The sequence below is a fragment of the Klebsiella sp. CSG-1 genome (assembly GCF_056521145.1).
The window spans coordinates 1-113,348 of sequence record NZ_JBWNLD010000009.1; the positions used below are offsets into that span (position 1 = coordinate 1).

General features: G+C 56.6%; 109 protein-coding genes and 3 tRNA genes (1 of these 112 running past the window's edge). 66 read left to right on the top strand and 46 right to left on the bottom strand.

Translation table 11 applies throughout. The annotated features are described in order from the left end of the window. Positions 1-114 precede the first annotated feature (114 nt). From rsxD to gstA, 6 genes are all read left to right on the top strand, one after another. Positions 115-1,167: an electron transport complex subunit RsxD gene (gene rsxD / locus AC007G_RS20160; protein WP_032699678.1), complete on the top strand. Its 1,053-nt coding sequence runs from the start codon at positions 115-117 to the stop codon at positions 1,165-1,167. A gap of 9 nt (positions 1,168-1,176) precedes the next feature. Beyond that, positions 1,177-1,797, top strand: a complete 621-nt coding sequence (gene rsxG / locus AC007G_RS20165; protein ID WP_046852357.1) for an electron transport complex subunit RsxG — start codon at positions 1,177-1,179, stop codon at positions 1,795-1,797. A 3-nt stretch (positions 1,798-1,800) separates the two neighbouring features. Next, positions 1,801-2,505, top strand: a complete 705-nt coding sequence (locus AC007G_RS20170; RefSeq protein WP_085397445.1) for an electron transport complex subunit E — start codon at positions 1,801-1,803, stop codon at positions 2,503-2,505. Next, positions 2,502-3,137 (top strand): endonuclease III, encoded by a 636-nt coding sequence (nth, locus tag AC007G_RS20175; protein ID WP_032696038.1) that lies wholly within the window; start codon positions 2,502-2,504, stop codon positions 3,135-3,137. The genes AC007G_RS20170 and nth overlap by 4 nt, the downstream gene beginning before the upstream one ends. 599 nt (positions 3,138-3,736) lie before the next feature. Next, the gene (gene dtpA / locus AC007G_RS20180) at positions 3,737-5,242 is read left to right on the top strand and encodes a dipeptide/tripeptide permease DtpA (protein ID WP_032687410.1); all 1,506 of its coding nucleotides are present in this window, start codon (positions 3,737-3,739) and stop codon (positions 5,240-5,242) included. Positions 5,243-5,347: 105 nt separating this feature from the next. Then, a complete protein-coding gene (gene gstA, locus AC007G_RS20185) occupies positions 5,348-5,950 on the top strand; it encodes a glutathione transferase GstA (RefSeq protein WP_032687409.1) in 603 nt (200 codons plus the stop codon). A 46-nt stretch (positions 5,951-5,996) separates the two neighbouring features. Here gstA and pdxY read toward each other — a convergent pair whose 3' ends face one another. The 5 genes from pdxY to anmK all read right to left on the bottom strand — a co-directional run bounded on the left by pdxY (position 5,997) and on the right by anmK (position 10,690). Next, positions 5,997-6,857 carry a pyridoxal kinase PdxY gene (gene pdxY, locus AC007G_RS20190; RefSeq protein WP_047665012.1) on the bottom strand — a complete coding sequence of 287 codons (861 nt, stop codon included), beginning with the start codon at positions 6,855-6,857 and terminating at the stop codon, positions 5,997-5,999. A gap of 61 nt (positions 6,858-6,918) precedes the next feature. Continuing rightward, positions 6,919-8,193: a tyrosine--tRNA ligase gene (gene tyrS, locus AC007G_RS20195; RefSeq protein ID WP_032687404.1), complete on the bottom strand. Its 1,275-nt coding sequence runs from the start codon at positions 8,191-8,193 to the stop codon at positions 6,919-6,921. Positions 8,194-8,435: 242 nt separating this feature from the next. Further along, positions 8,436-9,092 carry a pyridoxamine 5'-phosphate oxidase gene (gene pdxH / locus AC007G_RS20200; protein ID WP_015584201.1) on the bottom strand — a complete coding sequence of 219 codons (657 nt, stop codon included), beginning with the start codon at positions 9,090-9,092 and terminating at the stop codon, positions 8,436-8,438. Positions 9,093-9,149: 57 nt separating this feature from the next. Then, positions 9,150-9,473: a C-type lysozyme inhibitor gene (gene mliC, locus AC007G_RS20205; protein WP_032687402.1), complete on the bottom strand. Its 324-nt coding sequence runs from the start codon at positions 9,471-9,473 to the stop codon at positions 9,150-9,152. 92 nt (positions 9,474-9,565) lie between these two features. Next, positions 9,566-10,690: an anhydro-N-acetylmuramic acid kinase gene (gene anmK, locus AC007G_RS20210; protein ID WP_032687401.1), complete on the bottom strand. Its 1,125-nt coding sequence runs from the start codon at positions 10,688-10,690 to the stop codon at positions 9,566-9,568. 267 nt (positions 10,691-10,957) lie between these two features. Between anmK and slyB the strand changes: the two genes are divergently transcribed. Further along, positions 10,958-11,425 carry an outer membrane lipoprotein SlyB gene (gene slyB, locus AC007G_RS20215; RefSeq protein WP_032687400.1) on the top strand — a complete coding sequence of 156 codons (468 nt, stop codon included), beginning with the start codon at positions 10,958-10,960 and terminating at the stop codon, positions 11,423-11,425. 1,121 nt (positions 11,426-12,546) lie between these two features. Here the strand turns inward: slyB and slyA are convergent. After that, positions 12,547-12,987, bottom strand: coding sequence for a transcriptional regulator SlyA (slyA, locus tag AC007G_RS20220; RefSeq protein ID WP_032687399.1), 441 nt, complete (start codon positions 12,985-12,987; stop codon positions 12,547-12,549). A 172-nt stretch (positions 12,988-13,159) separates the two neighbouring features. Between slyA and AC007G_RS20225 the strand changes: the two genes are divergently transcribed. From AC007G_RS20225 to AC007G_RS20235, 3 genes are read left to right on the top strand one after another with little or no spacing between them, the layout of a single operon-like run. Beyond that, positions 13,160-13,396 (top strand): DUF1656 domain-containing protein, encoded by a 237-nt coding sequence (locus tag AC007G_RS20225; protein WP_032687398.1) that lies wholly within the window; start codon positions 13,160-13,162, stop codon positions 13,394-13,396. A gap of 10 nt (positions 13,397-13,406) precedes the next feature. Then, the gene (locus AC007G_RS20230) at positions 13,407-14,303 is read left to right on the top strand and encodes an efflux RND transporter periplasmic adaptor subunit (protein ID WP_032687397.1); all 897 of its coding nucleotides are present in this window, start codon (positions 13,407-13,409) and stop codon (positions 14,301-14,303) included. Continuing rightward, the gene (locus AC007G_RS20235; protein WP_132467971.1) at positions 14,303-16,333 is read left to right on the top strand and encodes an FUSC family protein; all 2,031 of its coding nucleotides are present in this window, start codon (positions 14,303-14,305) and stop codon (positions 16,331-16,333) included. The genes AC007G_RS20230 and AC007G_RS20235 overlap by 1 nt, the downstream gene beginning before the upstream one ends. Before the next feature lie 134 nt (positions 16,334-16,467). On the opposite strand, the gene AC007G_RS20240 is transcribed toward AC007G_RS20235, so the two are convergent. After that, the gene (locus tag AC007G_RS20240; RefSeq protein WP_032696035.1) at positions 16,468-17,364 is read right to left on the bottom strand and encodes an aldo/keto reductase; all 897 of its coding nucleotides are present in this window, start codon (positions 17,362-17,364) and stop codon (positions 16,468-16,470) included. A 48-nt stretch (positions 17,365-17,412) separates the two neighbouring features. Further along, positions 17,413-17,652, bottom strand: coding sequence for a DUF1289 domain-containing protein (locus tag AC007G_RS20245; RefSeq protein WP_032687394.1), 240 nt, complete (start codon positions 17,650-17,652; stop codon positions 17,413-17,415). 138 nt (positions 17,653-17,790) lie between these two features. Between AC007G_RS20245 and AC007G_RS20250 the strand changes: the two genes are divergently transcribed. The 4 genes from AC007G_RS20250 (at position 17,791) to rnt (ending at position 20,947) form a co-directional block, all read left to right on the top strand. Then, a complete protein-coding gene (locus AC007G_RS20250) occupies positions 17,791-18,390 on the top strand; it encodes a TetR/AcrR family transcriptional regulator (RefSeq protein ID WP_032696034.1) in 600 nt (199 codons plus the stop codon). Between the two features lie 53 nt (positions 18,391-18,443). Further along, complete coding sequence (gene nemA, locus AC007G_RS20255; RefSeq protein WP_133959461.1) at positions 18,444-19,541, top strand: alkene reductase; 1,098 nt, start codon at positions 18,444-18,446, stop codon at positions 19,539-19,541. 244 nt (positions 19,542-19,785) lie between these two features. Further along, positions 19,786-20,193 (top strand): lactoylglutathione lyase, encoded by a 408-nt coding sequence (gene gloA, locus AC007G_RS20260; RefSeq protein WP_004862713.1) that lies wholly within the window; start codon positions 19,786-19,788, stop codon positions 20,191-20,193. 106 nt (positions 20,194-20,299) lie between these two features. After that, a complete protein-coding gene (rnt, locus tag AC007G_RS20265; protein ID WP_032687390.1) occupies positions 20,300-20,947 on the top strand; it encodes a ribonuclease T in 648 nt (215 codons plus the stop codon). Between the two features lie 52 nt (positions 20,948-20,999). Here the strand turns inward: rnt and grxD are convergent, their stop codons facing one another. Further along, the gene (gene grxD / locus AC007G_RS20270; RefSeq protein ID WP_004862717.1) at positions 21,000-21,347 is read right to left on the bottom strand and encodes a monothiol glutaredoxin 4; all 348 of its coding nucleotides are present in this window, start codon (positions 21,345-21,347) and stop codon (positions 21,000-21,002) included. 337 nt (positions 21,348-21,684) lie between these two features. Between grxD and AC007G_RS20275 the strand changes: the two genes are divergently transcribed. Then, on the top strand, positions 21,685-22,563 hold the full coding sequence (locus AC007G_RS20275; protein ID WP_136894864.1) for a C40 family peptidase: 879 nt from the start codon (positions 21,685-21,687) through the stop codon (positions 22,561-22,563). Between the two features lie 39 nt (positions 22,564-22,602). Here AC007G_RS20275 and AC007G_RS20280 read toward each other — a convergent pair whose 3' ends face one another. Then, positions 22,603-23,094 carry a GNAT family N-acetyltransferase gene (locus tag AC007G_RS20280; RefSeq protein WP_032687387.1) on the bottom strand — a complete coding sequence of 164 codons (492 nt, stop codon included), beginning with the start codon at positions 23,092-23,094 and terminating at the stop codon, positions 22,603-22,605. A gap of 298 nt (positions 23,095-23,392) precedes the next feature. On the opposite strand from AC007G_RS20280, the gene sodB reads away from it, so the two are divergent. Then, positions 23,393-23,974, top strand: coding sequence for a superoxide dismutase [Fe] (gene sodB / locus AC007G_RS20285; protein ID WP_032687386.1), 582 nt, complete (start codon positions 23,393-23,395; stop codon positions 23,972-23,974). A gap of 45 nt (positions 23,975-24,019) precedes the next feature. Here sodB and AC007G_RS20290 read toward each other — a convergent pair whose 3' ends face one another. Both AC007G_RS20290 and cydH read right to left on the bottom strand, forming a co-directional pair. Further along, positions 24,020-25,180, bottom strand: a complete 1,161-nt coding sequence (locus AC007G_RS20290; protein ID WP_032687384.1) for an MFS transporter — start codon at positions 25,178-25,180, stop codon at positions 24,020-24,022. Between the two features lie 163 nt (positions 25,181-25,343). Further along, the gene (gene cydH, locus AC007G_RS20295) at positions 25,344-25,433 is read right to left on the bottom strand and encodes a cytochrome bd-I oxidase subunit CydH (protein ID WP_004862736.1); all 90 of its coding nucleotides are present in this window, start codon (positions 25,431-25,433) and stop codon (positions 25,344-25,346) included. Between the two features lie 295 nt (positions 25,434-25,728). Here cydH and purR point away from each other — a divergent pair, with 295 nt between their 5' ends. Then, positions 25,729-26,754 carry an HTH-type transcriptional repressor PurR gene (gene purR, locus AC007G_RS20300; protein ID WP_004862740.1) on the top strand — a complete coding sequence of 342 codons (1,026 nt, stop codon included), beginning with the start codon at positions 25,729-25,731 and terminating at the stop codon, positions 26,752-26,754. A gap of 18 nt (positions 26,755-26,772) precedes the next feature. Here purR and punR read toward each other — a convergent pair whose 3' ends face one another. Further along, positions 26,773-27,684: a DNA-binding transcriptional activator PunR gene (gene punR, locus AC007G_RS20305; protein WP_479466655.1), complete on the bottom strand. Its 912-nt coding sequence runs from the start codon at positions 27,682-27,684 to the stop codon at positions 26,773-26,775. Positions 27,685-27,793: 109 nt separating this feature from the next. On the opposite strand from punR, the gene punC reads away from it, so the two are divergent. Beyond that, complete coding sequence (gene punC, locus AC007G_RS20310) at positions 27,794-28,978, top strand: purine nucleoside transporter PunC (protein WP_032687380.1); 1,185 nt, start codon at positions 27,794-27,796, stop codon at positions 28,976-28,978. A gap of 295 nt (positions 28,979-29,273) precedes the next feature. Then, a complete protein-coding gene (gene cfa / locus AC007G_RS20315; RefSeq protein WP_032687379.1) occupies positions 29,274-30,422 on the top strand; it encodes a cyclopropane fatty acyl phospholipid synthase in 1,149 nt (382 codons plus the stop codon). 65 nt (positions 30,423-30,487) lie between these two features. On the opposite strand, the gene AC007G_RS20320 is transcribed toward cfa, so the two are convergent. Beyond that, entirely contained in the window at positions 30,488-31,123 is a 636-nt protein-coding gene (locus AC007G_RS20320) for a riboflavin synthase subunit alpha (RefSeq protein ID WP_142630775.1), read from the bottom strand. Positions 31,124-31,352: 229 nt separating this feature from the next. On the opposite strand from AC007G_RS20320, the gene mdtK reads away from it, so the two are divergent. Further along, positions 31,353-32,726 (top strand): MdtK family multidrug efflux MATE transporter, encoded by a 1,374-nt coding sequence (gene mdtK, locus AC007G_RS20325; protein WP_032687376.1) that lies wholly within the window; start codon positions 31,353-31,355, stop codon positions 32,724-32,726. Between the two features lie 50 nt (positions 32,727-32,776). Here mdtK and AC007G_RS20330 read toward each other — a convergent pair whose 3' ends face one another. Next, the gene (locus AC007G_RS20330) at positions 32,777-33,670 is read right to left on the bottom strand and encodes a LysR family transcriptional regulator (RefSeq protein ID WP_032687375.1); all 894 of its coding nucleotides are present in this window, start codon (positions 33,668-33,670) and stop codon (positions 32,777-32,779) included. Positions 33,671-33,777: 107 nt separating this feature from the next. Here AC007G_RS20330 and AC007G_RS20335 point away from each other — a divergent pair, with 107 nt between their 5' ends. The 6 genes from AC007G_RS20335 to AC007G_RS20360 all read left to right on the top strand — a co-directional run bounded on the left by AC007G_RS20335 (position 33,778) and on the right by AC007G_RS20360 (position 35,752). Next, a complete protein-coding gene (locus AC007G_RS20335) occupies positions 33,778-34,407 on the top strand; it encodes an NADPH-dependent F420 reductase (protein WP_032687374.1) in 630 nt (209 codons plus the stop codon). A 185-nt stretch (positions 34,408-34,592) separates the two neighbouring features. Next, a complete protein-coding gene (gene asr, locus AC007G_RS20340) occupies positions 34,593-35,069 on the top strand; it encodes an acid resistance repetitive basic protein Asr (protein WP_072067799.1) in 477 nt (158 codons plus the stop codon). A 70-nt stretch (positions 35,070-35,139) separates the two neighbouring features. Next, the gene (gene ydgU / locus AC007G_RS20345; protein ID WP_099130681.1) at positions 35,140-35,223 is read left to right on the top strand and encodes a small membrane protein YdgU; all 84 of its coding nucleotides are present in this window, start codon (positions 35,140-35,142) and stop codon (positions 35,221-35,223) included. Positions 35,224-35,513: 290 nt separating this feature from the next. Further along, positions 35,514-35,590: transfer RNA gene (locus AC007G_RS20350), tRNA-Val, on the top strand. Positions 35,591-35,594: 4 nt separating this feature from the next. Further along, positions 35,595-35,671 (top strand) — tRNA-Val (locus AC007G_RS20355). A gap of 4 nt (positions 35,672-35,675) precedes the next feature. Continuing rightward, a tRNA-Val gene (locus AC007G_RS20360) sits at positions 35,676-35,752 on the top strand. A 237-nt stretch (positions 35,753-35,989) separates the two neighbouring features. Here the strand turns inward: AC007G_RS20360 and zigA are convergent. Continuing rightward, positions 35,990-37,213, bottom strand: coding sequence for a zinc metallochaperone GTPase ZigA (gene zigA, locus AC007G_RS20365; protein ID WP_032699672.1), 1,224 nt, complete (start codon positions 37,211-37,213; stop codon positions 35,990-35,992). Between the two features lie 195 nt (positions 37,214-37,408). After that, a complete protein-coding gene (locus AC007G_RS20370) occupies positions 37,409-38,191 on the bottom strand; it encodes a DUF3750 domain-containing protein (RefSeq protein WP_032687303.1) in 783 nt (260 codons plus the stop codon). Positions 38,192-38,605: 414 nt separating this feature from the next. Here AC007G_RS20370 and AC007G_RS20375 point away from each other — a divergent pair, with 414 nt between their 5' ends. Then, complete coding sequence (locus AC007G_RS20375; RefSeq protein WP_085397442.1) at positions 38,606-39,169, top strand: DJ-1/PfpI family protein; 564 nt, start codon at positions 38,606-38,608, stop codon at positions 39,167-39,169. A gap of 81 nt (positions 39,170-39,250) precedes the next feature. Here the strand turns inward: AC007G_RS20375 and AC007G_RS20380 are convergent, their stop codons facing one another. After that, positions 39,251-40,030 (bottom strand): SDR family oxidoreductase, encoded by a 780-nt coding sequence (locus tag AC007G_RS20380; protein ID WP_142630776.1) that lies wholly within the window; start codon positions 40,028-40,030, stop codon positions 39,251-39,253. Beyond that, entirely contained in the window at positions 40,023-40,340 is a 318-nt protein-coding gene (locus tag AC007G_RS20385) for a nuclear transport factor 2 family protein (RefSeq protein ID WP_142630777.1), read from the bottom strand. The genes AC007G_RS20380 and AC007G_RS20385 overlap by 8 nt, the downstream gene beginning before the upstream one ends. A gap of 102 nt (positions 40,341-40,442) precedes the next feature. Here AC007G_RS20385 and AC007G_RS20390 point away from each other — a divergent pair, with 102 nt between their 5' ends. Further along, positions 40,443-41,348, top strand: coding sequence for a LysR family transcriptional regulator (locus AC007G_RS20390; RefSeq protein WP_032699644.1), 906 nt, complete (start codon positions 40,443-40,445; stop codon positions 41,346-41,348). A 29-nt stretch (positions 41,349-41,377) separates the two neighbouring features. On the opposite strand, the gene AC007G_RS20395 is transcribed toward AC007G_RS20390, so the two are convergent. Next, entirely contained in the window at positions 41,378-42,283 is a 906-nt protein-coding gene (locus AC007G_RS20395) for a LysR substrate-binding domain-containing protein (RefSeq protein ID WP_047665019.1), read from the bottom strand. A gap of 245 nt (positions 42,284-42,528) precedes the next feature. Between AC007G_RS20395 and AC007G_RS20400 the strand changes: the two genes are divergently transcribed. Both AC007G_RS20400 and AC007G_RS20405 read left to right on the top strand, forming a co-directional pair. Continuing rightward, on the top strand, positions 42,529-43,134 hold the full coding sequence (locus AC007G_RS20400; protein ID WP_142630792.1) for a glutathione S-transferase: 606 nt from the start codon (positions 42,529-42,531) through the stop codon (positions 43,132-43,134). A gap of 235 nt (positions 43,135-43,369) precedes the next feature. Further along, positions 43,370-44,980 carry an FAD-NAD(P)-binding protein gene (locus AC007G_RS20405; protein ID WP_046852347.1) on the top strand — a complete coding sequence of 537 codons (1,611 nt, stop codon included), beginning with the start codon at positions 43,370-43,372 and terminating at the stop codon, positions 44,978-44,980. Positions 44,981-44,989: 9 nt separating this feature from the next. On the opposite strand, the gene AC007G_RS20410 is transcribed toward AC007G_RS20405, so the two are convergent. Beyond that, entirely contained in the window at positions 44,990-45,127 is a 138-nt protein-coding gene (locus AC007G_RS20410; RefSeq protein ID WP_165457277.1) for a hypothetical protein, read from the bottom strand. Between the two features lie 245 nt (positions 45,128-45,372). Here AC007G_RS20410 and AC007G_RS20415 point away from each other — a divergent pair, with 245 nt between their 5' ends. Further along, the gene (locus tag AC007G_RS20415; RefSeq protein ID WP_255380408.1) at positions 45,373-45,507 is read left to right on the top strand and encodes a hypothetical protein; all 135 of its coding nucleotides are present in this window, start codon (positions 45,373-45,375) and stop codon (positions 45,505-45,507) included. Positions 45,508-45,572: 65 nt separating this feature from the next. Continuing rightward, positions 45,573-46,457 (top strand): SDR family oxidoreductase, encoded by an 885-nt coding sequence (locus AC007G_RS20420; protein ID WP_032696018.1) that lies wholly within the window; start codon positions 45,573-45,575, stop codon positions 46,455-46,457. 71 nt (positions 46,458-46,528) lie between these two features. On the opposite strand, the gene AC007G_RS20425 is transcribed toward AC007G_RS20420, so the two are convergent. The 4 genes from AC007G_RS20425 to AC007G_RS20440 form a co-directional block, all read right to left on the bottom strand. Further along, entirely contained in the window at positions 46,529-47,323 is a 795-nt protein-coding gene (locus AC007G_RS20425) for an MBL fold metallo-hydrolase (protein WP_142630778.1), read from the bottom strand. Between the two features lie 163 nt (positions 47,324-47,486). Beyond that, positions 47,487-48,122 carry a carbonic anhydrase gene (locus tag AC007G_RS20430; protein ID WP_004862810.1) on the bottom strand — a complete coding sequence of 212 codons (636 nt, stop codon included), beginning with the start codon at positions 48,120-48,122 and terminating at the stop codon, positions 47,487-47,489. Between the two features lie 212 nt (positions 48,123-48,334). Next, entirely contained in the window at positions 48,335-49,984 is a 1,650-nt protein-coding gene (locus tag AC007G_RS20435; protein ID WP_032699634.1) for an OFA family MFS transporter, read from the bottom strand. A gap of 276 nt (positions 49,985-50,260) precedes the next feature. Beyond that, positions 50,261-52,039, bottom strand: coding sequence for a sigma-54 interaction domain-containing protein (locus AC007G_RS20440; protein WP_032696016.1), 1,779 nt, complete (start codon positions 52,037-52,039; stop codon positions 50,261-50,263). A gap of 467 nt (positions 52,040-52,506) precedes the next feature. Between AC007G_RS20440 and ygeW the strand changes: the two genes are divergently transcribed. The 5 genes from ygeW (at position 52,507) to arcC (ending at position 58,631) form a co-directional block, all read left to right on the top strand. Continuing rightward, a complete protein-coding gene (ygeW, locus tag AC007G_RS20445; RefSeq protein WP_142630779.1) occupies positions 52,507-53,694 on the top strand; it encodes a knotted carbamoyltransferase YgeW in 1,188 nt (395 codons plus the stop codon). Positions 53,695-53,754: 60 nt separating this feature from the next. Beyond that, positions 53,755-54,954, top strand: a complete 1,200-nt coding sequence (gene dpaL, locus AC007G_RS20450) for a diaminopropionate ammonia-lyase (protein WP_032687284.1) — start codon at positions 53,755-53,757, stop codon at positions 54,952-54,954. 62 nt (positions 54,955-55,016) lie between these two features. Further along, the gene (locus AC007G_RS20455) at positions 55,017-56,228 is read left to right on the top strand and encodes a YgeY family selenium metabolism-linked hydrolase (RefSeq protein WP_142630780.1); all 1,212 of its coding nucleotides are present in this window, start codon (positions 55,017-55,019) and stop codon (positions 56,226-56,228) included. Between the two features lie 51 nt (positions 56,229-56,279). After that, a complete protein-coding gene (gene hydA / locus AC007G_RS20460) occupies positions 56,280-57,686 on the top strand; it encodes a dihydropyrimidinase (protein WP_142630781.1) in 1,407 nt (468 codons plus the stop codon). Between the two features lie 12 nt (positions 57,687-57,698). After that, complete coding sequence (gene arcC / locus AC007G_RS20465; RefSeq protein WP_335290269.1) at positions 57,699-58,631, top strand: carbamate kinase; 933 nt, start codon at positions 57,699-57,701, stop codon at positions 58,629-58,631. An 86-nt stretch (positions 58,632-58,717) separates the two neighbouring features. Here arcC and yqeB read toward each other — a convergent pair whose 3' ends face one another. Both yqeB and yqeC read right to left on the bottom strand, forming a co-directional pair. After that, positions 58,718-60,343 carry a selenium-dependent molybdenum cofactor biosynthesis protein YqeB gene (gene yqeB, locus AC007G_RS20470; protein ID WP_047665024.1) on the bottom strand — a complete coding sequence of 542 codons (1,626 nt, stop codon included), beginning with the start codon at positions 60,341-60,343 and terminating at the stop codon, positions 58,718-58,720. Positions 60,344-60,384: 41 nt separating this feature from the next. After that, positions 60,385-61,143, bottom strand: coding sequence for a selenium cofactor biosynthesis protein YqeC (gene yqeC / locus AC007G_RS20475; protein WP_032696011.1), 759 nt, complete (start codon positions 61,141-61,143; stop codon positions 60,385-60,387). Positions 61,144-61,177: 34 nt separating this feature from the next. Here yqeC and AC007G_RS20480 point away from each other — a divergent pair, with 34 nt between their 5' ends. The 3 genes from AC007G_RS20480 (at position 61,178) to ssnA (ending at position 66,490) form a co-directional block, all read left to right on the top strand. Continuing rightward, a complete protein-coding gene (locus AC007G_RS20480) occupies positions 61,178-61,756 on the top strand; it encodes an NTP transferase domain-containing protein (protein WP_032687275.1) in 579 nt (192 codons plus the stop codon). A gap of 298 nt (positions 61,757-62,054) precedes the next feature. Beyond that, entirely contained in the window at positions 62,055-65,159 is a 3,105-nt protein-coding gene (ygfK, locus tag AC007G_RS20485) for a putative selenate reductase subunit YgfK (RefSeq protein ID WP_335290270.1), read from the top strand. After that, a complete protein-coding gene (gene ssnA, locus AC007G_RS20490) occupies positions 65,156-66,490 on the top strand; it encodes a putative aminohydrolase SsnA (protein ID WP_335290271.1) in 1,335 nt (444 codons plus the stop codon). The genes ygfK and ssnA overlap by 4 nt, the downstream gene beginning before the upstream one ends. 57 nt (positions 66,491-66,547) lie before the next feature. On the opposite strand, the gene AC007G_RS20495 is transcribed toward ssnA, so the two are convergent. Both AC007G_RS20495 and ygfT read right to left on the bottom strand, forming a co-directional pair. Beyond that, on the bottom strand, positions 66,548-67,024 hold the full coding sequence (locus AC007G_RS20495; protein WP_032696009.1) for a 4Fe-4S dicluster domain-containing protein: 477 nt from the start codon (positions 67,022-67,024) through the stop codon (positions 66,548-66,550). Then, positions 67,021-68,961, bottom strand: coding sequence for a formate-dependent uric acid utilization protein YgfT (gene ygfT / locus AC007G_RS20500; protein ID WP_032699623.1), 1,941 nt, complete (start codon positions 68,959-68,961; stop codon positions 67,021-67,023). Before ygfT ends, AC007G_RS20495 begins: the two co-directional genes overlap by 4 nt. 427 nt (positions 68,962-69,388) lie before the next feature. Between ygfT and AC007G_RS20505 the strand changes: the two genes are divergently transcribed. After that, entirely contained in the window at positions 69,389-70,834 is a 1,446-nt protein-coding gene (locus tag AC007G_RS20505) for a nucleobase:cation symporter-2 family protein (protein ID WP_046852343.1), read from the top strand. Positions 70,835-71,081: 247 nt separating this feature from the next. Beyond that, positions 71,082-73,229 (top strand): formate dehydrogenase subunit alpha, encoded by a 2,148-nt coding sequence (fdhF, locus tag AC007G_RS20510; protein ID WP_479466656.1) that lies wholly within the window; start codon positions 71,082-71,084, stop codon positions 73,227-73,229. Between the two features lie 150 nt (positions 73,230-73,379). Here the strand turns inward: fdhF and AC007G_RS20515 are convergent, their stop codons facing one another. The 3 genes from AC007G_RS20515 to AC007G_RS20525 all read right to left on the bottom strand — a co-directional run bounded on the left by AC007G_RS20515 (position 73,380) and on the right by AC007G_RS20525 (position 78,219). Further along, the gene (locus tag AC007G_RS20515; RefSeq protein ID WP_032687266.1) at positions 73,380-73,838 is read right to left on the bottom strand and encodes a (2Fe-2S)-binding protein; all 459 of its coding nucleotides are present in this window, start codon (positions 73,836-73,838) and stop codon (positions 73,380-73,382) included. A 45-nt stretch (positions 73,839-73,883) separates the two neighbouring features. Then, positions 73,884-77,099 (bottom strand): molybdopterin cofactor-binding domain-containing protein, encoded by a 3,216-nt coding sequence (locus AC007G_RS20520; protein WP_479466657.1) that lies wholly within the window; start codon positions 77,097-77,099, stop codon positions 73,884-73,886. A 349-nt stretch (positions 77,100-77,448) separates the two neighbouring features. Beyond that, entirely contained in the window at positions 77,449-78,219 is a 771-nt protein-coding gene (locus AC007G_RS20525) for a DeoR/GlpR family DNA-binding transcription regulator (RefSeq protein WP_032699613.1), read from the bottom strand. Positions 78,220-78,310: 91 nt separating this feature from the next. Between AC007G_RS20525 and AC007G_RS20530 the strand changes: the two genes are divergently transcribed. Together AC007G_RS20530 and AC007G_RS20535 are read left to right on the top strand one after the other, a co-directional pair. Next, positions 78,311-78,694, top strand: coding sequence for a VOC family protein (locus tag AC007G_RS20530; RefSeq protein ID WP_032687263.1), 384 nt, complete (start codon positions 78,311-78,313; stop codon positions 78,692-78,694). A 35-nt stretch (positions 78,695-78,729) separates the two neighbouring features. Then, positions 78,730-79,371, top strand: coding sequence for a CatA-like O-acetyltransferase, family 1 (locus AC007G_RS20535; RefSeq protein ID WP_032687262.1), 642 nt, complete (start codon positions 78,730-78,732; stop codon positions 79,369-79,371). Here AC007G_RS20535 and arsC read toward each other — a convergent pair. Genes arsC through AC007G_RS20550 form a run of 3 tightly spaced genes read right to left on the bottom strand, consistent with a single transcriptional unit; the run spans position 79,351 to position 81,444 of the window. Beyond that, entirely contained in the window at positions 79,351-79,776 is a 426-nt protein-coding gene (gene arsC, locus AC007G_RS20540; protein WP_032687261.1) for a glutaredoxin-dependent arsenate reductase, read from the bottom strand. The genes AC007G_RS20535 and arsC overlap by 21 nt on opposite strands. Before the next feature lie 9 nt (positions 79,777-79,785). Then, positions 79,786-81,078: an arsenic transporter gene (locus tag AC007G_RS20545; protein WP_032699610.1), complete on the bottom strand. Its 1,293-nt coding sequence runs from the start codon at positions 81,076-81,078 to the stop codon at positions 79,786-79,788. A gap of 45 nt (positions 81,079-81,123) precedes the next feature. Continuing rightward, positions 81,124-81,444, bottom strand: coding sequence for a metalloregulator ArsR/SmtB family transcription factor (locus AC007G_RS20550; RefSeq protein ID WP_180889028.1), 321 nt, complete (start codon positions 81,442-81,444; stop codon positions 81,124-81,126). An 88-nt stretch (positions 81,445-81,532) separates the two neighbouring features. Between AC007G_RS20550 and arsH the strand changes: the two genes are divergently transcribed. Then, complete coding sequence (gene arsH, locus AC007G_RS20555) at positions 81,533-82,231, top strand: arsenical resistance protein ArsH (protein ID WP_032687258.1); 699 nt, start codon at positions 81,533-81,535, stop codon at positions 82,229-82,231. Positions 82,232-82,270: 39 nt separating this feature from the next. Here the strand turns inward: arsH and AC007G_RS20560 are convergent, their stop codons facing one another. After that, complete coding sequence (locus tag AC007G_RS20560) at positions 82,271-82,774, bottom strand: DUF1543 domain-containing protein (protein WP_180889027.1); 504 nt, start codon at positions 82,772-82,774, stop codon at positions 82,271-82,273. A gap of 288 nt (positions 82,775-83,062) precedes the next feature. On the opposite strand from AC007G_RS20560, the gene AC007G_RS20565 reads away from it, so the two are divergent. From AC007G_RS20565 to AC007G_RS20605, 9 genes are all read left to right on the top strand, one after another. Continuing rightward, positions 83,063-84,286 (top strand): SfnB family sulfur acquisition oxidoreductase, encoded by a 1,224-nt coding sequence (locus tag AC007G_RS20565; protein WP_032699609.1) that lies wholly within the window; start codon positions 83,063-83,065, stop codon positions 84,284-84,286. A gap of 31 nt (positions 84,287-84,317) precedes the next feature. Next, on the top strand, positions 84,318-84,962 hold the full coding sequence (locus AC007G_RS20570; RefSeq protein WP_370297556.1) for a methionine ABC transporter permease: 645 nt from the start codon (positions 84,318-84,320) through the stop codon (positions 84,960-84,962). 43 nt (positions 84,963-85,005) lie between these two features. Beyond that, positions 85,006-85,782, top strand: a complete 777-nt coding sequence (locus AC007G_RS20575) for a MetQ/NlpA family ABC transporter substrate-binding protein (protein ID WP_180889116.1) — start codon at positions 85,006-85,008, stop codon at positions 85,780-85,782. 64 nt (positions 85,783-85,846) lie between these two features. Next, positions 85,847-86,890 (top strand): methionine ABC transporter ATP-binding protein, encoded by a 1,044-nt coding sequence (locus AC007G_RS20580; RefSeq protein ID WP_049267790.1) that lies wholly within the window; start codon positions 85,847-85,849, stop codon positions 86,888-86,890. A gap of 148 nt (positions 86,891-87,038) precedes the next feature. Continuing rightward, positions 87,039-88,742, top strand: a complete 1,704-nt coding sequence (locus tag AC007G_RS20585) for an ABC transporter substrate-binding protein (protein WP_479466658.1) — start codon at positions 87,039-87,041, stop codon at positions 88,740-88,742. 44 nt (positions 88,743-88,786) lie between these two features. Then, complete coding sequence (locus AC007G_RS20590) at positions 88,787-89,746, top strand: ABC transporter permease (protein ID WP_032699606.1); 960 nt, start codon at positions 88,787-88,789, stop codon at positions 89,744-89,746. 3 nt (positions 89,747-89,749) lie between these two features. Beyond that, a complete protein-coding gene (gene opp4C, locus AC007G_RS20595) occupies positions 89,750-90,697 on the top strand; it encodes an oligopeptide ABC transporter permease (protein ID WP_032687249.1) in 948 nt (315 codons plus the stop codon). Next, a complete protein-coding gene (locus AC007G_RS20600) occupies positions 90,694-91,674 on the top strand; it encodes an ABC transporter ATP-binding protein (RefSeq protein WP_032697313.1) in 981 nt (326 codons plus the stop codon). Before opp4C ends, AC007G_RS20600 begins: the two co-directional genes overlap by 4 nt. Continuing rightward, a complete protein-coding gene (locus AC007G_RS20605) occupies positions 91,671-92,657 on the top strand; it encodes an ABC transporter ATP-binding protein (protein ID WP_032687247.1) in 987 nt (328 codons plus the stop codon). The genes AC007G_RS20600 and AC007G_RS20605 overlap by 4 nt, the downstream gene beginning before the upstream one ends. Before the next feature lie 118 nt (positions 92,658-92,775). Here the strand turns inward: AC007G_RS20605 and AC007G_RS20610 are convergent, their stop codons facing one another. Then, positions 92,776-95,181 carry a membrane-bound PQQ-dependent dehydrogenase, glucose/quinate/shikimate family gene (locus tag AC007G_RS20610; protein ID WP_032687246.1) on the bottom strand — a complete coding sequence of 802 codons (2,406 nt, stop codon included), beginning with the start codon at positions 95,179-95,181 and terminating at the stop codon, positions 92,776-92,778. A gap of 319 nt (positions 95,182-95,500) precedes the next feature. Beyond that, entirely contained in the window at positions 95,501-96,409 is a 909-nt protein-coding gene (locus AC007G_RS20615; RefSeq protein WP_032687244.1) for a DUF535 family protein, read from the bottom strand. 310 nt (positions 96,410-96,719) lie between these two features. Here AC007G_RS20615 and AC007G_RS20620 point away from each other — a divergent pair, with 310 nt between their 5' ends. Continuing rightward, a complete protein-coding gene (locus AC007G_RS20620; RefSeq protein WP_004862935.1) occupies positions 96,720-96,860 on the top strand; it encodes a hypothetical protein in 141 nt (46 codons plus the stop codon). A gap of 42 nt (positions 96,861-96,902) precedes the next feature. On the opposite strand, the gene AC007G_RS20625 is transcribed toward AC007G_RS20620, so the two are convergent. After that, complete coding sequence (locus tag AC007G_RS20625; RefSeq protein ID WP_004862938.1) at positions 96,903-97,793, bottom strand: LysR family transcriptional regulator; 891 nt, start codon at positions 97,791-97,793, stop codon at positions 96,903-96,905. Between the two features lie 142 nt (positions 97,794-97,935). Between AC007G_RS20625 and AC007G_RS20630 the strand changes: the two genes are divergently transcribed. From AC007G_RS20630 to AC007G_RS20660, 7 genes are all read left to right on the top strand, one after another. Beyond that, on the top strand, positions 97,936-98,643 hold the full coding sequence (locus AC007G_RS20630) for a CoA transferase subunit A (RefSeq protein WP_032687242.1): 708 nt from the start codon (positions 97,936-97,938) through the stop codon (positions 98,641-98,643). A 2-nt stretch (positions 98,644-98,645) separates the two neighbouring features. Next, positions 98,646-99,302 (top strand): CoA transferase subunit B, encoded by a 657-nt coding sequence (locus tag AC007G_RS20635; protein WP_032699603.1) that lies wholly within the window; start codon positions 98,646-98,648, stop codon positions 99,300-99,302. Positions 99,303-99,311: 9 nt separating this feature from the next. Continuing rightward, the gene (locus AC007G_RS20640) at positions 99,312-100,493 is read left to right on the top strand and encodes an acetyl-CoA C-acetyltransferase (protein ID WP_257334854.1); all 1,182 of its coding nucleotides are present in this window, start codon (positions 99,312-99,314) and stop codon (positions 100,491-100,493) included. Between the two features lie 11 nt (positions 100,494-100,504). Then, positions 100,505-101,428: a 3-hydroxyacyl-CoA dehydrogenase family protein gene (locus tag AC007G_RS20645; protein WP_032687237.1), complete on the top strand. Its 924-nt coding sequence runs from the start codon at positions 100,505-100,507 to the stop codon at positions 101,426-101,428. A gap of 43 nt (positions 101,429-101,471) precedes the next feature. Continuing rightward, positions 101,472-102,866: a GntP family permease gene (locus tag AC007G_RS20650; protein WP_196770340.1), complete on the top strand. Its 1,395-nt coding sequence runs from the start codon at positions 101,472-101,474 to the stop codon at positions 102,864-102,866. A gap of 38 nt (positions 102,867-102,904) precedes the next feature. After that, positions 102,905-103,675, top strand: coding sequence for a 3-hydroxybutyrate dehydrogenase (locus AC007G_RS20655; protein ID WP_046852324.1), 771 nt, complete (start codon positions 102,905-102,907; stop codon positions 103,673-103,675). Positions 103,676-103,840: 165 nt separating this feature from the next. Beyond that, positions 103,841-104,011 carry a YnfU family zinc-binding protein gene (locus AC007G_RS20660; protein ID WP_213084092.1) on the top strand — a complete coding sequence of 57 codons (171 nt, stop codon included), beginning with the start codon at positions 103,841-103,843 and terminating at the stop codon, positions 104,009-104,011. 222 nt (positions 104,012-104,233) lie between these two features. On the opposite strand, the gene cspE is transcribed toward AC007G_RS20660, so the two are convergent. Further along, positions 104,234-104,449 (bottom strand): transcription antiterminator/RNA stability regulator CspE, encoded by a 216-nt coding sequence (cspE, locus tag AC007G_RS20665; protein WP_004862963.1) that lies wholly within the window; start codon positions 104,447-104,449, stop codon positions 104,234-104,236. A gap of 299 nt (positions 104,450-104,748) precedes the next feature. On the opposite strand from cspE, the gene cspF reads away from it, so the two are divergent. Further along, the gene (cspF, locus tag AC007G_RS20670) at positions 104,749-104,961 is read left to right on the top strand and encodes a cold shock-like protein CspF (protein ID WP_032687233.1); all 213 of its coding nucleotides are present in this window, start codon (positions 104,749-104,751) and stop codon (positions 104,959-104,961) included. A gap of 46 nt (positions 104,962-105,007) precedes the next feature. Here the strand turns inward: cspF and AC007G_RS20675 are convergent, their stop codons facing one another. Next, positions 105,008-105,880 carry a LysR family transcriptional regulator gene (locus tag AC007G_RS20675; RefSeq protein WP_032687232.1) on the bottom strand — a complete coding sequence of 291 codons (873 nt, stop codon included), beginning with the start codon at positions 105,878-105,880 and terminating at the stop codon, positions 105,008-105,010. Positions 105,881-105,986: 106 nt separating this feature from the next. Here AC007G_RS20675 and budA point away from each other — a divergent pair, with 106 nt between their 5' ends. From budA to AC007G_RS20690, 3 genes are read left to right on the top strand one after another with little or no spacing between them, the layout of a single operon-like run. Further along, a complete protein-coding gene (gene budA / locus AC007G_RS20680; protein ID WP_032697317.1) occupies positions 105,987-106,766 on the top strand; it encodes an acetolactate decarboxylase in 780 nt (259 codons plus the stop codon). A 10-nt stretch (positions 106,767-106,776) separates the two neighbouring features. Then, positions 106,777-108,456: an acetolactate synthase AlsS gene (gene alsS, locus AC007G_RS20685; protein ID WP_032687229.1), complete on the top strand. Its 1,680-nt coding sequence runs from the start codon at positions 106,777-106,779 to the stop codon at positions 108,454-108,456. 23 nt (positions 108,457-108,479) lie between these two features. Further along, entirely contained in the window at positions 108,480-109,250 is a 771-nt protein-coding gene (locus AC007G_RS20690) for a (S)-acetoin forming diacetyl reductase (protein WP_032687228.1), read from the top strand. Positions 109,251-109,377: 127 nt separating this feature from the next. Here AC007G_RS20690 and ccmI read toward each other — a convergent pair whose 3' ends face one another. The 5 genes in view from ccmI to ccmE are tightly spaced (at most 8 nt apart) and all read right to left on the bottom strand, a layout consistent with a single transcriptional unit that may run on beyond the window. Beyond that, the gene (gene ccmI, locus AC007G_RS20695; protein ID WP_142630674.1) at positions 109,378-110,223 is read right to left on the bottom strand and encodes a c-type cytochrome biogenesis protein CcmI; all 846 of its coding nucleotides are present in this window, start codon (positions 110,221-110,223) and stop codon (positions 109,378-109,380) included. Then, positions 110,223-110,666, bottom strand: coding sequence for a cytochrome c-type biogenesis protein (locus AC007G_RS20700; protein WP_162180091.1), 444 nt, complete (start codon positions 110,664-110,666; stop codon positions 110,223-110,225). The genes ccmI and AC007G_RS20700 overlap by 1 nt, the downstream gene beginning before the upstream one ends. An 8-nt stretch (positions 110,667-110,674) precedes the next feature. Further along, positions 110,675-111,232, bottom strand: a complete 558-nt coding sequence (locus AC007G_RS20705; RefSeq protein ID WP_032697321.1) for a DsbE family thiol:disulfide interchange protein — start codon at positions 111,230-111,232, stop codon at positions 110,675-110,677. Beyond that, positions 111,229-113,181, bottom strand: coding sequence for a heme lyase CcmF/NrfE family subunit (locus tag AC007G_RS20710; protein WP_142630673.1), 1,953 nt, complete (start codon positions 113,179-113,181; stop codon positions 111,229-111,231). Before AC007G_RS20710 ends, AC007G_RS20705 begins: the two co-directional genes overlap by 4 nt. After that, on the bottom strand, positions 113,178-113,348 hold the 3' end of the coding sequence (gene ccmE / locus AC007G_RS20715; RefSeq protein WP_032697323.1) for a cytochrome c maturation protein CcmE. The gene runs 288 nt beyond the window's last position; only the last 171 of its 459 coding nucleotides appear in the window; its start codon lies off the right edge, out of view; it ends in the stop codon at positions 113,178-113,180. Before ccmE ends, AC007G_RS20710 begins: the two co-directional genes overlap by 4 nt.

The following is a 113,348-nucleotide window of genomic DNA, read 5'->3' on the forward strand; positions in this document are numbered from 1 at the left end:
CAACAGATGACCCAGTCAGCCGCCAACGACGACCCGCGTAAAGCCGCGGTCGCCGAAGCAATCGCCCGCGTTCAGGCCAGGAAAGCATCCCGGCAGGCAGTTAACGAGGAATAAATGGTTTTCAGAATCGCAAGCTCTCCTTATACCCACAACCAGCGTCAGACCTCACGGATTATGCTGCTGGTTCTGCTCGCAGCCGTACCCGGCATCGCGGTTCAGACCTGGTTCTTTGGCTGGGGAACCGTGGTGCAGCTCGTTCTCGCCTCCCTCACGGCCTGGGCGACAGAGGCCGCCATCCTCAGGTTGCGGAAACAGAATATTGCCGCCACGCTTGCCGATAACTCCGCGCTGCTGACCGGTTTGCTGCTGGCCATCAGTATTCCGCCGCTGGCGCCCTGGTGGCTGGTCGTTTTAGGTACCGCCTTTGCCGTTATTATTGCCAAGCAGCTGTACGGAGGGCTGGGTCACAACCCGTTTAACCCGGCAATGATTGGCTATGTCGTGCTGCTGATCTCATTCCCGGTGCAGATGACCTCCTGGCTGCCGCCGCATGAGATTGCGGCCACCGTGCCAGGCTTCACCGACGCCCTGCAGGTTATTTTTAGCGGCCATACCGCCAGCGGTAACGATATGAACGCCCTGCGATTGGGGATCGATGGCATCAGCCAGGCCACGCCGCTGGATACGTTTAAAACGTCGCTGCATGCCGGTCACGCGGTGAAGGAGATCCTGCAGTACCCGATCTACGGCGGCACGCTGGCTGGTCTTGGCTGGCAGTGGGTCAATATCGCCTATCTGCTCGGCGGTCTGTTTTTACTCTGGCAGAAGACTATTCGCTGGCATATTCCGCTGAGCTTCCTGCTTAGCCTGACCCTCTGCGCCACCCTGGGCTGGATGTTTTCACCGCAGAGCTTCGCTGCCCCGCAGATTCATCTGCTTTCTGGCGCGACCATGCTCGGCGCATTCTTTATTTTAACGGATCCGGTTACCGCTTCCACCACCAACCGCGGCCGCCTGATATTCGGCGCCCTCGCCGGTGTGCTGGTGTGGCTCATCCGCAGCTTTGGCGGTTATCCTGACGGTGTGGCTTTTGCCGTGCTGCTGGCGAACATTACCGTTCCGTTAATCGACTACTACACGCGCCCGCGCGTCTATGGCCACCGCTGAGGACCAATGATGTTAAAAAGCATGCGCAAACACGGCATTACGCTGGCGCTCTTTGCCGCCGGCTCTACCGGGTTAACCGCGGCCATCAATGAGCTGACGAAATCGACGATTGCTGAGCAGGCGGCGACGCAGCAAAAAGCGCTGTTCAATCAGGTTTTGCCTGCGGACCGCTATAATAACGATTTGCTACAGAGCTGCTATCTGGTCGCTGCGCCACCGCTCGGTAAAGGTCAGCATAAGATCTGGATTGCCAAAAATAACGACGCCCCTGTCGGGGTGGTGATGGAAGCGACCGCCCCCGATGGTTACTCCGGTGCGATTCAGCTGCTGGTTGCCGCCGATTTCAAAGGCACCGTACTTGGAACCCGCGTGACGGAGCATCATGAGACGCCCGGCCTTGGCGACAAAATTGAACTTCGCCTGTCTGACTGGATAACCCACTTTGCGGGTAAAGTCATTCATGGCCCCGGCGACAGTCACTTTGCCGTGAAAAAAGACGGCGGTGATATCGATCAGTTCACCGGCGCCACTATTACCCCACGCGCGGTGGTCAACGCCGTTAAGCGTGCCGGCCTGTACGCGCAAACGCTGCCCGCACAGATTCCCGAACTCACGTCCTGTGGAGAGTAAGCCATGAGCGAAGTCAAAGACGTTATTGTTCAGGGGTTGTGGAAAAACAACTCCGCGCTGGTACAACTGTTAGGCATGTGCCCCCTCCTCGCCGTGACCTCTACCGCCACCAATGCGTTAGGGCTGGGACTGGCGACAACCCTGGTGCTGACGCTGACCAACCTGACCATCTCCAGCCTGCGTCGCTGGACACCGGCTGAAATTCGTATCCCGATTTATGTCATGATCATCGCTTCGGTCGTGAGCGTCGTACAGATGCTGATTAACGCCTACGCATTTGGTCTGTATCAGTCTCTGGGGATTTTTATTCCGCTGATTGTGACCAACTGCATCGTGGTCGGTCGTGCCGAAGCGTTCGCTGCCAAAAAAGGGCCGGCGCTGTCGGCGCTGGATGGTTTCTCCATTGGTATGGGGGCGACCTGCGCGATGTTTGTGCTCGGTTCGCTGCGAGAAATCCTCGGCAACGGGACGCTGTTTGATGGTGCCGATAGCCTGCTGGGCAGCTGGGCGAAAGCGCTGCGGATCGAAGTATTCCATACCGATACGCCGTTCCTGCTGGCGATGCTGCCGCCGGGCGCCTTTATCGGTTTAGGGATGATGCTGGCGGTGAAATACCTGATTGATGAACGAACCAAACAGCGTAAAGCAAAGGCAGCTGAAGCGAGTCAAACTGCGCCGGTTGATGCGCACAGGGAAAGTCTGGGATGAATAAGAGCAAACGTCTGGAAATACTGACCAGACTGCGGGATAACGACCCGCACCCCACAACGGAACTGAATTTCAGCTCGCCGTTCGAATTACTGATAGCCGTACTGCTCTCGGCGCAGGCGACGGACGTCAGCGTGAATAAAGCCACGGCCAGGCTCTATCCCGTGGCGAATACGCCGGCAGCCATGCTGGCGCTGGGTGTTGATGGCGTCAAATCGTATATCAAAACCATCGGGTTATTTAACAGCAAAGCTGAAAATGTCATTAAAACCTGCCGGATCCTGCTTGAGCAGCACAATGGCGAGGTTCCCGAGGACAGAGCGGCGCTGGAAGCGCTTCCCGGCGTAGGACGTAAAACTGCCAACGTGGTACTGAATACCGCTTTCGGCTGGCCGACGATTGCCGTGGATACGCATATTTTTCGCGTTTGCAATCGGACACAATTTGCCCCCGGGAAGAACGTTGAACAGGTGGAGGAAAAACTGCTAAAGGTCGTTCCCGCCGAATTTAAAGTCGACTGTCACCACTGGCTTATTCTCCACGGCCGCTATACCTGTATTGCGCGCAAACCCCGCTGCGGCTCCTGCCTGATTGAAGATCTGTGCGAGTTTAAAGAAAAAGTCTACGAATAACATTCAGACAAACCATTACCCTGCTTGTGGTAATGGTTCTGTCCTTTTCGCTAATCCCCTGCCTTTAACGCCACTATTTCCTCACTCAACAGGACAATTAACCGCCTATATAACGTTCATCCAGGTTAATCATTTTTTGTGGCGAAAAAATTTCTATACATTTGTGATCCAGATCATCCACGCAACTTAATGTTAAATTATTGTTGTAACGATGATAAGGAAAGCCAGTATTTCCAATAGCAGAGCACCACTTACCAGGACAATACCCCATCATTTTTTAGGATTATGGGCTATATCACTATATTCAAGGCTTATCAGCAGAATATATTGCCATTATCCGATCCCTTTCCCGTCCCGACAGATAAAAATATCACCAATGTGAAAAAGGTGAAATTTAACTCTGTATAACATTTGAATGACTGGCGTATTATAACGCCCAAGATATATGTAACAGAGTATTACAAAACGCTTGCCTGAACGGCCAGGATAGTGAACATTACTTCCCGTTTTCCCTCCAGAATAACTATAAAGGCGGCGGTCTTATCAGATTGCGCCCCGAACACCCCCCGTTAATATGGGATGTAAAAAAAGAGGTATATGTGTCAACTGCAAACAATAAACCAGCAGAAAGCGTGAGTCTGAACGCTTTCAAACAACCGAAATCGTTCTATCTGATCTTCTCGATCGAATTATGGGAGCGTTTTGGTTATTACGGCCTGCAAGGGATCATGGCCGTTTACCTGGTCAAACAGCTGGGTATGTCAGAAGCGGATTCTATTACTCTCTTCTCCTCCTTCAGCGCGCTGGTTTATGGCCTCGTGGCTATCGGTGGCTGGCTGGGCGATAAAGTGCTCGGTACTAAGCGTGTGATTATGCTGGGGACCATCGTCCTCGCTATCGGCTACGCCCTGGTGGCGTATTCCGGACACGACGCGGCTATCGTTTATATGGGTATGGCGACTATCGCCGTCGGTAACGGCCTGTTTAAGGCTAACCCGTCTTCCCTGCTCTCGACCTGCTATGAGAAAGATGACCCGCGTCTTGATGGCGCATTTACGATGTACTATATGTCCATCAACATCGGTTCCTTCTTCTCTATGCTGGCTACCCCGTGGCTGGCGGCGAAATTTGGCTGGAGCATCGCCTTCTCGCTGAGCTTCGTCGGGATGCTGATTACCCTGGTGAACTTCATGTTCTGCAAAAAATGGGTAAAAAACTACGGTTCGAAGCCTGACTTTGCCCCGGTACACTTCGGTAAACTGCTGGCGACCATCGTCGGCGTGATCGTCCTGGTGGTGATTGCGACCTGGCTGCTGCACAACCAGGGCATTGCCCGTATGGTGCTGGGCGTGGTGGCTCTGGGTATCGTGATTATTTTTGCGAAAGAAGCTATTGCGATGAAAGGGGCTGCGCGTCGTAAGATGATTGTTGCCTTCATTCTGATGGTTCAGGCGATCGTCTTCTTCGTCCTCTACAGCCAGATGCCGACTTCACTGAACTTCTTTGCTATCCGCAACGTTGAGCACGCCATTCTGGGCATTGACTTCCAGCCTGAACAGTTCCAGGCGCTGAACCCGTTCTGGATTATGATCGGCAGCCCGATTCTGGCCGCTATCTATAACAAGATGGGCGACCGTCTGCCAATGCCGCACAAATTTGCGATCGGCATGGTGCTGTGCTCGCTGGCCTTCCTCGTTCTGCCGCTGGGCGCCAAATTTGCAACCGATGCCGGTATCGTCTCCGTTAACTGGTTGATTCTGAGCTACGCGCTGCAGAGTATCGGTGAGCTGATGATTTCCGGTCTGGGTCTGGCGATGGTGGCACAGCTGGTACCGCAGCGCCTGATGGGCTTTATCATGGGCAGCTGGTTCCTGACTACCGCAGGCGCCGCTATCATCGCCGGTAAAGTCGCCAACCTGATGGCGGTTCCGGAGAACGTGACCGATCCGCTGCAGTCTCTTGCCGTATATGGCCATGTCTTCCTGCAGATTGGTATTGCTACCGCAGTTATCGCCGTGCTGATGTTTGCTATCGCACCGAAACTGAACCGCATGACCCAGGATGACGACTCAGTGAGCAAAGCTCGCGATACGGCAACCGCTTAAGCGCTTCGGGAAAACCAATAAATTTAGGCCGCTAACGTTTTGTTAGCGGCTTTTTTTTTACCCCTGGGCTAACATACAGAAAACTGCAGCCACGAGGAGTTACTGATGAAACTGTTCTACAAACCCGGCGCCTGTTCCCTTGCATCACATATCGCCCTGCGCGAAAGCGGACTGGACTTCACCTTACAAGGCGTCGACCTGCAGAAGAAGCGCCTGGAAAACGGTGAGGACTATCTGCAGATCAACCCGAAGGGACAGGTTCCGGCGCTGCTCCTTGACGACGATATCCTGCTCACGGAAGGCGTCGCCATTATGCAATACATTGCCGATCAGGTGCCGGATCGCCAGCTGCTGGCGCCGGTGGGCACCATTGCGCGCTACCAGACACTGGAGTGGCTGAACTATGTCGCGACGGAACTGCATAAAAGCTTTACGCCGCTTTTCCGCCCGGACACTCCGGAAGATTACAAACCGATCGTGCGCGCTCAGCTGGAGAAGAAGCTGCATTATATTGATGAGTCGCTGAAGGAGAAGCAGTGGCTGAACGGGCATCGTTTCACCATCGCTGATGGCTACCTGTTTACCGTACTGCGCTGGACCAGGGCCGTGAAGCTGGATATGACAGGTTACAGCAATATCGAGGCCTGGATGAAACACGTGGCCGCTCGTCCATCGGTGGCCGCGGCGCTGGCGGCGGAAGGGGTTTAATCGCCAGACATTATCTGCCCGGCTGCGAGGCCGGGCAGTTTTAAGGTTAAAGCTGCGTGGCGCTAAAGTAGTGCTCCGGCTGCGCAATACGTTCCTGTGCGGCAACCACCTGCAGCTCGTACTCCTGCATATTTTTCGTGGCCAGCATAATTTCATACACCGCCGCGGTCACATGCTCCAGCGCATCGCGAAGCAGAGCCCCCTGCAGCAGTTTAACCAGCAGCAATCCGCTGGTGACATCGCCGACGCCAACCGGCTGACGCAGGCCAAAATCCACCAGCGGGCGGCTGATATGCCAGGCTTCATCAGCCGTCACCAGCAGCATTTCGAACCGGTCCATACTCAACCCGGCGCGGGCAAGATGTTTAACCAGCACCACCTGCGGACCCTGCGCAATCAGCTCGCGCGCGGCTAAGACGGCTTGTGCAACGTTCGCCACCGGATGACCGCAGAGGATTTCCAGCTCAATCAGGTTGGGGGCAATAATGTCGCTCGCCGGCAGCGCGTAGCGGACGTGAAACTCCGCCACGCCGGGTGCGACGATGCAGCCTTTCTCAGGGTGTCCCATCACCGGGTCGCAGAAATATTTCGCCGCCGGATTGGCCGCTTTTACCTGACGCACGATACCGAGAATATGTTCACCCTGTTCGGCGGAGCCCAGATAGCCACTCAATACCGCATCACAACGCTGCAGCTGATTAATATCAGCAATCCCCTGAACGATTTCGGTCAGATGCGCAGGCGGCATCACGCAACCGGTCCATTTCCCGTACTGCGTATGGTTGGAGAACTGAACGGTATTAAGGGGCCAGACGTTCGCGCCAAGGCGGCGCATCGGAAACTCTGCGGCACTATTGCCGGCGTGACCAAACACAACGTGGGACTGGATGGCGAGGATGTTCTTCATCTTGTGTACCTGACAGCAAAAAATAAGGGGCGTGGTTTCCCACGCCCCTGCCTTTACGCAATTACTTCCAGCAGACCAGACAGTAATTTTTCTTACCGCGACGCAGTAAGGTGTAGCGACCAAACAGACGATCGCCGTCATTAAATACATATTCCGGGTCGGACTGTTTTTCACCGTTGATGGTGACGGCGTTAGAGGCGATAGTCTTACGCGCCTGGCCACGCGATGGCTGAAGCTCGGAATCCACCAGCGCCTGCATCAGGTCGGCCTCTTTTTCCAGCTCAATCATCGGCACGCCATCCTGCGCCAGCTGTTCGAAGTCGGCTTCGCTCAGGTCGCTCAGATTACCGTTAAACAGGCTTTCGGTAATGCGTTTTGCTGCTACCAGCCCTTCTTCGCCATGTACCAGACGGGTGACCTGCTCGGCCAGCACGTACTGCGCGCGCGGGGCCTTACCGCTGTTTTTATCTTCTTCTTCCAGCGCATTGATCTCGGCAATGTCCATAAAGGTGAAGAACTTCAGGAAGCGATAAACGTCAGCATCCGCGGTGTTGATCCAGAACTGGTAGAATTTGTACGGGCTGGTCTTCTTCGGATCCAGCCATACCGCGCCGCCTTCGGTCTTACCGAACTTGGTGCCATCGGCTTTGGTGATCAGCGGAACGGTCAGACCAAACACCTGGTTCTGGTGCAGACGACGGGTCAGGTCGATGCCGGAGGTGATATTGCCCCACTGATCGGAACCGCCAATCTGCAGCGCCACGCCATGCAGCTTGTTCAGACACGCGAAGTCGTAACCCTGCAGCAGGTTATAGGAGAACTCGGTAAACGAGATGCCCTGATCGTCGCGGTTCAGACGCTGCTTAACCGCTTCTTTGTTGATCATCTGGTTTACGGAGAAGTGCTTGCCGATATCACGCAGGAAGGTCAGCACGTTCATGCTGCCAAACCAGTCGTAGTTATTCGCGGCAATGGCCGAGTTGTCACCGCAATCAAAGTCGAGGAACGGCGCGACCTGTTTGCGAATTTTATCCACCCACTCCTGCACGGTATCTTCGGTGTTCAGTTTACGCTCGGCGGCTTTAAAGCTCGGGTCACCAATCAGACCGGTTGCTCCCCCCACCAGCGCCACAGGCTTATGGCCTGCCTGCTGAAAGCGTTTCAGGCATAACAATGGAACAAGATGCCCCAAATGCAAGCTGTCAGCGGTTGGATCGAAGCCGCAATAGAGCGCGATCGGGCCTTGCGCCAGTCGCTCTGCTAACGCTTCCTCGTCCGTCACCTGGGCTACCAGCCCCCGCTCTTGCAATTGTTTAATCAAGTTACTGCTTGCCATCAAATTCTCCATGTATAAACGACTGCACCTTTGCCGGTACACGACTTTTCGCCAGACGCGAAAAAAAAACATCTATGCAAAATCATTCAAGTTGCCTCAAGGCGGCAAGTACGGAGACTTACGCAAGCAAACGGCCGGAATAAGCCGGCACAGCCAACAAAGACGCAGCTTGAAAAATGAAGTCTATAGAATAAAGCGCCAGCCCATCCAGCACCAGCGCTTAACACAACAAATTTCAGGGATTACGGGGCCAGACGATCGATTTTCCACGCGCTGTTGTCGCGCTGGTATAAAAAACGATCGTGCAGACGGTGTTCACCGCCCTGCCAGAATTCCATCTGCTCAATATTCACGCGGAATCCACCCCAGAAGCTCGGCAGCGGCACTTCGCCTTGCTGGAATTTCTGTTTCAGCTCCAGGAACTTACTTTCCAGGATACCGCGGGCTGAGATGCGGGTTGACTGCTGGGAGACCCAGGCGCCAATCTGGCTGTCGCGCGGGCGGCTGTGGAAATACTTCACCACTTCCAGCGTTGACAGGCGCTCCGCCTTGCCAGTCACCATCACCTGACGCTCCAGCATGTGCCACGGAAAAAGCAGGCTCACGCGAGGATTGTTTTCGATCTGGTGGGCTTTGCGACTTCCGAGGTTGGTATAAAACACCAGCCCTTTTTCGTCATAGTGCTTAAGCAGAACAATTCGCTGGTAAGGTTGGCCGTTTTCGTCAACGGTGGCGACGACCATTGCCGTCGGGTCGGCCAGCCGGGCGTCGCAGGCTTGTCTGAGCCAACGCTCAAATAAAGTCAGCGGTTCGGCGGGAAGATCGCGGCGGCGCAGGCCGCCACGGGTATACTCTCGGCGCAGATGCGCGATTTGCTGCAATTCGTCGTTATCAGACATGGCAAGTGAGAAAATAGTCATCGGGTGGCGTCATTGTGCGCCCCCGGGCCGGAAATCTCAACGTTTGGCCGTCTGCAGCTGACAGTTTTCCAGCACAACGCGATCGCGCTTGTAAACGGTGGCGCTGTCGCCTTTCGACCAGAAGACATACACGCCGTCGGTGTAGCGCGCGCCTGATGCCGAAAGCCCCTGTGCCAGATTCAACTGCTGGTTGTCATAGATAAAGCTGGCAATCTGCCGGGTATTGTTGATGTGCACGGTCAGCGGTTTCTGATCGCACTGATACTCCAGGGTATCCGTCTGCATCCGCTCCACAAACTGGTTATAGTAGCTACAGCCTGCGAGCATAAAGGGTACTACAGCAATAAGGATTTTTTTCATTCGTTTGCCTTCGACTATCCCGGTCCAGGAGGGCAAATCGCCCCCCGTTAACTTCATCCAGTTTACCGGTAAATAAAAAACAGGTGTTTCAGTTAACTCTGATTCTGCGGCCGGTTTGCGGGGAAAATGGCCCCGAGCACAGTGGCTTCACAAGCGCCGGTGACCGACGGGAGATTACCGGGGAGTCCGGACATCGTCCGCCATGCCAGCCAGGCAAATGCCAGCGCTTCCATATCATCGCCGCTGATACCAGCCGCATCGGTCGTAGACACCTCCGTACCCGGCAACAGCGCTGCCAGCCGCGCCATCAGCAGCGGATTACGCGCGCCGCCGCCGCACACCAGCAGACGTTCACAGCCGCCGCTCAGCAGCACCTGTTCCGCGATGGTCACCGCCGTCAGTTCTGCCAGAGTCGCCTGCACATCCTGCGGACGCAGCCCCTGGAAACGAGCCAGATGGCGCTCCAGCCAGCCGTAGTTGAAATATTCACGTCCGGTGCTTTTCGGCGCCGGTAGCGCAAACCACGGATCGCTGAGCATGTTTTGTAGCAGCGGTAGCAGCACCTTGCCTTCGCTGGCCCACTGCGCGTCTTTATCGTAGGGTTTTCCACACTGACGCCAGATCCACGCATCCATCAGCATATTACCCGGTCCGGTGTCATAGCCGCGGACCGGCACGCCCGGCGCCAACAGCGACAGGTTGGCGATCCCGCCGATATTGAGCACCATCCGCCGCTCGACGGGATGCGCCAACAGCGCATGGTGGAAAGCCGGAACCAGCGGTGCTCCCTGACCGCCAAGCGCCATATCACGACGCCGAAAATCCCCCACCACCGTCACGCCGGTATGGGCGGCTATCTGGTTGTTATCACCGATTTGCAGCGTATTCGGCGCTTCGCCCGTTGGTTCGTGCCATACCGTTTGCCCATGACAACCGATAGCGACAATATCCGTCGGCTGCACATTCTCCTGACGCATAAGAGCCAGCACGGCATCGGCAAATAAGCGCCCCAGACGCGTATCCAGCTGACCGAGCTGGGATAACGTCAGCGTTTGCCCCTGGCAGATGGCCAGAATATCCTCTTTTATTGCCACCGGAATGGGGTACGACAGACTGGCCTGCTGCGCCACTACGCTTTCGTTGATTGCCGCCAGAACCACATCAATGCCATCGAGGCTGGTTCCGGACATTACGCCGATAAAGTGACCTGATTTCATACGCCTTCCTTCATTCCATGACTCTCGTATGCCTCACACTCCATCATAAAGAAGAGGGCAATGCTACGGTGCACTAACGTTTATTAACACTAAAGCGCGAAAGATTGCGCATTACGTAAAGAACTTATGTTTATGTTAAGTTGAAGAGGAGCGGATTATTATTTTTTGTCTGGTCCATGCTGGAAGTATGCCAGCCGACGATGAAATGCCATATAATTGAACGCATGGACGTTCAACAGAACACTATTCGGTGAAGGAGATTCATAAATGATTTTACGTGTTTTGGCTGTCTCGATGATTGGTTTATCGCTTGCAGGTTGCGTGAGCAGCAGCGGCCTCTCCGGAGACGTTTACTCCGCATCGGAAGCCAAACAGGTGCAAAGCGTCACCTACGGGACCATTGTTCATACCCGCGCAGTACAGATCCAGAGCGGTGATGACAGCAATGCTATCGGTGCTATCGGTGGTGCGGTGCTTGGTGGTTTCCTCGGTAATACCATCGGCGGCGGTACCGGCCGCTCTCTGGCCACCGCAGCAGGCGCGGTCGCCGGCGGCGTAGCCGGACAGGGTGTACAGGGCGCAATGAACAAAACTCAGGGCGTTGAGCTGGAAATCCGTAAAGATGACGGCAATACCATCCTGGTGGTGCAGAAACAGGGTAGCACGCCGTTCTCTGTCGGCCAGCGCGTGGCGATTGCCGGCAGCGGCAGCCAGGTTACCGTCTCCCCACGTTAAGTTTGAACCTCTCAGTGCGGTCTTTATGGCCGCCCTGCTTCTCCCTCTGGTTAATATCAAAACCGTGTCCGGTAGTGTCTGAAAAAAGAACTCGGCAGCACCGCTGTTATATAAAAACACCGTGCTCGGGCAACCCCATGTTCGCTCACCGTCAGCTCATAACGGCTTTGTCATCTTATTCCGTCACACTTCTCGCGCCGTCTCAAAAGATGGATATTGTTTTCAACAGCCATGCGTATTATTCTTCAGCACGGCGTGAAAAATTTCATCCACTTCGTCTGCAGCGCTGTTTTCATGAAAGAGACAGGTTTATTTCGGGCCACATTAATGAATCGTATATCGATTTTGACTCCACGCCCCGCGGATTCACTTTTTTATTCATACTCCGCGTCACGCTTTCTTGCTTTAGGCTGACGGCTATGCCAGAAAATCCCTGGGCCTGACCATTCGCAGCGTCTGAGGCTGGGGCGGCAGGCCTGTCAGGCTAACGAGAGGCTGTTCTTAACGAATACGATGCGACTGTTTATCACCGCTCGCATTTTCTCCACCTGTCGCCATAGCGAAAACTCCCCCGGCAGGCACATCCGCTTATTCTGGTATTGTGTATTGCTTTTGCCGGAAGTATTACTCCCTGCTCATTATTTCATTCAGGCCAGCGGAAGGTTATATATACCGCATTATTATTTTACCGCGGCCACACAATATAGTTTGCTGCGGTGAATCTTCTGCACAGCGTATTATTTTTTTGCTTTTCCTGTTGATGGCAGACACCAGTCGCAAAAGCCCCCTTCGGTGCAATGCCCGGTACCTTATTTATTTACGGTGTGATGTGTTTAACCTCTGTCGGGAATTCAGGGATAAATTATTGCTGTCAAAACTGGACCCACGATTCGCTGGGCCGGCGCTATAATTGCAGCCACCCCTTGATAGCCTCACCGCTCTCCTGCTGGTCAGTACGGTTCATGAAGACTGACGGGGGCAGAACGTCTCCGTCAGGCGAAAAACGAGCCGATGCCGCCATGTATCAGGCCAGGAACGGCGGAGGGAATCAGATGGCTAACTGACGCCTGGCATAACCGAAGATAAAAAAAGGGCCTTGAACGCTCAGGGCCCTGAATAAATTAATCTTTTGCCTGAAGATCGAGGATATTTTGTTCCAGTTTACGGATTAAATTGAGCAGCGTTGCGACTTCTTCTGCCGACACACCAGACAGAATCTCATCACGCGTCTTGCCGATCACTTCTTCCATTTCGTTGATCAGCGGCTCCGCTTTTTCCGTTAACCTGATTCGTTTCGCGCGCCGGTCGTTTGCACAAGTCTGGCGAGAAATAAGACCTTTCTCTTCCAGCTGATCCAGCGTACGCACCAGTGAGGGTTGCTCGATACCAATAGCTTTCGCCAGTTGAATCTGCGACTGCTCAGGAGGCAGCTGATGAATATTGTGCAGCGTGACCCAATGCGTCTGCGTTAACTCCAGAGGTTTCAGGCGATGGTCGATCAGCGCGCGCCAGACGCGCACTAAACGTGCCAGATCAGAACCCAGTGGCGATTCCAATTTCATCTCCTTATAATTAGCTTGCTAAGTTATTATACTGATTTTAGAATAGTGTGCAGCATTTGAATAATCAAAACAAATGAATTACCTGATACACCAAATTCAAAACAATGATTTACAATGTGTAATAGTAGCATGCTCTGAACATTCTCCCTGCAATGGCAAAGGATTTTTGCTTGTGAAACTGAGTCTTAACACTTCCGGATTGTCGCTCCAGGACCTGGTATTCGGTGCGTCAATTTACTTTCCTCCCCTGTTTAAAGCCGTATTGCTGGGATTTTTTATCTGGCTGGTTATTCACCGCCAGCTGCGCGACTGGATGTATGCCGGCGATATCTGGCATCCCTTGCTGATGGATCTGTCCCTGTTTGCACTCTCTGTGTGTCTGGCTCTGGTTTTACTGACTGCCTGGTAATGTTCACGACATGAAAAAACTCAAATACCTCTCGACCTTATTGGTCGCCGCACTCGCGATCATTGCCGCCTGGCTGGTCTGGAACTATTACACGCAATCCCCCTGGACCCGGGATGGCAAAGTACGCGCCGAACAGGTCAGCATCACGCCGCAGGTCTCCGGCAGCATCCTCCAGCTAAACGTTCGCGATAACCAGTTAGTCAAAGCCGGCGACGTTCTGTTCAGGATCGATGACACCCCTTATCGTATTGCCGCTCTCAACGCCGAAGCGCAGCTCGCGAAAGCGCAAGCGGAAATGGCCAAAGCCAAAGCGGAGCAAACGAAAGCGGCCAGTGATGCCCGTCGTCGTCGTCATCTTTCGCAAGAGGCAATCTCCGCCGAAGATCTGGAAAGCGCCAATACCGCGCTGAACACTGCGACGACCAACCTTGAGGCCGCCAAAGCGGTGGTCGGCGTGGCGCAGGCCAGTCTGGAGCACGCGCAATGGCAGCTTGGTCAGACGGCCGTGAAATCGCCGGTAGATGGCTGGGTGACAAACTTAACGACCCGCGTGGGCGACTATGCCTCGGCAGGCCATCCGGTTTTCGCCCTTGTCGATAGCAATTCATTTTATGTCATTGGTTACTTTGAAGAGACCAAGCTGCGCCATATTCGCGCTGGCGATAGTGCGCAGATAGTTTTGTACAGCAGCAAGCAAACGTTACAGGGTCACGTATCCAGTATTGGCCGTGCCATCGTCGACCAAAGTATTGAAGGCGGGAACAGCCTGGTTGCCAATATTAAACCGAATATCCCGTGGGTTCGTCTGGCCCAGCGCGTACCGGTGCGCATCGAACTCAACGGTTTGCCTGCGGATACGACGCTGGTTTCCGGGACCACCTGCACCGTCTCAATTGGCGAACCCTGATGAAGCTGCAGGTCCCGTCATGGCGTGCTCTTCCCTGGGTTAAAGCCAGCCGTCCGCAGTGGCGCTATGCCCTGCGTAACGGCATCGCGATGTGTCTCGCGCTGAGTATTGCTTACTGGCTGGATCTTGATGAGCCTTACTGGGCGATGACCTCTGCCGCCGTCGTCAGTTTTCCGACGGTCGGTGGCGTGATCAGTAAGAGCTTCGGACGCATTGCCGGAAGCCTGCTCGGCGCCTGTGCCGCGCTGCTGCTCGCCGGACATACGCTAAACGACCCCTGGCTATTTTTATTCAGCATTTCGGCGTGGATTGCGCTCTGTACCTGGGCCTGCGCAATGTATACCAACAACGTGGCCTACGCTTTCCAGCTCGCCGGCTATACCTGCGCCATTATCGCCTTTCCGGTTATCAACATTACCGACGCCAACGAGCTGTGGACTATCGCGCAGTCGCGAGTTTGCGAGGTTATCGTCGGCATCCTGTGCGGCGGGCTGATGATGATGATCATGCCCAGTACGTCGGATGGCACTGCGCTGCTGACGGCATTGAAAAATATGCATGCTCGCCTGCTTGAGCACGCCAGTCTGCTGTGGGTGCCGGAAACCACCGATGCCATTCGCACCGCCCACGAAAGCGTGATCGGGCAAATCCTGACCATGAACCTGCTGCGTATTCAGGCCTTCTGGAGTCATTACCGTTTTCGTCGTCAGAACCCGCTGCTGAACTATTTACTCCACCAGCAGCTGCGGCTGACCAGCGTCATCTCCAGCCTGCGGCGGATGTTGGTTAACTGGCCGGCCGCGCCGGCGCAGACCCGCGAAGTACTGGAAACGCTGCTTATCGCGCTGGCCAATCCACGGGCCGATTTTTACGCTGTCGCACGGATAATCGCCCCGCTGGCGCCTCCCGCCGATGCCGACTATCGCCATCTCGCGTTCTGGAAGCGCCTGCGCTACTTCTGCCGCCTGTATCTGGACAGCAGTCGCTGGCTCCAGCGCGTGGAAAACGCCTCGGTAATCGCCGAATTTAATGTTCCTTCCGCCCCGGCGTTAGCTCGTCATACCGATCAGGCCGAAGCGTTGTGGAACGGCATCAGAACGTTCTGCGCGCTGGTTGCGGTAGGCGCCTGGGGTATCAGCACCCAATGGCAGTCGTGCGCCGCCGCGCTCACCCTGGCAGCAATTTGCTGCGTGCTTTACTCGGTCTCACCCTCGCCGTTCAAATCATTGACCCTGCTGATGCGTACGCTGATATTGCTGTCGATATTCAGCTTCGGGGTGAAATTCGGACTGATGGTACAGATAACCGACCTGTGGCAGTTCCTGCTGTTCCTTTTCCCGCTACTGACCACCATGCAACTGCTTAAGCTGCAAATGCCCAAGCTGGCGGGTCTGTGGGGACAATTGATTGTGTTCATGGGGTCGTTTATTTCGGTGACCAACCCGCCGGTCTACGACTTTGCCTCGTTCCTCAACGACAATCTTGGAAAAATCATTGGCGTCGGCTTTGCCTGGCTTGCTTTTGCCGTGATCAGCCCCGGTTCCGATGCGCGTAAGAGCCGCCGGCACATAAAAGCGTTACGCCGTCACTTTGTCGATCAGCTGAGCCGCCGCCCTCAGCATAGCGAACACGAGTTTGAATCGCTGGTCTACCATCATATCAGTCAGTTAAGTAACAGCCAGGATGCCCAGGCGCGCCGCTGGCTGCTGCGCTGGGGCGTGGTGCTGCTTAACTGTTCGCACGTGGTCTGGCAGCTTCGCGAGTGGGAAACCCGTTCTGACCCGCTCTCGCAGGTGCGGGATTTATGCATCAGTCTGCTCCGGGATGTCATGAGCGAACGCGGGGTCCAGCAACGCCCCCTGGCCTCAACCTTGCAGGAGCTACAGCGAATTTGCGACACGCTGAACCATCATCATCAGCCGGCAGCAAAAGAGCTGGCGGCCGTGATCTGGCGGCTGTATTGCGCCCTGTCTCAGCTTGAGCAGGCACCTGCGGTCGGGACGATAACGGAGAGAGCGAGCGCCTCGTAAAACGGAATGCGTTCTGATTTTCAGCGAAGCGCTGTGGCGTGATGGCGAGAAGACAGCGGCAAACAACGCCTCCGGCAGGGCCATCCCGGTTCGTCGCCGACCGGGACAGCCATTGCGAAGGCGGCGCCAGTCAGTTATGGCACGTCATAACCCAGCGCAGCTTTGCGGATGCGGAACCACTGCTGACGAGACATATTCAGTTTTTCGGCCACCACGGCAGAGCGAACACGCTCGATTTTACCGGAGCCGATAATCGGTAACGGCTGCGACGGCAGACGCAGGATCCACGCATAAACCACCTGCTCGATGCTCTCAGCATTCAGCTCCTGAGCCACTTGCGCCAGCTCATCACGCAGCGGCTGGAAGCTTTCATCATTAAACAACCGCCCGCCGCCGAGGCAGGACCAGGCCATCGGCCGGATACGCAGCTGCTGCAGCTGATCCAGCGTACCATCCAGCAGCAGCGGCTGGTGTACCGGAGAGATTTCAACCTGGTTGGTGGCCAGAGTAAACGGCAGACGCGATTGCAGCAGCGTAAACTGCGCCGGCGTAAAGTTGGAGACGCCAAAGTGGCGAACTTTACCGCTGTGATGCAGTGCGAGGAAGGCTTCCGCCACCTCATCCGCATCCATTAACGGATCCGGGCGGTGAATCAGCAGCAAATCAAGATGGTCGGTCGCCAGATTGCGCAAGGACTGCTCGGCACTTAAGACGATATGATCGCGGTCGGTGATGTAGTGGCCGATGGTATTTTCGGCGCGGGCTTTAGTGGCAATCCCACACTTGCTGACGATTTCCATGCGACCGCGCAGATGCGGAGCCTGCTTCAGCGCTTCGCCAAAAGCCGCTTCGCACTGATAATCGCCGTAAATATCCGCGTGATCGACGGTAGTCACGCCCAGATCCAGGTGCTGCTCAATAAAGCTGACCCGCTCGTTCACGGACATATTCCAGTCCATCAAACGCCAGTAGCCCATAACAAAACGCGAGAATTCCGGCCCCTGCGGGGCCATAGCAATACGCTGAACCATAACAACGTCCTCAACAAAAAAGTGTGTTGAGTATACGCAATTTTGCCATTAAAACAGTGAAGGCTGCTGTGGTTCTTCCTCGGCCTGCGGTTTATTCGCGCGTAATTTGCGCAACAGACGCTGACGGCACAGGCGCAGCACGTCCTGCTTCTGGGCATCACTCATTGTTTGCCAGTGAAAACGCTCTTCACGACTACGAAAGCAACCGCGACAAAATCCACGTTCGTCCGACTGACAAATTCCCCGGCATGGACTCTGTACCGGGAAAAACTCCAGCTGCTCTGCCACTCCACGCCTCCGGCGACTCTTCTGTGTCTTTTATTGAAGACGTTTCAACTCTGCTTCGCAACTTTTGTTGTTCAGCCTCTGCCCCGGGCGACATTTTTCCGCTTGCATTAGACCAATCGGTCTATTACAGTGAGCGCCATGAACAAACATTGTGAATACGATACTCGCGAACATATTCTGGTGACCGGCGAACAGCTGTGCATGCACCGCGGTTTTACCGGAATGGGCCTGAGCGAACTGCTGAAAATAGCGGAAGTGCCGAAAGGTTCTTTCTACCACTATTTTCGCTCTAAGGAAGCTTACGGCGTCGCGCTGCTTGAACATCACTATGCTGGCTATATCCGCCGCCTGGTTGACCATTTTGCTCACGGCGAAGGGAACTATCGCGACCGTCTGCTGGCTTACTACCAGCATACCCTGACGCAGTTTTGCCAACAGGGTATTATCAGCGGTTGCCTGACGGTGAAACTCTCCGCTGAAGTGTGCGATTTGTCTGAATCCATGCGCGAAGAGATGAACAAAGGCGCCAGCCAGATTATTACGTTGCTGGGCGAAGCGCTGGAAAAGGGTCGCCAGGAAGGGAGCCTGACATTTAACGGCGATGCTTTTACCCTCTCCCAGGTGCTTTACTCCCTGTGGCTGGGGGCCAATTTGCAGGCCAAGATTACCCGCAGTGCAATGCCGCTGGAAAGCGCCCTTGCCCATGCCAGACAGATTATTGCAGCGCCTGACGTTTAACAGGCGTTTTTATTTAACGAATTACAAGACGACCGGTCTACTCAGGAGTCATTATGTCCGAATCAAAACTGTTTTCTCCACTGAAAGTCGGTGCAATAACTGTACCTAACCGCGTATTTATGGCTCCGCTGACGCGTCTGCGCAGTATCGAACCAGGCGATATCCCGACACCGTTAATGGCCGAGTACTATCGTCAACGTGCCAGCTCCGGACTGATCATCTCCGAAGCCACGCAGATTTCCGCCCAGGCAAAAGGCTACGCCGGCGCTCCGGGCCTGCACAGCCCGGAACAGATCGCGGCATGGCAGAAAATTACCGCCGGCGTTCACGCTGAACATGGCCGTATCGCCGTGCAGCTGTGGCACACCGGTCGTATTTCCCACAACTCCCTGCAGCCCGGCGGCGAAGCGCCGGTTGCGCCTTCTGCTATCAGTGCGGGCACCCGTACCTCCCTGCGCGATGAACATGGCCACGCCATTCGCGTCGATACCTCCATGCCGCGTGCGCTGGAGCTCGATGAGATCCCGGGGATCGTCGATGATTTCCGCCAGGCGGTCGGCAATGCCCGCGATGCCGGTTTTGACCTTGTAGAGCTGCACTCTGCGCATGGCTACCTGCTGCATCAGTTCCTGTCCCCTTCTTCTAACCACCGTACCGATCAATACGGCGGCAGCGTTGAAAACCGTGCGCGCCTGGTGCTGGAAGTTGTGGATGCCGTCAGCAAAGAGTGGAGCGCCGATCGCATCGGGATCCGCGTGTCACCAATCGGCAGTTTCCAGAATGTCGATAATGGCCCGAACGAAGAAGCCGATGCGCTGTATCTGATTGAAGAGCTGGCAAAACGCGGCATTGCCTATCTGCACATGTCCGAGCCGGACTGGGCCGGCGGCCAGCCGTACAGCGACGCATTCCGCCAAAAAGTGCGCGATCGCTTCCCGGGCGCGATTATCGGCGCCGGTGCCTACACGGTAGAAAAAGCCAACGATCTGATCAGCAAAGGCTTAATTGATGCGGTGGCCTTCGGTCGTGACTATATCGCCAATCCCGATCTGGTCGCTCGTCTGCAGCACAAGGCCGCGCTGAACCCGCAGCGCCCTGAAAGCTTCTACGGCGGCGGCGCGGAAGGCTACACCGATTACCCGACGTTGTAATCCCGCCGGGTATCGCGACGGTTAGCCGCTATCGTATTTTGTGGTAACTGACTGCACATCCAGGACGCACTCATCTCGTCCGCGGATGCGACAAGAAAGATCGGCGTAAGGGCCGCCTGAAATGGCGGCCTTTTTACGATATAGTGCTCAGGGGTATGAAACGCCTTGTCCGTTTTGTTACGCTATTCAGACAATTGCACATACGGTCTCTGCTAAGAGGCTGTAAACAAGGAGTATAAAAACTATGCGCTTACTTCACACTATGCTGCGCGTTGGCGACCTGCAACGTTCTATCGAGTTTTACACCAACGTGCTGGGCATGAAGCTGCTGCGTACCAGCGAAAATACCGAATACAAATACTCGCTGGCCTTCGTCGGCTACGGCGAGGAAAGCGATACGGCGGTTATCGAGCTGACTTACAACTGGGGCGTTGACAAATACGACCTCGGCAGCGCTTACGGTCATATCGCGCTGAGCGTGGATAACGCCGCCGAAGCCTGCGAGCGTATTCGCCAGAACGGCGGCAACGTCACCCGCGAAGCGGGTCCGGTGAAAGGCGGCACCACGGTTATCGCTTTCGTTGAAGATCCGGACGGTTACAAAATCGAACTGATTGAAGAGAAAGACGCCGGCAAAGGCCTTGGCAACTAACCTGCTTCGGGCGCTCATCGGCGCCCGCTGTTTTTCCCCTTCCTGCTGCAAGGCGCGGCAAAATTTGCCATAATGCGCGCTACTTTTTTCCAGTTAAGAGAATCAGATGTCCGAGAACGTTCAACTTAATGGTCTGTGCGACCGTTTTCGTGGTTTCTACCCCGTGGTGATTGATGTAGAAACCGCCGGGTTTAATGCTAAAACCGACGCCCTGCTTGAGATCGCCGCCATTACGTTGAAAATGGATGAGCAAGGCTGGTTAATGCCGGACGAGACATTGCATTTTCATGTTGAACCTTTCGAAGGCGCCAATCTGCAGCCTGAAGCGCTGGCCTTTAACGGCATCAATCCGAACGATCCTGAGCGCGGCGCGGTGAGCGAATACGACGCCCTACACGCCATTTTTAAAATGGTCCGCAAGGGAATTAAGGATAACGATTGTAATCGTGCCATCATGGTGGCGCACAACGCGACGTTCGATCTCACCTTTACGATGGCCGCCGCCGAACGCGCCGGACTCAAACGTAATCCGTTTCATCCGTTCGTGACGTTTGATACCGCGGCGCTGAGTGGACTGGCGCTCGGCCAGACGGTGCTGTCCAAAGCCTGCCTGGCCGCCGGAATGGCGTTTGATGGCAGCAAGGCGCACTCTGCGCTGTATGATACCGAGCAGACGGCGCAGCTGTTTTGCGAAATCGTCAACCGCTGGAAACGTCTTGGCGGCTGGCCATTACCGCTTGCCGGACAAGAGTAAGAGACAAAAAAAAGCGACTTCGCAGGAAGTCGCTTTTTTACTGGCGGCAGACTTATTCAGCTTTCGGCTCGTCGGTCTTGTACTTTGCCGCCGTTTCTTTGATCAGCTGCTGCAGTTCGCCGCGCTGATACATTTCAATCACGATGTCGCAACCGCCAACCAGCTCGCCATCAACCCACAGCTGCGGGAAGGTCGGCCAGTTCGCATATTTCGGCAGTTCCGCGCGGATATCCGGGTTCTGCAGGATGTCAACGTAGGCAAAACGCTCGCCGCATGCAGACAGCGCCTGCACAGCCTGAGCGGAAAAACCGCAGCTTGGCAGTTTCGGAGACCCTTTCATGTACAGCAGGATCGGGTTTTCAGCGATTTGACGTTGGATTTTTTCTACAGTCGTGCTCATTGTCATGCTTCCTTAACTTCTATACGGCAGTAATTTGTCATTGTAGCGTCCTGAACGCAGGACAGATAATAACATTTTTTTCACTCATTATATTTTATCTTCTGTGGTCAGAAGTTGCCTTAAAAATATCATTTTGGCCGCGTAAAAGCGGTATCGCTGTACATTTCGCGTACAAGGTGGTTAATGTCTGAGATAATTTTTTGCAATTGTTAATCAAACGACACTTTAGATACAAAAGAGTATTAACTTTCCGGGTTTTTATGCTTTAGAATCGTTGGGTTTTGTCATTCACCGTCAGGTATGGGTACATATCTGTCATTAATCAGGGGATTGCTCAGTGGCGCGGCTAAACAAAATCGCGATTTCGCTCTGTGCATTACTGTTTACATCTATCTCATTTACACCACTGGCGCATGCTTCAGGGCATACGCACACCTCCGCCACGCCAAAAGCGCATGCGGCGAAAGGCACTACAGAACGTAAGAAAAAAGCCAGCAGTCAGAAAACGAAGTCCACAACCAAAACCGCCAGCAAGAAAGCCTCAACGGCCACCCGCACCCGACACCCCACTCGCACCACCGCATCCAGCCAGACGGCATTGAACCGTCAGGCCGCCGGCACCAAAAAATGCGTTTTGCGTAAAGGGTATAAAAAGCAGTGTGCGAAATCGATCGCGCCAGCCGCTGAACCGGCCCCGGTCATGGCCAGCGTGCAGAGTAAATGCGTCGTGCGTAAAGGTTACAAAAAACGCTGCAAAACAATCGCGGAAGAACCGCCGCTGACCCTGGCGGATGCGCATAAAGCCCGCGTGCAGAGAGCACAAAGCACCGCTATGTCGAAGTTAATGGATCAGATTGGCAAACCGTATCGCTGGGGCGGAACTTCGCCGCGTACCGGTTTCGACTGCAGTGGGCTGGTCTACTACGCCTATAAGGATCTGGTAAAAATCCGCATTCCGCGCACCGCCAATGAGATGTATCATCTGCGCGATGCCCGTCCGGTCGATCGCGGCGAGCTGCAGAGCGGCGATCTGGTCTTCTTCCGCACCCGTGGGCGCGGCACCGCCGATCACGTCGGCGTTTACGTTGGCAACGGCAAGTTTATTCAGTCGCCGCGTACCGGCCGCGACATCCAGATCACCTCATTAAGCGAAGATTACTGGATTCGCCACTATGTCGGCGCACGCCGGGTGATGACCCCCAAAACCATTCGCTGAGCCTGACCTGCCGCGTCTGCGGCAGGTCAACTCTCCTCACTATAATGTCAGGCTCATCTCATGCCAGGACATGCCGCCATGATCCGAGGCGGAAGGCCGCTCGTAGCGAAAACCAAATCTCTCATACAGGGCCACGTGTCGGTCTTTGCACATCAGGTGAATGGCGCTCTTTTGCGCCTGCGCCATCTGCCGGATAAAGCGCTCCATCAGAGCAGTCGAATACCCTTTTCCCTGGTGTTCAGGATCAACGACGACAGACATAATCACGACATTCGGCGCGCGAGGATCGTGCCCGACCAGCTCCTTGAAGGCTTCATCCGACATCACGACTTCCCACGCACACCCTGAATTAATGAAGCCAATGACCTCTCCTTGCCGTTCCATGCAAAGAAATCCTTCCGGGTACTGCTGGATTCGGGTGGCAATCTTTTCACGAGTGGCCGCTTCATCCCCTTCATATGCGGTCGTTTCAATTTCAAAACAGCGTTCGACGTCGGCCAGAGTCGCCTGGCGATAGACTATGTTAGACAAAACAGACCTCTGCAAAATGGATATTCACTAATCACTTTATATTTCAACGGCAACAGCGATCAACCTGCCCTGTTGAAATGCGATGCCTTGCGCTCCGGCGAAGGCTTAGCCGGGTAAGTTTGTTAAATATACCCTTTATCATTGCAAGGCTTTTAACTCCCTTCTGCAAGTGTTAGCATTCCGATCACAATAAAAACCTGTTGCACTCGCCCCGGCGAGGGACAGTACATGCTGTTCTGGATGGTAAAACATCCTTTGAATGTGAGCTAGAAAACAAGAAGTTATAAGGAGAGTAACAATGTCGTTTGAATTACCTGCATTACCGTATGCAAAAGACGCCCTGGCGCCGCACATTTCCGCAGAAACCCTGGAATACCACTACGGCAAACATCACCAGGCCTATGTCACCAACCTCAACAACCTGATCAAAGGCACCGCGTTTGAAGGTCAATCTTTAGAAGCGATCGTCCGCGCTTCTGAAGGCGGCATCTTTAACAATGCGGCCCAGGTCTGGAACCATACTTTCTACTGGAACTGCCTCGCGCCGAATGCGGGCGGCGAGCCGGAAGGTGAGCTGGCAGCCGCCATCAATCAATCCTTCGGCAGCTTCGCAGAGTTCAAAGCGAAGTTTACCGACGCGGCAGCGAAGAACTTTGGCGCAGGCTGGACATGGCTGGTTAAAAATAGCGATGGCAGCCTGAGCATTGTCTCCACCAGCAACGCTGGCACGCCGCTGACCGGCGACGCCAAACCGCTGCTGACCGTGGATGTCTGGGAACATGCCTATTACATCGACTACCGCAACGCCCGTCCTGACTATCTGGCGCACTTCTGGGCGCTGGTAAACTGGAAGTTTGTGGCAGCCAATCTGGCGGCCTAAAACGCTAACGCAGAAGGGGCAACCCTTCTGCGAATATACCGACTGTCAGACCAACGCCTCTTCCGGCTGCGAACGCCCGCCGAACAGCACCAGCAGCAGCGCCACACCGGCAATGATCGCTCCCATCACCGGCACAAAGGCATAGCCCAGTCCGCCAGAAATCACCGCGCCACCGGCTGCCGCACCCAGCGCATTGCCGAGGTTAAACGCTCCGATATTGACCGACGAAGAGAGACCCGGTGCTTCATGAGCCACTCGCATCACCCGCATTTGCAGCGGTGGAACCACGGCGAAGGTCGCCGCCCCCCAGACCACCATACTGATTGCGGCTCCCAGCTGCGTCTGCGCCAGCAGCGGAATCGCCAGCATGATAACCATCAGCAGCAGCAGAAAACCCTTCAGCGTCCCGGAGACGGAACGGTCGGCGAATTTACCGCCGAGGTAGTTACCCAGTGAAAAGCCGACGCCAATCAACACCAGCATGGCGGTGACGAACAGCGGTGAGGCGTGCGTAATGGTGTGCAGCACCGGTGAAATATAGGTATAGAGGGTAAACATCGCGCCGGCCCCCAGCACGGTGGTCAGCAATGCGGAGAGCACCTGCGGACGAACCAGCACCGAGAGCTCCTGTTTTACGTTCGGACGCTCGCCAGCGCTGCCTTTGGGCAACGAAAACCACAGGCTGACCATCGCCACCAGCCCCAGACCTGCCGTCGCGAGGAACGACATCCGCCAGCCGATGGTCTCGCCAAGCCATGTCGCCGCCGGAACGCCGCCAATATTAGCGATAGTCAAGCCCATGAACATGGTCGCCACCGCGCTGGCCTGTTTGTGTTTCGGCACCACGCTCGCCGCCACCACCGACCCGAGGCCAAAGAAAGCGCCGTGGTTAAGACTGGTGATAATGCGCGAAATCAGCAGCGTGGTGTAATCCGGCGCCATTGAGGAGAGAATGTTCCCCAGCGTAAAGATAGCCATCAGAAAAATCAGCGCATTTCTGCGCGCGCGATGAGAGAGCAGCAAAGTCATCAGCGGCGCACCGACCATCACGCCGATCGCATACGCGCTGATCAGCATTCCCGCCGCCGGAATTGACACGTCGACACCTTTGGCAATCACCGGCAGCAGCCCCATCGGGGAAAACTCCGTGGTGCCAATACCAAACGCGCCTATCGCCAGCGCTAACAAGGGAAAGTTGATTTTCATTCAATGACTCCAGCAGACCGTCATCGGCGACGGTATCTCATCAGAAGTCAAAAGCATGACATCAATCACAAAAAAACAAAAGTAAACGAAATGGCAAAAGATTTTTGCGAAATTGATAATAATGGCGGGACATCGGGGGAAAGAGCCCTCTCCCCCGGATAAATCAGTGCAGCACCGCGGTCAGGCCGGCGGCCACGATCAGACCCAGGACAATAATCGTTGTCGTCAGCGAAAACTTTAAATCTGTATCCATCAATTTTTCCCCCAGTTATCCCCACATGAAAAGTGAGCTTGCTCATTTTTGCACAATATAGCGCAAAAATCTTCCATGTTTTAGGGTGATGCACATTTTTGCTCTTCCCCTTTGCCGCAAGATCGGACAAAATCCCACGCTAATTTGAAAGCGTATCGGCCATTGACCCCTTCCTGTCGTTCTGTGTCGTTTTCCCGACGTGATGCAATGTTGAAAATTGTATTCAGGGTGTGTATAGGCAAACGTTTACGTATCGATAATCAGACGATCAGGTCAAGGTCTGGAGTGAGAAGTAATGGCAACAATTAAAGATGTAGCGAAGCGCGCAAACGTTTCCACTACAACAGTGTCACATGTAATTAACAAAACCCGTTTCGTGGCGGAAGAAACCCGCAACGCCGTGTGGGCGGCGATCAAAGAGCTGCACTATTCCCCCAGTGCCGTTGCTCGCAGCCTGAAGGTTAATCACACCAAATCGATTGGCCTGCTGGCCACCAGCAGCGAAGCGGCCTATTTCGCTGAGATTATTGAAGCCGTAGAAAAGAGCTGTTTCCAGAAAGGCTATACCCTGATTCTGGGCAATGCGTGGAACGATCTCGAAAAGCAGCAGGCCTATCTGTCGATGATGGCGCAAAAGCGCGTCGACGGCCTGCTGGTTATGTGTTCTGAATATCCGGAATCGGTGCTCAGCATGCTGGAAGAGTACCGCCATATTCCGATGGTGGTAATGGACTGGGGTGAATCCAAAGCCGACTTTACCGATTCGGTCATCGATAACGCCTTTGAGGGCGGTTATATGGCCGGTCGCTATCTGGTGGAACGCGGCCATCGTGAAATCGGCGTGATCCCGGGTCCGCTGGAGCGTAACACCGGCGCCGGGCGCCTGGCGGGCTTTATGAAAGCCATGGAAGAAGCGCAGATCGCCGTTCCGGAAAGCTGGATTGTGCAGGGAGACTTCGAGCCTGAATCCGGCTACCGCGCAATGCAGCAGATCCTCAGCCAGCAGCATCGCCCGACGGCGGTCTTCTGCGGCGGCGACATCATGGCGATGGGCGCAATCTGCGCTGCGGATGAGATGGGGCTACGCGTGCCGCAGGACATTTCGCTGATCGGGTATGATAACGTGCGTAACGCCCGCTATTTCAGCCCGGCGCTGACCACCATCCACCAGCCGAAAGATTCGCTGGGGGAAGCGGCCTTCAATATGCTGATGGATCGTATCGTCAACAAGCGCGAAGAGTCACAGTCGATCGAGGTTCACCCGCGGCTGGTAGAGCGCCGCTCCGTCGTAGACGGCCCGTTCGTCGACTACCGTCGCTAATCGCCCGTGCGGCGCCGGTTACTCCGGCGCCCGCAGCCACTCCCGGTTTAACGTTTCACTGTCCCCCAGATAATCCAGTAGCCACGACAGCGCCGGTGACGTGTCGCTCTGCTGCCAGGTCAGGCAGCACGCGGCGTCCGGGAACGGGTTTTCCAGCGCCAGCGCGGTCCATTCACCGCGGTCAATCCACGGGCGAGCAAAATGGCTCGGCACCATCCCTACGCACAATCCCGCCGAGAGGCAGGTGGCCGAGGATTCCCAGTCCGGCACCACCACCCTTTTCTGATTGTCCAGTAGCCAGGTCGTGCGTTTTGGTAGCGAGCGGGAGGTGTCCTCCCTGACCAGCGACGGCCAGTTGCGCAACACATCATCGCTGAGCGGCCCGCTCATCTGCGCCAGAGGATGATGGCTCGCCACCACGCAATGCCAGCTCAACATCCCCATATCGCGAAAGGCGTAGCGTCCCCCCACCGGAATCGAACGGGTTGCCCCGATAGCCAGTTCCACGCGTCCGTCGGCCAGCGCGTCCCAGACACCGTTGAAAACCTCCTGAAAAACAATCAGCTCGACATCGGGAAAGTGACGATAAAAATCAACAATCATCTGGCGCATACGGGCCGGTTTAACAATGTCATCCACGGCTATCGACAGCTGACCACGCCAGCCGTTGGCTATCTGCTGACACTGCTGGCGGGTGATCTGCATTTTTTTGATAACAGATCGTCCTTCCTGTAAAAACCAGAGCCCGGCGGTGGTCAATTCGACATCGCGATGGCGGCGTTCAAAAAGCGGTACCGCCAGCCACTCCTCCAGCTGACGTACGGTATAACTGACCGCCGAAGGTACGCGGTGCAGCTCCTGCGCCGCGGCGCTAAAGCTGCCGTTGCGGGCGACAGCATCAACAACTTCGAGTGAGTATTCGGACCACATATTCTGCCTGCAAAAATTTTGAACGCATGTAGCAAATATTAGCGTTTCACAAGCCAGAATGCACTCCCTACACTCTGCGGCATCATACCTGCATCTATAAGAGAATGTTATGCAACAACCCGGGAAAGGATTTTTAGTGTGGCTGGCGGGACTCAGCGTGCTGGGTTTCCTCGCTACCGACATGTATCTGCCGGCCTTTTCGGCCATCCAGCAAGATCTCAATACTTCTGCAGCGTCGGTCAGCGCCAGTCTGAGCCTGTTCCTCGCCGGCTTCGCCATCGGGCAGCTGTTCTGGGGCCCGCTCTCGGACCGCTACGGACGTAAACCGATTCTGCTAACCGGGCTGGCGATCTTCGCTATCAGCTGTCTGGGAATGCTGTGGGTGCGTGACGCCACTCTGATGCTGGTGCTGCGCTTTATCCAGGCGATCGGCGTCTGCGCGGCGGCGGTGACCTGGCAGGCGATGGTCACCGATTATTATCCAGCTCAGCGCACTAACCGTATTTTCGCCACCATTATGCCGCTGGTGGGTTTATCGCCGGCTCTGGCGCCGTTGCTCGGCAGCTGGCTGCTTGCCCATCTGGAATGGCAGGCCATTTTTGCCACCCTTTTTGCCATCGCCCTGCTGCTGATGGTGCCCGCCCTGCGCCTGAAGCCGGTCGTCAGGCCGCAGGGTGACGTCCGCGAGAAGCTGACCTTTCTGACGCTGCTGCGCTCGCGCGAATACAGCGGCAACGTGCTGATTTACGCCGCCTGCTCCGCCAGCTTTTTTGCCTGGTTAACCGGGTCGCCGTTTATTCTCCATGAGATGGGCTACAGCCCGACCGCTATCGGTCTTAGCTATGTTCCGCAGACAATCGCCTTTTTAATCGGTGGCTATGGATGCCGCGCGGCGCTGCAGAAATGGCAAGGCCAACAGCTGCTGCCCTGGCTGCTGGTGATTTTCGCCGTCAGCGTGGCTGCCACCTGGATGGTTGGTCTGGTTGAAGATGTCTCAATTATTGCGGTGATGATTCCCTTCTGCGTGATGGCCATTGTCAATGGCGGGATCTACCCGATTGTTGTCGCCCAGGCGCTGAAGCCGTTCCCGCAGGCGACCGGTCGTGCCGCCGCGCTGCAGAACACGCTGCAGCTTGGTCTGTGCTTCCTGACCAGTCTGCTGGTTTCCGCGCTGATTGCCACGCCGCTGCTCACTACCACCAGCGTGATGCTGGTCTCTATCGTGCTGGCCGGGCTGGGTTATTTTATGCAGCGTCACAGCGTTTGCCTGACTACCGAATCGTCTCATGCATAAACGCGTTTCAGTGATGTTAAGGCTCAGTAATTAGCCTGCTAATATATTTTTATTGAAAGCCTGATTTCAGCGGCCTATACTGAACCGGCTTCACATAAATAAAATATTTTTTAAGATTAACGGGAGCAGGATGCATCCCGTTTCACCATGGAAGGCCTTTCGGCAAGGGTTATCGCCCTTCCTCTGTTCTACGTCGGATAGCAGCTTCACGGATATTCCGTGAGATTTCTCACAAAGCCAAAAAAGCGTCTACGCTGTTTTAAGGTTCTGATCACTTGGGCGTGATGGAGAAGCTATGAGTTCATCGTGTATAGAAGAAGTAAGCGTACCAAACGACGACTGGTACCGAATTGCAACCGAATTGCTCGGTCGCGCGGGCATTGAGGTTAATGGCACCGCACCCTCCGATCTGCGGATTAACAATCCGCTCTTCTTTAAACGTGTTTTACAGGAAGGGTCGCTGGGGTTAGGTGAGAGTTATATGGACGGCTGGTGGGATTGCGAACGGCTGGATATATTCTTCCATAAAGTACTCCGTGCCGGGCTGGAAAATCAGCTCCCTCACCATCTGAAAGATACGCTTCGCATCGCAGGCGCTCGCCTGTTCAATCTACAAAGTAAAAAGCGCTCCTGGATTGTCGGCAAAGAACATTACGACCTGGGCAACGATCTTTTCAGCCGGATGCTCGACCCCTATATGCAATATTCCTGCGCGTACTGGAAAGAGGCGCAATCGCTGGAAGAGGCGCAGGTGGCAAAATTAGATCTTATTTGCCGCAAACTGCAGCTGGAACCGGGGATGCGGGTGCTGGATATTGGCTGCGGCTGGGGTGGTCTGGCTTACTATATGGCCAAAAATTATCACGTTAGCGTAGTCGGCGTGACCATTTCCGCCGAGCAGCAAAAAATGGCCCAACAGAGATGCGAAGGGTTAGACGTTACCATTTTGCTGCAGGACTACCGTGACCTGCATGACCAGTTTGATCGCATTGTTTCCGTCGGGATGTTTGAACACGTGGGACCTAAAAATTACGCCACCTATTTTGAAGTGGTGGATCGTAATTTAAAACCTGACGGTCGTTTTTTATTACACACCATTGGCTCCAAAAAAACGGACCACAGCGTCGATCCGTGGATCAATAAATATATTTTCCCCAACGGTTGTCTGCCTTCGGTTCGTCATATCGCGCAAGCCAGCGAATCCCATTTCGTGATGGAAGACTGGCACAATATCGGCGCCGATTACGATACGACGCTGATGGCCTGGTACGAACGTTTCCTGGCCAGCTGGCCCGATATCGCCGATAACTATTCGGAACGTTTTAAACGTATGTTTAGTTATTATCTGAACGCCTGCGCGGGGGCTTTTCGCGCGCGCGATATTCAGCTCTGGCAGGTGGTCTTTTCTCGCGGTGTGGAAAACGGCCTTCGCGTGGCCCGCTAAAAATATCCCCCGTTAACACGGGGGATATTCTTTTCTTTCCTTCTTCATCCAACAGCAGCGGCCGATCATTCATCGCTCAGCTGTTGTGCCGCTTCTTTCGCTGCCAGCACGCGTTCCACGGTATCGACTACCGCCTGCGTTTGCGGGTCGATCTCGATATTCACCCGATCGCCGAGTTTTTTAATGCCAAGCGTGGTGCGCTGCAGCGTTTCCGGGATCAAATGCACGCAAAAACGCGTCGGGGTCACTTCACCGACCGTCAGACTGATGCCGTCAACGCCGATAAATCCTTTATAGAGGATATATTTCATCAGCGTCGGGTCCTGAACCTTAAACCAGATCTGGCGATTATTTTCCGAGGTCAGGATCTTGACGATTTCCGCCGTGGTCATAATGTGGCCGGACATCAGATGGCCGCCGATCTCATCGCTGAATTTTGCCGCTCGTTCCACGTTCAACACATCCCCCACCTCTACAGCGCCAAGGTTGGTAATACGCAGCGTCTCTTTCATCAGGTCAAAACTGATGCGCGGGCCGTCAATTTCGGTGACTGTCAGGCAGCAACCATTGTGCGCCACCGATGCCCCGGTTTCGATGCCGGCAAGCATATGCTCAGGCAGCTCCACCACATGGGTGCGAAAATTGGGTTTTTCATCGATGGACACCACTTTAGCGGTCCCCTGCACAATGCCTGTAAACATGCTTTACTCCTGTAGACTTTCGTGACGGTATCATTACCGTTATACCTGTCGGGAACAATACCAGTTGGCAAAACAGGTTGCCAGCGCGCATCGTGCCCTACCATTTTTTCACTGGCTTAATGGCGCATCCTCGCTACAATAGACTGGAAAATCCCTCTGCTCTTTCTTCTTGCTGCCATTTACGGCGGCTTTTTTAGTCTCAAAATAACAACAATATAAAGGTGTTCACGTGCAGAAGTATTTTATTGAAGCGCGTCAGTTATTAGCACTGGCCATTCCTGTGATCCTGGCACAGGTCGCCCAGACCTCCATGGGCTTTGTCGATACCGTGATGGCGGGTGGCTATAGCGCCACCGATATGGCAGCCGTCGCGATTGGGACCTCTATCTGGCTCCCGGCAATTCTCTTTGGCCACGGTCTGCTGCTGGCGCTGACGCCGGTTATCGCACAGCTAAATGGCTCCGGTCGCCGCGACCGCATTGCCCATCAGATTCGTCAGGGGTTCTGGCTGGCGGGATTCGTTTCGCTGCTGGTCATGGTCGTGCTGTGGAACGCCGGGTACATCATCAGCTCGATGCACAATATTGACCCGGCCCTCGCCGAAAAAGCGGTAGGCTACCTGCGCGCGCTGCTGTGGGGCGCCCCCGGCTATCTCTTCTTCCAGGTCGCACGTAACCAGTGTGAAGGCCTTGCGAAAACCAAACCGGGGATGGTAATGGGATTTATCGGCCTGCTGGTCAATATTCCCGTTAACTATATCTTTATCTACGGCCACTTTGGCATGCCTGAACTGGGCGGCATCGGCTGCGGCGTGGCGACGGCATCCGTTTACTGGGTGATGTTCTTCTGTATGATCTCCTGGGTACGTCGCGCCCGCTCTATGCGCGATATCCGTAGCGATGAAGGCTTCAGCGGACCGGACTTCAGCGTGCTTAAACGTCTGGTGCAGCTTGGGCTGCCAATTGCGCTGGCGCTGTTTTTTGAAGTCACTCTGTTTGCGGTCGTTGCGCTGCTGGTTTCTCCACTGGGGATTGTGGACGTCGCGGGCCATCAGATAGCCCTGAACTTCAGTTCGCTGATGTTCGTTTTACCCCTCTCGCTGGCGGCAGCGGTCACCATCCGCGTCGGCTTCCGTCTTGGGCAGGGTTCCACCCTCGATGCGCAGGTTTCCGCCAGAACCGGGGTTGGCGTTGGCGTCTGCATGGCGGTGATCACGGCGATTTTCACCATCCTGATGCGTAAGCAAATTGCCCTGCTGTATAACGACAATCCGGAAGTGGTCCTGCTGGCTTCTCAGCTGATGCTGCTGGCCGCGATATATCAGATCTCCGACTCCGTACAGGTGATTGGTAGCGGGATTCTGCGCGGATATAAAGATACGCGTTCGATCTTCTTTATTACGTTTACCGCGTACTGGGTGCTGGGACTGCCGAGCGGCTACCTGCTGGCCTTAACCGATACGCTTGTTCCGCGTATGGGGCCCGCCGGTTTCTGGTGCGGATTTATTATCGGGCTCACCTCGGCAGCAGTGATGATGATGCTGCGGATGCGTTTCCTGCAGCGTCAACCGTCCAGCGTGATTTTGCAACGCGCGGCGCGCTAACGCACAGCGGCACCTGTTCCCAGGGTGCCGCTCCTCACCGTCGTAGGGATTCAGCGCGGGCCCAGCGCGGTTCTTAAGGCGTCAACAAAACATTTAATTTTCGTCGTCCGCCGACGTCCGGCCGGCACCAGAATATGCATGGGCCGCGCCGGTCCTGAGAATCCGGCTAATACCTGCACCAGGCTCCCCCGCTCCACTTCGGTTTTCAACACATCTTCCGGCCCGAGGGTAATACCGTGTCCGGCAATGGCCGCATTCATCAGCGCCTTCCAGTCATTCGCGCGGAACCGCCCGGAGGGTTTGATCTCGAACATGGCCCCCTGTTTCTCAAATTGCCACCGGCAGGCGCTGCCCGCCGACCAGTGTCCATACACCAGGCACGCGTGATGTTGAAGATCGGTCGGCGTCTGCGGTTCGCCGTGGCGCAAAATATAGTCGGGTGACGCGCAGGCAATCAGCCGGTATGGCAGCAGAGGCCATGCAACCATCGAGCTGTCGGCCAGCTCACCGATGCGCACGATCACCTCAAACTCCTCTTCTATCGGGTCGACAATGCGGTCGCTCAACGTCAGTTCAACCTGAACGTCAGGGTAGCGGGCAAGATAGTCGGTAATAAAGGCTGCGAGCGCATGTGAACCAAAAGTGACCGGCGCATTCACCCGGATGATGCCTGAAGGTGTCGCTTTCATCTCCTGCGCCACCGCATCCGCCTCCGCGATCTCAGCCAGTACTACCCGGCAGCGTTCATAATAGCTACGCCCGATATCGGTGAGCGTCTGTCGGCGCGTGGTGCGGGCGATTAATGAAGTGCCCAGGTGCGCCTCAAGCGCTGCCACGTGTCGGGCGACCATCTGCGGCGAGAGTCGCAGCTGTCCGGCAGCGGCGGCAAACGACCCCGTTTCAGCCGCCTTCACGAAAACCCTGATACTGGTGAGCTGGTCCATGATTCACTCATTTGAGTTGTTTATCATTCCACTATCTTACGATTTATCTTCTGCAGAGATGGAATTAAATTTATCGACACTATCAGATCATTGGTAAGGAGTTGAAAATGAAGATTGGCATTATTGGCGCCGGATTCGTTGGCCGGTCTATCGCGAAGCTGGCGCTTGCCGCCGGTCACGATGTCATGTTGAGTAACTCACGGGGGCCCCAGACTCTTTTCAGCCTGGGTCCGATGATTGGCTGTCAGGTCGGTAGCGCAGAGGACGCTGCCGAATTTGGCGAGGTGGTGGTCATTGCCGTGCCGCTCAGCGCTATCCATTCGCTGCCGGTTGCCGGCATTAAGGATAAACATGTCATTGATGCAGTGAATTACTATCCCGAGCGTGACGGCCCGATCGAGGCGCTGGAGTCAGGAGAGACCACGACCAGCGAATTGCTCGCCCAGATCCTGCCTGCCGCAACCGTCACCAAAGCGTTTAACGCTATTCCCATGACCCAACTGGAAAGCGATGGACTGCCCGCGGGGGCGGAAAATCGTCGGGCGCTGCCGTTAGCAGGCGATAGTGAAAAAGGAAAAGCGATCGCCGCCGCGCTGTACGAGGCGTTTGGCTTTGACACCGTCGACGCCGGACCACTGTCCGAAGGATGGCGTTTTGAACGCGGCCAGCCCGCCTATTGCGTACGAATGACCCGCCCGACGCTGCTCACGACCTTGTCCCATACACCGCATCGCTAACCGCCCCCCTCCGCCGACGCTGACTCCGTTGGCGGAGCATCCTGCTTTTCGCCCGCCCTGCGCGTTGTACATTCCGTTACTCGCCGATACCAAACACTCACTGAAGCCTGAGAAAGAAAAACTTATAGTAATTTCAACAGCCCCGCAGTGGGGTTAACTGAAGAAACAATTTCGAGGATATCAGAATGAAAAAAGTATTAGCTCTGGTCGTTGCCGCTGCTATGGGTCTGTCTTCTGCTGCTTTCGCTGCTGACGCAGTAAGCACCACTCAGGCTCCGGCTGCTGCAACTCACAGCACCACTGCCAAGACCACCCATCATAAAAAACACCACAAAGCCGCTGCCAAACCAGCCGCTGAACAGAAAGCTCAGGCCGCGAAAAAACACCACAAAGCCGCCGCCAAACCAGCCGCTGAACAGAAAGCTCAGGCCGCAAAAAAACACCACAAAGCTGCTGCTAAACCAGCCGCTGAGCAGAAAGCCCAGGCCGCGAAAAAACACCACAAAGCGGCAACCAAACCCGCTGCTCAGAAAGCCCAGGCCGCGAAAAAGCACCACAAAGCCGCGGCTAAACCGGTAGCGCAGAAAGCTCAGGCAGCAAAAAAACACCACAAAACCACTAAACATCAGGCCGCTAAACCGGCTGCACAACCGGCTGCTTAATTCTTCCGCTAAGTTGAGTTAATCATAAACCGGCGCTGCTTCAGCGCCGGTTTTATTTCAGGAAGCCACTATGCTGCAACGCTATCGTTTTGAGCTTATTCTGATCCTGTTAGTCCTCTGCGCGCTTTTTACCCTTCGCCTTATTTTCAGGTAATCACACCTTTCCGGTACCAGCGTCTACGACGCCTCTTGCACCGTTCGTCTGACAAATCACTCATTCTCTCTTCCGGCAACTTCGCCACGCCTCGCTTCGCGCCGCGTCAGGAACGACGCCGCAGCGAGACAAAGGCAGCTGGATAAGAAATATCCTTTAGCATCAGTAAAATATGAACAATATGCGTAAAACTTCCGCAATCGCGTGAGATCTGAAAGAAAAGTGACGTTTGCCTCTTGCCACAACCCCATCCGATCGCTAATATGCGTCCCCGTTGTCACCACAACATTGCGTTCATAGCTCAGTTGGTTAGAGCACCACCTTGACATGGTGGGGGTCGTTGGTTCGAGTCCAATTGAACGCACCATAATGCGTTTATAGCTCAGTTGGTTAGAGCACCACCTTGACATGGTGGGGGTCGTTGGTTCGAGTCCAATTAAACGCACCATAATGCGTCCGTAGCTCAGTTGGTTAGAGCACCACCTTGACATGGTGGGGGTCGGTGGTTCGAGTCCACTCGGACGCACCATTCTTTATTCCGCAGACATCAGCAACAGTCTGTAGGTTATCGAACGGTGCGTGAATTTCGCACATTTCTCCCGGTATAATACCCGTTCTTCCCTTTGCGCTTATCCATGCGGTTCCTGTAACAGGAATTAACGCCAGCTTGCCACGCAGCATCAAACAGTCCCGCACACGCGTTTTTAGCTGCAGAGCTATTGCAACGAGATGAAGGGCCGGCTTTTATCGGGTCTCTTCCGTTGACTCATGCGGCAAACCAGGGCGCAAGCGGGTCGGGATAGTGACGCCATTCGCCCGGACCTTCCGCCATTTCTTCGTCCGTAAGCAAAGCGGAAGCCAGCCGGGCGCGCAGCGCTGATTCATCCATATTCATTCCGATAAACACCAGTTCCTGCCGGGCATCGCCCACGCCATCCATCCAGTTTGCCAGGATAAATTTCAGCGACTCATCATCCTCAGGCCAACGTTCTCTGGGGACACTTGCCCACCACCTTCCCCCCAGTTCCTGACGCGCCACGCCACCCGCCTGTGACCAGGCACCGGCAAATTCCGCACGACTGGCCAACCAAAAATACCCTTTCGATCTGACCACACCAGCCAGTTCATGCGCCATCACCTGGCAGAATCGAGCCGGATGGAAAGGCCGACGGGCGCGAAATACGAAGCTGCTAATCCCATACTCCTCTGTTTCCGGCGTATGTTCGCCGCGCAGTTCCTTCAGCCAGCCCGGTGCCTGTGCGGCATTATCAAAATCAAACAGTCCGGTATTCAGCACCTTATCCAGCGCGACCTGACCAAACCGGGAGACCACCATTTTTGCCCGCGGATTAAGCGAACGCAAAATAGCCATCAGCTTTTCTTGTTGCCCGTCATCGATCAGATCGACTTTGTTCAGGACCAGCACATCGCAGAATTCAATCTGCTCAATGAGCAAATCGACCACGCTACGCTCATCACCTTCGCCCAGTGATTCCCCGCGTGAGCGGATGCTATCCGCAGAGTCATAATCCCGCAAAAAATTGAAGGCATCTACGACGGTAACCATGGTATCAAGACGCGCCACGGTTGAAAGACTTTGCCCGTCATCGCCGGCGAAGGTAAAGGTTTCAGCAACCGGAAGCGGTTCAGAAATCCCGGTAGACTCGATAACCAGCTGATCAAAGCGCCCTTCTTTCGCCAGGCGATTAACTTCCAGCAGGAGATCTTCCCGCAGGGTGCAGCAGATGCAGCCGTTACTCATTTCAACCAGTTTTTCATCGGTACGTGAAAGTTCAGCGCCCCCTTCCCTGACCAGAGCGGCATCAATATTGACCTCCGACATATCATTGACGATAACCGCAACGCGCCTGCCCTCCCGGTTGTGCAGAATATGGTTGAGCAGGGTCGTTTTCCCGGCCCCCAGAAAACCGGACAGAACGGTCACCGGTAGGCGCTTGTCGCCCTGTGTTGCTACGCTGGTTCCGGACATTGTCTTTTATCTCCTCGTACTTCATTTGTCATTGGTACACTGGTTTCGGCCTGCTAAGCATGGCCACAGTATTTAATTGTTATGCTATAACATAACAATTAAAATGCCAATATCGACCTTTCCGGCCACATGGAGGAGAAATGTGCAGAGGCTATAAGCCATGATGGCTTAACTGCAGGAGAGGCGCGATGCCATTTACCGCGAGTGTTCCGCTGCGTCACCAGGCAAATTGTTATGGCCCAGCCCGCCAATAAACGGCAGACGGATACGTAGCGGTGTGAAATCCAGGCCGACGTTCAGCCCCAGCATGTTGAGTTCAAATCCCTCTTCAGCCCCCAGCGTTACGCCGGCGATACCCAGCACCGACACCTGGACCCCGCGCCCGGAGGGCGGTAGACCAATGGGATTCAGCAGCGAGCGAAAATCTTTCCCCACCGCGTTGGCGGGCAGATCCAGTTTGAGCGCGGGCACCTCGCGTCCAATATGGGCCAGAAAGGTATTACTGTTAGGGCCTGGCCAGGCGTGATAAGTATCCGGCCACGGATAGGAGGCAATTGCCGCAACAATCTGCGGGATCATAGCCTCGGCCTCCGCTCCCCGGTGCTCTACCAGTAAACGAGGTTTCGCGCCGAACCAGTAGCCATCCGGCGGATTGCTATTATGGCGCACCTTCTCCCCGCCTCCCCAGCTAATCACTTCGTAGCGGTTATATTCCGTTTCCCCAGCTCGTTTATAGATAATCCAGGGATGCACCGCCACCACACCTTTCCATCCCCAGGTCGGCGCAGCGTAGACCTGCACAATGGCCAGGCGGGCGTTTTGCTGGGGGTCAGGCGCCAGGCCAGCGGAGTCACGACGAGCGGACCACCAGCCTTCCTGCGAGCGTAGCTCCCGCTGATACATCGCCTGGGCCAGGCTGGCGCCAAGGGAGAGCAGGATGATGCAAAGAAGGCTCAGACAAACGATTTTTATGATCATGGCGGCCTGTATTCAGAAAGGAGACATCCGTATGGGCGATTATTGTCCTGACGGGGCCGGGCAGCAATATAAAACGCGCCAATCATCATCAAGAATGCCTACAGTAATGAGAACTTGCAGCCTGTAGACCCTGTCAATTCACTACAGGCACGCGATTTGCCGTAAGATTTCACGCCATTATCGTTTCGGGATCGGCCAGACGTTGCAGTACTTCTTTGCCCTGCTCATCATCACAGGTCGGCAATCCCTTATCGTCGACGAGAGTCGACTCTGGCAAAGACCCGCGCGCTCTCAAAAAGCAGACCAAAGGCGAAAATGCCGCGGTATCAGTGCCCACAACACCACTTGCGGTTCGCATTCCCTCCCCCCCTGGGCTATACCTTAGGCATCTTTATTCCCTGAGGAACAATCAAGATGAGCAAAAAAATACTGATGCTGGTCGGCGATTATGCCGAAGATTATGAAACCATGGTGCCGTTTCAGGCCTTGCAGATGATTGGTCATCAGGTTGACGCGGTTTGCCCGGATAAGCACAAAGGCGACTATATCATGACGGCGATCCATGATTTTGACGGTGCCCAGACCTACAGTGAGAAACCCGGACACCGCTTTGTCCTCAACGCCGACTTTGCCGCAGTTAAAGAACAGGATTATGACGCCCTGCTGATCCCCGGAGGACGAGCGCCGGAATATCTGCGTTTGAATGATGAGGTGCTTAAACTGGTTCAGGCATTTGACGCGGCGCACAAACCCATTGCCGCCGTCTGCCACGGCCCGCAGCTCCTGGCCGCCGCCGGAATCCTGAAAGGCCGGACCTGTAGCGCCTACCCGGCCTGCGCGCCGGAAGTACGGCTCAGCGGCGGGCATTATGCCGACATTGGTATCGATCAGGCACACGTCGACGGCAACCTGGTTACCGCCCCTGCGTGGCCCGCGCATCCGCAATGGCTGGCGAAATTTGCTGAAGTGTTGCAGTAGTAAACGTTGCATCACCGACTAATAAAACGACAACGGCGGACCGTCCAGCTGACGGTCCTTACCGAGGGCTAGTCTGGATGGTTAAACCGTCGGCACGGTTCCGCCATCGATAACGTATTCCGCGCCGGTTATCGACGCCGCCCGGTCGGAGGCTAAAAACGCAATCAGGTTGGCCACCTCTTCGGGTTGTGCCGGACGGCCCAGCGGAATTCCGCCTAATGAATCCATGATGATTTGTTTGCCTTGCGCATAATCGACCCCCTCCTGCTGCGCAAGCCGCTGCGCAAATCTGACCGCCGCCTCGGTTTCAATCCAGCCGGGCGCCACGCTCAGAACACGAACGCCCCTGGGGGAGAGCTCTTTCGACAGGCTTTTACTGTAGGTGGACAGCGCGGCTTTTGCCGCAGCGTAGGCCGTGGTTGACTCCGGCAGCGGCATCTTTCTTTGGATTGAAGAGACGTGGATAATCACCCCCTTCCCGCTGTTGAGCATCGAGGGAAGCAGTAACCGATCCAGCCTGAGCACAGGGAACAGGTTGAGATCCAGCTCCTGTTGCCACAGCGCATCGCTCAGCGCGGCAAACCCGCCCGCCGGGGACGAAGAACCGCCCAGCATATGAACGATAATATCCACACCGCCCAACTGCTCCTGCACCGCAGTGGCCAGCACAGCGCACCCGCTCGCCGTGGAGAGATCCGCCGTCACAAATAGCGCATCAACAGCAGCGTCCGGCTGATGGCGAGCGCAGGTTAACACTCGCGCCCCCAGCTGCCGGAACAGCGCCACGGTTGCCGCCCCCGCCCCTTTGGTTCCGGAGGTAATCAGTACGCGTTTTCCTTCCAGCGCCAGGAAATCAGTCATCACCGATCTCCAGCCCATCGATCTGCTCTGCCGTCAGGTGAAATAGATAGCAAGGAATGACCGGGCTACCGGGGAAATTTCCGCTGACGTTGGCGCGCACCTTCACCCTATCCCCCTGCGCGATCGCCTCAATGGGTTCGGCGACATACTGATATTTTTGTCTGGCGGCAACCTGCCATTCCCGGATGGCCTGCCGCCCGCGGTAGGTATTCCCCTCATCCTTCACCACCGCATTCGGGGTGAAGGCGCTGACAACGCTGTCCAGATCTTCAGCCGTAAAAAAGGCCTGCACTGCTGATGGCATATGCATAGTGAATCTCCCGTGATTAAACTCTACGGCTTAACTTTAAGAATCCTTTATAATTTAAACAATCAGGACAAACCGGGATGCCATGATGAAGGAAATGGGATAATGTCGCGAATCACGCTGACTGATTTAGATGCCGTTATGGCCATCGCCCGACGGGGGACCTTTCGTGCGGCGGCGATCGAACTGGGGGTATCGACCACCGCATTGAGCCACATCATCGCTAAATTTGAAGCCGAAATGGGCGTGCGTTTATTTAACCGGACCACTCGCAGCGTGGGGCTCACCGACGCCGGCCGCCTGTTTATAGATAACATCGGTCCGTCGCTACAGGGAGTGCATCAGGCCCTTGAGGTCGTCCGCTCCCGCAGTGAAACCCCTTCTGGCGTCCTGCGCATCAATACGCCTCCGTTTGCCGCCCGCGCGCTTCTCTCCCGGGTGGTACTGGAGTTTTTGCGCCGCTATCCGCAAATGCAGGTGGATATCGTCACCGATGGCCGGCTGATCGACATCGTGGCGGAAGGCTTCGATATGGGCGTACGGGTCGCCAGCCTGATACCGGAGGATATGATCGCACTGTCCCTCGGCCAGCCTCAGCGCTATGCCGTGGTGGCTTCTGCACATTATCTTTCGCACCATAAGCGGCCTGAAACCCCTGCAGACCTGCTCAATCATCCCTGCATCCGGGTGCGTCTGCCCGATGGTTCCCTCTATCGCTGGCACCTTGAGAAGCAAGGAGAAACGGTGCAGGTCGATGTCCGCGGGCAGCTGACGCTGGATGAGGCGTCGCTGGCGCGGATTGCGGTGCTGGAGCATGCGGGAATTGGTTTCTTCCTTGAACAGGATGTCATCGAGGATATTCAGGCCGGCCGGCTCATTCGTTTACTGGACGACTGGACGCCCCCTTTTCCCGGCCTGTGTCTGTATTATCCCGGTAGACGCCACCCCTCAGCCGGGCTGGCCGCGTTTCTGGCGCTGGCGCGGGAATTTGCCCAGTCCGCCAGCCGTTGAGCGAACCCTTTGCCAGCGCCAGAATAATGCTATAACGGCGACGGCAACTCTTCCCGCTGGCGCCAGGCCGCAAGTTCTTCATTAAGCCAGGCGATGAACACAGAGACTTCGGCTTTCTTTTCACTTTGCTGCGGGGTGACCAGCCAGTACGGCCAGGGATAAGGCGCAGAGCAGGCGGTGAGCTGGACCAGCTCTCCGCGGTCGATAGCGCCCTGCACCAGGGAGCGCCGCTCCAGCGCGATGCCATTGCCGAGTCGAACGGCTTCCAGGACCAGATTCGAGTCGTTGATACAGAGCCCGCCGGCGACGATCTCCCGCTCCAGTCCGGCCTTCAGACACCAGGTTTTCCAGGATTCCATCGAAAATATAATCTTACCGGCCGCCACCTCTTGCGGCGTCGCGGGCAGCGAGCCGCCGTTATAATGCGGCGCAGCCACCACAATCAGCTCATCGGCAAACATATAGCGGCTTTCCAGCCCTTCCCAGTCACCTTTCCCCATGCGAATGGCGATATCCACCGCCTCCTGTTGCATGTTGGTGACCGTCAGGCTGACCAGCAGCCGCAAGGTGATATGGGGATATCGGGCGCGAAAGCGATCCAGCCGTGGCAAGAGCCAGTGGCAGGCAAAAGAAGGTACCGTGGCCAGGGTTAACGTCGTCGTCCGCGGCTTAACGTGGACCAGACGAGTCGCATCCGCGATATGTTCCAGCGCCTCGCGGACATGCATCGCATACAGTCGCCCCTCTTCATTAATCTGCACCCCGCGTCCGTGACGAGTAAACAATCTCACGCCGAGCATCTCTTCCAGCACTTTAATCTGCTGACTGATCGCCGAATGGGTGACATGCAGCTCTTTCGCCGCCAGCGTCACGCTACCAAGCCGGGCAACGGCCTCAAAGCTTCGTAAACTGGCGATCGGTGGGTAATCCGACATGAAGCAGCTCCTTATATTCCAGCTCCTGGAGGTCAACGTTACCATTGCCCAGGGGGGAAAACCTCAGGCGACAATACCGGTCAGCCATTCTGACATCTCAGGTAAGAAATGCGTAATATTCGTCATAGCCAATCTGGCGTAATGTCTCTCTGCGGCCAGGGGCAAAGCGAACCGGGATATCCCTCCCTGGCGCAGCTTGATTGGCCAGGTATTCTCCTTTCAGAGACAGGAAAACAGGAATCATGATGAAACTCATTGGCATGTTGGACTCCCCTTATGTGAGGCGCGTCGCAGTATCTCTGGCGCTGTACGGTGTCGAATTTGAACACCTGCCGCTGTCGGTGTTTAGTGCCGTTGAGCCCTTCTCAAAAATCAATCCGGTGGTCAAGGCGCCTACGCTGATTCTGGATAACGCCGTACGACTGATGGACTCTACGCTGATCCTCCATTACTTCGAATCCCAGGCGGATATGCAGCGTAAATTACTCCCCGTCGCCGGCCCTACGCTGGCCGAAGATCTGCAGATCCTGGGGTTGATTCTGGCGGCCAGCGAAAAAGCCGTACAGCATGTTTACGAGCACCGCTTACGGCCGCCAGAGAAACAGTATCAACCGTGGATTGAACGCATCACCTGGCAGCTGCTGTCTGCCTGCCGGGAATGGAACGCCGCGCTGGAACACCGCCCGCTCAACACGCGTCTCGATCAGGTCGCGGTGACCAGCGCCGTGGTATGGACCTTTATTCAAGCGATGATCCCCGATGTGGTTAAGGCCCATGACTTCCACCCTATTCGCGCCCATAGCGAAACAGCAGAAGCTCATCCGGCCTTTAAACAGTTTCCTCTGCCCTGAGCGATAGAAAAGCGGAAAACTTATGGGGGGCACAGGGCCCCTTTTTTATTGCCCGTCACCACAAGCCGAGGGAGGCGCACAGCCCGCATGCATCCAGCTGGCTAGCGCCGGGGTTTTCGGCCACACTTAAACCCGGCTCCCGCTGCTGTACCTCAGGCGCAGATCGCTTTGCCCGGTTAACCGTCCGGCAGGCGGGAAACTGCAATGGAAGAACGTTTATCACGGGTGATTATGCATGAAGAAAATTGCGATTATCGGCGCTGGCCCCACCGGGATTTACACCCTTTTTTCCCTGTTAAAGTATCAGCAGCCGCTGGCGGTGACGGTCTATGAGCAGGCGCGTCAGGCCGGTGTCGGCATGCCATACAGCGACGAAGAAAACTCGCGCATGATGCTGGCCAATATCGCCAGTATTGAAATCCCACCGATCCTCTGTACCTATATCGACTGGCTGAAACAGCAAAGCAAGGAGCATCTTGCCCGCTATGGCGTCAGCGATGATTCGCTGCATGTTCGCCAGTTTCTTCCGCGTATCCTGCTTGGTGAGTATTTTCGCGACCAGTTTATCGGCCTGGCAGCCAGAGCCAAACAACAGGGCTTCCCGCTAACGGTGCATGAATCCTGTGAGGTCACCGACCTGCAGGCTACGGCAGAAGGCGTCAGGGTATGGGCGCAAGGTGAGCCGGCGGCGGAACGCTTCGATCTGGCGGTCATCGCCACAGGCCACGTCTGGCCCGCTGACGAGGAGTCCACCCGCACCTTCTTCCCTAGCCCGTGGTCCGGCCTGATGGATGCAGAGATCCCGGCGTGCAGGGTCGGGATCATGGGCACCTCGTTGAGCGGTATTGATGCCGCGATGGCCGTCGTGGTTCAGCACGGCGAGTTTGTCGAATCCGCCGATCGACCGCTGCAGTTCAGGCTCAATCCGGCCAGCGAAGCGCTGAATATCGTCCTGATGTCGCGCTCCGGTATTTTACCGGAAGCGGATTTTTACTGCCCGATTCCCTATGAACCGCTTGCGGTAGTGACGCCTGAAGCGCTGGAAAAGGCGATTGCCGCCGGTTCAGAAGGTTTACTTGACCGTGTCTTCCGGCTGATGGCTGAGGAGATCGACCGCGCCGATCCGCAATGGAGCGCCAGCATCGCCCTCCCGACGCTGAACGCCGATAGCTTCAGCGACGCGTGGTTCCGTGAACGGCGCCAACATGACCCGTTTCACTGGGCGCAGGCCAACCTTATGGAAGTCGAACGCAACAAGCGCGAGAAATACACCGTTGCGTGGCGCTATGTCATCCTCCGGCTGCATGAGGCCGTACAGGAGATTGTCCCGCATCTGGATGAGCGGGATAGTCAGCGCTTTAGCGCCGGGCTCGCCCGGGTGTTCATCGATAATTACGCCGCTATTCCGTCAGAGTCGATCCGCCGCCTGCTGGCGCTCCGTGAAGCCGGGGTCATCCGTATCCTCGCCCTCGGCGAGGATTACCAGATGGCGATCGAAGAGGACAAAACGGTGATTACCACCCGGGAAAACCGCGCCACCTATGATGTCTTTATCGATGCGCGCGGGCAAAGAGCGCTCAAAACGAAAGATCTGCCCTTCCCGACGTTACGGGAGCAGCTGCAGGCCACCGGCGACGATATCCCGGACGTCGGGGACGACTACACGTTACAGGAGCCTGCGGAGGTACGAGGGCGTGTGGCATTTGCGGCGCTGCCGTGGCTAATGCACGATCAGCCGTTTGTACAGGGCATTACCGCCTGCGCCGAGATGGCTGAAGCCATGGCCGGCGCCATTTCCCGGCCGGCGTCCCGTCGTCGCAGGCGTTTGCCACAGACAGACCTGTGATCGTGCATCTTAGCGCTGCCCGGGAGCGGGGTGATAAGGATCTTGCTGATGATCCTCGCTATCATCGCGTTTACGCGGGATTTCACCCTGCTCGCGCGGGTCCTCTTTTTCCGGGCGGCTGCCGCGCTCTGCGGCGTGAGTCGCCATCAATCCCCTCATGTATACCTCCGGTAGCAGCGTGGGTGATTGCGGTTGTTGGTGAGCCGGCGGCAGGAAAAGGTCCTGCGCAGGTTCCTCAACCAGCCTTATAAAGCCTGGTTGCCAGGATGCGTTTTAACAAGCGAAATGAGTTACACCGGGTCCGCACCCGACAGTGGTTATGGAACTGGTACGCCGGCGGCGACGGAGAGCCGCTTCACCGCGCCATCTTATTGAAAGGGATTCTCAATTAAATGGCGAGAATCATCCTAAAAACAGCGCTATCCGACACGCATCGCCTGTTGGCAAACCTGCCCGGCAATCAACATATTACCCGCCGCAATGCTCTTTTAGTGCCGATATTCGCCGTGGCGCAAGCGGCACATTAATGACCCAACTCCCGCCCACCGTGCGTCATCCGGCCTATCCTTAAGGTTTTACGCAGGAGGACCCTATGAGCGATAACGCAACACTCACAGCCCCGTATCCCCAGCCCCCTTTTGCCGACCAGCCGCAAACGCCGCCCGGTTTAGCATCAGAAATGGTCCCTGTACCGGATCACGGTGAGAGCAGTTACCTCGGTTCCGCGCGGCTTACGGGAAAAAGAGCGCTGATTACCGGCGGCGACTCAGGCATTGGCCGCGCGGTGGCGATCGCCTTTGCCCGCGAAGGCGCCGACGTGGCGATAAACTATTTGCCGGAAGAGGAACCTGATGCCCGGGAGGTCATCGCCCTGATCGCGGCCGAAGGGCGCAAAGCGGTGGCGCTTCCCGGCGATATTCGCAGCGAAGCGTTTTGCCAGACGCTGGTGGAACAAGCCGCCAGTCAGCTGGGCGGCCTCGATATCGTGGTCAATAACGCCGGGCGCCAGCAGTACTGTGAATCGCTGGAAGATCTCTCGACCGCCGATTTCGACGCCACCTTTAAGACTAACGTCTACGCGCCGTTCTGGATAACCAAAGCCGCGCTGCGCTATCTTCAGGCCCAAAGCGTGATCATCAATACCTCTTCCGTGCAGGCCTTTAAGCCCAGCCCGATTCTCTTTGACTATGCGCAGACCAAAGCCTGCCTGGTGGCCTTTACCAAATCGCTGGCCAAACAGCTGGGGCCGAAAGGCATTCGGGTCAACGCGGTCGCTCCCGGCCCCTACTGGACGGTGCTGCAATCGAGCGGCGGCCAGCCGGAGGAAAAAGTCCGCCAGTTCGGCGCCGATACGCCGTTGGGCCGCCCGGGCCAGCCGGTAGAGATCGCCCCGCTGTATGTGACCCTCGCTTCTGACGCCTGCTCCTTCACCTCAGGCCAGGTCTGGTGCTCGGATGGCGGCGACGGGGTGTTATAGCGGCCATTTTCGGCAAGGCGCAACGCAGAGGAGTCCTGTCCAAAAGGGCTTCTCATCGCTATTAACAGGCGTCATCCACGCAGGCAGGCGAGATATTTCTCTGCGGAACGTTGTACCCTTTCGTGCGCGTTTTTCGGCATATCTTGCCCTTCGAAGGCGCCGTACAGTCGGCTAAACCGCACGCCGGCCAGCCGCTGCCTGATGCTTTCAATTACCGGCGCGGGCAACGGCAGCATATTTGGGTAGCTCCACATAAAAGAGACCGCATCCGCGCCGGGAGTCACCTGCAGGATGTCGCCCACCAGCAGCGTGCCATCGCCCTCGCGCCAGTGTAGAACGGTTCCCCCGGCAAAGTGGCCGCCCAGTCGCAACAGCTGCACCGAGGGCCATAGCTCAAGCGCATCGCCCTGCCACAGGCGAATCGCCGGGCTATGGCGCACGATCCACTCGCTATCGCTGGCATGCAGATAGACCGGTGCATCAAAGGCGGCCGCCCAATCCTGCATGGTGGTGTAGTAATGGGGGTGGGAAATCGCGATAGCATCAATACCGCCGAGCGCCGTTATCAACGCCCTCGTGGCAGCATCGAGATTGGCAATGCAATCCCACAGAATATTGCCCTGCGGCGTTCTGAGCAGAAAGGCGCGCTGATTGATAGCGAACCGGGGAACGGTTTTAAGGCTAAACAGCGCATGGTCATGCTGCTGCCAGGCGTTGGTATGACGGCTGATGAGATCGTCAAAGGCTATCCACGCCTGTCCGCTGACCGGGACATACTGCCGCTCATCGTCACAAATCTTGCAGCGTAAGATTGTGGCTCTTGTTTCGTCATACGACGTGCCGCACGTTTCACACAGCTTAATCATTATTCCCCCTCCTGCACGATGGTAAAGCAGTCATGAGTATGGCAAATGCGCGATGACGGTCGGTCATGATGCAGGCGACGGGAAAGCCACAGGGGAAAAATGGGGGGACCAGTCAAAAAACGGGATGCTGAGATCCAGGGCTTCCCTGCCCTGATGAGAGAAATTACTCGAAGTAGACGGCCGGGTTCTCCGACAGCGATACGAAGGTTTTGGTGTTCTTATCCAGCGCGCCAATCGCCCCGCTTTCGATATCGTAGACCCAGCCGTGCAGGCGCAGCGCCTTATCGCGCAGACCCACGGCAACCGACGGGTGAGTTTTGATGTTGTTCAGCTGTGCGATGACGTTTTCCCGCACCATCGCATTCACTTTATCGATTTCACTGTTCCAGGTGCCTTTCTCGACCACCGCTTTTGCCGCATCGGCATAGCGCAACCAATGCGCCACCGCCGGCATCGGATCCAGACACTGACAAGTCGCAACCGCAGTCATCGCGCCGCAGTTGGAATGGCCGCAGATCACAATATCGGTGACGCCCAGGGCAACAACGGCATATTCGATAGTCGCGGAAACGCCGCCCGGCTCTGGCCCGAACGAGGGCACGATATTCCCCGCGTTACGAATGACAAAGAGCTGTCCCGGTTCCTGCTGGGTCACCAGTTCCGGTACCAGGCGGCTGTCAGAACAGGAGATAAACAGCGCTTTGGGATTCTGACTGGAGGCCAGGCTACGGAAGAGCTCTTTACGCTGCGGGAAGATCTCTTTCTGGAAGTTGAGGAAACCCTCAATGATATGTTGCATAGCAGTGTCTCTTTTCTCGGTATGAATTACGGTATGACAAAGATCACAGTTTGTCAGTGTATCACCGCAGCAGAGAATAGGAATCGTTATTCAAATGGAATCTATATGTTGCAGCCCCGATCGTTTCTGCGGGGCTGTTCAGAAATACAGGCGAACTCACGCCTCCGGCAGCGTAATGGATGCGTTGCGTCCGCATGCGCACGATCGCCTCGCTATATGAAAAATTTTATCGCCTGTTGCAACGTCGTTCCCATCCCCCACAGCAGCGGTAGACCCACAGCAAACCAGCTTAACGTTAGTAGCACAACGGAGGGACGGGCCTCCCACGTCAGCTGCGCGTTAGCATTAATGGTATACATGCCCTTAGCCTGCTGCTGCTGTTCGGCGGTCATGGCATATTTTTCCGCAATCGGGCGCACAAGCTGGTTGCAGATGAAACCCATAACCAGTAATGCCGTCAAGACCAGCAGCGTAATATCATAGATCCGCGCCGGGGCGATGCCTTGCGCCAGCTGATATTCTCGCAGATAATTCACCAGCACCGGCCCGCTAATGCCGGCAGCGGACCAGGCGGTCAGCAGACGACCGTGAATCGCGCCAACCATCTGAGAGCCAAAGACATCGGCCAGATAAGCCGGAATGGTGGCAAAGCCGCCGCCATACATCGAAATAATGACGCACAGCGCGCAGACGAAAAGCGCCACATAGCCACCGTGGTTGGTCAGCGGCAACGTCCCGTATAACAACGCCCCCAGAAAAAAGATTAAGGCAAAAGTGGTCTTTCTGCCGCACATATCCGACACCGAAGCCCAGAAGAAACGGCCCAGAATATTAAACAAACTGAGCAGGCCGGTGAATCCGGCGGCCATCGTCGCAATCCGCTTCAACTGTTCGCCACTTAATTCATTCCAGCTCAGGTCCTGCGAGAGGAGCTTTCCGGCAAAAATCTCCTGCAGCATGGGTGAGGCCATACCCAAAATGCCGATACCGGCGGTGACATTCAACCACAACACCAGCCACAGCAGCCAGAACTGGGGCGTTCGCCACGCCACGCTGACATGTACCTGTATGGTGGAATGATTACGCATCACTTTTTGCGCTTTCTCCCCCGAGGGATGCCAGCCCATCGGCGGCAAACGGTAGCCAAACGTACCGCACAACATAAACAGCGAGTAGATCCCCGCCAGCGCCAGGATACTCTGCCAGACGCCGTTTCCTTGCGGACCGGCAAAAAAGTTCATCAGCCAGTTCGCCAGCGGCGCGCCAACCAGTGCTCCGCCGCCGAAGCCCATGATCGCCATGCCGGCAGCCATCCCACGTTTGTCCGGAAACCAGCGCAGTAACGTAGAAACCGGCGCTATGTAGCCCAGCCCCAGGCCAATACCGCCAATCACTCCGGCTCCCAGCCACAGTAGCCACAGCTGATGACTGTAAATGGCCAGAGCGGAGAGCAGCAACCCGCCGCACCAGCACAGCGTCGCGACGAGACTCACCAGTCGCGGACCGACTTTTTCCAGCCAGCTTCCCCAGAGTGCCGCGGCGCAGCCAAGGAAAACAAAAAACAAGGTATAGGTCCAACCCAGCAGCGAAATTTTCCAGTCACATTCTCGGGTCAATAGCTGCTGCCAGAATGACATCTCAGCCGGACACTGCAGAGGTTGTATACCGCCAATTAACTGCGACATTGGCAACCAGAAGACGGAAAAGCCGTAAGCCATACCGATGCATAAATGCACGGCTAACGCCGCCGGAGGGACCAGCCAACGGTTAAATCCGGGGCGGGCAATGATGCGAGACTTTGCAAAAAAGGGGGTGATCGGTGATACGGCTAAGGGAGGTGTATTCTCATTGAGTTGCGCCATAATCCTGTCCTTATCATGTTTGCTAACCGGCGGCCTCAGCGGCCGAAGACAGAGTTACAAAGCAATAATGACGCCACCTGGTTAAAAAACAGACAGAAATGAAGACTGAAGCGAGCAAGCACTGCCCGCTGTTGGCCTCACAGGCAGCAGTGAATGAGTCAAACCACAAGCCGGAGTAAAGAAGAGATGATTTTGATAATTGCCGCTCTCAGAGTGATAACCCGCCGCCACTCGGGCACACGTTTAGCATAAGGGCTATCCTTGCCCGTTCACGAATCAGATGCCAATCAGTTCGTACTTTTTAATTTTGCGATACAGCGTGGCAATGCCAATTCCCAGCTCATCCGCTGCCTGCTTCTTATTGCTGTAGCGAGTCAGAGCGTCGCGAATCATCTGTTTTTCCATCGCTTCCAGCGCCGTACTGCCCTCTTCCTCTTTAACCTCCGCTGCCTCGCCTGGCAGGCTGGCATCGCGCCCGGTGGTTTTACCGCTGCAGATTAAGTTAGGAGGAAGCAATGACGCATCAATCACCTCACCAGATGGCACAACGTTGACCAGATACTCCATCAAATTGCTTAGCTCGCGGATATTGCCAGGCCAATGATAGCGCTTAAGCAAACCGATTACCTCGGGAGAGACGCCGGGATAGACCAGCTCGAGACGGCGGGTATGCAGCTGCAGGAAATGGTGAATGAGCAGCTCGATGTCATCCTGCCGCTCGCGTAGCGGCGGCAACCTTAACGGAATCACGTTAAGCCGGTAATAGAGGTCCTCACGGAATTTACCCTCGGCGATAAACTGCGCCAGGTTTTGGTTGGTGGCGGAAATAATGCGGATATCAACCGGAACCGGGTGACTGGCCCCTACCGGCTGGATCTCACGCGACTCAATTGCTCTTAGCAGCTTTGCCTGCAGGGTAAGCGGCATATCGCCAATCTCATCGAGAAACAGCGTACCGTGATTCGCCGCCTGTATCAGCCCGGGTTTACCGTTAGCCGACGCGCCGGTAAATGCCCCCTTTACGTAACCAAACAGCTCGCTCTCCAGCAGCTGTTCCGGGATAGCCGCACAGTTGATAGCAATAAACGGCTTTGCCTGTCGGTCGCTCAGCTTATGAATGGCGCGGGCGACAACCTCTTTTCCGGTCCCGCTTTCGCCAGCAACCATCACGCTGGACGGACCGCGCGCTATGCGGCTAATCAGTTTTTTCAACTGACGCATCGGGCGACATTCGCCAATCAGCTGCTCAATCTGCGGCTCGTCCTGCGCCGAACTGAAATCCGTCGTGGCGTGCGATTGATGAAACGCCATTAAGAATAGCCACTGATCCTGAACAGCATGCAGCTGCCCGATAATAAGTTCTTTCTTGTCATCAAAGGAGATCACATGCTGCATATGGCCGCGAACAAAATTATGTTCAAAGGTTAACGGGCGAAAAGTAATCGTTTTGCCAACCATATTTCCCTGATTCACGCCAAGAATCTTTAATGCCGTCTGGTTAGCAAATTTTATCTTTTGATCGAGGCTAACCACCAGCACCCCTTGATCCATATTTTCAATCATGGTCAAAAATATTTTTTGAATATTATCGCTACTGCCCTGACCTTCCAGCAACCGCGAAACAAATATTGATGAGACATGGCGAACGTAATCGGAGAATTCGTGGAGATTGTCCTTAATTCGCTCCTGCTGCTCGCGGGTTAACGCAATAAGGCTAATAACGCCCACGCACTGCCCCTGATAAATAACAGGCGTGCCAAGAAACGCTTTCTCTTTGCAATTCTCTTTGCTGGCACATCCTTTACAAAGGGGATCAAAACGTGAATGGGTAACAACTTTGTCTTTTTTTGTTTCTATTATGTAACGCAAAAGTCGCGAATCTTCATTCAACTTTTTTCCAAGCAACCTCCCGTACGCCCCTGTCCCGGCGACGCGACAGAGTGTGTTATCGACAATCTCGACCTCAAGCTGAAGAACGCTGGAAAGCATACGAGCAAATCGTTGAATTGTGGGTTGAATTTGCATCAATACGGATAAGGTGTTAGAGGAAATCATAATGAACCCTTACTCTCACTAACCGAAAACTATCTTTATTCTTTCCCGATGATACTACCCCAGGGTGGGAAGTATTTGATGCAGATAAAATCCCCTTTTCACTCTTTGACGGAAATATGGAGGCGATATCACATTTTCATATCAATATGAGAATTCGCAGAGGGTTTTTATCAATTTGACGATAAACCCGTCTCTTCTCCCCCCACTCAGTTGCCTGTGAATAAAAGAAACCGCATTCAAGCCAGCATAACGAAAATGAATCTTATTTACCTCACCCCCAGGTTCACCGATGTTTACGTGATCGTCATCGCATAATTACGGCCATTTATCTCTGCGCCTGCCTCTTTATCAGGAACTGGCACAGTTATTGTTAGTGAATATACAGCGCTGGCCGTCGCCACTTCACGCTCGCCGCTCCCGACCGCACAGCAATCATTAAGCTCGTCATTCACTACCAGGATCTAAAAATGAAAACTGTTAACGAACTGATTAAGGATATCAACCACCTCAACTCCAACCTGTACGATAAAGACTTCCTGCTGACGTGGGAGCAGTCTCCGGATGAACTGAAACAGGTGCTGGATGTTGCCGAAGCCTTAAAGACGCTGCGCGCAGAGAATATTGCCACCCAGGTGTTTAATAGCGGGCTGGGAATTTCTGTTTTTCGCGATAACTCAACCCGCACTCGCTTCTCCTATGCCTCAGCGCTGAATTTGTTAGGTCTCGCGCAGCAGGACCTGGATGAAGGCAAATCACAAATTGCCCACGGCGAAACCGTTCGCGAAACCGCCAATATGATCTCATTTTGCGCCGATGTTATCGGTATTCGCGATGATATGTATCTTGGCGCCGGCAATGCCTACATGCGTGAAGTCGGCGACGCGCTGGATGACGGATACCAACAGGGCGTACTGCCGCAGCGCCCGGCCCTCATTAACCTGCAGTGCGATATTGACCACCCGACGCAGGCAATGGCCGATCTTGCCTGGCTGCGTGAACATTTCGGATCGCTGGAAAACCTGAAAGGTAAAAAAATCGCCATGACCTGGGCCTACTCGCCAAGTTACGGCAAACCTCTCTCGGTACCTCAGGGAATTATCGGTCTGATGACCCGCTTTGGTATGGACGTCACTCTGGCACATCCGGAAGGCTACGATCTGATTCCGGACGTCATCGACGTGGCGAAAAACAACGCCAAAGCTTCTGGCGGTCACTTCCGTCAGGTCACCGATATGGCGGAAGCATTTAAGGATGCGGACATTGTTTATCCGAAGTCCTGGGCGCCTTATAAGGTGATGGAAAAACGCACCGAACTGCTGCGCGCTAACGATCATGCCGGGTTAAAAGCCCTGGAGCAGGCCTGCCTGGCGCAAAACGCCAACCATAAAGACTGGCACTGTACTGAAGAGATGATGGCGCAGACTCAAGGCGGCGAGGCGCTATATATGCACTGTCTGCCTGCCGATATCACCGGCGTCTCCTGCGACGAGGGGGAAGTCACCGAAGCCGTCTTCGAAAAATACCGGATCGCCACCTACAAAGAAGCCAGCTGGAAGCCATACATCATCGCCGCCATGATTTTGTGCCGCAAATACGCCAGACCAGGTCAGTTGCTGGAACAACTGCTCAACGAAGCGCAAAAACGCGTCAAGTAACCTATCAGGCTGGCCTGCAGGCCAGCATCACAGCCTCCGCATGAAGGATAAGGACAGTGTATGTCTGCTTTCTCACTGAAAATGGATATTGCCGAAAACCGTTTTTTTACCGGCGAAGCATCGCCGCTGTTTTCGCGCCAGCAGGCGCAACAGGCGCGCCATTTTCATCAAAAAATCGTCGGATATGAACCGACGCCGCTGTATGCCCTTAAGTCGCTGGCGGCTCTGTTTGGCGTGAGTACGATTCTGGTCAAAGACGAGTCGCAGCGTTTCGGTCTGAACGCATTCAAAATGCTGGGCGGCGCCTACGCTATCGCACAGCTGCTGTGCGAAAAATATCACCTGGATATCAACGCGTTCTCATTCGCTACCTTCAAAGCCAGTACAAAAGAAAAGATGACCTTTGCCACCACCACCGACGGTAACCACGGACGCGGCGTGGCGTGGGCGGCACAGCAGCTGGGTCAGAATGCCGTTATCTATATGCCCAAAGGATCGGCCCAGGAGCGCGTTGATGCCATCCTGCGGCTTGGCGCCAGGTGTATCGTCACCGAGATGAACTATGACGATACCGTACGCTTCACGATGCAAACTGCCCGGCAAAACGGCTGGGAGGTGGTACAAGACACCGCCTGGGAGGGATATACCAAAATCCCGACCTGGATTATGCAAGGTTACGCCACCCTCGCCGATGAAGCGGTAGAGCAGATGGCGGCAATGGGCATTGCTCGTCCGACCCACGTCTTCCTGCAGGCTGGCGTCGGCGCGATGGCCGGCGGCGTGCTCGGTTATCTGGTGGACGTCTTCGGCGCACGCGATCTGCATTCGGTTATCGTTGAGCCGGAGCTGGCGGATTGTCTCTACCGTTCAGGCGTCAAAGGTCAAATCGTCAACGTTGGCGGCAGCATGGCCACGATTATGGCGGGCCTGGCCTGCGGCGAACCCAACCCGCTGGGCTGGGACATTCTACGCAACTGCGCCACCCAGTTTATCTCCTGTCAGGATGCCGTAGCCGCGCTCGGGATGCGCGTACTGGGTAATCCTCTCGGTACCGATCCACGGGTGATTTCCGGAGAGTCTGGCGCTGTCGGTCTGGGCATTCTCTGCGCCGTACATTTTCACCCACAGCGCGAAGCGCTGATGAATAAGCTCGGACTGGATAGCCACTCCGTGGTGCTGGTTATCAGTACGGAAGGCGATACCGATGTGAAGCACTACCGGGAAGTCGTCTGGGAAGGTAAATATCCGGCGGCCCAATAATTCCTCAAAACACTGACAAATTCATCCCGCTGAGCGGGAAACAAAAACTGGAGAACTGATTCATGGCCAGGCACATTCCCTTCAAACTGATTCTTGAAAAAGCAAACCACTACCAACAGGACATGACCCGTTTTCTCCGGGACATGGTGGCAATACCGAGCGAAAGCTGTGATGAAAAACGCGTGGTCCATCGCATTAAAGAAGAGATGGAAAAGGTCGGCTTCGACAAAGTGGTCATCGACCCGATGGGCAACGTTCTTGGTTATATCGGCCATGGCCCGCGTCTGGTCGCGATGGACGCACATATCGATACCGTCGGCATCGGCAACATCAAAAACTGGAATTTCGATCCCTATGAAGGCATGGAGACCGATGAGTTAATCGGCGGTCGTGGAACGTCGGACCAGGAAGGCGGAATGGCCTCAATGGTCTATGCCGGTAAAATTATCAAAGACCTCGGACTGGAAGATGAGTACACCCTGCTGGTCACCGGTACCGTTCAGGAGGAAGACTGCGATGGGCTGTGCTGGCAGTACATCATCGAGCAGTCAGGTATTCGCCCGGAGTTTGTCGTCAGCACCGAACCAACGGACTGTCAGATCTACCGAGGTCAGCGCGGGCGTATGGAAATTCGCGTCGATGTCCATGGCATCAGTTGCCACGGTTCCGCGCCGGAACGCGGCGATAACGCCATTTTCAAAATGGGGCTAATCCTCAATGAACTGCAGGATCTCTCGCACAAACTGGGCAATGATGAGTTCCTGGGTAAAGGCACCCTGACCGTTTCGGAAATTTTCTTCACCTCGCCAAGCCGCTGCGCCGTTGCCGACAGCTGCGCTATCTCCATCGACCGGCGCCTGACCTGGGGGGAAACCTGGGAAGGGGCGCTGGCGGAAATCCGCGCCCTGCCCGCCGTACAAAACGCAAACGCGGTGGTGTCGATGTACAACTATGACCGTCCCTCCTGGACTGGCCTGGTCTACCCGACCGAGTGCTATTTCCCGACCTGGAAAGTGGAAGAGAACCACTTCACCGTCCGCGCGCTCAGCAATGCCTATGAAGGGCTGTTTGGCAAAGCACCGGTCGTTGATAAATGGACGTTCTCTACCAACGGCGTCTCCATCATGGGCCGTCACGGCATTCCGGTCATCGGTTTTGGTCCAGGTAAAGAACCGGAAGCGCATGCGCCTAATGAGAAAACCTGGAAATCCCATCTGGTGACCTGTGCCGCGATGTATGCCGCCATTCCGCTTAGCTGGCTGGCCACGGAATAATCATTGTCTGCAACGCCTCCCGTCGCTTGGCGACGGGAGTCTGGAGTGTTTATGCGCGTACTGATTAAAAATGGCATCGTCGTCAATGCCGACGGCCGGGCTAAACAGGATTTGCTCATTGAAAACGGTCTGGTCAGCCGCCTGGCCCACCAGATAACGCTTGACCAACCGTGCGACACTATCGATGCCGAAGGTTGCTACGTGATGCCCGGCGGCATCGATGTTCATACCCACTTTAATATTGATACCGGACTCGCCCGCAGCTGTGATGATTTTTTTACCGGTACCCGCGCCGCCGCGTGTGGCGGTACAACAACCATCATCGATCATATGGGCTTCGGCCCTGCCGGCTGTCGGTTACGCCACCAGCTGGAGGCCTACCACGGATATGCCGCTTATAAAGCGGTGATTGACTACAGTTTTCATGGCGTTATCCAGCATATTAATCACGCGATTCTTGATGAGATCCCGATGATGGTCGAGGCGGGGATCAGCAGCTTTAAGCTCTACCTGACCTACCAGTACAAACTCAATGATGACGAGGCGCTGCAGGCGATGCGTCATCTACAGCGGGCCGGGGCATTAACGACCGTTCATCCGGAAAATGATGCCGCTATTGCGCAAAAGCGCGCTGAGTTTCTCGCCGCCGGTAAAACCGCCCCGCGCTATCACGCTTTAAGTCGCCCGTTTGAGTGCGAAGCCGAAGCCATCGCGCGGATGATCAATCTGGCACAACTTGCGGGCAACGCGCCGCTATACATCGTGCATCTCTCCAATAGTCTGGGTCTGGACTATCTACGTCTTGCCCAAACCCGCCATCAGCCGGTATGGGTAGAAACCTGCCCACAGTATCTGCTGCTCGACGAACGCTGCTATGAACGTGAAGATGCCTTGCAGTTTCTGCTCAGTCCACCGCTGCGTAACGCCAGGCATAACGATGCCCTGTGGTGCGGTATCAGCGATGGCGCGATTGATGTCGTCGCCACCGATCACTGTGCTTTCTCCATGGCCCAACGCCAGCAGCTTTCCGGTGGCGATTTCAGCCGCTGTCCGAACGGTCTGCCGGGGGTCGAAAATCGTTTGCTGCTCCTGTTCTCCCATGGGGTGATGACCGGACGTATTTCTGCCGAACGTTTCGTGGCGCTCACCAGCGCGACGCCGGCAAAGCTGTTCGGCCTGTGGCCGAAAAAAGGGCTGCTGGCGCCCGGCGCCGATGGCGATGTGGTGATCATCGATCCGCGGCGGACGACCACCATTCGTCATGAAATGCTGCATGACAACGCTGACTATTCCCCGTGGGAGGGGTTTATCTGCCAGGGCGCTATTCGCCAGACCTTGTCTCACGGCAGAGTGATCTTCGATAACGGTCACTTTACCGGCACCGCAGGCCAGGGGCGTTTCTTGCGCCGCCATCCCTTTTCAATCGCTAACGCTCCCATAAGCGGAAATGCACCCTAAAGTGAGGAATGAATGAGTAAGAAAATTGTTCTCGCCCTTGGCGGAAATGCCTTAGGGGACGATCTGGCCGGGCAAATGCAGGCCGTTAAACAAACCGCGCAGGCCATCGTTGACCTGATTGCTCAGGGACACCAGGTGGTGGTGACTCACGGAAATGGTCCGCAGGTGGGGATGATTAACCTCGCTTTTGAAGCCGCCGCGAAAACTGAAGCGCACACCCCCATGTTGCCCATGTCGGTCTGCGTCGCCCTCAGCCAGGGCTACATTGGCTACGACTTACAAAACGCACTACGTGAAGCGCTCCTTTCCCGAGGAATGAGCGTGCCCGTGGCAACGCTGATAACCCAGGTCGAAGTGGACGCCAACGACCCCGCATTTAAACATCCAACCAAACCTATCGGTTCCTTTTTTAGCGAAGAAGAAGCCAGACAGCTGACCCGCCAGGGGTACACCATGAAAGAAGATGCCGGCCGCGGCTACCGCCGCGTTGTCGCCTCGCCGCAACCGGTGGATATCATCGAAAAAGAGACGGTGAAAGCGATGATGGAAGCGGGTCATGTGGTGATTACCGTGGGCGGCGGCGGTATCCCCGTCATTCGTGAAGGCCATCACCTGCGGGGTGCCAGCGCGGTGATTGATAAAGACTGGGCCAGCGCTAAACTGGCAGCGATGATTGACGCCGATATGCTCATTATCCTGACGGCGGTGGAGAAAGTCGCCATCAACTTTGGCAAAGCGGATGAGCAGTGGCTGGATACGCTCACGCATAGCGATGCCGAACGCTATATTCGCGAAGGCCATTTCGCGAAAGGTTCTATGCTCCCGAAGGTTGAAGCGGCAGCCTCGTTCGCGCGCTCCCGTCCCGGACGTCAAGCCCTGATTACGGTGCTGAGCAAGGCTCAGGAAGGAATTGAAGGCAAAACCGGAACGGTGATTGCTGGTTAAACGATGCCTGATATGACCAGCAACCCTGAATACGCCCGGTGATGTTCCGGGCGATTTTTACCGGACAAGCCCGCGGGATATCAGGCTCAGGCGACCGTCAACACCGCTTCTTTCGCCTTAACGCCGCGATGCATTAGCGTCATTAGCGCTTCAAGCACGCCACCGCCAATCGCTCTGGCCTTATCCGATACGCTGGTATAATCGGCGTCGGCGCCTCGCGGGTCGATATCACCGATTTTGAAACCGCTGTTAACCACCAGGCCATCGTTTAATAACCCCCGCACCATGCCGCCCAGCGGAGCCAGAATCTCCCTGTCACCGATGGTGGCGATCGTCTCCCCTTCGTTGACAATATCGCCCAGCCGCACCCGCCCCTGCAGCACGCCGGCCACCGGGGCGCGGATCACCCTCAGCGAGGTGTGCCCCTGAATGTTGCCCGGGATCCCGGTATTCGCCTGGGCGCAGCCGTGGTATATCACCTGGCCTAACCAGTGGCCCCGATGGGTTTCAATTACCGCGTGGCAATCTTTCCCGGCGCAAAAACCGGGGCCAAGCGCGATCACCGCCGGGGCCAGCCCGCAATGAGTACCGAAGTTTTCCTTCGCCAGAATCGCATCCACCACGCAGGCGGGCCTCAGGTCGCGCAGGGAGTGACACGATGGGTCGACCAGAAGTGGGATGGCCCCATTTTCAACGATGCGCATAGCCTCATGTACCGACGCGGCGCGCCGGGCAACAACGCCCTCCACCGTCACCTCACCGTCGAATATCGCCTGGGCAAAGGCCACGCTGCGGCGGATCGCCGTCGGTTTTTCAACCTCGAGCATGATCACCTTAAATCCGGCATGCCAGAGCCGCAGCGCCACCCCGGTAGCAATATCTCCGGCACCGCGAATCACCACCCGCAGATGCTGTGAGGGATGATCCACCGCCATCATCAGGCCACCCGCGGCCTGATTTTTCACCTGCAGGATCTCCGCCAGGACGCTGATGGCTATCTCGTTTGGCGTCTCGGCGCCAATGCTATAGCCCACCGGCGCATGCAGCCGCGCAATGTGATCTTCCGCAATCCCGTTTTCACGCAGTTGACGTAAAAAAACCTGAACCTTACGGCGGCTGGCCAACAGACCCAGCCAGGCCACTGGCTGGGTAATCAGCCAATCCAGCGCTTCGCGATCTTTATTGTTGGTGGCGATGAGGACAAAATTGTCAGGGCCAATGTCCAGCTTGTCTAACGCGCAACTAAAGGTTTCTGCATGCAACAGCTGGGTCGACGGGGGGAAGAAATCAGGATTGAGGCTCTCCCGATAGATATCGGCAACAGCGATTTCGAACCCCACCAGCGCCGCAATTTGCGCAATTGCGCGGTTGACGTGTCCGCCGCCGATCAGCACCAGGCGCGGCCGCAGGCCATGCACGCTGATATAAACCGACATCGCGCCTCCGCAGTCAGAGCCAACGGCATCGGTCCCGTTGCGCGCCATCCTGCCGTGAAACATTCGCGACGTCTTCTCACTTAGCGCCACCAGTGCCTCATCAATCACTTTTCGCTCCACCATACCGCCGCCTATGGTTCCCGCAATGGTCCCGTCAGCGCGGATCAACATCTGCGCTGAGTGCCTGGGCGTTGAGCCTCTGCTGTCAACAATCTGCGCCAGCGCAAACGGGCGATTCTGTTCTTCGAGTCTTGCAGCTTCTGAGAAAATATTCATAACAACCTCGATGGCTATCCCTTTTCATCCCAGAGTGAACCTCACTCTCTCACTCGTCTGCGCGTGATTGCCGGACGCTCCTGAACGGATCCCGCCCAGATGGCATCAACATCGCCATCAACCAGCAGGTCGGCTGTCAGCAAATTATCATTTTGAGAAAGCTGATTAAGTAACCAGATGCGCCGGACACCCGGCGGCGTATCTTTAAAGGCCCCTTCAGGATGCCGAATGAAACGATGCAGCATCTGCCAGCTCAGCCTGTCACCGGGTACGGCGGCGGTTATTCGGCAAAAAAAGGGCCAGCGATGAACCGTCCCAGGACCAATACATTGCCCAATCAACCCGCCTCCCGTCACGGCAATGACGCAGCGACTTGAATCAGGGATGCAAGGTTCATGCTCGTTTGGCGCTTTAAGTGCAAAACCGTGAGCGCCGTCGGCTTCTACCAGCACCACGTCTACGTGAGCCTGCGCCACCAGTCCATCAAGTTGCTCGCCGGTAAAACCCTTTACTTTTCCAGCCTGCGGCAGCCATGCGGAAAAACAGGCCAGCAGCGGCGGCTGCCAGACGACTGCCGGCAGCCGCCCCGGGGCGCGACAGATAACAACCGGCATCTGCTCCGGTAGAGACATATGCGTGGTGGTGGTCAACAGGACCCGTCGTCCGGCCTGGACAAATAATTCAGCCAGCCACAACAACGTACTGGTTTTGCCACCCGCGCCAACGGCGGAAATAAGTAACGGGCTGGCAGATGCACCTAAATCACAAAACAAGGCGTCATCTTGCGGTATATTTTCCATTAATCAGGTTCACTTCCATTATTTAAAGAGAGCTATGAAGCCGATCGACTGTATTATTACCGCCGCCGGGTTGTCCTCACGAATGGGGCAGTGGAAAATGATGTTACCCTGGCAAGAGGGAACAATACTTGATGCAAGTATTAAAAATGCCCTGCAGTTTTGCTCACGTATTATTCTGGTGACGGGTTTTCACGCGCAGGAACTGCAGACACGCTATAGTAACAACCCCAGGATAACGCTGGTGCATAATGCGGATTATCAACACGGGCTGCTCTCTTCCGTGATCTGCGGGGCCCGCGCCGTAAAAAGCGAATACTGCTTTATCACCCACGGCGATCTGCCTTGTATCCGCGCTGAGGTATTCCGCACCCTGTGGCCGTTGCGCTATAACGGTTCAATTCTTCCGTATTATCAAGGAATACCGGGCCATCCCATTCTCGTTGCCCGCCGCTATTTGCAACAGCGGCTGAACCATTCTGACGGTTCATCTGTCCGCCAGGCTCTGCTCAGCGGTCGGCATCAACGGCTGGAACTGGAATATCCGGAAATTATTTTTGATATTGATACCCCTGCCGATTTTATTCGCCTGCAAAATAGCCCGCGTTGCTCGTAGCGATGCCCTCGCGTCTCATGAGCGCGTTTAACGCGATAACGTAAATTATCATTGTGATAGATAAACGTTGATTTTGAGAAATAAGCACAATTCATTTTGCTGAGTGATTTGAATTCGCATTAGCGTAACGTGATGTATTTCATAAAGCGTCATTAACTTTAGATCTCTCTCACAGATTCGTATCCGCTTAGCTCAATGGCTAAATAACTGGTGCGATTGTTGCTCCAGCTCTCCCAATTCGTCGGAAAGATCGTTTCCCCGATAATATTCGTTCACCGATTAATCTAAGGAGAGGGTTATGGGAGATATCATGCGTCCCGTCCCGTTTGAGGCATTATTGACGCGTATCTTTGATGAATACCAAAACCATCGCTCGATATTTGGTATTCCTGAACAGCAATTTTACTCGCCGGCAAGCCCGAATCGACTCACCGTGTTCGGCGAGAGTTGTGCAACCCCCGTTGGACCTGCCGCCGGACCGCATACCCAGCTGGCGCAAAATATTATCACCAGCTGGTTAACCGGCGGTCGGTTTATTGAACTGAAAACCGTGCAGATTCTCGATCGGCTTGAGCTGGAAAAACCGTGTATCGACGCCGAAGATGAATGTTTTAATACGGAATGGTCGACCGAATTTACCCTGAAAAAGGCGGCTGATGAGTACCTGAAAGCGTGGTTTATTCTACACCTGCTGGAAGAGATTTTCCCGCTCACGCCGATGAAGGGCGGCAAATCATTTATTTTCAATATGAGCGTGGGTTATAACCTTGACGGTATCAAGCAGCCGCCGATGCAGCAGTTTATCAACACCATGATGAATGCCAGCAAGCAACCTGAGTTTTCCCTCTATCGCGATATTCTCGACCGCTGGCTGCATGACGAGAGGTTCCTTCTCCGCTTCCCCGGCGATGATATCCGTCCACGGCTCGACACGCTGGCACACAGGATCCCCGCCACCCTGGTACACGGCGTAACGCTGTCGACGATGCATGGCTGTCCGCCGGATGAAATTGAAGCCATTTGTCGCTATATGCTGGAAGAGAAAAACCTCAATACCTTCGTCAAACTCAACCCGACGCTTCTCGGCTATCCCCGGGTACGTGAAATTCTTGATACCTGCGGCTTTGGCTATATCGCGCTCAATGAAGAGTCCTTTGACCATGATCTGAAAATCGATCGGGCATTAGCTATGCTGGAACGCCTGATGCAACTGGCAAAAGAGAAGCATCTCGGCTTCGGCGTGAAGCTGACCAATACGCTCGGCACCGTCAACAACAAAGGCGCGCTGCCGGGAGATGAGATGTATATGTCCGGTCGCGCGCTGTTCCCGCTGTCCATCAATGTTGCCGCTCTTCTTTCCCGCGCTTTTGACGGCAAGCTGCCCATCTCCTACTCAGGAGGCGCCAGCCAGCTCAATATTCGCGAAATTTTTGCCACGGGGATTCATCCGATCACGATGGCGACGGACCTGTTGAAGCCGGGAGGCTACCTGCGGCTTAGCGAATGTATGCGCGAACTGGAGCAGTCTGACGGCTGGAAGATGACCCAGGTGGACGTCACGCGGTTGAATGCGCTGGCGGAAAAAGCCGTCAGTATGGCGTACACCCAAAAACACTGGAAACCCAATGACCGTATTGATGTCGGCGAGAAACTGCCCCTCACCGACTGCTACGTCGCACCATGCGTTACCGCCTGCGCTATTAAGCAGGATATCCCGGAATATATCCGTCTGATGGGCGAACAGCGCTATGCCGACGCGCTGGAGCTGATTTATCAGCGCAATGCCCTGCCGGCCATTACCGGTCATATCTGCGACCATCAGTGTCAGTACAACTGTACTCGTCTGGACTACGAGAGCGCACTTCACATTCGTGAGTTGAAAAAAATCGCCCTGGAGAAAGGCTGGGAGGAATATCAGCAGCGCTGGCATAAACCCGCAGGCTCCGGCACCCGACATCCGGTAGCGGTGATTGGCGCTGGCCCGGCAGGATTGGCCGCCGGTTATTTTCTCGCCCGCGCCGGGCATCCGGTGACGCTCTTTGAACGCGAAGCCAATGCCGGCGGCGTGGTGCGCAATATCATCCCGCAATTTCGTATTCCCGCAGAGCTTGTCGAACATGATATCGATTTTGTGATCCGGCATGGGGTGAATCTGGTCTACGGCTGCGATCCGCATCTGAGCGTTGAAAAGCTGCAGCAGGAAGGATTCCACTACGTTCTGGTGGGAACCGGTACCGATAAGAACAGCGGTGTCCCGCTAGGCGGTGATAACCCTAACGTACGAAAATCGCTACAGTTTTTGCGGGAGTATAACCGCGGCGACAACCTGAAGCTGGGGAAGCATGTGGCTATTATTGGTGCGGGAAATACCGCAATGGACTGCGCCCGCGCGGCCCTGCGCGTCCCCGGTGTGGAGAAGGTCACGATCGTTTATCGCCGTTCACAGCAGGAGATGCCTGCCTGGCGTGAGGAGTATGAAGAAGCCGTTGATGATGGCGTTCAGTTCCGTTTTCTGAACAACCCGGAAGAGTTTAACGCCGATGGCACCTTGACGCTGCGCGTCATGACGCTCGGCGAAGCCGATGAAAAGGGGCGCCGCCGCCCGCTACAAACCGCCGAGACCTGCACGCTGCAGGTCGATACCCTGATAACCGCCATCGGCGAACAGCAGGACCGCGATGCCCTCGCGACGATGGGTATTCCGCTCAATGAACATGGCTGGCCCGTTGTCGATCTCAATGGTGAAACCGCTAAGGCCAACGTCTTCCTGATCGGCGATGTGCAGCGCGGCCCCTCCTCCATTGTTTCCGCAATCGGCAATGCCCGCCGGGCAACGGATACGATTCTGGCCCGCGAGAATATCCTCAGTCACCATGGCGATAAACGCTGGAATAACGTCAATCCGGCGGAAGTCTACCGCCGGAAAGGGACCATTGCCGTAGCCATGGTAAACAAAGACGATCGAGATGCATTCGTGGCCCAGGAGGCCTCCCGTTGCCTCGAATGCAATTACCTCTGCAGCAAGTGCGTGGATGTCTGCCCAAACCGTGCCAACGTCTCAATCGCGGTGCCAGGGTTCCAGAATCGTTACCAGACCTTGCACCTTGACGCCTTCTGCAACGAATGCGGTAACTGCGCCCAGTTCTGCCCATGGCAGGGCAAGCCATACAAAGACAAAATCACCCTCTTTAGTCTGCCCGAGGATTTCGGCAACAGCACGAACCCGGGTTTTCTTGTCGAGGCGAACCAGGTTCACGTGCGACAAAACGATCGGATCTGGCTGCTGAATATCGACGAAGGCGGCCAGTTTAACGACGTACCGCCACCGCTTACCGATATGTGCCGCATTATCAGCCATGTTCATCTCCACCATCGCTATCTGCTGGGAGGCGTCGAAGTATGAGTATCCTGATTCTTAAAAATGCGACTGTCGCGCAACTTTACCCGGCGAAAGTCGTGGAAAATGTCGATATCGTTATCGAAAATGAGACCATTATCGATGTCGGTCCGGAGCAATGCCGGCGCTATCCGCAGGCCAGCGTTAAAGAGATGCAGGGCCGCCTGGTCATGCCTGGCAACGTGTGCTCTCACAACCATTTCTATTCGGGCTTATCACGCGGTATCCAGGCCGACATCGCCCCCTGTCCGGACTTTATCTCGACGCTGAAAAACCTGTGGTGGCGGCTCGATCGAGCGCTGGATGAAGAGTCGCTGTACTACAGCGGACTCATCTGCTCGTTGGAGGCCATTCGCAGCGGCTGTACTGCGGTTATCGACCATCACGCGTCTCCGGATTATATTGCCGGGTCGCTCAGTCAACTGCGTCAGGCCTTTCTGAAGGTTGGGCTACGCGGCATGACCTGCTTCGAAACAACGGATCGCAACGGCGGCGCCAAAGAGTTACAGGCTGGCGTTGAGGAAAACATTCGCTTTGCTCGCGAAATAGACAGCGCAAGGGAAAAAGGCGATACCCCGTATCTGGTGGAGGCCCATATCGGCGCTCATGCGCCGTTCACTGTCCCGGATGAGGGCCTGAGCATGCTAAACGAGGCCCTGAAGACAACCGGCCGCGGGCTGCATATTCACGCGGCGGAAGACCGCTACGATGTCTCCCACAGCCACCATCATTATGCAAAAGATCTGCTGGTGAGGCTGGCTGATTTCGATCTGATCGACAACAAAACGCTGATCGCCCACGGGCTGTATCTTTCCACCAGGGATATTGAGCTGCTGAATGCCCATGACGGGTTCCTGGTACATAATGCCCGTTCTAACATGAACAATCATGTGGGCTATAACCAGCGTCTGGCGGCGTTCCGTAACCTGGCGCTCGGTACCGACGGGATGGGTTCTGATATGTTCGAGGAGCTTAAGTTTGCCTTCTTCAAACATCGTGATGCCGGCGGCCCGCTGTGGCCGGATAGCTTTGCCCGCGCATTAAGCAATGGTAATGAACTGCTCAGCCGTAACTTCAAGGCGAAGTTTGGTCGTATCGAAGCCGGTTACAAGGCGGACCTGACCATCAGCGATTACGCCCCGCCCACGCCGTTTATCGCTGAAAATATTGCCGGCCACATTGCCTTCGGGATGGGGAGCAGCAACGTTCATAGCGTCATGGTCAACGGAGTCATGGTTTACGAAGATCGTCAGTTTACCTTTGACTGCGAACCGATGTTTGCCGAAGCCAGAAAGGTTGCGGCGAAGATGTGGAAGCGGATGGATGCCCTGGCCTGACGCCCCCTGGCAGGAAAAGAACCCGGTCTCTGCGCCGGGTTCTTTTTTGCAACGAGTCTACAGCGTCAACAGACTGGCGGTGGCGACTTTACGCTGTTTTTGCAACGCCGCCAGCGCCTCAGCGCTCATCACGCTGAGCGCTGCCGTCGGGCAAACATCAACGCAGGCGGGCCCCCGTTCACGCGCGACGCACAGATCGCATTTCACCACCACCGGCGGATGCGCCGCCGTGGCCACAATCGTTATTGCGCCAAAAGGACAGGCCACCACGCACCCCTGGCAGCCGATACAACGTGCGGCATCGGCTTCAACCCGCTCGGTTCCCATCGTTAACGCGCCGACCGGACAGGCAGACACGCAGGGCGCGTTTTCACATTGATGACACATCACCGGTACGCTGAGATGTGCGAGACGCATCACCTTCAGGCGCGGATGAAATTCCGCCCCTTCAGCCACGTGCGACAGGGCGCAGGCGACTTCACAGGTCCGGCAGCCGATGCAGGCCTGTGGACTGGCGACGATAAAGCTGGTCATACTCCCTCCTTGTTCCTGAACAAAGCCAGCATCTCGTGAGCCGCCTGGCGCCCGGCCACCATCGCTGTAACCACCAAATCGGCGCCATGCACCGCATCCCCGCCGGCGAAAATTTTGTCATTGTCGGTTTGCGTCGTGCCGCGACCTGGACCACCGGTACGAATCTGCCCCCAGCGATCGAGTTGAATCCCGTGCCCGCGCAGCCAGGGCATATCATGCGCCTGGAAGCCAAACGCCATGACCAGCACATCGGCCGGGAGCTCAAATTCTGAGCCGACAATCGGCTGCGGGCGACGACGCCCGTCCGCGCCAGGTTCCCCCATTTCGGTGCGGATCATCCCAACCGCGCTGACCTGACCTTTGCGGTTACGCAGAATAGATTGCGGCTGAACGTTGAACTGAAATTCCACCCCTTCTTCACGCGCGTTCACCACCTCTTTTTTCGAACCCGGCATGCTCAGTTCATCACGCCGGTAGGCACAGGTTACGCTGGCAGCGCCGCGACGGATCGCCGTACGCACGCAGTCCATCGCCGTATCACCTCCCCCCAGCACCACCACGCGTTTACCTTTAATCTCGGTCATCGGATATTCCGGGCTCTCCTCAAGCCCCATCACGTCACGGGTGCTGGCAATCAAAAACGGCAGCGCCTGAATCACGCCCGCGGCGTCTTCGCCCTCCAGGCCCGCCGCCATCAGGCCGTAGGTACCCACGCCAAGAAAAACGGCGTCATAGCCTGCAACCAGGTCGTTGAACGCCACATCGCGCCCCACTTCATGATTGAGGTGAAAAGTTATCCCCATTTCACTGAAGATCTCCCTTCTGACCCGCAGTATGCTTTTATCGAGTTTGAAGGGCGGTATACCAAACGTGAGTAAGCCGCCGATTTCAGGATGTCTGTCGAACACCGCCACCTGTACCCCCGCACGCGCCAGAATATCCGCGCAGCCCAGGCCCGCCGGACCGGCGCCAATGACCGCCACCCGCTCTTTACGCGGCACGACATTCCCCACGCCCGGCCGCCAGCCCATCGCCAGCGCGCTATCGGTGATATAACGCTCAAGGTTGCCAATGGTGATCGAGCCGCCTTCATTTTTCAGTGTACAGGCCCCTTCGCACAGACGATCCTGCGGACAAACCCGGCCGCAAATCTCCGGCAAAGAGCTGCTTTGATGACACAGCTCCGCCGCTTCGATGACATTGCCCTTGTTGACAAGGCGAATAAAATCCGGAATGTGGTTATGCAGCGGACAGGTCCAGTTGCACCATGCTTTCTGGGCGCAATAGAGGCAGCGTTCGCTTTCGTATTCCGCATCGCAGGCCTCAAGCCCGTGGTAAATTTCGCCAAAATGGGTCTTTCGCGTTTCGGCAGCGATTTTTTTCGCCCCGACGCGCGGTAATTTTTCGAGGAACGTTTCGCGTCGCGTCCTCTGACGAGGTTGTACCGCTAGCCCCTGGGCCGCACGAAGCTGTCGTTCGCGGCGCAGCTGGTTGATACCGGCATCATCCATCAGCTTCAACGCCTGTGTCGGGCAGGCTGCCACGCAGGCCTGCTGACCCGATGCATGTTCGCTGCACAAATCGCACTTCTGCGCCAGCTGCGGGGCATCCGCTGCCGCGGAGGTCATTTCGATGGCGCCAAACGGGCAGGCGAGCACACAGTTTTTACAGCCGATGCACTGCGCCTGTCTGAGCTGAATACTGTCATTCGCCAGATAGAGCGCCTGCGTCGGACATGAGGTGACGCAAGGCGCATCGTTACAGTGATGACAGGTAGCGGCACGACTCTCTTTACGGTGGAAGACAATGTGGATGCGCGGAAGGAAATCACGACGCTGCTGCGGCCAGACATCCTGATGATGCGCAGTCACGCAGGCTATCTCACAGACATGGCAGCCAATGCAGCTGGCAGCATCGGCAACAATAAATCGATTCATTTGCGTCCCTTTTATTATTATGAAAATGACAAGGGTCGCGATGCAATAATCAGGCGCTTTTTACGTTCTGCAGCGTAGCAGGTTCATTTTTGAGAACCGCCTCAAAGAAACGCCCTTCCCTGCGGCGACCGGGGACATCCAATGAGATGCCGCGCAGAATCATGTGGCGATTCATAATGATTTCATTCCTATCATTATGAGAACCTTCTGTTCCTCGTCCGTTGTTTAATCCTGACCTGTCGCGGCGTAAACCGCGCGTTCTGTGACAGTCGACTCATTTCGACAACTTTCTGCCTCAAATTCAAAAAACTGGCACTCCCTAAGCATATTCCCCTCAGGTGTATTTCATCGTTACTCATCCTTCTCCCCAGTCGCGCCTTCCAGGATGCACTGGCGGAAAATGTCGGATAATAAGGAGAACAAAGTTATGAGCGCCATTGATTCTCAGCCACCATCGGTCTCTGGCAGCCCCCACTCAACAGATGAGGTGGATCGCGTCTTGTCGCCGGGGAAGCTGGTCGTTTTGGGTTTGCAACACGTTCTGGTTATGTATGCAGGTGCCGTCGCCGTGCCTTTAATGATAGGGGACCGGTTAGGATTAAGTAAGGATACGGTGGCGCTACTGATCAGCTCCGATCTGTTTTGCTGCGGCGTCGTGACGCTACTGCAATGTATCGGTATCGGTCGCTTTATGGGGATTCGTCTCCCGGTCATTATGTCAGTGACCTTTGCCGCCGTTACGCCGATGCTGGCCATTGGTATACACCCCGATATCGGACTGTTGGGGATTTTCGGTGCGACGATCGGCGCCGGAATCATCACCACGCTGCTCGCCCCTCTCATCGGACGGCTGATGCCACTATTTCCCCCTCTGGTCACCGGCGTGGTGATCACCTCTATCGGTCTGAGCATTATGCAGGTCGGGATCGACTGGGCGGCCGGCGGCAAAGGCAATCCTGACTATGGTAACCCGGTTTATCTGTGCATCTCCTTCGCCGTGCTGCTGTTTATCCTGCTGGTCACGCGTTTCGCCAAAGGTTTTATGTCTAATGTCGCCGTCCTGTTAGGCATCGTCTTTGGCTTTGGCCTTTCAATGATGATGAATGAAGTTAACCTCAACGGCCTGTACGACGCCAAATGGTTCGCCATTGTCACGCCGATGGCGTTAGGGACGCCGGTCTTCGATCCGGTGTCGATTATCACTATGACCGCCGTGGTCATCATCGTTTTTATTGAGTCGATGGGGATGTTCCTGGCGCTGGGTGAAATTGTCGGCCGCAAGCTGACGCCGCAGGATATCGTTCGCGGTTTGCGCGTTGACGGTATCGGCACGGTGTTTGGCGGCGTTTTCAACAGTTTTCCCCACACCTCTTTTTCGCAAAACGTCGGGCTGGTCAGCGTCACAGGCGTTCACAGCCGCTGGGTCTGCGTGGCTTCCGGCGCTATTCTGATAATCTTCGGGATGGTGCCGAAAATGGCGGTGCTGGTCGCTTCCATCCCGCAGTTTGTGCTGGGCGGCGCAGGGCTGGTCATGTTCGGTATGGTACTGGCGACGGGAATTCGCATTCTGGCGCGTATCAACTACTCCTCTAATCGTTACAACCTTTATATCGTCGCCATCAGCCTTGGCGTGGGTCTGACGCCAACGCTGTCGCATGATTTTTTCTCAAAATTCCCGACAGTACTGCAGCCGCTACTGCATAGCGGGATCATGCTGGCCACGTTCAGCGCCGTCACCCTCAATCTGTTCTTTAACGGTTACAACAAACACACGGGGCTGATTCCCGAGAACCCGGCGGTTAAGCGCCAGCCACGTACGATGCGCATGTGGTTACTGATGCGCAAAGTTAAACAGCAGCAACACGATGAATAACGAGAAAGACTCCGGCGTCAGTGCATAGCTCTGACGCCGTCATCCCGTAACCGGGAGCATAAATTCCGCGAACTCAGGAGAACTCATCATGTTATTACGCCTGGTTTTCGCCACCGCGGTTCTCTGTTTGCTGAGCCAGCCAGCGGTGCAATATGCCATTAATTTGAGTATCCATAGCCGCTTCGACTTTTGGTTGCTCTTTTAATCGCGCTGTCTCCGCTTCGTTCTGACGAGGAAAATTATCATAATGAAAAAGGTGATTACCGTATGCCCGTATTGCGCAGCTGGCTGTAAGCTCAGGCTGGTCGTTGAGGAGGAAAAAATCCTGCATGCCGAAGCGGCAATGGGCAAAAATAACCAGGGGACCCTGTGCCTGAAAGGCTATTATGGCTGGGATTTCATTAACGATACCCAGATCCTCACCCCGCGCCTGAAAACCCCGATGATCCGCCTTCAGCGTGGCGGCAAACTGGAATCCGTCTCCTGGCAGGAAGCGCTCGACTACGTCGCGACCCGTCTCAGCGCCATTAAGGCGAAGTACGGTCCGGACGCCATTCAGACCACCGGCTCCTCCCGCGGGACGGGGAACGAAACCAACTATGTGATGCAAAAGTTCGCGCGCGCCGTTATTGGTACCAATAACGTCGACTGCTGCGCTCGCGTCTGACACGGCCCTTCGGTTGCAGGTCTGCACCAGTCGGTCGGTAATGGCGCCATGAGTAATGCCATCACAGAGATTGATAACACCGATCTCGTGTTTATCTTCGGGTACAACCCGGCAGATTCACACCCTATTGTGGCGAATCACGTGATCAACGCCAAACGCAATGGGGCGAAAATTATCGTCTGCGATCCGCGTAAAATCGAAACCGCGCGTATCGCCGATATGCACATTGCGCTGAAGAACGGCTCGAACATCGCGCTGCTCAACGCCATCGGACAGGTGATTATCGAAGAAGATCTCTACGATAAATCCTTCGTCGCCAGCCGTTCCGAGGGTTTCGACGAGTATCGCAAAATCGTCGAAGGCTATACGCCGGAGTCGGTGGAAACCATCACCGGCGTCAGCGCGCAGGAGATCCGCGCCTGTGCCCGGATGTACGCCGGCGCGAAATCCGCCGCCATCCTGTGGGGCATGGGCGTGACCCAGTTCTATCAGGGCGTGGAGACCGTGCGCTCGCTGACCAGCCTGGCGATCCTCACCGGTAACCTCGGCAAGCCGAGCGTCGGCGTCAACCCGGTGCGCGGCCAGAACAACGTGCAGGGCGCCTGCGATATGGGGGCGCTGCCGGACACCTATCCGGGCTATCAATACGTGAAGTTTCCGGAGCATCGCGAGAAGTTCGCCCGGGCCTGGGGCGTAGAGAGCCTGCCGGCGCATACCGGCTATCGCATCAGCGAGCTGCCGCACCGCGCGGCGCACGGTGAAGTGCGGGCGGCGTACATTATGGGCGAAGATCCGCTGCAGACCGACGCCGAGCTCTCTGCGGTGCGTAAAGCGTTTGAAGAGCTGGAGCTGGTGATTGTCCAGGATATTTTCATGACCAAAACCGCTGCGGCGGCCGACGTTATCCTGCCGTCCACCTCGTGGGGCGAGCACGAAGGCGTCTATACCGCAGCGGACCGCGGCTTCCAGCGCTTCTTTAAAGCGGTGGAGCCGAAGTGGGACCTGAAAACCGACTGGCAGATCATCAGCGAAATCGCCACCCGGATGGGCTATCCGATGCACTACAACAACACCCAGGAGATCTGGGACGAGTTGCGGCATCTGTGCCCAAATTTTTACGGCGCCACCTACGAGAAAATGGGCGAGCTGGGCTACGTCATGTGGCCGTGCCGCGATGAGTCCGACGCCGACCAGGGAACCTCTTATCTGTTTAAAGAGCAGTTCGACACCCCGAACGGCCTGGCGCAGTTCTTCACCTGCGACTGGGTTGCGCCGATCGATAAACTCACCGACGAGTATCCGATGGTGCTCTCCACCGTGCGGGAAGTAGGCCACTATTCGTGCCGCTCGATGACCGGCAACTGCGCGGCGCTGGCCGCGCTGGCGGATGAACCGGGGTATGCGCAAATCAATACCGCCGATGCCGCGCGACTGGGCATTGAGGATGAGGCGCTGGTGTGGGTGAAGTCGCGGAAAGGCCGCATTATCACCCGCGCGCAGGTCAGCGATCGTCCGAATAAAGGGGCGGTCTATATGACCTATCAGTGGTGGATTGGCGCCTGTAACGAGCTGGTCGCGGAGAACTTAAGCCCGATAACCAAAACGCCGGAGTACAAGTACTGTGCCGTGAACGTTGAGCGCATCGCCGACCAGCGCGCGGCCGAGCAGTATGTGATTGATGAGTACACCAGGCTGAAAGCCCGTCTGCGCGAAAGCGCAATGGGTTAACCCTGCTCCCCGGTTCCGCGACGTTTATCGCGGAAAGATCCGGCCGATCGCCAGAGTCGTCAGGAACGGTTAAATCAGAGAGTCCGGTTATCAGACGGAAAAGACAGAAACCCGGGCCAGGTGTTTACACCTTAGCCCGGGTTGTAAGGTCTATGACTTTAAAGCATGGTGAATAGAATCAAGAATCGGTTGATAGCCGGTACAGCGACAGATATTCCCCTCCAGCACATCTTTCAACTGTTCATCCGTCGGCTGCGGCGCTTTAGTCAGCAGCGCCGTGGTACTCACCAGTACGCCAGGAGTACAAAAACCGCACTGCACACCGCCATGCTCGACAAATGCCCGCTGCAGTTTTTGCGTCAGCGGGTTATCGTTCAACCCTTCAAGGGTGGTGATTTCCGCCTCATCGCACTGTTCGGCCAGAACCAGACATGAACAGACGGCATTGCCATCCATCAATACCGTACAGGCGCCGCACTCTCCGATGGAACAGCCCTCTTTCGTGGCACTCAAGTGCAAAGTGTCCCGCACCAGATCCAACAACCGCATGTGCCCTTCCACTTTCGCTTCCACCAGCTTGCCATTGACCTTCACTTTGATTGTGCTCATTGCGCTATCCTGTGCGGAGCGCTATCACGCTCCGTTAATTTATGATTATTGATCAAATTCGTGCTTCGCCTGTGCCATCATGTCGCGGAACATACTGATAAAGACAGGCTGCTTATAGGCAGCGGACCAGCGTTTGCCGATGGCGGCATCGATCAGCTTTTCCAGAACCGCACAAGCGCGGTCGATCGATTCATGCTCCAACCGCTGGCCAATCAGGCAACGCTCGACATCAGGCAGGCGCTGCGGTTTGCTAAACAGAGCGCCATCCACCAGCCGGCAGTAGTCGACGCACCCGTTAGCATCCAGAGACAGCAGCGCACTCAGGCTTTGCCGGGTAATATTCAGCGCATTACGTCGCCCCAGCTGATGATAGAAACCTCTGGCCTGCGGTCTGGCCGGCGGCGGCAGGATCACCTGAGTCAACAGCTCGTCCGGCTGGCGCTGGGTTTTATAGCCAGAAAGCAGAAACTCACCCAACGACATCCGCCGCGTGCCGCGCAGGGAATGCAGCACAATACTGGCATCGTAGAGGATCGCCGGTGGAATAGAGTCGCCACAGGGCGCGGCGTTAACGATATTGCCGCCAATGGTGGCGCGGTTACGAATCTGATGTGAGCCTACGGTGTGACAGGCCTGAACCAGTAGCGGATAGCGCTCACGCAGCAGCGGATGCTCGGTGATGCGGTTAAAGGTCAGCGCCGCGCCAAGGACTATCTCATGACTATGGGGATCTTCTGTTATCCCGGTCAGCTCCTGAAGACGGGAAATATCCACCAGCTTCATTGCCCGGGTTTGCATGCGCCCTTGCACAATGACGTCCGTCCCTCCCGCTATTGCGCTCACGCCTTCCTGAGCCAGCAACGTGAGCGCCTGTTCCAGATTCTGCGGACGGGTTACCGTCACGTCGGTCAGCCGCAGCACCTGCTTTTTATTTTCCGCCTCGATCATCAGCTCGCTCTGCCGGGCTGGCTTTTTCAGATTGAAGCCGAGGATCACCTGCTCAAGGGTCAGCGGCAACTTATTAAAGCGCCTCCCGAGCGCGAAGCTGACCGCATTATTGATAGCTGCCGCGGCCAGTTCAGTGGCCGGCTCGCCGATGCCTTTCGCCCCATACGGCCCGGCAAGATCGGGGTTTTCTACGCCGATAACCGTGATTCGTGGGATATCTTTAATGGTCGGCAGAAGGTAGCTGTCAAAGTTTTCTGACTTCACCTGGCCGTGCTCAATATTGAAATCTTCCAGCAGCGCATAGCCAAATCCCTGGGCTACGCCGCCGCAAACCTGGCCTTCAAACCCCACCGGATTGAGTATCCGCCCAACATCGTGCGCGGCGGTCACATGCAGGAGTTCAGTTTTCCCTGTACTGGTGTTCACCCGAACTTCAGCCACCTGACAGCCGTACACCCAGGTAAAGTACGGACTGCCGCAGCCTTTTTCTTCATCCCAGTGAATCGGAGGAGGGACGAACCAGCCATACTCGGTGAGACTAACGCTGGCCCATTTGGTTTTATTGACGGCGCGTTTAAAATCAATACGCCGGCTGGGGTCATGGCGGTTGATTATCAACCCGCCTGACCAGAGGGTATCGGCAAGCTCGCATGCGCCAATAGTGTCGCCGACGACGCTGAGAATGCGTCGTTTGATCTTCTCTGCCGCATCAAGAATCGCCCCGCCGCCCACCATCGTTCCGCGCGTGGCCGCCGTGGATCCGCCATCACCAATGACCGACGTTGGCGGCTCGCTAAAATGAATCTCTTCAAGCCCAATACCAAACGCTTCGGCGGCAATGAGCGACATGGTGGTCTGTAACCCCTGACCATTTTCTGATACTGATGTCGACAGGTTAACGCTGCCGTCTTCGTTGACCTGAATCAGCGCCGTTGAGGTATCCACCCCTTCCGCACCGATAGAACAGCCGCGATAGCTCAGCGCCAGGCCAATACCGTAGCGCCACACGCCTCCCAGCTGATTCAACACATGATAATGCTGGCGCTTCGCCATAAATTCTGCCGACTCGCTGGCCTTATTCAACACTTCAATTGCCGAAACGGTGTGGTTGTCGAACAGCTGGCCGGTAATCGAAGTATCGCCCTGTCGTAGCGCGTTTTTTTCGCGCAGCTTCAGCGGGGGAATATCCAGATATTCCGCAATCTCATCCATCAATGATTCATGCGCGTAGACGACCTGCGGCGAGCCAAAACCACGCATCGCCGAGGTATAGCTGTTGTTGGTATAGACCGCTTTGACATCAATATGGACATTAGGAATGCGATAAGGACCCGCGGCCTGCACCGAAGATCGCCAGGTCACGAAGGGCGAAGAAGCAGCATAGCCGCCGCTGTCCGCCAGAATATCGATCTTCATCGCGACAATATGCCCGACCTCATCCAGCCCCACTTTATACTTCATTTTATAGGGGTGACGTTTGCAGCTCTCGATAATCGACTGTTCGCGGGTATAGGCGAATTTCACCGGGCGTCCGGTTAAGTGGGTAAGTAAGGCCGAGCGGCAGGCCAGATGATCGATCACATCGTCTTTACCGCCAAACGATCCCCCCATCACCGCCCGCTTAATATTAATTAAGCTCTGCGGCCAGCCCATAAATTTGGCCACGAATCCGCGAACACGATGCGGATTCTGAATCGAACCGGAAATAATCAGGCTGCCGTCGGTGGGATCCAGCCAGCTGAGCACCACTTCTGGTTCGATATACGCATGCTCCTGAAAGCCAACTTCATACTCGCGCTCCAGCACATAGCGAGCCTCGGCGAACCCCTTACTGATATCGCCTTTAATCGTATGATGATGCGCGGCAATATTGTCGCTGCGTTGCGGATGGATCAACCGGGCATCGGGTGCCAGCGCCTGCTCAACATCGGTGAGCGGCACATAGGGCGTATAGCGGACGTGTATTTTGTCAGCGGCTTCGCAGGCGGCCTCATAGGTGGTCGCCGCGATCACGGCAATCACATCGCCGTGAAAGACCACCTCATCTTTGACGATCGGCAGGTAATCTTGCACGATAACCCCCACCACAGGCGTACCAGGAATATCCTGCCAGGTGGCAATTTTCACCACCCCGTCGACCGCCAGCGCATCGCTCAAATCAAGGTGTTCAATTTTGCCCGCCGGGATATCCGCATAGCGGCAGACACCAAATAGCATACCTGGCAGGGTGATATCATCACCATAAATGGCCGTTCCTTTGACTTTCGCCAGGCCATCCACTCGTCCCGGCGACGCTGAACGTAAAGCGCACATAACATTCCCCTTATTATTGTCCGTTGATGGCAAACCAGACTTAGCCATTGCATGCAGTATCAGTTCGCCCACGGGAAAAGCCCGTCCGGGACAACAAATCCAATATCTGTGCCATAAGTTGGCCGGGATGTGGTGCAGGTTATTATTTGTGACTGGGAACGCAAAAAGCGGCATCGACGGGGAAAAATCAGCGCAACGGGCGATTCGGCGAGGGTGTCACCGCCCGAACGCCGCTGATTTTATCAAAGTGAGAAGACGTATTTTATCAAATTAATAATTGCCAGCCGTCGCCAGGATGGCGCGGCTCAACAGACCGGTCTGGCGCCGATGCGGCGGCGTTTAGCGCGGGTCAGACGGTATAAATACGGATATCGTGCTCGCGGAATGTGTCGCTATACTCGCGACTGACGTTCTCCTCCACCACCAGCACATCAATGTCGCTGCTGTGCGCGACGACGAAACGGGCCACCGCCGGAATCTTATCCGAAGTCAGCCCGACGATAATTTCACTGCACTGTTTAATCACCGCTTTTTTAAATTCGCAATCGGCATAGTCAAATCCGGTCAGACCGGATTCCGGCGCCATCGCGCAGCCGCCGATAAACCCCTGATCAAACAGCACTCCCTGCAGCTGAGCCACCGCCGAAGCGCCAACGCAGCCGCCCGAGGCTCGCTGAACCTGCCCGCCAAGCATCACCACGTCATACAACGGCTTTTTGAGCAGCTCTGCGGCTATCTCCGGCGAATTGGTCACCACCGTTAACGCCAGCTCGGCAGGCAGCGCCTCGGCCATCGCCAGATTGGTGGTACCGGTATCGATAAAAATGCAGCCGCCGGGCTTGACCAGTCTTGCGCATTTCTGCGCGATTCTGATTTTTGTTGCTGCATTTTTGTCTTTCCGCTCGCTGTAATCCCCGGCTTCTGGCAGGTTCATTACCGCGCCGCCGTACACCTTTTTACAGACCCCGTCCTTGCTAAGTTCATGCAGATCCCGGCGAATTGTATGCTCAGAGACGTTTAAGCGGCTGGCCAGTTCGCTACAGACCACCCGACCGTTTTCCTGGAGGATCTGACAAATCAGCGCTTGTCGTTGCTGAGGGAAAGCTGCATAATCGAGCACATTAACTCCTGAATTTATCTTAACCGAGCACTAAAGAGCATGATCATGCATCCGCCCGGTTCTGTCAACCTACCCTGCAAAGAGGTAAAAAATGAAAATTGCCCATGTCGCTCTCTGGACTCGTCAGCTTGAACAACAGGCTCGTTTCTGGACCGGTTTCTTCAACGGCCAGATTAACGAAAAATATTGCAGCCGGACCAACCCCGGCTTTGAGTCTTATTTTGTGAAAATCGGCGAAGATATTGCCATTGAACTGATGAGCAAACCGGGGCTACAGGCGGTCACGGCGGACAATAACCACACCGGCTGGGTTCATCTGGCTATCTCTGTCGGCGGCGCGCAGCAGGTCGATGCGCTGGCCAGGCGGGCAGAAGCCCAGGGGATTTTAGTCTCCCCGCCGCGCACGACCGGCGACGGCTATTACGAAGCGGTGATCAAAGACCCGGATGGCAATCTGATTGAAATCGTTGCATAGTCAGCTCTGCAACCCATTCTGAGCAGGAACGCACCGTGTCTACCTACCATGTTATCGATAAAGAGAGCTGGCATCGTCGAGATCATTTCGAGTTTTATCGCACCTTTGCCAACCCCAGCTTTAACCTCTGTGTGCCGGTAGAAGCGCAGCGCCTGTATGAGTGCGCGAAGGATCGCCAGGTCTCCTTTTTCCAGCTGGCGCTCTACGCGCTGCTGCGGGCAGCCAACGCGGTCCCTCAGCTCAAGCAGCGGATGCAAGGCGACGATATTATTGAATATGATGATATTGCGGTGATGACGCCGGTCATGACCGCCCGGGAGGGGTTTCGTCAGGTATGGTGCGACAATGCCGCCGACTTCGCCGCCTTTAGCCGGGCGGCGACGCCGAATATTGAGGCGGCAAAAACCACGGATCCGGCGCCGCTGATTGTCGAGGGCGAGCACTTTTTCTGCGCCAGCTGTCTACCGTGGCTCCATTTTAGCGCCATCACCCAGGCCGAGTATTATACGGGTGCGGCGGTCCCCGCGCTCACCTGGGGCAAACTGAAAAACGGCGTCATTCCGGTGGCGGGTAAATTCAACCATGCTTTTGTGGATGGGCTGCACGCCAGCCGCTTTTTCGCACAGGTTGAAGCCGGGTTTACCGAGCCGGATGCCTTATGGCAGCCGCTGGTCTGAAGCCGCCGCGACCCATTCCCCATCCTCCTTGCGAAACGGCTGTTCCTGCGCCTGGGTCAGGATCTCCAGCACCACTTCCGACGGACGACAAAGGCGTGTGCCTAACGGGGTGACCACAATGGGCCGGTTAATCAGGATCGGGTGCTGCAACATACTCTCGATCAGTCGTTCGTCGCTAAGGGTTTCATCATCAAGCCCCAGCTGCGCGTAGGGTTCGACGTTTTTGCGCAGCAGCGCGCGCACCGTTATCCCCATCGCCGCAATCAGACCCACTAACTCTTCCCGCGACGGCGGCGTATCGAGATAGTAGATAATCGTCGGCTCCATACCGCTGTTGCGGATCATGGCCAGCGTATTGCGCGACGTGCCGCAATCCGGGTTGTGATAAATGATGGTGTTGCTCATATCAGGTTCTCACGACAGAGAAAAAGAGAGACGCAAAGCAAGTGCGGCCAGCGTCACCAGCAGTACCGGTAGGGTCATGATGATCCCGGTACGGAAATAGTAGCCCCAGGAGATGGCTCTGTTCTTTTGCGCCAGAACATGCAGCCAAAGCAGCGTCGCAAGGCTGCCGATTGGCGTGATTTTTGGCCCCAGATCGCAGCCAATGACGTTGGCGTAGATCATCGCCTCTTTAATCACTCCCGTTGCCGTGCTGCCATCAATGGATAACGCCCCGACCAGCACCGTCGGCATATTATTCATGAGCGACGAGAGTACCGCCGTCAGCACCCCGGTACCGAGCGTTGCCACCCACAGCCCGTTATCCGCCAGCACATTCAGTACGGCGGAGAGCGCATCGGTTAACCCGGCATTGCGCAGACCGTAAACAACCAGATACATCCCCAGCGAAAAGACGACAATTTGCCACGGCGCCCCGCGCAACACCTTGCCCGTATTAATGACTCGACCCTTTTTCGCCACCGCCAGCAGCACCGCCGCTCCGCTAGCGGCAATAGCGCTGACCGGGATCCCCAGCGGTTCCAGAATGAAAAAGCCGGCCAGCAGCGCCACCAGCACCACCCAGCCGGTCAGGAACGTCGGGCGATCTTTAATCGCGCTGGCCGGTTCGGGCAACAGGGCCAGATCGTAGACCGGTGGAATATCGCGGCGAAAGACCAGATGCAGCATCGCCAGGGTCGCCAGGATCGCCGCGATATCGACCGGCACCATAACCGCCGCATAGGCGCTGAAGCCAAGATGGAAAAAGTCGGCCGAAACAATATTGACCAGATTCGATACCACCAGCGGCAGGCTGGCGGTATCGGCAACAAAGCCGGCAGCCATCACAAAAGCCAGCGTCGCGCGCTGGCTGAAACCCAGCGCCGACAGCATCGCGATGACAATGGGGGTCAGAATCAGCGCTGCGCCATCGTTAGCAAACAGCGCGGCCACCACGGCGCCCAGCAGAATTATCCAGCTAAACAGTCGCCGCCCGCGCCCGTTTCCCCAGCGGGCAACGTGCAGTGCCGCCCAGGAGAAAAAGCCCGACTCGTCCAGCAGCAGACTGATAACGATCACCGCAATAAACGCTGCCGTGGCGTTCCAGACAATATTCCAGACCACCGGAATATCGCTCAGATGAATAACGCCGAACGCCAGCGCCAGCGCCGCCCCGAGGCTCGCGCTCCAGCCGATACTGAGTCCCTTCGGCTGCCAGATAACCAGCAGCAGCGTTAAGAAAAAAATGGTCCCTGCGAGCAGCATTCCTCACCCCTTCAAATATGCAATAACAGATATATTAAGCCGCCATCAGCAGGAAGACGGCGAAGCGTCAGCCACCCGGGCACGCACCTCATCGCGCAGGCATCGCCATGCGCTGTCGATGATCTCTGCCGCCCAGGCCGGCATATGCGGCGACAAACGGTAGTGCACCCATTTCCCTTCCCGACGGTCAAGAACCAGCCCGCCCTTGCGTAGAATCGCCATGTGACGGGATATTTTGGGCTGAGATTCCGCTGTCACCGCGCAAATATCGCAGACGCACAGCTCACCTTGCTCCCTGAGCAACATCACAATCGTCAGGCGCGTGGCGTCAGACAATATTTTAAAAACCTCTAGCGGATGCGGCATTTTTGATTCCTTAGCGCGTCATTTACATATATGCTAATTCATATATGTTTATTTTGAAATAACCCTCCTCAAAAAAAGGTGTTCCCCCATGGCTGATTTCCCTGCCCTGCAAGGTGAATTTTTTGATTTTGAACTTGCCAACAAGCTCCCGGATCGGGCGCCACCGCGAATCCTCATTCTCTACGGCTCGCTGCGCGAGCGCTCTTTCAGCCGCTTCGCCGCGGAAGAAGCCGGACGACTGCTGACGGCCATGGGCGCCAGCGTCCAGACCTTCAATCCTTCCGGGCTGCCGCTGCCCGATGATGCGCCGGAATCGCACCCTAAAGTGGTTGAGCTGCGTGAACGGGTGCGCTGGTGCGACGGGATGATCTGGAGTTCACCGGAGCGACATGGCGCGATGAGTGCGGTGATGAAAGCCCAGATTGACTGGATCCCCCTGAGCGAAGGTGCTGTCCGCCCTTCTCAGGGCAAAACGCTGGCGGTGATGCAGGTGTGCGGCGGTTCCCAGTCATTCAACGCCGTCAATCAGATGCGGATCCTCGGGCGCTGGATGCGGATGTTTACTATCCCGAATCAATCGTCTGTCCCCAAGGCCTGGCAGGAATTTGATGAACAGGGTCGCATGAAGCCCTCGCCGTGGTACGACAGAATCGTCGACGTCAGCGAAGAGCTGTTCAAGATAACCCAGCTGCTGAAAGGCCATACCGCGCTGCTCGCCGGGAGATACAGCGAACGCAAAGAGAGCCATCAGGCCCTCTCAGCGCGAGTCAATCAGGCCAAAATCTGACGGGTAATGCGCGGGGATGCTCCCCGCGCTGGCAGGGCTTCAAATCCCAATCGGTTGATAGCCTTGCCACTCGGGCCTGGCCGCCTCGCCCGCAGCGTTGGGCGTCAGGTGGAGATACCAGTCGCCCACCTTGTCCAGCAGCAGACAGTCATCGACGGCCTGCAGATTGTCCTTATGCTGCTGCCAGGCGCCGCGCAGCAGCGTCTTCAGCGCTTTCTCCTTCGCCTCCCGCGCGTCACTCGCCGTAAACAGACCGAATTCATGCAGTTCCGCCAGGGTGTCGGAGCGATAGCCGCCGGCGTTAACAAAGAACAGCTTCACCCCGCCGTGAGCAGGCGTTCTGGCCAGAGTCACCTCATAACCATCGGCCCAGTTGATCCTGCTATAGCCGTCAATATGGATTTTATCCGCATCGCCAAACCAGGCCTCGCGCAGCGCAGGCCACGCCTCCTCCGGGGTTCGCGCCACCACAAACTGAATGTCATGAACTTCAATATTCGATTTACCCGCATTGCCACCGACGTAAAACATAAACAGATACATTGCCGATCCTCTGATTATCATTTTCGATATATATCAGACTACATAACGCTTGTTTCAGCAAGTTTCCCCGACGCAGGCTGTCGGAAATGCAGCAGCCTGCTATCACCGGTGCTGCATTTGCAGCAACCTTCCCGGCAGATAAAAACGTAATTCATTGATTTTAAATATCTAAAAATTCTCCGCGAACTGGCACAGCCTTTGCTATTTACATATAACACATTGGAATTATAGGTTATTTAGTTATCTATTTTTTGCATATAGCCATTTAGTTAACCACGAGAAAACCGTATGTCAGAAAGCCAATCACCCGTCAGCTATACCCGCCATTCGCCGGATGCCCATGTCATCAGCAGCGATGAAGAAGCCATCGCCATTGCCCACGAGATCGCCCTGCTGCTACAGCCCGGAGCCGCAGAACGCGACCGTAGCGGCACGGTAGCGCCCGAGATTGTCGATACCTTCTCCAACAGCGGCCTGTGGGGCATCACGGTGCCGCGCCAATGGGGAGGCGCCGAGGTCTCCGCCGCCACCCTGGCTCAAGTGATTGCCATCATCTCCGCCGCCGATCCGTCGCTCGGACAAATTCCGCAAAACCATTACTGCCTGCTCGAGGACATTCGCCTGCAGGGCAGCGCAGAGCAACAGGCCTTCTTTTTTGGCCTGGTATTACAGGGGCATCGTTTTGCCAACGCGCTTTCCGAGACCGGCGGCAAAACGGTGCTCGATATCCGCACCCGCCTGGAGACCCGTGGTGATGCGCTGTACATCAACGGACGGAAGGGCTATTGCACCGGCTCGCTCTACGCCCACTGGATAGGCATTCTGGCGCTGGACGCCGACGATCGCGCGCAGCTGGCCTTCGTGCCGCGCGACAGCGCTGGCTTGACGGTGCTCGATGACTGGGACTGCCTTGGGCAGCGAAATACCGCCAGCGGCACGGTCCTGGCGGAGAATCTGGCGGTCGCGCCGCTGCATCTTTTCCCGACGTGGAAATCTTATGCCTCGCCGACGCTCGCCGGCCCCTTCGCGCAGCTCACCACCGCCGCGATTGATGCCGGGATCGCCCGCGCAGCCCTCAACGACACCGTCAGCTTCGTTCGCCAGTTCGCCCGACCGTGGATTGATGCCGGCGTCGAACGGGCCAGCGACGATCCGCTCACCATCTACCATATCGGGCAGATCGACAGCCGACTGGCCGCCGCTGAGGCGCTGCTGGAGCAGGCGGGCAAGGTTCTCGACCGCTTTAAACAGGATCTCAGCGAGGAGCATGTGGCGCAGGCTTCCATCGCCGTTGCCCGCGCCAAAGTGTTCACCACCGAGGTTGCCCTTGACGCCGCCAGCCGCCTGTTTGAACTCAGCGGTACCCGGGCGACCGGCAACCGTCACAACTTCGATCGCCACTGGCGCAATGCGCGCGTTCACACCCTGCACGACCCGGTACGCTGGAAATATCAGCTGCTCGGCAACTGGGTATTAAACGGCATTCGCCCGCAGCGTCACGACTGGAACTAAGGTGGCCCCCGTGCTGGAGTTTTTTGCCGATATCGACTGGAGCGATGTGCTCCAGGCGGGCATCGACACGTTAATCATGCTGGGCTGGTCGCTGGGCTTTACCGTACTGCTCGGTCTGCCGTTAGGGATTGTCCTCTACCTCACCGGCCAGCCGCAGCTGCTGCACGCCCCGCGGCTGTATCGCCTGCTGTCGTTTTGCGTCAACGTCCTGCGTTCGCTGCCGTTCATTATTTTGCTGATCGTCATGATCCCGGTCACCACCTTAATTACCGGCACCTCCCTGGGCGTACAGGGCACCATTCCGCCGCTGGTGGCGGGCTGCGCGCCTTTCTTTGCCCGGCTGGTGGAAAGCGCCCTGCGCGAGGTGGATCACGGTCTGGTGGAGGCCAGCTGGTCAATGGGCGGCAATACCGCACAGCTGATCTGGCACACCCTGTTGCCCGAATCCCGCGCCGGGCTGGTTGCCGCCGTCACCGTCACCGCGATTTTGCTGGTGGATTACACCTCTATGGCCGGGGTTATCGGCGGCGGCGGGCTCGGGGATCTGGCGATTCGTTTTGGCTACCAGCGCTTTCAGACCGACGTGATGGTGGTCACCGTCCTGCTGCTGATTGCCCTGGTGCAGGTTTTACAGATGAGCGGCGACCGCCTTGTGCGGTACATGAGCCGTAAATAACAAAGACACGCGACTTTCCCAGGAAAAAACCATGAACAAAATAGTGCACAAGACCCTTATCGCCGCCGGGCTGCTGGCCCTCTTCTCCGCCTCTGTCGCCGCCAACGAAACGCTGACCGTCGGCGCCACGCCGGTACCGCACGCGGAAATCCTTGAGTTCGTCAAGCCGGAGCTGGCCAGACAGGGCGTAGATTTGAAAATCAAAGTCTTTAACGACTTTATTCAGCCTAACCAACAGCTGGCGGAGAAAAACCTCGACGCCAACTACTATCAGTACCGTCCATTCCTCGATAACTACAACCAGACGCGACATACCGATCTGGTCCCGGTGGTAGGCGTCCATATTGAACCGTTTGGCGCCTACTCCAGCAAATATCACGACATCAAAGCGCTCCCGGATGGCGCCACCATCGCGGTGCCGAATGACCCGGTCAACACCGGGCGAGCGCTGGTCATGTTAAGCGATGCCGGCCTGCTGACCCTGAAAAACCCGAAGGATCCGCAGTCGGCGACCCGGGATATCGTCGCCAACCCGCACCATTTTAAAATTCGCGAGCTGGAAGGCGCCATGTTGGCGCGGGCGGTGAATCAGGTCGAACTGGCGTTTATATTCGCCAACTATGCGCTGGAAGCGGGAATCGATACCGATAAAGCCCTGCTGGTAGAAAAAGGCAGCGATCTGTACGTCGAGTATCTGGTGGCCCGCCCCGATAACCTCAACGATCCGGGGATCCAGAAGCTGGCGAAAGCGCTGCACTCCGACGCGGTGCGCAATTTTATCCTCACCCGCTACAAAGGCAAAATCGTCCCGGGCTTCTGATCGCCGGACCGTATCCGGCAGCGCTGATGCTGCCGGTTTTTCAAGGCTGACGGAGCAAACTACCGTGACTCACAATCCTCGTGCCGTACCGCATATACAGTTAAGCGGAATAAGCAAAGCCTACCCTAACGGCGTTCAGGCGCTGCAGAATATTAACCTGACGCTCTATCAGGGCGAGATTTTCGGCATTATCGGCCGCAGCGGCGCCGGGAAATCGACGCTGTTGCGTCTGTTTAATCGGCTGGAAAACGCCGACAGCGGCGAAATCACCATTCACGGCGAACAGACGTTGCGCTATTCACGCAGCCAGATGCGCGACCTGCGCCGCCGGGTGGCGATGATCTTTCAACACTTCAACCTGATGTCGACCAAAACGGTGGCGCAAAACGTCGAACTGCCGCTTAAGATGGCCGGTGTCCCGCGGGCTGAAAGGCAGCGCCGGGTCGATGAGATGCTGGAACTGGTCGGCCTCAGCGCCCTGCGCGATAGCTGGCCGGCAAAACTCTCCGGCGGGCAAAAGCAGCGTACCGGGATCGCCCGCGCGCTGGTAACCCAGCCGGAAATTCTGCTTTGCGACGAGGCAACCTCGGCGCTGGATCCGGAAAACACCCTCGCTGTGCTTAAGCTGTTGAAAGAGATTAACCAGCGCCTTGGTCTGACGATTATCCTCATTACTCATGAAATGGAGGTCATCCGCACGCTCTGCGATCGGGTGGCGGTGCTGGAGCGCGGGCATATCATCGAACAGGGCGAGGTGTGGCGGGTGTTTGGCAACCCGCAGCACGAGGTGACGCGTAGCATGACCAGTACGCTGCATCACGATCGCCCCGGCGAAAACCTGTCGTCGGTGGCCGGCTCGCAGCTGGTGACCCTGCACTTCGACGGCAGCAGCGGCGGCGAGCCGGATTTACACCGCATCGCCGCTTTGCTCGGCGATGGCGCACGCCTGCTGTACGGCAACTGCGAGCAGATTCAGGGGCGGGTCATCGGACAGCTACGCATCCGGCTGCCCCGGCCGCTGGATGACAGCGCGTTAGGTCAGCACGGCTGGGTCGCGGATCGTTTGACTCTCGGGAGCGAACTGACGGTGGAAAATTCTCCGTCTTAATCAAAATCTGGCATTTTATTGCCAGATTATTGCTAATGCTGATTCGCTATAAATCATATTTTTTCGTTGTTAGACAGGCCGTGGTGCGCCTCTTATCTTTCGTCATGAATTGTAAATTTCAGCGCAATTATTTGATGAGGGAGCACTTTTGTCCAGATTACTGCACGGATTAAAAACTAAACAGACGCGATTTTCGCACGCTATTGCAATCGCGTTAATCGGCGGCACGCTGGCATTTTCTTCTGTGACCAGCGCGGACGAAATTTTGCAGGAAGGCATCACGCCGGCCACCGATGCCAGCCAGATCCCGGCGGCCGCCAAACTGCGTAAAGACACCGTCGTCGCCGGGATTTCCGAGCCACAGGGGATCTTTAACCCCTACTTCTTCGTTAACGGCTGGGACGAAAACGTCACCAACGTCATCTTTTCGCGCCTGATTGACTGGGACAGCCACGGCAACCTGGTCCCTGGCCTGGCCGAAAGCTGGCAGGTGAGCGCCGATAACAAAGTCTATACCATCAAGCTGCGGCCGAATCTGACCTTCAGCGACGGCTCGCCGCTCACCGCGGAAGATGTCGCCTTTACCCTCACCGTGCTGCTGGATCCGAAGTATGACGGCGATACCGATATTACCCTCGCCAATATTGCCGGCGGCGCCGAGTATAAAGCCGGGAAAGCCGACAGCGTCAGCGGCCTGAAGGTCATCGACCCGCTGACCCTGCAGGTCACTACGACGCAGCCCGGCGCCACCACCCTTTCGCGGATCGGTGGTCCGGTGCTCTCCAAAGCCTGGTATGGCAAAGGCTACCAGCGCGGCCAGCTTGACTATCTGCGCAGCCTGCATGGAAAACCGCTGGGCAACGGTCCTTACGTCTATGACAAATATATTCCGGGCCAGGAGATTCGTTTCCACGCTAACAGCCACTTCTACCGCGGCACACCGCCGATGCCGCGCTTTATCTACCGCGTTACCAACCCGTCGACCAACTTTCAGCTGTTCCAGACCGGGGAAACCGACTACGACGCCTTTACCTCGCGCCCGGACGATATTGAACAGCTGAGAATGCTCGGCTTCGCCAATATCAACCTCTACGGCTCCAGCGATTACAGCCAGGTGGAGTTTAACGTCCGCCGTCCGGCGCTGAAGGATGTCAAAGTTCGGCAGGCGCTGATTTACGGCCTCGACCGCCAGAAGCTGATCGATGTGGTGTACCAGGGCTATGGCAAGGTGGCAGTTGAACCGATCGCCCCTATCTCCTGGGCCTACAATCCGCAGGGGGTCAACCCGTATCACTACGATCCGGCGCAGGCGAAAAAACTGCTTGATGAAGCGGGCTGGAAACCGGGCCCGGACGGCATCCGCGTGAAAGACGGTCAGCGTCTGGAGCTGACGCTGCTGGTCAGTAAGAAGGTGCTCAACGATGCGCTGATCCCGATTGCCAAAGAGAACTGGCAGCAGATCGGCGTCGTGCTCAAACCGCAGGTGGTCGACTTCAACGCCCTGATGGCCCAGCGTAAAGCGGGCAACTATGACCTGGCCTCCTTTAGCACCAGCACGCTCAACGACCCGCACGACGGCGTATGGGGTTTCTACAGCACAGAAGCCAAAGAGTCGGGCTATAACAATCCGCAGGTCGATAAGCTGATTAACGAAGGCAACGCGCTGCTCGACGTCGAAAAGCGTAAGCCGATTTACCATCAGCTGTATCAGGTGCTGGCGGAGGACCCGCCGGTCATTCTTCTCGGCTACCGCCAGATTCTCTCGGCCAGCAGCGCCAGGGTATCCGGTTTTAAACCGGATATTTATAACGGCCTGACCGGCAGCCTGCCGGATGTGAAAATCGCCAGGTAACCATCACAGCCGCCGGAATACCCCGGCGGCTGAGTGAGAATGTTATGAGAAATTTTATCCTGAGACGGCTGCTGCAAACGCTGCCGATGCTGCTACTGGCCTCATTGATTATTTTTATGCTGTTTGCCAAAACTCCCGGCGACTTTATCGACGGCAATATTACCCTCACCGCCGCTCGCGCCGCCGAACTCAAAGCCATCTATGGCCTCGACCAGCCGCTGCTGACCCGCTATCTGCGTTGGCTCGGCCAACTGCTGCGAGGCGATCTCGGTTTCTCGCTGCAGTACCAGATTCCGGTCAGCCAGTTGCTAAACCAGTACATCTGGAACTCGTTCCTGCTGGCAAGCATTGCGCTGGTTTTTTACTGGGGCATCGGCCTGACGGTGGGCATCGTCTCCGCCATGAAGCCAAACTCGCTGTTTGACCACCTGGTGAGCGTGGCGGTCTTTGCCGCGATGTCCTTTCCGACCTTTTTCCTCTGTCTGCTGTTGATTAAGTGGTTCGCCGTGGATCTGCACTGGCTGCCGGTTGGCGGGATGACCAACACCGGCAGCGATGAACGCGGCTGGGGCTATATCCTGCAGGTGGCCGCGCACCTGGTGCTGCCGGTTCTGGCGCTGGTGATGCTGCAGGCCGGCAGCCTGACGCGCTACTTCCGCGCCAGTATGCTCGACGTCGTCAGGATGGATTTTATTCGTACCGCCCGAGCCAAAGGGCTGCGCGAACGGACGGTGATCTTCAAACACGCGCTGCGCAATGCGCTGCTGCCCATTATCACCCTGCTCGGCTTCGAGCTACCGGGGCTGTTCTCCGGCGCCATCATCACCGAAAAGGTCTTTAACTGGCCTGGGGCCGGGCATATTCATATCGATTCGCTGGCCGCCCGCGATTATCCGGTACTGATGGGGTTTACCCTGTTTCTGGCGGTGCTCACCATTTTGGGCAACCTGATAGCCGATGTTCTCTACGCGTGGGCCGACCCGCGAATTCGGGTGAGGTCATAAATCATGTTTAGCACTCTGTTTTCAACGCAACGTCGCCTGCGCAAGGCGGAGATTCCGGCGCTCGCTATGATCACCCCATCACCGTGGCGCCAGGCCTGGCGGTCGCTTCAACGCAACCGGCTGGCCATGTTTTGCCTGCTGCTGCTGGCGGTGATGGCCGCCTGGTGCGTGCTGGGGCCGCTCTGGTCGCCGTGGAAAGATGATGCCACCGATGTCCTGATGATTAACAAGCCTCCTGGCGCTGAGCACTGGCTGGGTACCGACTTTCTCGGCCGCGATGTCTACACCCGCCTGCTGATGGCCGGACGTATTTCGTTGATTATTGGCCTGCTCACTATGCTGCTGTCGGTGGCGCTGGGCTACCTGCTCGGCGCCGTCTCCGGCTATGCCGGCGGCCTGACCGATAAGCTGATCATGCGCCTGGCGGACCTGGTGATGACGATTCCCGGTCTGCCGCTGCTGATCGTCGCCGGGGCGATGTTATCCGAACTCGATTTTTCCCCGGATGCCCGGATCTACATGGTGGTGGTGATGCTCAGCCTGCTGGAGTGGCCAAAGCTGGCGCGGCTGGTACGTGGTCAATGCCTGTCGCTGCGCGAACGCGATTTCATGCTGGCAACCCGGGTACTGGGTCTTTCCGCCCGCCGTCGCCTGTTTGGCCATCTGCTGCCCAATACCATTCCGATTCTGGTGGTCATGGCGACCATGGCGGTGGCGAATGCCATTCTGAGCGAATCGGCGCTCAGCTACCTTGGACTGGGCGTGGTACCGCCCACGCCCTCCTGGGGCAATATGATGGACGCCGCCAACAGCCTGATCGACTTCCAGCGTCGTCCGTGGCTATGGATGCCGCCGGGTATCGCCATTTTTATCACCGTCATTGCCATTAACGTGCTGGGCGACGGCCTGCGCGATGCGATGGATCCGAAAATGAAACAGAGGCTGAAATGAGCGCCCCGTTACTCACCTTCCGACAACTCTCGGTCTCTTTCGCCGCCGAAAAACAGCGCGTGCGGGCGGTACAGGAGGTGTCGTTTGCCATTCATGCTGGCCAGACCGTCGGGGTCGTCGGCGAATCCGGCTGCGGAAAAAGCGTCACCGCAATGGCCTTAATGGGCCTGTTGCCGCCCCAGGCCGCGCGTATCGATAGCGGAGAAATCCTCTTTGACGGGCAGGACCTGCTGCGTCTGAAAGCCCGCAACATGGCCGACCTGCGCGGCAACCAGCTGGCGATGATCTTTCAGGAACCGATGACCGCGCTGAACCCGGTGCTGACCATCGGCGAGCAGCTGTGCGAGCCGCTCATTCGCCACCTGGGCGAAACGCCCAAAGCCGCCTGGCGCCACGCCACCCGCCTGATAAGCGAAGTGGGGCTGGCCCGCGCGGATAGCCTGATGAACAGCTACCCGCACCAGCTCTCCGGCGGCATGCTACAGCGCGTGATGATTGCCATGGCGCTGAGCTGCCAACCGAAGCTGCTGATCGCCGATGAACCCACCACCGCGCTGGATGTCACCGTTCAGGCGCAAATCCTGCGCCTGCTGCGCGATCGGGCGCAGGCCAGGGGGATGGCGATGCTGCTGATCACCCACGATCTGGGCGTGATTGCGCAAATGGCGCAACAGGTGGTGGTGATGTACGCCGGCCGGGTGGTCGAATCGGGTCCGACGGCCGAGATCTTACGCCAGCCGCAGCATCCCTATACCCAGGGGCTGATCGCCTCGCGGCCGGTGCCCGGCGAACGACGCCGTCGCCTGTACTCGATTCCCGGGCAGGTGCCGGATCTCGCCGCCCTGCCTGCCGGCTGCGCCTTTGCCGACCGCTGCCAGCGGGCCAGCGCAGCCTGTCGCCAGAGTATCCCTGCGCTATTGGGAACAACGCGGCAGGCCGCCTGCTTTCACACCACATCCGCGGAGCCGGTTGCATGAACAGTGAAAACCATCAATATGTCATTGAAGTCGAAGGGTTAAAAAAACACTTTCCGCTGCGCGACGGGCTCTTTGGCCAGCAAACCGGGCAGCTGCGAGCGGTGGACGGCGTCAGCTTTCGCATCCGCCAGGGGACTATTTTCGGCCTGGTGGGCGAATCCGGCAGCGGAAAAACGACCGTAGGACGCACGCTACTAGGGCTATACGAGAAGAGCGCCGGTAGCGTGAAATACCGGGGCCGGGAGCTCTCCACCCTCACCTCGCAGGAGATGCAGGCGCTACGCCCTAAAATCCAGCTGGTGTTTCAGGATCCCTACAGTTCGCTGAACCCGCGGATTCGCGTCGGCGAGGCGATTGGCGAAGCCATGCTGCAGCATAAACTGTGCAGTCGGGCGGAGCTGTATGACAAAGTGATTGCGGTGATGCAGATCTGCGGCCTCGCGCCCCACCACTACAACCGCTTTCCGCATGAGTTCTCGGGCGGTCAGCGCCAGCGTATTGGTATTGCCCGGGCGCTGATTCTCAACCCCGACTTTATCATTGCCGACGAGCCTATCTCGGCGCTGGATGTCTCTATCCAGGCGCAGATCATCAACCTGTTTTCCGATCTGCGCGACGATTTTGGCGTCACCTTTCTGTTTATCTCCCATGACCTTGGCGTGGTGGAGCATCTCTGTGATGACGTGGCGGTGATGTATCTCGGGCAGTTGGTGGAGACCGCCAGCCGCGATGCGCTGTTTGCCCAACCTCGCCATCCCTACACCCAGGCGCTGCTGGCGGCGGTACCGACGCTCGATCCGCACGCCGAACCCGTCGCGGTCGTACAAGGCGAGATCCCCGATCCCTCGAATCCGCCGCCCGGCTGTCGTTTTTCCTCACGCTGCCCGAAGGCCAACGACCGCTGTCGCCGCGAAATTCCCGCGCTGCGTGTGATAGCCGCCGGCCACTCTGTGGCCTGCCATGAGGTGGTCGCCTCCTGCTAAAGCGCGAGGCCCTCCGACTGCCGGCCGGCGCCTGAGGCAAAAAAAAACCAGTCAGCAATGACGCTGGCTGGTTTTAACCTACCGTCGCGGCGTACTCAATACGCCGCCTTCAGGCGCGCTACTCTTCCAGCGCGTAGGCAATAATATCATCGCCCACATCCGGGGAGTGGCTGGCGCCACCGGCGGAAATGACCACGTACTCTTTTCCGCTCTTCGGCGATTTATAGATAAGCGGCGCTGCCACGGCCCCAACCGGCAGGCGAGCGCGCCACAGCTCTTTCCCGGTTGCGGAATCCAGCGCCCGCAGGTAGTTATCCTGGGTCCCGGCAAAAAAGATCAGCCCGGAAGCCGTCGAGGTCGGGCCGCCCAGCGTCGGCATACCCAGCGGGATATGCATGTGGGTTTTCAGACCCAGCGGACCGGTATCCTCGACGGAGCCCATCGGCACCTGCCACATCAGCTGACGAGTATTGAGATCGATAGCGCTCATCGTGCCGAACGGCGGCGTATTACACGGTATCCCCAGCGCGGATTGCAGAATATCGATCCGCACGCCGCCATATGGCCCGGCGACCTGCGGGCGCACGGTCCCCATGAACCCCGGAACCTCATCCGTAGAGACTTTGTATTTCGCCATATCCTGCTGACGTACCAGCGACATTCTCAGCGGCATGCGCATATCGTTAACAAACAGCGTCCCGCTACGCTCATCGATGGAGATTCCGCCCCAGTTCATGCCGCCCAGCAGGCTCGGCCATTCGATATACGGCTTCTCTGACGGCGGCGTATACATCCCAAGCCAGGTGGACTCTTTGAAGTCAATGCGGCACATCAGCTGGTCAAACGGCGTCACGCCCCACATTGATTTCTCGGTTAACGGTTCAACGCCGAGCTGCGGCATCCCGGTCGAGAACGGCTGGGTGGTAGAAAGGCGTTCGCCTTCTGCCCCTTCGTGCGCTACCGGCAGTTCGTCAACGCGCGTCACCGGCTTGCCGGTGCGGCGATCGAGAACATAGATCTGACCGGTTTTGGTGGTCTGAATCAGGACCGGAACCTCTTCGCCCTGGTCATTTTTCATGTGGAACAGCACCGGCTGAGACGGCAAATCATAGTCCCAGACATCATGGTGAACGGTCTGGAAGACCCATTTTGTTTCACCGGTGCTGGCATCCACCGCCACCACGGAAGAGCCATACTTCTCTTTCGCTGCGTTACGGTCGCCGCCCCAGTAATCCGGCGGACCGTTGCCGGTCGGCAGATAAACCAGGTTCAGCTCTTTATCAAAGGCCGGCACCGTCCAGACGTTCGGCGTTTCGAGGGTATACACGCGCCCTTTTTGCGGATCGGTCACATTTTCCGGCTGACCCACATCCCAGGCCCAAACCACGTTGCCGTTGCGCACATCGAAGGCGCGGACCACGCCGGAAGGTTCACCGTGAATAATATCGCGAACCCAGCCGCCCAGTACCGCAATATGCCCCATGATCACCGGCGTCGAGGTCGGGTGGTAGCGCTTGCTGTTCTCGGTGTTGTCCATCCCCTGCTTGAGATCGACGCTACCGTGGTGGCCGAAGTTATCGCACAGCTCGCCGGTTTTGGCGTTCAGCGCCAGCAGGCGCGCATCGACGGTGGAAACCAGAATCCGCTGCGGACACTGCTGCAGATCCGGGCTGGCTTTCTCCTGCGCCGTCAGCGAGGTATCGTTTTGCACATCATAGTAGCCGACGCCGCGACAGGTGACGTGTTCGGCGGTCTGCGCATGCGGGTCAAAGCGCCAGCGCGCTTTCCCGCTATCCGCATCCAGCGCGGTGACCACATTCAGCGGCGTACAGGAGTAGAGCGTATCGCCAATTTGCAGCGGCGTATTCTCATCCACCCCAATCCCCGGGCCGCTCACCCGGCGGCCGGTGTGGTAGGTCCACGCCACCTTCAGGTTTTTGACGTTTTCCGGGGTAATATCATCGTACGGGGCAAAACGGGTACCTGAAGCATCGCGGGCGAAAAATTCCCAGTTGTCGCTTTGAGAAGCAAGGGTCGGCTTGCTATCTGCAGCGGCTTTCACCACGCCATGATGAATGCCGCCGTGAGGATAAAACGCCGAGACCAGCGTCGCCAGCAGAGCGATGAAAATCGCCGAGGCGCTCCAGTTGGCATAGCGAACCGCGGCCCGTTTAACCGGCAGCGTCGTTGCCAGCCACAGGCCAAGCATCAGCAGCAGAGCCGGCACCACCAGACGAGGAATCAGTCCCCAGTAGCTGAGCTGCACTTCATAAAGCGCCCAGACAAGGGTCAGTAAGAAGGTCACAATGGTGAAAGGGAGGACGTATTGACTGCGGATAAGGTATCCGATGGCGATAAGCAGATAGGCCACGCCGGCCAACAGATACCAGGCGCTACCGCCCAGAGTCAGGAGCTTGCCGCCCCAGAAAGTGAAAAAGAGTCCCGTACAAAAACTGAGTAATACAAATATAACCCGGTAGACGGTGAAGAAGATCCTCCTGCCGCTACCTCGCTGTTCGTTCATATCTCATCCCATACAACATTAGTCGTTATAACCAATATATTTATTTTTAACAGCATCCGATCCAAACAAATCGGATACAGACCGCATAACATCCTGGTTGGACGCTCATGAGCCGAGCGAAGAACGTAATAAAGTATATGGATTTGTAAAAGTTATGTAAAACAATCCAGCATTAAATGTTTAAAATTTTTTAATTTATAAACGGAAGTTGCAGCGGCGAACGCTGATAAAGCGCGTGATAAATAAGCAGAGGAAGATAAACGGGCGGGAGATGGCTGGCCAACAGCCCCCTGCGGGCCAGCACACCGGTAGGTGCAAATTAGTTTACGGGCCGCGACCCGCTGATTTGCCGTAGAGCAGCCTTCATTTCCAGCTGCGCCAGCTCCTTCAAACCTTCGCGTTTGATAAACTGACTGCGATGTTTGCTTTTGACCTCTTCTATACTTTTTTTGATCTCCTGCGGCGGTAATTTATACCAGCCGCGACGATGTTTTTCGCCCCCGACTTCCAGCCACAGCGCAGAGTAACTGGTTTGTACTTTCTCGCTTTTGACGTGAAAATCGGAGTCGATGGCATAGATCTCTTTAATATCGCTGTGCTGTAGAAAACCATAGAGCAGAGAAATAATTAAATTTTTCGGTCGGGTGCCGTGCAGCTCTTTGGTCAGCACTTTAATTTCATCATTGGCAATATCTTTCCCTCCCTGAATGCCGCCTATATAAGCCCGGCCATCTTCGGTGCAAGAAAAACAGATGCTGTAAATGCGTTTTCCATCCTGAAGCATTAATAGCATCAGTTCGCCCTCCTCCTGAAAAGGCGAAGCCAGCAGTTTTACCGCAATGTGGCTGCCGTTTTTCAACGGAATTTCCGCCACGGTCAGCCCGTACTCTACCACGTTATACAGCTGCGGCAGTGCGTCTGCGCTAAAGGTTTTTTCGATAAAAATCAAGGCGCCATGGGCAATATCCAGCTTGGCTCTTCTTGACATTTTTTTATTTAAATAGGCTTTGAACGGCTTATCCTGAAAACTGACCAGCCCCTGCGTTGCACCGGTTAATCTGGCGCAAACATATTTATCACAAAGCTCTTGATATTCCTTATACTTTCCCCCTGCGAGAGGTATTTCTCTGCATTTTCGTAAGACCTTTTTATATTTGAGTTTAATTTGACAAATCAATTTATTATTTTTTCGCCATTCTTTGATGGCAACTGTTGCTGTTTGAGCCATTGATCAAGATCCATAGAATCAACCATAATCGTGGCCATAATATCATAAATAGTTCAAGTCAACGCTTGATTAGTGAGTCGTTGTCCTTTCATTTAATAAATAGGCAGATAATCATTCTTTCGCTTTATAATTAAAGGCAGGGAGATGTCAACTCTTATTATTGGCAGTCTCTTGTGGCGTCAGATGAAAAATATCAGGTGGCGCCACGCTATTACCGCTCTGTGCGGTAACGGGGCGCCCAGGGTTCATCCTGCCGTGGTTTTGCTCTATAATCTGACCACAGTCAAAAGTGAACTAAAGTGGGTAACTCATGGAAATTGATCTCGACAATCTGGTCTTCAGCGGTCTGGAAGAAGCGCAAGAGCGCAATGCCGAACGCCTTGAAGATGCTGACAAAAAAGCCGAAGCGATCGTTGCCGATGATGATTGTGGCGACGCCTGCAAAATCTGATTCCTGAACCGGCTAACCACGCCGGTTTTTTTCGCCCGTCAGTCAAGCCGTAAATGCCCCCTTCAGCGTGCCCAGCAACGCCTGCGCCGCCTTCGACAGCTGCAGATGACCGGCATGAATCACCCCGACACACTTCTCAATCGGCGGGTTATCCAGCGGCAGGCATACGGCGCCCAGCGCCTGCATCTGCGACTGGCAGAGCGCCGGAACGGCGCTGCCGCCGAGGCCGCTGGCCACCATTCTGCCCACCGTCACCAGCTGATGGCTCTCCAGCGCAACATCCAGTTGACGGCCGCTGCGCGCCAGTTCCTCTTCCAGCATCAGGCGGACCGCCGAAGGCCGCTGCAGCGTAATGAAATCCAGCGTCAACAGCTCGCGCCAGGAGAGACGATGTTTACCGGCCAGGGGCGATGATTTCGGCACAATCGCGATAAAACGGTCCACGCCCAGCGGCGTAAACAGCAGATTATTGGTCGGCGCCGGCTCAAAAGCGATGCCCATCTCCACCCGCCCTTCACGAACCATTTCGATCACCTGCTCGTTAATCACATCGTGAACGGTCACGTTAATCCCGGCATAGCGATCGCGAAAAGCTTTCAACACCTCGGGCAGGACGTTTGCCGCAAACGAGGGCATGGCCGCGATCGAGATTTTGCCGCGCTGCAGGGTAAAGCTCTGGCGCATCGCCTCTTCGGCGTTATCCCAGTCGGCCAGCAGCTGGCGGGCCATCGGTAAAAAGATCTCCCCCTCCTGAGTCAGCGTCACCCGGCGGGTGCTGCGTTGCAGCAATGCGCCGCCGAGTCCCTCCTCCAGTCCTTTGATGGTCAGACTGAGGGCCGGCTGCGAAATATTCAGCCGCTCGCTGGCGTGGGCAAAATTCAGAGTGTGAGCTACCGCTAAAAACGCGCGTAACTGTTTGACACTCATTCTCATTTTTCATCCCGTTAACTAATTGAAAAAATTTAGTTAACAACAAATTAATAAGAAAACCCAATGAGTAGGTCACAAATTCAAAATTAACAAATCAGTCTGCGCCGCCAATGATAGCCCCATCGCAAGCCAGCAGAGGTGAATCATGGCAGGACTGGATAAGCGCGTCGCCAGCTACGAAGCGGCGCTGGAAGGGTTAACGGACGGTATGACCGTGCTGGCCGGCGGTTTTGGCCTGTGCGGCATTCCGGAAAATCTGATTGCCGAAGTCAAACGCCGGAACGTACAGGGGCTGACGGTGGTATCAAATAACTGCGGCGTCGACGGTTTCGGCCTCGGCATCCTGCTGGAGACGCGCCAGGTCCGCAAAGTCGTGGCCTCGTATGTCGGTGAAAACGTCCTCTTTGCGCAGCAGGCGCTCAGCGGCGAACTGCAGGTGGAGCTGACCCCACAAGGCACGCTGGCGGAGAAAGTTCGCGCCGGCGGCGCAGGCATCCCCGGCTTTTACACCGCCACCGGCTACGGTACGCCGGTGGCGGAAGGGAAAGAGGTGCGCCAGTTTGCCGGTAAGCCCTACATCCTCGAAGAGGCCATCACCGGCGACTTCGCTCTCGTTAAAGGCTGGAAGGCAGACTGGTACGGCAACGTTATCTATCGCCACACGGCGCAAAACTTTAATCCGCTGATGGCCGCCGCCGGGCGCATTACGGTGGTCGAGGTAGAAGAGATCGTCCCGCCGGGCGAACTTCCGCCCTCTTCGATCCACACCCCCGGCATCTACGTCGACCGGCTGATCGCCGGCCAGTTCGAGAAACGCATCGAACAGCGCACGCTGCGCGCAGGGAGCCTCTGATTATGCTGACTCGTGAACAAATGGCCATCCGCGTCGCCCGGGAGCTGCGCGATGGCGACTACGTCAATCTCGGTATTGGCATCCCGACGCTGGTCGCCAACTACATCCCGGCAGGCATTGACGTCATGCTGCAATCCGAAAACGGCCTGCTCGGCATGGGCGGTTTTCCGCACGAGTCGGAGCTCGATGCCGACATGATCAACGCCGGGAAACAGACGGTCACCGCCCGGACCGGCGCGGCGATTTTCGATTCCGCCCAGTCCTTCGCCATGATTCGCGGCGGCCATGTCGATCTGACCGTTCTCGGCGCCTTTGAAGTTGACGTTGAGGGCAATATCGCCTCGTGGATGATCCCGGGGAAAATGGTGAAAGGCATGGGCGGAGCCATGGATCTGGTGGCCGGGGCGCAAAACATCATCGTGGTAATGACCCACGCTGCGAAAAACGGCGAATCCAAACTCCTGCCGCGCTGTACCTTACCGCTGACCGGCGTCGGCTGTATCCAGCGGGTGCTGACCGACCTCGCCCTGCTGGAGATACGCGACGGGGCTTTCGTCCTGCGCGAATACGCGCCGGGCGTCACCCCCGACGAAATTATGCGTAAAACCGCCGGACGCCTGATTGTCCCGGACGACGTCTGTGAAATGCGGTTCAACTGAGGAGGCAACATGCAAGAAGTGGTGATTGTTGGTGCGGTCAGAACGCCCATCGGCAGCTTTCGCGGCGTATTTTCCACGCTTTCCGCCGTTGACCTCGGCGCCGGGGTCGTGCGCAGTCTGCTGGCCCGCTGCTCGCTGCCGGCAACGGCAGTCGACGAGCTGATTTTCGGCCAGGTTTTAACCGCCGGCTGCGGGCAGAATCCGGCGCGTCAGACGGCCTTGCGCGCCGGTCTGCCGGTCAGCTGTCCGGCAGTGACGGTGAATCTGGTGTGCGGTTCCGGGCTGAAAGCCGTGCAGCAAGCGGTGCAGGCGATCCGCAGCGGCGACGCCCAGGTGGTTATCGCCGGTGGTCAGGAGAGCATGAGCAATGCCCCCTATCTGATTGACGGCGCCCGTGCCGGGCTGCGCGTCGGCCATCGCAGCATGCAAGACAGTATGATTCAGGACGGCCTGTGGGACGCCTTCAACGACTATCACATGGGGGTGACGGCAGAGAATCTCGCCGACCGCTATGCCATCGATCGCCAACGGCAGGACGCCTTTGCCGCCGGTTCACAACAGAAAGCGGCGGCAGCGATCGAAGCGGGCCGTTTTGAGCAAGAGATCGTGCCGGTGGTCATCAGACAGGGAAAGCAACCGCCGCAGACCATTACCCGCGACGAGCAACCCCGTCCGGCCACCACGCCAGAGCAGCTGGCGCAGCTGCGCCCTGCGTTCCGCGTGGAAAACGGCACCGTCACCGCCGGCAACGCCTCTTCGCTCAACGACGGCGCGGCGGCGGTACTCCTGATGAGCGCCGACAAAGCCCGGGAGCTGGGGCTGCCGGTGCTGGGACGCATTGTCAGCAGCGCCGTGGCGGGCGTCGATCCGGCGGTCATGGGGATTGGCCCCGTCAGCGCCTGCGAGATGGCGCTGGCACGGGCCGGATGGCGGCTCGACGAGGTGGATTTAATTGAGGCTAACGAGGCTTTTGCCGTTCAGGCGCTGGCCGTTGGCCAGTCTCTGGGCTGGGAGAGCAGCAAAGTCAACGTCAACGGCGGCGCCATTGCCCTCGGCCACCCTATCGGCGCCTCCGGCTGCCGGATCCTCGTCACCCTGCTGCATGAAATGCAGCGCCGGAGCGCCAGTAAAGGGCTTGCCACTCTCTGCGTCGGCGGCGGACAGGGTATCGCCATGACCATCGCACGTTAACAGGAGTCACTATGTATAAACCAACGCTGGCGGTGCTCGGCGCCGGACTGATGGGTATCGGTATCGCCTGCCACTTTGCTCGCCACGGCCACCGGGTACGGCTGTACGATACCGACCCGTCGCGTCTGGCAGAAGTCCCTGCCGTTGCCGCCGCTATTTTGCATGAACTGCAGGAGAGCGGACAATTTGATGCCGCCCACCAGCAGGCGGTTCTGGCGCGCTTAGCCGGGACCACCAGCCTCAGCGATCTGGCGGAATCTACGCTGCTGATAGAGGCGATTCCTGAACGTCTGCCGCTCAAACATGCGCTGTACGCGCAGCTGGAAACGCTGATTGCCGACGATGCGATCATTGCCAGCAACACCAGCGGCCTGCCGCCGGATAGCCTTGCGGCGGGCATGCGCCATCCGCAGCGACTACTAATCGCCCACTTCTGGCACCCGCCGCACTTTATTCCGCTGGTGGAGGTGGTGCCCGGCAGCGCCACGCGCCCGGAGCTCCCCGCCCTGGTGAGCGACTTTTTCACCCGCGCGGCGCTGGAAGCAGTGGTGCTTCAGCGTGCGGCGCCGGGGTTTGTTGGCAACCGCCTGCAGTTCGCTCTGCTGCGCGAGGCGCTGCATATCGTACACAGCGGTATCGCCTCGCCGGAAGTGGTCGATCGGGTGATGCGCGCTTCCCTCGGCCGCCGCTACGCGATGGTCGGTCCTCTGGAAGCGGCCGATATGACCGGGCTGGCGACGGTGCTGGATATTTGTCAGCACCTGCTGCCAGAGCTGGCCGGCGACGCGCAAATGATGGAACTGGTCGCGGAAAAGGTCGCCAGGGGCGAGACCGGCGCGCGCAGCGGGCAAGGATTTTATCGCTGGGATACTGCGCGGATGGCCCGTATCCAGTCGCGTCGGCAGCACCTCCTGCGCTATGCCCTGAAACCGTAGCTTCTCGAACTGTAGCCAACAATAACAATGAGCGTGAGGTGTCGTGATGAGTGTTTTGATTGCCCTGGCCGCGCTGGCATTACTGATGCTGGCGGCCTATCGAGGATATAGCGTTATCCTCTTTGCCCCTATCGCCGCCCTCGGCGCAGTGCTGCTCACCGACCCCGGCGCAGTAGGACCGACCTTTACCGGTCTGTTTATGGAAAAAATGGTCGGGTTTGTAAAGCTCTACTTCCCGGTGTTTCTGCTGGGCGCGGTGTTCGGCAAGCTGATCGAGCTGGCGGGCTTCTCGCGCGCCATCGTCGCCGCCGCCATTCAGATCCTCGGCCGACGTCACGCCATCCCGGTTATCGTGCTGGTTTGCGCCCTGTTAACCTATGGCGGCGTCTCGCTGTTTGTGGTGGCCTTTGCGGTCTACCCTTTTGCCGCCGAACTGTTCCGCCAGAGCGCTATCCCCAAACGGCTGATTCCGGCCACCGTTGCGCTGGGCGCGTTTTCCTTCACCATGGATGCCCTGCCCGGGACGCCGCAGATCCAGAACATTATTCCCACCAGTTTCTTTGGCACCAACGCCTGGGCGGCTCCCTGGCTTGGCACGATCGGTTCGCTGTTTATCATCACCTTTGGTCTGCTATGGCTGGAACGTCAACGCCGTAAAGCCCAGCACGCGGGAGAAGGTTACGGCACGGATTTGCAAAACGAACCGGACACGCCGGACAACATCAACCTTCCTCATCCGCTGATTGCCATTGCCCCGCTGCTGCTGGTGGGGATCCTGAACCTGCTGTTTACCCGCTGGATCCCGCGATGGTACGGTACCACTCACGAGCTGGTTTTGCCGGGACTGGCGAAGCCTATCGTCACCGAAGTGGGTAAAATCACCGCGATCTGGGCCGTTGAAGCAGCGCTGCTGGCTGGCATTGTCGTGGTGCTGATCTTCGGCTTTCGCAATATCCGCGGGCGTCTGGCGGAAGGCAGTCGCACCGCCGTTAGCGGCGCCATTCTCGCGGCGATGAATACGGCATCGGAATATGGTTTTGGCGCCGTCATTGCCGCGCTGCCCGGTTTCCTGGTTTTGTCAAAGGCGCTGACGGCCATTCCCAACCCGCTGCTGAATGAAGCCATCAGCGTGACGGTGCTGGCGGGCATTACCGGCTCCGCATCGGGCGGGATGAGTATCGCCCTGGCGGCGATGTCGGAGACCTTTATCGCTGCCGCCCACGCCGCCGATATTCCGCTGGAGGTATTGCATCGCGTAGCCTCGATGGCCAGCGGCGGCATGGATACGTTGCCGCATAATGGCGCGGTCATTACCCTGCTGGCGATCACTGGCCTCAGCCATCGTCAGGCCTACGGCGGCATTTTTGCCATTACCCTGATTAAAAGTCTGGCGGTTCTGTTTGTCATTGCCGTCTTCTATTTAACCGGCATTGTCTGATGCGACAATATATAACCGGCATCACGAAGGAAAACACCATGAATCTGAACGGAAAGGTGGCGCTGGTCACCGGCTCAACAAGCGGTATCGGTTTAGGGATCGCGAAAGTACTGGCAAAATCCGGCGCGCAGCTGATCCTCAACGGCTTTGGCGACAGCGCATCGGCGCGCGCGGAAGTGGCGCAGATCGGCAAAACCCCGGGCTATCACGATGCCGACCTGCGCGATGTGCAGCAGATTGAAGCGATGATGGCCTACGCCGAAGCGGAATTTGGCGGCGTAGATATTGTGATTAATAACGCCGGGATCCAGCACGTGGCCCCGGTGGAGCATTTCGCCGTAGAGAAGTGGAACGATATTATAGCCATCAATCTCTCCAGCGTCTTTCACACCAGTCGTCTGGCGCTCCCCGGGATGCGGGCGCGTAACTGGGGGCGCATTATCAATATTGCCTCGGTTCACGGTCTGGTGGCCTCGAAGGATAAGTCAGCCTACGTCGCAGCCAAACACGGCGTGATCGGCCTGAGTAAAACGCTGGCGCTGGAGACCGCCAGAACCGGCGTGACCTGCAATGCGATTTGCCCTGGCTGGGTGTTAACCCCGCTGGTACAGCAGCAGATCGATAAACGCATCGCTGAAGGTTGCGATCCGCACCAGGCCCGCGAACAGCTGCTGGCGGAAAAGCAGCCCTCCGGCGAGTTTGTCACCCCGGAACAGCTGGGTGAACTGGCGCTGTTTCTCTGTAGTGAAGGTGCAGCCCAGGTGCGCGGCGCGGCATGGAACATGGACGGCGGCTGGGTCGCGCAATAACCGACAACCTGCTCAGGAGGCACCCGTTCCTTCTGAGCAGCCCTCATTTTTTCCGGCGAAATATTTCCCTGCCGTCGGTTTATTTTCGGCAAAAGACAATGAGTTCGGGCTATTTATTTAATAATGATGTATGGTTTCAGGCCATTAAATCAGGAAGGAAATCATATGTCAGATCGAAAAGATGCCAAAAGCCGCCGTAATTATCTTGTAAAATGCACCTGCCCTAATTGCTCCCAGGATTCAGAACACAGCTTCAGCCGAGTACAAAAAGGCGCCCAGCTCATTTGCCCCTACTGCCACAAACTCTTCCAGACAACAGCAAAAAATGCTGCTTAATCTCTAGATGCCAGACGCTGATTGTTCCACGAAATCCAACACTGATTAGATTATTCTTATCATCTTGAATGAATGGCACAATCGGTTGTTATTTTTTTGGCAAATAGAAAACCCGCACAATGGCGGGTTTTAAATAAATCTATTCTGTCTGTTACCCTGGTAAATCTGTCTACTCAGGCTGCGCCGTCTTCGTTATCGCAGACCCACCAGCGTTCAGCATACTTATCCTACGATCGAAACGTTTGTCGCCGCCGGGCCTTTCGCGCCGCTGCCGACCACAAACTCGACCTTCTGCCCTTCAAACAGGGTGCGGAAGTCTTCGCTTTGAATGGCAGAAAAGTGGACGAAGATGTCCTTGCTGCCATCGGCCGGCGTAATGAAGCCGAAGCCTTTATCTGCGTTAAACCATTTGACTAAACCAGTCATTTTATTCGACATTCGATATTCCTTTTTATGAGCCCTTAATCGGCAAACTGGTTTGCGCTACAGAATCAACTTAACACTTAATGGAGGGACTCAAGGAAGGAGGTATCAGCGATAACGCCTGGAAATGAGGACTGCTTTAGTGAACTGCTTTCTGTCTTACAAACCGACCAGGCTATTAAGGCACAGGGGATATTTATTAGCAAGGTTTATTTTAGCCGTCCGGAAGCCTGCTCCGGTAAGAAATTAAATCAATAGCTTTATTGTTCGATTAAGGTATAGTGCGCCGGTACTTATTTTCCCAAGGATTTTATTTGTTCCAAAAAATGACAGGCATTGTCAAAGCGTTTGATAATAAAACCGGCAAAGGCCTTATAATTCCCTCCGATGGTCGTAAAGACGTTCAGGTCCATATTTCTGCATTATCCCCTGGTGAATCAGCAACCATAATCCCGGGTATTCGCGTTGAATTTCGCCGGGTCAACGGCCTGCGCGGTCCGACGGCGGCAAACGTCTACCTTTCATAGTCACAGCCCGACCACTGATGACGGCCCCGATAGCAGACCGGGGCGGCTAAAACATCTCCAGAAAACGTTTTACCGTTCGCGATCGTTCGAATCGCCGCCACGCAATCGCAATATCGGTCGTCACCGGCGTCCCCGACAGCGGGCGATAGATTACCTCGGGATGGTGGATACAGGTCATCGACTGCGGCACCAGCGCAAAACCGAATCCGGCAGCCACCATGCTTAAGGAGGAGGAGAGTTGCGAAGATTGTCTCGCCTGACGCATATCGATGCCCGCGCGCAAACAGCTATTAAAGACCTGCTCATACAGCCCCGGGGCCACCTCGCGCGGAAACAGAATCGGCGCGGTCTCCTGCAGTTGCACCAGCGGCAGCATGGCCTCACCGGCAAGCGGGTGGTCACGGTGCAGGGCGATAACCATCGGCTCCACATCGATAATGCGCAGATTAAACGCTTTGCTGCTTTCGCACGGCAGGCGCACAAAGGCGATATCCAGCTCCCCTTCCCCCAGCGCGCTCATCAGCGCCGCCATGTTGCCCTCGACCTGACGCAGGGTGACCGCCGGATAGCGGAGCTGAAACTGGCGCAGCAGCGCGAAAATCTGCGGATGAAAAGCATTAGAACTGGTGATGCCTAACGCCAGCCTACCGTTCATCCCGCGGGCGATACCTTTGGTCTTTTCCAGCGCCGCGTCGCTAAGAGCGAGGATCTGGCAGGCATCTTCATAAAACGATTCTCCCGCTTCCGTCAGCTCAATTCCCCGCGTCAGACGGCGCAGCAGCGGCGTGCCAATTTCTCTCTCAAGCCGCTGAATTTGCTGACTTAATGGCGGCTGAGAAATACCAAGATCCCTGGCGGCGCGGGTGAAATTTCGCGCCTCAGCCACGGCGACAAAATAGCGTAGATAACGAAGTTCCATATCAAAAACGTCTCAAACCAGCATGCTTTCTATATTGGAACTGAGAGCTGAATCGGGTCAACAATTATTTAATCTTTCTTATATTTGTTGAGCGAGGACGTCTCTGATGACCCATTCTTCTGCATGTACCTGCCAGCAAAGCCTGTGTGAAACCGTACGCGGGTTTTCCGCCCAGCAGCCTGATAACGTGCTCTATCAGACCTCTTTGATGAGCGCGCTCCTGAGCGGCGTCTATGAGGGCAATACCACCATCGCCGATCTGCTTACCCACGGCGACTTCGGTCTCGGAACCTTTAACGAACTCGACGGCGAGCTGATCGCCTTCAGCAGCGAGGTCTACCAGCTGCGCGCCGACGGCAGCGCACGCAAAGCCCGCGGGGAACAAAAGACGCCGTTCGCGGTGATGACCTGGTTTCGGCCGCAGCACCGCGTCAGCTTCGACCATCCGGTAAACCGCCAGCAGTTGCATGAGATCATCGACCGGCAGATCCCCTCCGACAATCTGTTCTGCGCCCTGCATATCGACGGCCACTTTCGTCACGCCCATACCCGGACCGTCCCCCGGCAGACTCCCCCCTACCGGGCGATGACCGATGTTCTGGACGACCAGCCGGTGTTCCGCTTCAACCAGCGTAAAGGGATACTGGTCGGTTTTCGCACCCCGCAGCATATGCAGGGAATTAACGTTGCCGGGTATCACGAACATTTCATCACCGACGATCGTCAGGGCGGCGGCCATCTGCTGGATTACCAGCTCGATAGCGGCGTGCTGACTTTCGGCGAAATCCACAAGCTGCTGATTGACCTCCCGGCCGACAGCGCTTTCCTGCAGGCCGATTTGCATCCTGACAATCTCGACGCCGCCATTCGCGCGGTAGAAAATTAAGGAGCTTCATATGGACAATCAACGTCACGAACGCCAGTGGGCGCACGGCGCGGATATGATAGTCAGTCAGCTTGAAGCCCAGGGGGTACGCCAGGTCTTCGGCATCCCCGGCGCGAAAATAGATAAAGTCTTCGATTCGCTACTGGACTCCACCATCCGGATTATTCCCGTGCGCCACGAAGCTAACGCCGCGTTTATGGCCGCGGCAGTCGGCCGCCTGACCGGTAAAGCGGGCGTCGCGCTGGTCACCTCCGGCCCTGGCTGTTCGAATCTGATTACCGGCATGGCCACCGCTAACAGCGAGGGCGATCCGGTGGTCGCGCTGGGTGGCGCGGTTAAGCGGGCGGATAAGGCAAAACTGGTCCATCAAAGCATGGATACCGTGGCGATGTTCAGCCCGGTGACCAAATATGCCGTGGAAGTGACCGCCTCCGACGCGCTGGCGGAAGTTGTCTCCAACGCTTTCCGCGCCGCCGAGCAGGGGCGCCCGGGCAGCGCCTTTATCAGCCTGCCGCAGGATGTTGTCGATCAACCTACCCGCGGCGCGATTCTCCCGGTCGGCAACGCCCCGCAAATGGGCGCTGCACCTGACGAGGCTATCGAGAAGGTCGCGCAGATGATCGCCGCCGCCAAAAACCCGATTTTCCTGCTCGGGCTGATGGCCAGCCAGCCGGAAAACAGCCATGCCCTGCACCAGCTGCTCGAGCAGAGTCATATTCCGGTCACCAGTACCTACCAGGCCGCCGGGGCGGTCAATCAGCAGCACTTTGCGCGCTTCGCTGGCCGGGTCGGACTGTTTAACAACCAGGCCGGCGACCGCCTGCTCCACCTCGCCGACCTGATCATCTGCATCGGCTACAGCCCGGTCGAGTATGAACCGGCGATGTGGAACCGCGGCGATGCGACGCTGGTCCATATCGACGTGCTGCCCGCTTATGAAGAGCGTAACTACACCCCCGATATCGAGCTGGTGGGTGATATCGCCGCGACGCTGAACAAACTGACCCGGCGCATCAGCCATAAGCTGGTGTTAACCCCGCAGGCGGCGGAGATCCTCACCGATCGCCAGCATCAGCGCGAGCTGCTCGACCGCCGCGGCGCGCAGCTGAATCAATTTGCCCTTCATCCGCTGCGCATCGTGCGGGCAATGCAGGATATCGTCAACAGCGATGTCACCCTCACCGTCGACATGGGCAGCTTCCATATCTGGATCGCCCGCTATCTGTACAGCTTCCGCGCCCGCCAGGTGATGATTTCCAATGGTCAGCAGACGATGGGCGTCGCGCTGCCGTGGGCAATCGGCGCGTGGCTGGTCAATCCGCAGCGCAAAGTGGTCTCGGTCTCCGGCGACGGCGGGTTCCTGCAATCCAGCATGGAGCTGGAGACCGCCGTCCGACTGCAGGCCAATATCCTGCATATCATCTGGGTCGACAACGGTTACAACATGGTGGCGATTCAGGAACAGAAAAAATACCAGCGCCTCTCCGGCGTGGAGTTCGGCCCGGTTGATTTCAAAGCCTACGCCGAATCGTTCGGGGCTAAAGGCTTTGCGGTGGCGAGCGCCGACGCGCTGGAGCCGACGCTGCGTGCCGCCATGGACGTCGATGGCCCGGCGGTGGTCGCCATTCCGGTCGACTACCGCGATAACCCTCTGCTGATGGGGCAACTCCATCTCAGCCAAATACTTTGAGTCACTACAAAAAGGAAAGGAATATGCAAAAAGTCGCACTTGTCACCGGCGCCGCTCAGGGCATCGGTAAAGCTATCGCGCTGCGCCTGGTTAAAGACGGATTTGCCGTGGCCATTGCCGATTACAACGATACCGCAGCGAAAGCCGTGGCCGCCGAAATCAACCAGCACGGCGGCCGGGCGCTGGCGGTTAAGGTTGACGTCTCGCGCCGTGAACAGGTTTTCGCCGCCGTCGAACAGGCGCGTAAAACGTTGGGCGGTTTCCACGTCATCGTCAACAATGCCGGCATCGCTCCTTCGACGCCGATCGAAGCGATCGTCGAGGAGACCGTCGATAAGGTCTATAACATCAACGTCAAAGGCGTCATCTGGGGCATTCAGGCGGCGGTCGACGCCTTTAAAAAAGAGGGCCACGGCGGGAAAATTATCAACGCCTGTTCCCAGGCCGGGCACGTCGGCAATCCGGAACTGGCGGTCTACAGCTCGAGTAAATTCGCCGTACGCGGCCTGACCCAGACCGCTGCCCGCGACCTGGCGCCGCTGGGGATCACCGTTAACGGCTACTGTCCGGGGATCGTCAAAACGCCGATGTGGGCGGAGATCGATCGTCAGGTCTCGGAAGCCGCGGGCAAACCGCTGGGCTACGGTACCGCCGAGTTCGCGAAACGCATCACCCTCGGACGTTTGTCCGAACCTGAAGACGTCGCGGCCTGCGTGTCGTATCTGGCGAGCCCGGACTCTGACTATATGACCGGTCAGTCGCTACTGATCGATGGCGGGATGGTTTTTAACTAATTCCATGATGCTCTGACATGGTTTGCCCCTGCCGCGAGGCCGGGGCTTTTTTTTATCTGCCGGTCACGCTCACTCGGGCGCTAAACGCGCGCCACGCAGCCCGGCGGGTAAGGGTTATCCCGGCCGATTAGCGCGCGCTCGCCTGCGCCTGCGCCAGCTGGCGTTCAATAGCCTGACGTCGCGCATCGTTCGCCGGCAATATTTCCAGCAGCTGTTGCAATGCCGCGACCGCCTGCGGGTAATCTTCGCTGCGCAGCGCGCTCAGCGCCAGCAGTTCCAGCACCGACAGATTCTGCGGCTGCCGCTGATGCAGTTCGCGCAGCAGAAGTTCTGCCATCCGCAGCTGGCCGCTATCGCCGGCCCGCACCAGCACGCTGGCGTAATCGAATGTGGCCACCGGATCGTTCGCCGCCAGCTGATGGGCGCGGGCAAAGGCGCCGATCGCCGTCTCGCCGTCGTTGAGCAGCAGGGCAATGCGCCCCAGCAGCTGCCAGCCGGCAAGATAGTCAGGCTGATCCTGTAACTGGCTGCGCAGCCCGAGCCTGAGCTGAGCCAGTTGATCCATCCGCAGCGGCGCCGCCGTTGGGTCTTGCAGCTGGCGGAGCAGCGCGGGAGTTTGACGTTCCGCCTGTTGCCAGAGCAACACCTGACCAATATCGCTGGTTTTCAGGAAGATCCCGCAGCTCAACAGTACCAGCGCCACGGCGCCGGGCAGCAGCACCCAACGGCCGAGCGGGCGAACTTTAGCCGGCGTGGCGTCGGGAATATCGGCCAGCAGCGTACGCTGCAGTTCAACCACCATCGCTTCCCGGTCGACAATGTTGTCCTCCTGCGCCAGCTCGTCGAGCCGCGTCTGGTACAGCGTCCGGTTCAGGCTATCGCGATCCGCCGCCGTCCCCCCCTGCCACGGAAAATACAGCAGCGCCAGCGCCCCGGCCAACATCAGTAGCGCCGGCAGTAAAAACAGGGTCATCAATCCTCTCCTTTGTTCAGTAACGCCGCCAGCCGCTGACGCTCTTGTGCACTCAGCGCAGCGCTTGCTCCGCCGCGACGTCGGGTTCGCGCCACCAGCAGCGCGACACCGGCGATAACAAACAGCCCCGGAACCAGCCACAACAGTAAGGTCCCGGCGGTCAACGGCGGTTCATAGCTGACGAAATGGCCGTAGCGCGCCACCATATAGGCGATGATTTGATCTTTGCTTTGCCCCTGCTGCATCAGCTCATAAACCTTCAGCCGCATATCGGCGGCAATCATCGCATTCGAGTCCGCGATGCTGTTGTTCTGGCACTTCGGACAGCGCAGCTGGGAGGTGATCTCGCGAAACGCCTGCTCCTGCGCTTCGTTTTTGAACTGCCAGGTGTCGATGGCGGCCAGCGCCTGGCCTGCGAGCAGCAGCGCCATCAGCGCCAGTATCCAGCGCCTCATGTTGCCGGCTCCTGCATATATTTCAGCCACAGCGGCTGGAGCTGTTCGCGCCACACCCTGGCGTTCAGATCCCCGGCGTGACGCCAGCGAATAATGCCCTGGCCATCAATCAGAAAGGTTTCCGGCGCGCCATATACGCCCAGATCAAGGCCCAGCATACCGCTGCCGTCGAACAGACTCAGCGCATAGGGGTTGCCCAGACTGTCGAGCCAGGTCACCGCCTTCTGCCGGTCATCTTTGTAGTTCAGCCCGACGACGCGGACCCCCTGCCTGGCCAGCTCATTAAGGTACTGATGCTCGGCGCGACAGGTCGGGCACCAGGTGGCCCAGACGTTCAGCAGCAGCGGTTTCCCGTCGATCAGCGCCGCGCGGCTGTAAGTTTGTCCCGCCGTCGTCAACGCCTCAAGACGAAACTCAGGCAGCGGTTTGCCGATCAGCGCGGATTCGAGCATCGTCGGATCGTCGCCGTCGGCGTTACGCAACAGTTGCCAGAACAGCGCCATCGCCAGCAGCAGAAACAGCGCCAGCGGAATAAAAAGCAGCCTGCGGTTCATGGCGCCTCCTGCCGTTGTTTACGCATCCGGTAGCGCGGGTCGAGCATGCAGCACAGGCCGCCAAGCGCCATCAGGCCGCCGCCGAACCAAATCCAGCGCACGAACGGTTTGTAGTACAGACGCAGCGCCCAGCTGCCATCCTCTAGCTCTTCCCCCAGCGCGGCATACAGATCGCGCGTCAAACCGCCGCCGATCGCCGCTTCGGTCATCATCATGCGGCTGGCGCTGTAGTACCGTTTTTCCGCGTACAGCGTGGCTTCCGGGCGACCGTTGCGCGTCACCGTAATCACCCCTTCGCCGCCGGTCCAGTTCGGGCCGACGATGTTGCGCACCCCGTCGAACACAAAGTGGTAGCGATGAATATCGATGCTATCGCCGGTTTTCATCCGCACGTCGCGCTCAATACTGTAGTTCTGGCTGAAGGTAATCCCGATGACGGTGACCGCCACGCCAACGTGGCCCAGCACCATTCCCCACTGGCTGCGCGAAATCAGCCGTAGGCCGCGCCAGAAACCGTGCCGGTGGGTCGCCCGCTCATGGATTTCAATCAGGGCAAAGAGCAGTACCCAAATCGCCATCATCAGACCGAGAACCGCCATGGCGACAATCCGGTCCTGCAGCAGCCACGGCAGCAGCAGAGAAAGTGACAATGTCACTAATAGTGCCATCGCCAGCCGCTTAAGCTGCTTGCCCGGCTGGTCACGCCGCCAGCGGATCAACGGTCCCACTCCCAGCAGCAGTGCAAACGGCGCCATCAGCGCGGTGAACAGCAGGTTAAAGAAGGGTTCGCCGATCGAGATACTGCCAAGCCCCAGCTCTTTGTGCACCAGCGGCAGCAACGTGCCGAGCAGCACCACCAGCATGGCGGCGATCAGCAAAATATTGTTCCCCAGCAGAAACGACTCTCGCGACCACAGCGTATGTTCGACCCGCGCCCGCACCTGTCCCCCCTTCAGGGCATACAGCAGCAGCGATCCGCCGATAGCCACCACCAGCAACGCCAGAATAAACAGCCCGCGCGTCGGATCCGAGGCGAACGAATGGACCGACACCAGCACCCCGGAGCGTACCAGGAAGGTTCCCAGCAGGCACAGTGAAAAGGCGGCAATCGCCAGCAGCACGGTCCAGGCCCGGAAGCTCCCGCGTTTCTCGGTGACCGCCAGGGAGTGCAGCAGCGCCGTCCCCACCAGCCATGGCATAAACGAGGCGTTCTCCACCGGATCCCAGAACCACCAGCCGCCCCAGCCCAGCTCGTAGTAGGCCCAGGCAGAGCCCAGCACGATACCCAGAGTCAGAAACACCCATGCTGCCTGGGTCCACGGGCGCGACCAGCGCGCCCAGGCGGTATCCAGCCGTCCGGCGAGCAGCGAGGCAATCGCAAAGGCGAACGCCACCGAGAAGCCCACATAGCCCATATAAAGGATCGGCGGATGGAAAATCATGCCGATATCCTGCAGCAGCGGATTGAGGTCGCGACCATCAACCGGATAGAGCGGCAGCGTGCGGGCAAAAGGATTCGAGGTGAACAGAATAAACAGCAGAAAGCCGAAGGCGATGGTCCCCATCACCGCCAGCACCCGCGCTACGGCGTCCTGCGGCATCCGCCGACTGAACAGCGCCACCGCGAAAGTCCAGACGCTCAGCAGCAGCACCCACAGCAGCAGTGAGCCTTCATGGGCGCCCCAGGTCGCCGCGACCCGGTACCACACCGGCAGCGCGCAGTTCGAGTTATCCGCGACATAGCGTACGGTGAAATCATTGACCACAAAGGCATGGACCAGCACGAGAAAGGCGCCCGCGACGCAGAAAAACAGCGCGCAGGCCAGGGGCCGCGCCAGCGCCATTAGCCGCGGGTCCTGCCGCGCAGCGCCCCATTGCGGATAAATGCCCAGCAGTAGCGCGAGGCCTGTCGCCAGGCACAATAGATAGTGCCCCAGTTCCGGCATCATGGTTGTTCTCCCTTCTTCTCCGGCTGCAGCGCCTCTTTCACTTCCGGCGGCGTATAGTTCTCATCGTGCTTCGCCAGCACCTGGCGGGCGGTAATGTGCCGATCGCCATCGAGCACCCCCTGGGCTACCACTCCCTGCCCCTCGCGGAACAGATCCGGCAGAATGCC

Coding starts and splice junctions, on each gene's coding strand:
- rsxD (WP_032699678.1), top strand. CDS start 115: ATGGTTTTCAGAATCGCAAGCTCTCCTTATACCCACAACCAGCGTCAG.
- rsxG (WP_046852357.1), top strand. CDS start 1,177: ATGTTAAAAAGCATGCGCAAACACGGCATTACGCTGGCGCTCTTTGCC.
- AC007G_RS20170 (WP_085397445.1), top strand. CDS start 1,801: ATGAGCGAAGTCAAAGACGTTATTGTTCAGGGGTTGTGGAAAAACAAC.
- nth (WP_032696038.1), top strand. CDS start 2,502: ATGAATAAGAGCAAACGTCTGGAAATACTGACCAGACTGCGGGATAAC.
- gstA (WP_032687409.1), top strand. CDS start 5,348: ATGAAACTGTTCTACAAACCCGGCGCCTGTTCCCTTGCATCACATATC.
- pdxY (WP_047665012.1), bottom strand. CDS start 6,857: ATGAAGAACATCCTCGCCATCCAGTCCCACGTTGTGTTTGGTCACGCC.
- tyrS (WP_032687404.1), bottom strand. CDS start 8,193: ATGGCAAGCAGTAACTTGATTAAACAATTGCAAGAGCGGGGGCTGGTA.
- pdxH (WP_015584201.1), bottom strand. CDS start 9,092: ATGTCTGATAACGACGAATTGCAGCAAATCGCGCATCTGCGCCGAGAG.
- mliC (WP_032687402.1), bottom strand. CDS start 9,473: ATGAAAAAAATCCTTATTGCTGTAGTACCCTTTATGCTCGCAGGCTGT.
- anmK (WP_032687401.1), bottom strand. CDS start 10,690: ATGAAATCAGGTCACTTTATCGGCGTAATGTCCGGAACCAGCCTCGAT.
- slyB (WP_032687400.1), top strand. CDS start 10,958: ATGATTTTACGTGTTTTGGCTGTCTCGATGATTGGTTTATCGCTTGCA.
- slyA (WP_032687399.1), bottom strand. CDS start 12,987: ATGAAATTGGAATCGCCACTGGGTTCTGATCTGGCACGTTTAGTGCGC.
- AC007G_RS20230 (WP_032687397.1), top strand. CDS start 13,407: ATGAAAAAACTCAAATACCTCTCGACCTTATTGGTCGCCGCACTCGCG.
- AC007G_RS20235 (WP_132467971.1), top strand. CDS start 14,303: ATGAAGCTGCAGGTCCCGTCATGGCGTGCTCTTCCCTGGGTTAAAGCC.
- AC007G_RS20240 (WP_032696035.1), bottom strand. CDS start 17,364: ATGGTTCAGCGTATTGCTATGGCCCCGCAGGGGCCGGAATTCTCGCGT.
- AC007G_RS20250 (WP_032696034.1), top strand. CDS start 17,791: ATGAACAAACATTGTGAATACGATACTCGCGAACATATTCTGGTGACC.
- nemA (WP_133959461.1), top strand. CDS start 18,444: ATGTCCGAATCAAAACTGTTTTCTCCACTGAAAGTCGGTGCAATAACT.
- gloA (WP_004862713.1), top strand. CDS start 19,786: ATGCGCTTACTTCACACTATGCTGCGCGTTGGCGACCTGCAACGTTCT.
- rnt (WP_032687390.1), top strand. CDS start 20,300: ATGTCCGAGAACGTTCAACTTAATGGTCTGTGCGACCGTTTTCGTGGT.
- grxD (WP_004862717.1), bottom strand. CDS start 21,347: ATGAGCACGACTGTAGAAAAAATCCAACGTCAAATCGCTGAAAACCCG.
- sodB (WP_032687386.1), top strand. CDS start 23,393: ATGTCGTTTGAATTACCTGCATTACCGTATGCAAAAGACGCCCTGGCG.
- AC007G_RS20290 (WP_032687384.1), bottom strand. CDS start 25,180: ATGAAAATCAACTTTCCCTTGTTAGCGCTGGCGATAGGCGCGTTTGGT.
- cydH (WP_004862736.1), bottom strand. CDS start 25,433: ATGGATACAGATTTAAAGTTTTCGCTGACGACAACGATTATTGTCCTG.
- purR (WP_004862740.1), top strand. CDS start 25,729: ATGGCAACAATTAAAGATGTAGCGAAGCGCGCAAACGTTTCCACTACA.
- punR (WP_479466655.1), bottom strand. CDS start 27,684: ATGTGGTCCGAATACTCACTCGAAGTTGTTGATGCTGTCGCCCGCAAC.
- punC (WP_032687380.1), top strand. CDS start 27,794: ATGCAACAACCCGGGAAAGGATTTTTAGTGTGGCTGGCGGGACTCAGC.
- cfa (WP_032687379.1), top strand. CDS start 29,274: ATGAGTTCATCGTGTATAGAAGAAGTAAGCGTACCAAACGACGACTGG.
- AC007G_RS20320 (WP_142630775.1), bottom strand. CDS start 31,123: ATGTTTACAGGCATTGTGCAGGGGACCGCTAAAGTGGTGTCCATCGAT.
- AC007G_RS20330 (WP_032687375.1), bottom strand. CDS start 33,670: ATGGACCAGCTCACCAGTATCAGGGTTTTCGTGAAGGCGGCTGAAACG.
- AC007G_RS20335 (WP_032687374.1), top strand. CDS start 33,778: ATGAAGATTGGCATTATTGGCGCCGGATTCGTTGGCCGGTCTATCGCG.
- asr (WP_072067799.1), top strand. CDS start 34,593: ATGAAAAAAGTATTAGCTCTGGTCGTTGCCGCTGCTATGGGTCTGTCT.
- ydgU (WP_099130681.1), top strand. CDS start 35,140: ATGCTGCAACGCTATCGTTTTGAGCTTATTCTGATCCTGTTAGTCCTC.
- zigA (WP_032699672.1), bottom strand. CDS start 37,213: ATGTCCGGAACCAGCGTAGCAACACAGGGCGACAAGCGCCTACCGGTG.
- AC007G_RS20370 (WP_032687303.1), bottom strand. CDS start 38,191: ATGATCATAAAAATCGTTTGTCTGAGCCTTCTTTGCATCATCCTGCTC.
- AC007G_RS20375 (WP_085397442.1), top strand. CDS start 38,606: ATGAGCAAAAAAATACTGATGCTGGTCGGCGATTATGCCGAAGATTAT.
- AC007G_RS20380 (WP_142630776.1), bottom strand. CDS start 40,030: ATGACTGATTTCCTGGCGCTGGAAGGAAAACGCGTACTGATTACCTCC.
- AC007G_RS20385 (WP_142630777.1), bottom strand. CDS start 40,340: ATGCATATGCCATCAGCAGTGCAGGCCTTTTTTACGGCTGAAGATCTG.
- AC007G_RS20390 (WP_032699644.1), top strand. CDS start 40,443: ATGTCGCGAATCACGCTGACTGATTTAGATGCCGTTATGGCCATCGCC.
- AC007G_RS20395 (WP_047665019.1), bottom strand. CDS start 42,283: ATGTCGGATTACCCACCGATCGCCAGTTTACGAAGCTTTGAGGCCGTT.
- AC007G_RS20400 (WP_142630792.1), top strand. CDS start 42,529: ATGAAACTCATTGGCATGTTGGACTCCCCTTATGTGAGGCGCGTCGCA.
- AC007G_RS20405 (WP_046852347.1), top strand. CDS start 43,370: ATGAAGAAAATTGCGATTATCGGCGCTGGCCCCACCGGGATTTACACC.
- AC007G_RS20410 (WP_165457277.1), bottom strand. CDS start 45,127: ATGGCGACTCACGCCGCAGAGCGCGGCAGCCGCCCGGAAAAAGAGGAC.
- AC007G_RS20415 (WP_255380408.1), top strand. CDS start 45,373: ATGGCGAGAATCATCCTAAAAACAGCGCTATCCGACACGCATCGCCTG.
- AC007G_RS20420 (WP_032696018.1), top strand. CDS start 45,573: ATGAGCGATAACGCAACACTCACAGCCCCGTATCCCCAGCCCCCTTTT.
- AC007G_RS20425 (WP_142630778.1), bottom strand. CDS start 47,323: ATGATTAAGCTGTGTGAAACGTGCGGCACGTCGTATGACGAAACAAGA.
- AC007G_RS20430 (WP_004862810.1), bottom strand. CDS start 48,122: ATGCAACATATCATTGAGGGTTTCCTCAACTTCCAGAAAGAGATCTTC.
- AC007G_RS20435 (WP_032699634.1), bottom strand. CDS start 49,984: ATGGCGCAACTCAATGAGAATACACCTCCCTTAGCCGTATCACCGATC.
- AC007G_RS20440 (WP_032696016.1), bottom strand. CDS start 52,039: ATGATTTCCTCTAACACCTTATCCGTATTGATGCAAATTCAACCCACA.
- ygeW (WP_142630779.1), top strand. CDS start 52,507: ATGAAAACTGTTAACGAACTGATTAAGGATATCAACCACCTCAACTCC.
- dpaL (WP_032687284.1), top strand. CDS start 53,755: ATGTCTGCTTTCTCACTGAAAATGGATATTGCCGAAAACCGTTTTTTT.
- AC007G_RS20455 (WP_142630780.1), top strand. CDS start 55,017: ATGGCCAGGCACATTCCCTTCAAACTGATTCTTGAAAAAGCAAACCAC.
- hydA (WP_142630781.1), top strand. CDS start 56,280: ATGCGCGTACTGATTAAAAATGGCATCGTCGTCAATGCCGACGGCCGG.
- arcC (WP_335290269.1), top strand. CDS start 57,699: ATGAGTAAGAAAATTGTTCTCGCCCTTGGCGGAAATGCCTTAGGGGAC.
- yqeB (WP_047665024.1), bottom strand. CDS start 60,343: ATGAATATTTTCTCAGAAGCTGCAAGACTCGAAGAACAGAATCGCCCG.
- yqeC (WP_032696011.1), bottom strand. CDS start 61,143: ATGGAAAATATACCGCAAGATGACGCCTTGTTTTGTGATTTAGGTGCA.
- AC007G_RS20480 (WP_032687275.1), top strand. CDS start 61,178: ATGAAGCCGATCGACTGTATTATTACCGCCGCCGGGTTGTCCTCACGA.
- ygfK (WP_335290270.1), top strand. CDS start 62,055: ATGGGAGATATCATGCGTCCCGTCCCGTTTGAGGCATTATTGACGCGT.
- ssnA (WP_335290271.1), top strand. CDS start 65,156: ATGAGTATCCTGATTCTTAAAAATGCGACTGTCGCGCAACTTTACCCG.
- AC007G_RS20495 (WP_032696009.1), bottom strand. CDS start 67,024: ATGACCAGCTTTATCGTCGCCAGTCCACAGGCCTGCATCGGCTGCCGG.
- ygfT (WP_032699623.1), bottom strand. CDS start 68,961: ATGAATCGATTTATTGTTGCCGATGCTGCCAGCTGCATTGGCTGCCAT.
- AC007G_RS20505 (WP_046852343.1), top strand. CDS start 69,389: ATGAGCGCCATTGATTCTCAGCCACCATCGGTCTCTGGCAGCCCCCAC.
- AC007G_RS20515 (WP_032687266.1), bottom strand. CDS start 73,838: ATGAGCACAATCAAAGTGAAGGTCAATGGCAAGCTGGTGGAAGCGAAA.
- AC007G_RS20520 (WP_479466657.1), bottom strand. CDS start 77,099: ATGTGCGCTTTACGTTCAGCGTCGCCGGGACGAGTGGATGGCCTGGCG.
- AC007G_RS20530 (WP_032687263.1), top strand. CDS start 78,311: ATGAAAATTGCCCATGTCGCTCTCTGGACTCGTCAGCTTGAACAACAG.
- arsC (WP_032687261.1), bottom strand. CDS start 79,776: ATGAGCAACACCATCATTTATCACAACCCGGATTGCGGCACGTCGCGC.
- AC007G_RS20545 (WP_032699610.1), bottom strand. CDS start 81,078: ATGCTGCTCGCAGGGACCATTTTTTTCTTAACGCTGCTGCTGGTTATC.
- AC007G_RS20550 (WP_180889028.1), bottom strand. CDS start 81,444: ATGCCGCATCCGCTAGAGGTTTTTAAAATATTGTCTGACGCCACGCGC.
- arsH (WP_032687258.1), top strand. CDS start 81,533: ATGGCTGATTTCCCTGCCCTGCAAGGTGAATTTTTTGATTTTGAACTT.
- AC007G_RS20560 (WP_180889027.1), bottom strand. CDS start 82,774: ATGTATCTGTTTATGTTTTACGTCGGTGGCAATGCGGGTAAATCGAAT.
- AC007G_RS20565 (WP_032699609.1), top strand. CDS start 83,063: ATGTCAGAAAGCCAATCACCCGTCAGCTATACCCGCCATTCGCCGGAT.
- AC007G_RS20590 (WP_032699606.1), top strand. CDS start 88,787: ATGAGAAATTTTATCCTGAGACGGCTGCTGCAAACGCTGCCGATGCTG.
- opp4C (WP_032687249.1), top strand. CDS start 89,750: ATGTTTAGCACTCTGTTTTCAACGCAACGTCGCCTGCGCAAGGCGGAG.
- AC007G_RS20600 (WP_032697313.1), top strand. CDS start 90,694: ATGAGCGCCCCGTTACTCACCTTCCGACAACTCTCGGTCTCTTTCGCC.
- AC007G_RS20605 (WP_032687247.1), top strand. CDS start 91,671: ATGAACAGTGAAAACCATCAATATGTCATTGAAGTCGAAGGGTTAAAA.
- AC007G_RS20610 (WP_032687246.1), bottom strand. CDS start 95,181: ATGAACGAACAGCGAGGTAGCGGCAGGAGGATCTTCTTCACCGTCTAC.
- AC007G_RS20615 (WP_032687244.1), bottom strand. CDS start 96,409: ATGGCTCAAACAGCAACAGTTGCCATCAAAGAATGGCGAAAAAATAAT.
- AC007G_RS20620 (WP_004862935.1), top strand. CDS start 96,720: ATGGAAATTGATCTCGACAATCTGGTCTTCAGCGGTCTGGAAGAAGCG.
- AC007G_RS20625 (WP_004862938.1), bottom strand. CDS start 97,793: ATGAGAATGAGTGTCAAACAGTTACGCGCGTTTTTAGCGGTAGCTCAC.
- AC007G_RS20630 (WP_032687242.1), top strand. CDS start 97,936: ATGGCAGGACTGGATAAGCGCGTCGCCAGCTACGAAGCGGCGCTGGAA.
- AC007G_RS20635 (WP_032699603.1), top strand. CDS start 98,646: ATGCTGACTCGTGAACAAATGGCCATCCGCGTCGCCCGGGAGCTGCGC.
- AC007G_RS20640 (WP_257334854.1), top strand. CDS start 99,312: ATGCAAGAAGTGGTGATTGTTGGTGCGGTCAGAACGCCCATCGGCAGC.
- AC007G_RS20645 (WP_032687237.1), top strand. CDS start 100,505: ATGTATAAACCAACGCTGGCGGTGCTCGGCGCCGGACTGATGGGTATC.
- AC007G_RS20655 (WP_046852324.1), top strand. CDS start 102,905: ATGAATCTGAACGGAAAGGTGGCGCTGGTCACCGGCTCAACAAGCGGT.
- AC007G_RS20660 (WP_213084092.1), top strand. CDS start 103,841: ATGTCAGATCGAAAAGATGCCAAAAGCCGCCGTAATTATCTTGTAAAA.
- cspE (WP_004862963.1), bottom strand. CDS start 104,449: ATGTCGAATAAAATGACTGGTTTAGTCAAATGGTTTAACGCAGATAAA.
- AC007G_RS20675 (WP_032687232.1), bottom strand. CDS start 105,880: ATGGAACTTCGTTATCTACGCTATTTTGTCGCCGTGGCTGAGGCGCGA.
- budA (WP_032697317.1), top strand. CDS start 105,987: ATGACCCATTCTTCTGCATGTACCTGCCAGCAAAGCCTGTGTGAAACC.
- alsS (WP_032687229.1), top strand. CDS start 106,777: ATGGACAATCAACGTCACGAACGCCAGTGGGCGCACGGCGCGGATATG.
- AC007G_RS20690 (WP_032687228.1), top strand. CDS start 108,480: ATGCAAAAAGTCGCACTTGTCACCGGCGCCGCTCAGGGCATCGGTAAA.
- ccmI (WP_142630674.1), bottom strand. CDS start 110,223: ATGACCCTGTTTTTACTGCCGGCGCTACTGATGTTGGCCGGGGCGCTG.
- AC007G_RS20705 (WP_032697321.1), bottom strand. CDS start 111,232: ATGAACCGCAGGCTGCTTTTTATTCCGCTGGCGCTGTTTCTGCTGCTG.
- AC007G_RS20710 (WP_142630673.1), bottom strand. CDS start 113,181: ATGATGCCGGAACTGGGGCACTATCTATTGTGCCTGGCGACAGGCCTC.